This is a genomic window from Variovorax sp. Soil_C_39, from assembly GCF_057656815.1.
The window spans coordinates 1-112,922 of record NZ_JBDGJQ010000006.1 but is presented as its reverse complement, the minus strand read 5'-3'; the positions used below and the strand labels follow the sequence as shown (position 1 = coordinate 112,922).

Annotated in this window: 102 protein-coding genes and 1 pseudogene (1 of these 103 running past the window's edge); 54 read left to right on the top strand and 49 right to left on the bottom strand. The window is 68.9% G+C overall.

Features of this window, described 5'->3' with window-relative positions; all coding sequences use genetic code 11:
• On the bottom strand, positions 1–608 hold the 5' portion of the coding sequence (locus AC3A6J_RS17270) for a glycerophosphodiester phosphodiesterase (protein WP_487861198.1). Its footprint begins 583 nt before the window's first position; only the first 608 of its 1,191 coding nucleotides appear in the window; it begins with the start codon at positions 606–608; its stop codon lies beyond the left edge, outside the window.
• A gap of 109 nt (positions 609–717) precedes the next feature.
• Here AC3A6J_RS17270 and argE point away from each other — a divergent pair, with 109 nt between their 5' ends.
• The 4 genes from argE (at position 718) to AC3A6J_RS17250 (ending at position 5,829) form a co-directional block, all read left to right on the top strand.
• Positions 718–1,884 carry an acetylornithine deacetylase gene (gene argE / locus AC3A6J_RS17265; protein WP_487861197.1) on the top strand — a complete coding sequence of 389 codons (1,167 nt, stop codon included), beginning with the start codon at positions 718–720 and terminating at the stop codon, positions 1,882–1,884.
• A 31-nt stretch (positions 1,885–1,915) separates the two neighbouring features.
• Complete coding sequence (locus AC3A6J_RS17260) at positions 1,916–3,139, top strand: DUF445 domain-containing protein (protein ID WP_487861196.1); 1,224 nt, start codon at positions 1,916–1,918, stop codon at positions 3,137–3,139.
• A 110-nt stretch (positions 3,140–3,249) separates the two neighbouring features.
• A complete protein-coding gene (locus AC3A6J_RS17255; protein ID WP_487861195.1) occupies positions 3,250–4,932 on the top strand; it encodes a Vgb family protein in 1,683 nt (560 codons plus the stop codon).
• Between the two features lie 120 nt (positions 4,933–5,052).
• Positions 5,053–5,829: an MHYT domain-containing protein gene (locus AC3A6J_RS17250; protein ID WP_487861194.1), complete on the top strand. Its 777-nt coding sequence runs from the start codon at positions 5,053–5,055 to the stop codon at positions 5,827–5,829.
• A gap of 21 nt (positions 5,830–5,850) precedes the next feature.
• On the opposite strand, the gene AC3A6J_RS17245 is transcribed toward AC3A6J_RS17250, so the two are convergent.
• Positions 5,851–7,110 (bottom strand): DEAD/DEAH box helicase, encoded by a 1,260-nt coding sequence (locus tag AC3A6J_RS17245; RefSeq protein WP_487861193.1) that lies wholly within the window; start codon positions 7,108–7,110, stop codon positions 5,851–5,853.
• A gap of 57 nt (positions 7,111–7,167) precedes the next feature.
• On the opposite strand from AC3A6J_RS17245, the gene AC3A6J_RS17240 reads away from it, so the two are divergent.
• The 3 genes from AC3A6J_RS17240 (at position 7,168) to rbp (ending at position 8,404) form a co-directional block, all read left to right on the top strand.
• Positions 7,168–7,548, top strand: coding sequence for a translation initiation factor Sui1 (locus tag AC3A6J_RS17240; RefSeq protein WP_487861192.1), 381 nt, complete (start codon positions 7,168–7,170; stop codon positions 7,546–7,548).
• Between the two features lie 27 nt (positions 7,549–7,575).
• Complete coding sequence (locus AC3A6J_RS17235; RefSeq protein WP_487861191.1) at positions 7,576–7,809, top strand: DUF3820 family protein; 234 nt, start codon at positions 7,576–7,578, stop codon at positions 7,807–7,809.
• Between the two features lie 184 nt (positions 7,810–7,993).
• Positions 7,994–8,404, top strand: a complete 411-nt coding sequence (rbp, locus tag AC3A6J_RS17230) for an RNA-binding regulator (protein ID WP_487861190.1) — start codon at positions 7,994–7,996, stop codon at positions 8,402–8,404.
• Between the two features lie 97 nt (positions 8,405–8,501).
• Here rbp and AC3A6J_RS17225 read toward each other — a convergent pair whose 3' ends face one another.
• Complete coding sequence (locus AC3A6J_RS17225; protein WP_487861189.1) at positions 8,502–9,260, bottom strand: TSUP family transporter; 759 nt, start codon at positions 9,258–9,260, stop codon at positions 8,502–8,504.
• A gap of 343 nt (positions 9,261–9,603) precedes the next feature.
• On the opposite strand from AC3A6J_RS17225, the gene AC3A6J_RS17220 reads away from it, so the two are divergent.
• Entirely contained in the window at positions 9,604–9,864 is a 261-nt protein-coding gene (locus AC3A6J_RS17220) for a hypothetical protein (protein WP_487861188.1), read from the top strand.
• Positions 9,865–9,871: 7 nt separating this feature from the next.
• On the opposite strand, the gene AC3A6J_RS17215 is transcribed toward AC3A6J_RS17220, so the two are convergent.
• Positions 9,872–11,545 carry a thiamine pyrophosphate-binding protein gene (locus AC3A6J_RS17215; RefSeq protein WP_487861187.1) on the bottom strand — a complete coding sequence of 558 codons (1,674 nt, stop codon included), beginning with the start codon at positions 11,543–11,545 and terminating at the stop codon, positions 9,872–9,874.
• 185 nt (positions 11,546–11,730) lie between these two features.
• Here AC3A6J_RS17215 and AC3A6J_RS17210 point away from each other — a divergent pair, with 185 nt between their 5' ends.
• The gene (locus AC3A6J_RS17210) at positions 11,731–12,231 is read left to right on the top strand and encodes a hypothetical protein (protein WP_487861186.1); all 501 of its coding nucleotides are present in this window, start codon (positions 11,731–11,733) and stop codon (positions 12,229–12,231) included.
• A 21-nt stretch (positions 12,232–12,252) separates the two neighbouring features.
• Here the strand turns inward: AC3A6J_RS17210 and AC3A6J_RS17205 are convergent, their stop codons facing one another.
• Entirely contained in the window at positions 12,253–13,884 is a 1,632-nt protein-coding gene (locus tag AC3A6J_RS17205; RefSeq protein ID WP_487861185.1) for a GMC family oxidoreductase, read from the bottom strand.
• 133 nt (positions 13,885–14,017) lie between these two features.
• Between AC3A6J_RS17205 and AC3A6J_RS17200 the strand changes: the two genes are divergently transcribed.
• The 6 genes from AC3A6J_RS17200 (at position 14,018) to AC3A6J_RS17175 (ending at position 19,025) form a co-directional block, all read left to right on the top strand.
• Entirely contained in the window at positions 14,018–14,947 is a 930-nt protein-coding gene (locus AC3A6J_RS17200; RefSeq protein WP_487861184.1) for a LysR family transcriptional regulator, read from the top strand.
• Positions 14,948–15,092: 145 nt separating this feature from the next.
• A complete protein-coding gene (locus AC3A6J_RS17195) occupies positions 15,093–16,259 on the top strand; it encodes an MlaE family ABC transporter permease (RefSeq protein ID WP_487861183.1) in 1,167 nt (388 codons plus the stop codon).
• Positions 16,256–17,074, top strand: a complete 819-nt coding sequence (locus tag AC3A6J_RS17190; protein ID WP_487861182.1) for an ABC transporter ATP-binding protein — start codon at positions 16,256–16,258, stop codon at positions 17,072–17,074. The genes AC3A6J_RS17195 and AC3A6J_RS17190 overlap by 4 nt, the downstream gene beginning before the upstream one ends.
• A 14-nt stretch (positions 17,075–17,088) precedes the next feature.
• On the top strand, positions 17,089–18,057 hold the full coding sequence (locus tag AC3A6J_RS17185; protein ID WP_487861181.1) for an MlaD family protein: 969 nt from the start codon (positions 17,089–17,091) through the stop codon (positions 18,055–18,057).
• 15 nt (positions 18,058–18,072) lie between these two features.
• The gene (locus AC3A6J_RS17180; protein WP_487861180.1) at positions 18,073–18,759 is read left to right on the top strand and encodes an ABC-type transport auxiliary lipoprotein family protein; all 687 of its coding nucleotides are present in this window, start codon (positions 18,073–18,075) and stop codon (positions 18,757–18,759) included.
• A gap of 44 nt (positions 18,760–18,803) precedes the next feature.
• Complete coding sequence (locus AC3A6J_RS17175) at positions 18,804–19,025, top strand: hypothetical protein (protein ID WP_487861179.1); 222 nt, start codon at positions 18,804–18,806, stop codon at positions 19,023–19,025.
• 17 nt (positions 19,026–19,042) lie between these two features.
• On the opposite strand, the gene AC3A6J_RS17170 is transcribed toward AC3A6J_RS17175, so the two are convergent.
• Positions 19,043–19,825 carry an SIR2 family NAD-dependent protein deacylase gene (locus AC3A6J_RS17170; protein WP_487861178.1) on the bottom strand — a complete coding sequence of 261 codons (783 nt, stop codon included), beginning with the start codon at positions 19,823–19,825 and terminating at the stop codon, positions 19,043–19,045.
• Positions 19,826–19,844: 19 nt separating this feature from the next.
• Positions 19,845–20,717: an IclR family transcriptional regulator gene (locus AC3A6J_RS17165; protein WP_487861177.1), complete on the bottom strand. Its 873-nt coding sequence runs from the start codon at positions 20,715–20,717 to the stop codon at positions 19,845–19,847.
• 92 nt (positions 20,718–20,809) lie between these two features.
• Here AC3A6J_RS17165 and AC3A6J_RS17160 point away from each other — a divergent pair, with 92 nt between their 5' ends.
• The 5 genes from AC3A6J_RS17160 to fahA are packed head-to-tail and all read left to right on the top strand — an operon-like array spanning position 20,810 to position 26,336.
• Positions 20,810–21,769 carry an MBL fold metallo-hydrolase gene (locus tag AC3A6J_RS17160; RefSeq protein WP_487861176.1) on the top strand — a complete coding sequence of 320 codons (960 nt, stop codon included), beginning with the start codon at positions 20,810–20,812 and terminating at the stop codon, positions 21,767–21,769.
• Positions 21,770–21,817: 48 nt separating this feature from the next.
• Positions 21,818–23,458 carry an FAD-dependent oxidoreductase gene (locus tag AC3A6J_RS17155; protein ID WP_487861175.1) on the top strand — a complete coding sequence of 547 codons (1,641 nt, stop codon included), beginning with the start codon at positions 21,818–21,820 and terminating at the stop codon, positions 23,456–23,458.
• Positions 23,459–23,472: 14 nt separating this feature from the next.
• The gene (locus AC3A6J_RS17150; protein ID WP_487861174.1) at positions 23,473–23,673 is read left to right on the top strand and encodes a DUF2783 domain-containing protein; all 201 of its coding nucleotides are present in this window, start codon (positions 23,473–23,475) and stop codon (positions 23,671–23,673) included.
• Between the two features lie 52 nt (positions 23,674–23,725).
• Positions 23,726–25,030 (top strand): homogentisate 1,2-dioxygenase, encoded by a 1,305-nt coding sequence (hmgA, locus tag AC3A6J_RS17145; RefSeq protein WP_487861173.1) that lies wholly within the window; start codon positions 23,726–23,728, stop codon positions 25,028–25,030.
• 31 nt (positions 25,031–25,061) lie between these two features.
• Entirely contained in the window at positions 25,062–26,336 is a 1,275-nt protein-coding gene (gene fahA, locus AC3A6J_RS17140; protein WP_487861172.1) for a fumarylacetoacetase, read from the top strand.
• Here the strand turns inward: fahA and mrdA are convergent, their stop codons facing one another.
• From mrdA to AC3A6J_RS17120, 4 genes are all read right to left on the bottom strand, one after another.
• Positions 26,337–28,304, bottom strand: coding sequence for a penicillin-binding protein 2 (mrdA, locus tag AC3A6J_RS17135; protein WP_487861171.1), 1,968 nt, complete (start codon positions 28,302–28,304; stop codon positions 26,337–26,339). It lies immediately after the preceding gene.
• 61 nt (positions 28,305–28,365) lie between these two features.
• On the bottom strand, positions 28,366–28,887 hold the full coding sequence (mreD, locus tag AC3A6J_RS17130) for a rod shape-determining protein MreD (RefSeq protein WP_487861170.1): 522 nt from the start codon (positions 28,885–28,887) through the stop codon (positions 28,366–28,368).
• Entirely contained in the window at positions 28,884–29,861 is a 978-nt protein-coding gene (gene mreC / locus AC3A6J_RS17125; protein WP_487861169.1) for a rod shape-determining protein MreC, read from the bottom strand. The genes mreD and mreC overlap by 4 nt, the downstream gene beginning before the upstream one ends.
• Positions 29,862–29,947: 86 nt before the next feature.
• Positions 29,948–30,991: a rod shape-determining protein gene (locus AC3A6J_RS17120; protein WP_007833435.1), complete on the bottom strand. Its 1,044-nt coding sequence runs from the start codon at positions 30,989–30,991 to the stop codon at positions 29,948–29,950.
• A 214-nt stretch (positions 30,992–31,205) separates the two neighbouring features.
• On the opposite strand from AC3A6J_RS17120, the gene gatC reads away from it, so the two are divergent.
• The 3 genes from gatC to gatB are packed head-to-tail and all read left to right on the top strand — an operon-like array spanning position 31,206 to position 34,491.
• The gene (gene gatC, locus AC3A6J_RS17115; RefSeq protein ID WP_487861168.1) at positions 31,206–31,505 is read left to right on the top strand and encodes an Asp-tRNA(Asn)/Glu-tRNA(Gln) amidotransferase subunit GatC; all 300 of its coding nucleotides are present in this window, start codon (positions 31,206–31,208) and stop codon (positions 31,503–31,505) included.
• Positions 31,502–32,995, top strand: coding sequence for an Asp-tRNA(Asn)/Glu-tRNA(Gln) amidotransferase subunit GatA (gene gatA / locus AC3A6J_RS17110; protein WP_487861167.1), 1,494 nt, complete (start codon positions 31,502–31,504; stop codon positions 32,993–32,995). Before gatC ends, gatA begins: the two co-directional genes overlap by 4 nt.
• A gap of 2 nt (positions 32,996–32,997) precedes the next feature.
• Complete coding sequence (gene gatB, locus AC3A6J_RS17105) at positions 32,998–34,491, top strand: Asp-tRNA(Asn)/Glu-tRNA(Gln) amidotransferase subunit GatB (RefSeq protein WP_487861166.1); 1,494 nt, start codon at positions 32,998–33,000, stop codon at positions 34,489–34,491.
• Positions 34,492–34,503: 12 nt separating this feature from the next.
• Here the strand turns inward: gatB and AC3A6J_RS17100 are convergent, their stop codons facing one another.
• Positions 34,504–35,178 (bottom strand): DUF4124 domain-containing protein, encoded by a 675-nt coding sequence (locus AC3A6J_RS17100; protein ID WP_487861165.1) that lies wholly within the window; start codon positions 35,176–35,178, stop codon positions 34,504–34,506.
• Positions 35,179–35,188: 10 nt separating this feature from the next.
• Positions 35,189–35,875 carry an orotate phosphoribosyltransferase gene (gene pyrE, locus AC3A6J_RS17095; protein WP_487861164.1) on the bottom strand — a complete coding sequence of 229 codons (687 nt, stop codon included), beginning with the start codon at positions 35,873–35,875 and terminating at the stop codon, positions 35,189–35,191.
• 12 nt (positions 35,876–35,887) lie between these two features.
• Here pyrE and AC3A6J_RS17090 point away from each other — a divergent pair, with 12 nt between their 5' ends.
• Complete coding sequence (locus AC3A6J_RS17090) at positions 35,888–36,691, top strand: exodeoxyribonuclease III (RefSeq protein ID WP_487861163.1); 804 nt, start codon at positions 35,888–35,890, stop codon at positions 36,689–36,691.
• Between the two features lie 46 nt (positions 36,692–36,737).
• The gene (locus AC3A6J_RS17085; protein WP_487861162.1) at positions 36,738–37,382 is read left to right on the top strand and encodes a Fic/DOC family protein; all 645 of its coding nucleotides are present in this window, start codon (positions 36,738–36,740) and stop codon (positions 37,380–37,382) included.
• Between the two features lie 194 nt (positions 37,383–37,576).
• On the opposite strand, the gene hpxZ is transcribed toward AC3A6J_RS17085, so the two are convergent.
• Both hpxZ and AC3A6J_RS17075 read right to left on the bottom strand, forming a co-directional pair.
• Positions 37,577–37,960, bottom strand: coding sequence for an oxalurate catabolism protein HpxZ (gene hpxZ / locus AC3A6J_RS17080; protein WP_487861161.1), 384 nt, complete (start codon positions 37,958–37,960; stop codon positions 37,577–37,579).
• A gap of 38 nt (positions 37,961–37,998) precedes the next feature.
• A complete protein-coding gene (locus AC3A6J_RS17075) occupies positions 37,999–38,874 on the bottom strand; it encodes a M48 family metallopeptidase (RefSeq protein ID WP_487861160.1) in 876 nt (291 codons plus the stop codon).
• A 49-nt stretch (positions 38,875–38,923) separates the two neighbouring features.
• Between AC3A6J_RS17075 and AC3A6J_RS17070 the strand changes: the two genes are divergently transcribed.
• From AC3A6J_RS17070 to AC3A6J_RS17040, 7 genes are all read left to right on the top strand, one after another.
• Positions 38,924–40,279 (top strand): AmpG family muropeptide MFS transporter, encoded by a 1,356-nt coding sequence (locus tag AC3A6J_RS17070; RefSeq protein WP_487861159.1) that lies wholly within the window; start codon positions 38,924–38,926, stop codon positions 40,277–40,279.
• A gap of 106 nt (positions 40,280–40,385) precedes the next feature.
• The gene (locus tag AC3A6J_RS17065) at positions 40,386–41,588 is read left to right on the top strand and encodes a beta-ketoacyl-[acyl-carrier-protein] synthase family protein (protein WP_487861158.1); all 1,203 of its coding nucleotides are present in this window, start codon (positions 40,386–40,388) and stop codon (positions 41,586–41,588) included.
• Positions 41,585–42,421, top strand: a complete 837-nt coding sequence (locus AC3A6J_RS17060; RefSeq protein ID WP_487861157.1) for a beta-ketoacyl synthase chain length factor — start codon at positions 41,585–41,587, stop codon at positions 42,419–42,421. The genes AC3A6J_RS17065 and AC3A6J_RS17060 overlap by 4 nt, the downstream gene beginning before the upstream one ends.
• Positions 42,422–42,430: 9 nt before the next feature.
• Complete coding sequence (locus tag AC3A6J_RS17055) at positions 42,431–44,098, top strand: NAD(P)/FAD-dependent oxidoreductase (protein WP_487861156.1); 1,668 nt, start codon at positions 42,431–42,433, stop codon at positions 44,096–44,098.
• Positions 44,099–44,156: 58 nt separating this feature from the next.
• Positions 44,157–44,879 carry a response regulator gene (locus AC3A6J_RS17050; RefSeq protein WP_487861155.1) on the top strand — a complete coding sequence of 241 codons (723 nt, stop codon included), beginning with the start codon at positions 44,157–44,159 and terminating at the stop codon, positions 44,877–44,879.
• Between the two features lie 11 nt (positions 44,880–44,890).
• The gene (locus AC3A6J_RS17045) at positions 44,891–46,069 is read left to right on the top strand and encodes an ATP-binding protein (protein ID WP_487861154.1); all 1,179 of its coding nucleotides are present in this window, start codon (positions 44,891–44,893) and stop codon (positions 46,067–46,069) included.
• 76 nt (positions 46,070–46,145) lie between these two features.
• Positions 46,146–47,411, top strand: a complete 1,266-nt coding sequence (locus tag AC3A6J_RS17040; protein WP_487861153.1) for an O-antigen ligase family protein — start codon at positions 46,146–46,148, stop codon at positions 47,409–47,411.
• Here AC3A6J_RS17040 and AC3A6J_RS17035 read toward each other — a convergent pair.
• The 3 genes from AC3A6J_RS17035 to AC3A6J_RS17025 form a co-directional block, all read right to left on the bottom strand.
• The gene (locus tag AC3A6J_RS17035) at positions 47,377–47,586 is read right to left on the bottom strand and encodes a zinc-finger domain-containing protein (protein ID WP_487861152.1); all 210 of its coding nucleotides are present in this window, start codon (positions 47,584–47,586) and stop codon (positions 47,377–47,379) included. The genes AC3A6J_RS17040 and AC3A6J_RS17035 overlap by 35 nt on opposite strands.
• Positions 47,587–47,594: 8 nt before the next feature.
• Entirely contained in the window at positions 47,595–48,542 is a 948-nt protein-coding gene (locus tag AC3A6J_RS17030) for a branched-chain amino acid transaminase (protein WP_487861151.1), read from the bottom strand.
• A 78-nt stretch (positions 48,543–48,620) separates the two neighbouring features.
• Positions 48,621–49,052 (bottom strand): MarR family winged helix-turn-helix transcriptional regulator, encoded by a 432-nt coding sequence (locus AC3A6J_RS17025; RefSeq protein ID WP_487861150.1) that lies wholly within the window; start codon positions 49,050–49,052, stop codon positions 48,621–48,623.
• Between the two features lie 209 nt (positions 49,053–49,261).
• Here AC3A6J_RS17025 and AC3A6J_RS17020 point away from each other — a divergent pair, with 209 nt between their 5' ends.
• The 3 genes from AC3A6J_RS17020 to AC3A6J_RS17010 all read left to right on the top strand — a co-directional run bounded on the left by AC3A6J_RS17020 (position 49,262) and on the right by AC3A6J_RS17010 (position 52,376).
• Entirely contained in the window at positions 49,262–49,756 is a 495-nt protein-coding gene (locus tag AC3A6J_RS17020; protein WP_487861149.1) for a tripartite tricarboxylate transporter TctB family protein, read from the top strand.
• 16 nt (positions 49,757–49,772) lie between these two features.
• A complete protein-coding gene (locus AC3A6J_RS17015) occupies positions 49,773–51,287 on the top strand; it encodes a tripartite tricarboxylate transporter permease (protein WP_487861148.1) in 1,515 nt (504 codons plus the stop codon).
• A 117-nt stretch (positions 51,288–51,404) separates the two neighbouring features.
• Positions 51,405–52,376 (top strand): recombination-associated protein RdgC, encoded by a 972-nt coding sequence (locus tag AC3A6J_RS17010; RefSeq protein ID WP_487861147.1) that lies wholly within the window; start codon positions 51,405–51,407, stop codon positions 52,374–52,376.
• Between the two features lie 52 nt (positions 52,377–52,428).
• On the opposite strand, the gene AC3A6J_RS17005 is transcribed toward AC3A6J_RS17010, so the two are convergent.
• Positions 52,429–52,842 (bottom strand): glycerate kinase, encoded by a 414-nt coding sequence (locus tag AC3A6J_RS17005; protein ID WP_487861146.1) that lies wholly within the window; start codon positions 52,840–52,842, stop codon positions 52,429–52,431.
• A 68-nt stretch (positions 52,843–52,910) separates the two neighbouring features.
• The gene (radA, locus tag AC3A6J_RS17000) at positions 52,911–54,302 is read right to left on the bottom strand and encodes a DNA repair protein RadA (RefSeq protein ID WP_487861145.1); all 1,392 of its coding nucleotides are present in this window, start codon (positions 54,300–54,302) and stop codon (positions 52,911–52,913) included.
• 100 nt (positions 54,303–54,402) lie between these two features.
• Between radA and hpaR the strand changes: the two genes are divergently transcribed.
• The 12 genes from hpaR to AC3A6J_RS16940 all read left to right on the top strand — a co-directional run bounded on the left by hpaR (position 54,403) and on the right by AC3A6J_RS16940 (position 65,413).
• Positions 54,403–54,837 carry a homoprotocatechuate degradation operon regulator HpaR gene (gene hpaR, locus AC3A6J_RS16995; protein ID WP_487861144.1) on the top strand — a complete coding sequence of 145 codons (435 nt, stop codon included), beginning with the start codon at positions 54,403–54,405 and terminating at the stop codon, positions 54,835–54,837.
• Positions 54,834–55,472: a fumarylacetoacetate hydrolase family protein gene (locus AC3A6J_RS16990; RefSeq protein WP_487861143.1), complete on the top strand. Its 639-nt coding sequence runs from the start codon at positions 54,834–54,836 to the stop codon at positions 55,470–55,472. Before hpaR ends, AC3A6J_RS16990 begins: the two co-directional genes overlap by 4 nt.
• Positions 55,469–56,242 carry a fumarylacetoacetate hydrolase family protein gene (locus AC3A6J_RS16985; RefSeq protein ID WP_487861142.1) on the top strand — a complete coding sequence of 258 codons (774 nt, stop codon included), beginning with the start codon at positions 55,469–55,471 and terminating at the stop codon, positions 56,240–56,242. The genes AC3A6J_RS16990 and AC3A6J_RS16985 overlap by 4 nt, the downstream gene beginning before the upstream one ends.
• A complete protein-coding gene (hpaE, locus tag AC3A6J_RS16980; protein ID WP_487861141.1) occupies positions 56,239–57,699 on the top strand; it encodes a 5-carboxymethyl-2-hydroxymuconate semialdehyde dehydrogenase in 1,461 nt (486 codons plus the stop codon). Before AC3A6J_RS16985 ends, hpaE begins: the two co-directional genes overlap by 4 nt.
• Before the next feature lie 2 nt (positions 57,700–57,701).
• Positions 57,702–58,580 (top strand): 3,4-dihydroxyphenylacetate 2,3-dioxygenase, encoded by an 879-nt coding sequence (hpaD, locus tag AC3A6J_RS16975; protein WP_487861140.1) that lies wholly within the window; start codon positions 57,702–57,704, stop codon positions 58,578–58,580.
• A 17-nt stretch (positions 58,581–58,597) separates the two neighbouring features.
• Positions 58,598–59,005 carry a 5-carboxymethyl-2-hydroxymuconate isomerase gene (locus AC3A6J_RS16970; RefSeq protein ID WP_487861139.1) on the top strand — a complete coding sequence of 136 codons (408 nt, stop codon included), beginning with the start codon at positions 58,598–58,600 and terminating at the stop codon, positions 59,003–59,005.
• 13 nt (positions 59,006–59,018) lie between these two features.
• A complete protein-coding gene (gene hpaH, locus AC3A6J_RS16965) occupies positions 59,019–59,822 on the top strand; it encodes a 2-oxo-hept-4-ene-1,7-dioate hydratase (RefSeq protein ID WP_487861138.1) in 804 nt (267 codons plus the stop codon).
• Between the two features lie 25 nt (positions 59,823–59,847).
• A complete protein-coding gene (gene hpaI, locus AC3A6J_RS16960) occupies positions 59,848–60,678 on the top strand; it encodes a 4-hydroxy-2-oxoheptanedioate aldolase (protein WP_487861137.1) in 831 nt (276 codons plus the stop codon).
• A 50-nt stretch (positions 60,679–60,728) separates the two neighbouring features.
• Positions 60,729–62,477, top strand: a complete 1,749-nt coding sequence (gene ilvD / locus AC3A6J_RS16955) for a dihydroxy-acid dehydratase (RefSeq protein ID WP_487861136.1) — start codon at positions 60,729–60,731, stop codon at positions 62,475–62,477.
• Between the two features lie 34 nt (positions 62,478–62,511).
• Positions 62,512–63,501, top strand: coding sequence for a Bug family tripartite tricarboxylate transporter substrate binding protein (locus AC3A6J_RS16950; protein ID WP_487861135.1), 990 nt, complete (start codon positions 62,512–62,514; stop codon positions 63,499–63,501).
• Positions 63,502–63,639: 138 nt separating this feature from the next.
• Entirely contained in the window at positions 63,640–64,431 is a 792-nt protein-coding gene (locus AC3A6J_RS16945; protein ID WP_487861134.1) for a class II aldolase/adducin family protein, read from the top strand.
• 4 nt (positions 64,432–64,435) lie between these two features.
• Positions 64,436–65,413 (top strand): 2-dehydropantoate 2-reductase, encoded by a 978-nt coding sequence (locus tag AC3A6J_RS16940; protein ID WP_487861133.1) that lies wholly within the window; start codon positions 64,436–64,438, stop codon positions 65,411–65,413.
• On the opposite strand, the gene AC3A6J_RS16935 is transcribed toward AC3A6J_RS16940, so the two are convergent.
• The 5 genes from AC3A6J_RS16935 to alr all read right to left on the bottom strand — a co-directional run bounded on the left by AC3A6J_RS16935 (position 65,407) and on the right by alr (position 71,502).
• Positions 65,407–66,396 carry a tripartite tricarboxylate transporter substrate binding protein gene (locus AC3A6J_RS16935; protein ID WP_487861132.1) on the bottom strand — a complete coding sequence of 330 codons (990 nt, stop codon included), beginning with the start codon at positions 66,394–66,396 and terminating at the stop codon, positions 65,407–65,409. The genes AC3A6J_RS16940 and AC3A6J_RS16935 overlap by 7 nt on opposite strands.
• A gap of 34 nt (positions 66,397–66,430) precedes the next feature.
• On the bottom strand, positions 66,431–67,639 hold the full coding sequence (locus tag AC3A6J_RS16930) for an acyl-CoA dehydrogenase family protein (protein WP_487861131.1): 1,209 nt from the start codon (positions 67,637–67,639) through the stop codon (positions 66,431–66,433).
• Between the two features lie 18 nt (positions 67,640–67,657).
• The gene (locus AC3A6J_RS16925; RefSeq protein WP_487861130.1) at positions 67,658–69,259 is read right to left on the bottom strand and encodes an AMP-binding protein; all 1,602 of its coding nucleotides are present in this window, start codon (positions 69,257–69,259) and stop codon (positions 67,658–67,660) included.
• A gap of 120 nt (positions 69,260–69,379) precedes the next feature.
• Complete coding sequence (locus tag AC3A6J_RS16920; RefSeq protein ID WP_487861129.1) at positions 69,380–70,375, bottom strand: LysR family transcriptional regulator; 996 nt, start codon at positions 70,373–70,375, stop codon at positions 69,380–69,382.
• 23 nt (positions 70,376–70,398) lie between these two features.
• Complete coding sequence (gene alr / locus AC3A6J_RS16915; RefSeq protein WP_487861128.1) at positions 70,399–71,502, bottom strand: alanine racemase; 1,104 nt, start codon at positions 71,500–71,502, stop codon at positions 70,399–70,401.
• Positions 71,503–71,673: 171 nt separating this feature from the next.
• On the opposite strand from alr, the gene lplT reads away from it, so the two are divergent.
• Genes lplT through AC3A6J_RS16900 form a run of 3 tightly spaced genes read left to right on the top strand, consistent with a single transcriptional unit; the run spans position 71,674 to position 74,384 of the window.
• Positions 71,674–72,978 carry a lysophospholipid transporter LplT gene (gene lplT, locus AC3A6J_RS16910; RefSeq protein WP_487861127.1) on the top strand — a complete coding sequence of 435 codons (1,305 nt, stop codon included), beginning with the start codon at positions 71,674–71,676 and terminating at the stop codon, positions 72,976–72,978.
• A gap of 7 nt (positions 72,979–72,985) precedes the next feature.
• The gene (locus tag AC3A6J_RS16905; protein WP_487861126.1) at positions 72,986–73,876 is read left to right on the top strand and encodes a DMT family transporter; all 891 of its coding nucleotides are present in this window, start codon (positions 72,986–72,988) and stop codon (positions 73,874–73,876) included.
• A 16-nt stretch (positions 73,877–73,892) separates the two neighbouring features.
• The gene (locus tag AC3A6J_RS16900; protein WP_487861125.1) at positions 73,893–74,384 is read left to right on the top strand and encodes a glutathione peroxidase; all 492 of its coding nucleotides are present in this window, start codon (positions 73,893–73,895) and stop codon (positions 74,382–74,384) included.
• A gap of 16 nt (positions 74,385–74,400) precedes the next feature.
• Here the strand turns inward: AC3A6J_RS16900 and AC3A6J_RS16895 are convergent, their stop codons facing one another.
• The 11 genes from AC3A6J_RS16895 to AC3A6J_RS16845 form a co-directional block, all read right to left on the bottom strand.
• A complete protein-coding gene (locus AC3A6J_RS16895; RefSeq protein ID WP_487861124.1) occupies positions 74,401–79,371 on the bottom strand; it encodes a beta strand repeat-containing protein in 4,971 nt (1,656 codons plus the stop codon).
• 270 nt (positions 79,372–79,641) lie between these two features.
• A complete protein-coding gene (locus AC3A6J_RS16890; RefSeq protein ID WP_487861123.1) occupies positions 79,642–80,076 on the bottom strand; it encodes a carboxypeptidase regulatory-like domain-containing protein in 435 nt (144 codons plus the stop codon).
• Positions 80,077–80,164: 88 nt separating this feature from the next.
• On the bottom strand, positions 80,165–81,415 hold the full coding sequence (gene glcF, locus AC3A6J_RS16885; protein WP_487861122.1) for a glycolate oxidase subunit GlcF: 1,251 nt from the start codon (positions 81,413–81,415) through the stop codon (positions 80,165–80,167).
• Between the two features lie 42 nt (positions 81,416–81,457).
• Positions 81,458–82,270, bottom strand: coding sequence for a YoaK family protein (locus AC3A6J_RS16880; RefSeq protein WP_487861121.1), 813 nt, complete (start codon positions 82,268–82,270; stop codon positions 81,458–81,460).
• A gap of 9 nt (positions 82,271–82,279) precedes the next feature.
• Positions 82,280–83,398, bottom strand: a complete 1,119-nt coding sequence (gene glcE, locus AC3A6J_RS16875; RefSeq protein ID WP_487861120.1) for a glycolate oxidase subunit GlcE — start codon at positions 83,396–83,398, stop codon at positions 82,280–82,282.
• Between the two features lie 11 nt (positions 83,399–83,409).
• Positions 83,410–84,876 carry an FAD-linked oxidase C-terminal domain-containing protein gene (locus tag AC3A6J_RS16870; protein WP_487861119.1) on the bottom strand — a complete coding sequence of 489 codons (1,467 nt, stop codon included), beginning with the start codon at positions 84,874–84,876 and terminating at the stop codon, positions 83,410–83,412.
• A gap of 110 nt (positions 84,877–84,986) precedes the next feature.
• Entirely contained in the window at positions 84,987–85,877 is an 891-nt protein-coding gene (locus AC3A6J_RS16865) for a LysR substrate-binding domain-containing protein (RefSeq protein ID WP_487861118.1), read from the bottom strand.
• A 19-nt stretch (positions 85,878–85,896) separates the two neighbouring features.
• Positions 85,897–86,832: an SMP-30/gluconolactonase/LRE family protein gene (locus AC3A6J_RS16860; protein WP_487861117.1), complete on the bottom strand. Its 936-nt coding sequence runs from the start codon at positions 86,830–86,832 to the stop codon at positions 85,897–85,899.
• A 140-nt stretch (positions 86,833–86,972) separates the two neighbouring features.
• A complete protein-coding gene (gene amt, locus AC3A6J_RS16855; RefSeq protein WP_487861116.1) occupies positions 86,973–88,373 on the bottom strand; it encodes an ammonium transporter in 1,401 nt (466 codons plus the stop codon).
• A gap of 20 nt (positions 88,374–88,393) precedes the next feature.
• Positions 88,394–88,732, bottom strand: a complete 339-nt coding sequence (gene glnK / locus AC3A6J_RS16850; RefSeq protein WP_487861115.1) for a P-II family nitrogen regulator — start codon at positions 88,730–88,732, stop codon at positions 88,394–88,396.
• A 69-nt stretch (positions 88,733–88,801) separates the two neighbouring features.
• Positions 88,802–89,626: a TorF family putative porin gene (locus tag AC3A6J_RS16845; protein ID WP_487861114.1), complete on the bottom strand. Its 825-nt coding sequence runs from the start codon at positions 89,624–89,626 to the stop codon at positions 88,802–88,804.
• A gap of 223 nt (positions 89,627–89,849) precedes the next feature.
• Here AC3A6J_RS16845 and AC3A6J_RS16840 point away from each other — a divergent pair, with 223 nt between their 5' ends.
• Complete coding sequence (locus AC3A6J_RS16840; RefSeq protein ID WP_487861113.1) at positions 89,850–91,397, top strand: YifB family Mg chelatase-like AAA ATPase; 1,548 nt, start codon at positions 89,850–89,852, stop codon at positions 91,395–91,397.
• Positions 91,398–91,417: 20 nt separating this feature from the next.
• Here AC3A6J_RS16840 and AC3A6J_RS16835 read toward each other — a convergent pair whose 3' ends face one another.
• The 6 genes from AC3A6J_RS16835 to tssJ form a co-directional block, all read right to left on the bottom strand.
• Positions 91,418–93,382, bottom strand: a complete 1,965-nt coding sequence (locus AC3A6J_RS16835) for a serine/threonine protein kinase (RefSeq protein ID WP_487861112.1) — start codon at positions 93,380–93,382, stop codon at positions 91,418–91,420.
• Between the two features lie 34 nt (positions 93,383–93,416).
• Complete coding sequence (gene tagF / locus AC3A6J_RS16830) at positions 93,417–94,130, bottom strand: type VI secretion system-associated protein TagF (RefSeq protein ID WP_487861111.1); 714 nt, start codon at positions 94,128–94,130, stop codon at positions 93,417–93,419.
• Position 94,131: 1 nt separating this feature from the next.
• Positions 94,132–97,764, bottom strand: a complete 3,633-nt coding sequence (gene tssM / locus AC3A6J_RS16825) for a type VI secretion system membrane subunit TssM (protein ID WP_487861110.1) — start codon at positions 97,762–97,764, stop codon at positions 94,132–94,134.
• Positions 97,764–99,155 (bottom strand): DotU family type VI secretion system protein, encoded by a 1,392-nt coding sequence (locus AC3A6J_RS16820; RefSeq protein ID WP_487861109.1) that lies wholly within the window; start codon positions 99,153–99,155, stop codon positions 97,764–97,766. The genes tssM and AC3A6J_RS16820 overlap by 1 nt, the downstream gene beginning before the upstream one ends.
• Positions 99,156–99,163: 8 nt before the next feature.
• On the bottom strand, positions 99,164–100,459 hold the full coding sequence (gene tssK / locus AC3A6J_RS16815; RefSeq protein ID WP_487861383.1) for a type VI secretion system baseplate subunit TssK: 1,296 nt from the start codon (positions 100,457–100,459) through the stop codon (positions 99,164–99,166).
• A 243-nt stretch (positions 100,460–100,702) separates the two neighbouring features.
• Positions 100,703–101,218 carry a type VI secretion system lipoprotein TssJ gene (tssJ, locus tag AC3A6J_RS16810; RefSeq protein ID WP_487861108.1) on the bottom strand — a complete coding sequence of 172 codons (516 nt, stop codon included), beginning with the start codon at positions 101,216–101,218 and terminating at the stop codon, positions 100,703–100,705.
• 184 nt (positions 101,219–101,402) lie between these two features.
• Here tssJ and AC3A6J_RS16805 point away from each other — a divergent pair, with 184 nt between their 5' ends.
• From AC3A6J_RS16805 to AC3A6J_RS16795, 3 genes are read left to right on the top strand one after another with little or no spacing between them, the layout of a single operon-like run.
• A complete protein-coding gene (locus tag AC3A6J_RS16805) occupies positions 101,403–101,777 on the top strand; it encodes a TssQ family T6SS-associated lipoprotein (RefSeq protein ID WP_487861107.1) in 375 nt (124 codons plus the stop codon).
• 51 nt (positions 101,778–101,828) lie between these two features.
• Positions 101,829–103,685 (top strand): type VI secretion system-associated FHA domain protein TagH, encoded by a 1,857-nt coding sequence (tagH, locus tag AC3A6J_RS16800; protein WP_487861106.1) that lies wholly within the window; start codon positions 101,829–101,831, stop codon positions 103,683–103,685.
• On the top strand, positions 103,678–104,496 hold the full coding sequence (locus AC3A6J_RS16795; protein WP_487861105.1) for a PP2C family protein-serine/threonine phosphatase: 819 nt from the start codon (positions 103,678–103,680) through the stop codon (positions 104,494–104,496). The genes tagH and AC3A6J_RS16795 overlap by 8 nt, the downstream gene beginning before the upstream one ends.
• 18 nt (positions 104,497–104,514) lie before the next feature.
• Here the strand turns inward: AC3A6J_RS16795 and AC3A6J_RS16790 are convergent, their stop codons facing one another.
• From AC3A6J_RS16790 to AC3A6J_RS16760, 7 genes and pseudogenes are all read right to left on the bottom strand, one after another.
• Complete coding sequence (locus AC3A6J_RS16790) at positions 104,515–104,898, bottom strand: DUF4150 domain-containing protein (RefSeq protein WP_487861104.1); 384 nt, start codon at positions 104,896–104,898, stop codon at positions 104,515–104,517.
• Positions 104,899–104,942: 44 nt separating this feature from the next.
• Positions 104,943–105,653 carry a DUF3540 domain-containing protein gene (locus tag AC3A6J_RS16785; RefSeq protein WP_487861103.1) on the bottom strand — a complete coding sequence of 237 codons (711 nt, stop codon included), beginning with the start codon at positions 105,651–105,653 and terminating at the stop codon, positions 104,943–104,945.
• A complete protein-coding gene (locus tag AC3A6J_RS16780; protein ID WP_487861102.1) occupies positions 105,650–106,777 on the bottom strand; it encodes a pentapeptide repeat-containing protein in 1,128 nt (375 codons plus the stop codon). Before AC3A6J_RS16780 ends, AC3A6J_RS16785 begins: the two co-directional genes overlap by 4 nt.
• Entirely contained in the window at positions 106,774–109,440 is a 2,667-nt protein-coding gene (locus AC3A6J_RS16775) for a DUF2169 family type VI secretion system accessory protein (protein WP_487861101.1), read from the bottom strand. Before AC3A6J_RS16775 ends, AC3A6J_RS16780 begins: the two co-directional genes overlap by 4 nt.
• Positions 109,437–109,877, bottom strand: coding sequence for a hypothetical protein (locus tag AC3A6J_RS16770; protein WP_487861100.1), 441 nt, complete (start codon positions 109,875–109,877; stop codon positions 109,437–109,439). The genes AC3A6J_RS16775 and AC3A6J_RS16770 overlap by 4 nt, the downstream gene beginning before the upstream one ends.
• Before the next feature lie 37 nt (positions 109,878–109,914).
• Positions 109,915–112,257, bottom strand: a complete 2,343-nt coding sequence (locus AC3A6J_RS16765) for a type VI secretion system Vgr family protein (protein WP_487861099.1) — start codon at positions 112,255–112,257, stop codon at positions 109,915–109,917.
• 55 nt (positions 112,258–112,312) lie between these two features.
• Positions 112,313–112,922 (bottom strand): annotated as a pseudogene (locus tag AC3A6J_RS16760) (type VI secretion system tip protein VgrG); the annotation flags it as partial.

Genomic DNA, 112,922 nt, shown 5'->3' with positions numbered 1-112,922 from the left:
TTCCAGCCCGCGGCCGTGAGCGCGGCGACCACCTTGTCCTCCATCGCGAGCCCGAGGTCGCGGAAGTAGGTCGGGTTCTTGGTCTCGGGGTAGATCGCTATGGTGCGGCCGGTTTCCTTCGATTTGGCCTTGGCCAGGTCGATGATCTCCTGGAAGGTCGCGACCTTGAACTTGCCGTTGTACTGCTGCGGCCGCTCGGGATCGGTCGCGATGGCGCCGAGCATCTTGACCTCGGCCAGCGTGAAGTCGTTGCAGAACCAGCCGGTCTGGGTCTCGCCGTCGACCTTGATGGTCTTCTTGCGCGCAGCGAAGCGCGGATGCTTCGCCACGTCGGTGCTGGTCGCGAGGTTCGGGTCGTGGCGCGCGATCAGCACGCCGTCCTTCGTGGAGACCAGGTCCATCTCGATCACGTCGGCGCCCTGTTCGATGGCGCGCACATAGGCTTCGAGCGTCTGCTCCGGCAGGTAGCCCGAGGCGCCGCGGTGGGCGATCACCAGCGGCGGCTGGCCATCGAGTGTTGCAAGGCGGCCCGGGGGCGCCGTTGCGGCGCAGCCGGCGAGGCCCAGCACGGCCGCTGCGGCCCAGACGATCGGCAGGGAAATGCGCATGGTGTGTCCTCCATCGAGACCGTGAAAATCGAAGATGAGGCTACCCCGTCGTCATGAAAGCGCCGATACCCGGCAGCGCCCGGTGCCGACTTCCGGGAGAATGTGTTGCATGCAGCACACGCTTTCTCCCCAGAGCCTCCAGATGGCGCAAACCTTGGTTCGCATGAACACCATCAGCGCGAACAGCAACCTCCAGCTGATCGACCTTGCGCAGGCCCACCTCGCGGCACTCGGCGTCAAGAGCCGCATCACCTACAACGCCGAGCGCACCAAGGCCAACCTGTTCGCCACGCTGGGCGAAGGCAAGCCGGCGGGCGTGATCGTCTCGGGCCACACCGACACGGTGCCCTGGGACGGCCAGGCCTGGAGCGTCGACCCGCTTTCGGCCACGGTGCAGAACGAGCGCCTCTACGGCCGCGGCTCGGCCGACATGAAGAGCTTCATCGCCATCGCGCTGTCGAACGCGAAGCGCTTCCTCGAGAGCGATTCGCCGTTCGCGATGCACTTCGCCTTCACCTACGAGGAGGAGATCGGCTGCTTCGGCGTGAAGGAGCTCATCGCCGACATGCGCGATGCCGGCATCAAGCCGCTCGCCTGCATCGTCGGCGAGCCGACCAGCATGGTGCCGGCCATCGCGCACAAGGGCGTGTACCGCTACCGCTGCTGCGTGCGCGGCAAGGAGGCGCATTCCTCGCTCACGCCGAAGTCGGTCAACGCGATCGAGATGGCCGCGCGCGTGGTCGGCAAGGTGCGCGACATGGCCGAGGGCTTCGAGCGCAGCGAACCACGCTACGAAGGCTTCGACGTGCCTTTCAGCACCGCGAGCGTGGGCCAGTTCCATGGCGGCATCGCCGACAACGTGGTGCCGCGCGATGCCGAGTTCCGCTACGAATTCCGCGACCTGCCGACCGCCGACGCCAAGCGCATGCAGGAGGAAGTGATGGCTTATGCGGGCACGCTCGAGCCGGCGATGAAGAAGGTGGCGCCCGATGCCGGCTTCAGCTTCGACACCATCTGCGAGATCCCGAGCTTCCTGGGCAGCGCGAACGATCCGGTCACCCTGCTCGCCCAGCGCCTGGCGGGCGAGGACCGCACCACGCTGGTGGCCTTCGGCACCGAGGCGGGCCTGTTCAAGAACGCCGGCATTCCCACAGTGGTGTGCGGCCCCGGCAGCATCGAGCAGGCGCACCAGCCCGACGAGTTCGTGAGCCTCGAGCAGCTCGCGCGCTGCGAGCTGTTCATGGAGCGACTCGCCGCCACGCCGGCCATCGGCTGAAGGACGAAGAAGCCGTGGACGCGCGCGGCCCATGAAACGCATCGCCTTCGGCCTGCTGTGCGCCGCGGCCGCGCTCTATGCGCTGGCCAGTGCGATGCACGACGTGCATCCCGCCTGGGGCTACGTGGCCGCGTTCGCCGAGGCGGCCATGATCGGCGCGATCGCCGACTGGTTCGCGGTGGTGGCGCTGTTCCGGCATCCGCTCGGCCTGCCGATCCCGCACACCGCGATCATCCCGAGCAACAAGGACCGCATCGGCGCCAAGCTCGCGGGCTTCATCTGCGACAACTTCCTGAGCACCGCGCAGGTGCTCGCAAAGCTGCGCGAGTTCGATGCCGCGGCGCGCATCGCCGACTGGTTGGCGCGGCCCGCGAGCGGCGAGAAGCTCGGCGAATGGGGCATCGCCGCCGCGCGCTACGGGCTGGGCGCCTTCGACGATGAACGCGTGCGCGTCTTCATGGGCCGCGCTGCGGCCGCAGGCCTCGGCAAGGTCGACCTGTCGCGCCTCATGGGCCAGGCGCTCGATGCGCTCACGGCGGGCGGGCGCCACCAGGCGCTGCTCGACGACGTGCTGCAGCAGCTCGCGGGCGTGCTCGAGGGCGAGGAGGTGCAAGCGCACATCACCGAAGCGATCGCGCGCGAGATCCGCACGCTGCGCTACGTGGGCCTCGACCAGGTCGCGGCCAGGATGGCCACGCGCAAGATCGTGGCCGCGGTGGCGAACACCATCGCAGAGCTCGCGGCCGAGCCCGGCCATCCGATGCGCAAGCGCTTCGACAGCTTCATGGACGACTTCGTGGTGCGGCTCAAGCTCGACCCCGAGTTCCGCGCACGCGGCGAGCAGATCCGGGCCGAACTCATGGCCCACCCCGCGCTCGGCGAGTACCTGCACGGGCTCTGGAGCGAACTGCTGGCCTGGCTGCACGACGACCTGGGGCGCGGCGATTCCTCCATCGGCCGGCGCATCGCGGCGATGGCCGCCACGCTGGGCCAGCGGCTGCAGGCCGACGCCGCGATCCGCGGGTGGATCAACGAGCAGCTCGAAGCCGCCGCGCCGGCCGCGATCGAGCGCCACCGCGAAGACATCCGCCGCTACATCGAAGGGCGCGTCGCCGAGTGGAACGCCGCCGAGATGACGGTCGAGCTCGAGCGCCACATCGGCCGCGACCTGCAGTTCATCCGCATCAACGGCACCTTGGTGGGCGGGCTCGTGGGCTTGGTGATCCACGCCGTGACGCAGTTCCTGCGCGGCTGAACCCCGGGTAACCGAGAGCGGATGAAAGTCCGCATGTCCCGCGCGCGACGGCCGCATTGCCCCTGCCTCCTTCTAGACTCGTCCGCACACAGAAGAAGGAGAGAAGCAGCATGTTCTTCCGCCGCTTTGCAGCAGCCGCCGCCCTGACCGCCACGCTCGCCCTGCTGGGTGCCTGCAGCAGCGTCTTTCCGCCCTCGGCGCCGCAGCAACCGCCCACGCGGCCCGATGCCTGGGGGCCGCCCGAGGCCCTGGTGGCGCCCTCCGCGTTCGCAGGGGTGCACGGCCTGGCCATCGACACGAAAGGGCGCTTGCTCGCCGGCTCGGTGCTCGGCAACACGCTGTGGGAAGTCGACCGCCGCACCGGCGCCGCGCGCGTGCTCGTGCCGGCGCCCGAAGGCCAGGCCGACGACATCGCGGTGGGGCCGCGCGGCGAACTCGCATGGACCAACTACCTCATGGGCATGCTGCGCTACCGAGAGCACGACGACGCGCCGATGCGCGTGCTCGCCAAGGACCTGCCGGGCCTCAATTCGGTCGACTTCGACCGCCGCAGCAACAAGCTCTACGCCTCGCAGGTGTTCCTCGGCGACGCGCTGTGGGAGATCGACCGCGAGGGCAAGAAGCCGCCGCGGCTCATCAAGAAGGACATGGGCGGCTTCAACGGCTTCGAGGTCGGGCCCGACGGCATGCTCTACGGACCGTTGTGGTTCAAGGGCCAGGTGGTGAAGATCGACCCCGCCACCGGCAGCATGACCGTGATCGCCGACGGCTTCAAGATTCCGGCCGCGGCCAACCTTGACGGCAAGGGCAACCTCTGGGTGGTCGATGCGCGCAGTGGCGAACTGGTGCGCGTGGAGCTCGCCAGCGGCCGCAAGACGCTGACCCGGCAGCTGCGTCCGTCGCTCGACAACCTGGCCATTGCGCCCGACGGCACGATCTACGTGTCGAACATGGCCAACAACGAGATCCAGGCCTTCGACCCGGCAACGGGCGCGCTGCGCACGCTCACCAGCGGCAAGCTCGCCGCGCCCGCGGGCCTCAAGGTCGAGGGTCGCACGCTGTGGGTGGCCGACGTGTTCGGCTTCCGCCAGGTCGACGTGCACACCGGCGAGGTGCGCGACGTGTTCCGCATGCAGCGCGACCCCGAACTCGACTACCCGTTCTCGGTCGGGCTCTCGGGCCGGCTCTTTGCGCTCGCCTCGTGGTTCACCGGCACGGTGCAACTGGTCGACCGGCAGACGCTGCGCACCGTCGAGACGCTGCACGGCCTGAAGGCGCCGTTCGACGCGATGCCCATGGCCGACGGCAGCGTGATCTATGCCGAGATCGCGACCGGCAGCATCACGCGCGCCAGCGGGCCGGGCTTCGCACAGAAGCAAGTGCTCGCCAGCGGCCTTGGCGGCCCGGTGCAGATGGTCCTTGGCCAAGACGGCGCGCTCTATGTGACCGAGGCGGTCAGCAAGCTCACGCGCATTCCGCTCGACGCGAGCGCGCCGCTGCGCGCGATCGCCGAAGGCCTTGCGCTGCCCGAAGGCTTGGCGCAAACGCCCTGGGGCAGCTTCATCGTGGCCGAAAGCGCGGCGCGCCGCCTGGTGGAGATCGACCCCGCCACCGGCAGCCGCCGCACCGTGGCCGAAGACCTGCCGATCGGCCTCGCACCCGGGCCGGGCCTGCCGGCGCCCTACGTGGTGACCGGCGTGGCGGTCGGCCCAGACGGGACGGTCTATGTGTCGGCCGACCGGAACAACGCGATCTACCGGATCCGCCCCAGAGGCAAAGACCAGAAAATGTGAAAAATGCAAAATTCTGTTTACTTATCTACACAAAGGTTACAAACTCCGCGACGAACGTCTGGTTACGCCTCCTGAAAACGGTGTCGGGGGCGGGCGTTCTTCCATCCAGAAGGAGTCCCCATGCCACCCCTCGTCGTAGGCCAGATGCTGTCGCCCGAATACTCGTTGGGGCTGGTGGCGCTCTCGTTCCTGATCTCGTTCGCGGGATCGCTGGTGGCGCTGATCTGCGCGAAGCGCATGGTCGGCGCGGACGGCAACCCGAACCTGGCCGTCGTGGCCTGCGCGGCGGTGGCGCTCGGCGGCATCGGCATCTGGTCGATGCACTTCATCGGCATGCTGGCCTATCGGCTGCCGGTGGGCATCTCGTACAACGTGCCGCTGACCGCGGTGTCGCTGGTGGCGGCGATCCTGATCTCAGGCATCGCGCTGTACCTCGCGGGCGGTCGACGCAGGTTCAGCAAGCCCGGATGGCTGGCCGGCAGCCTGCTCGCGGGCGTGGGGGTCTGCGTGATGCACTACATGGGCATGTTCGCGATGAACATGCGCGCCTCGATGGACTTCGACCTCGGCATCGTGGCGCTGTCGGTGGCCATCGCCATTACCGCGGCCGGCGCCGCGCTGTGGCTGGCCTTCAACCTGCGGCGGCTGCTGCACCAGGTGGCGGCAGCCCTTGTGATGGCGCTGGCCGTCTGCACGATGCACTACGTGGGCATGAGCGCCGCGAGCATGATCTGCACCGCGGCCGCGCCGGTCGACGCGCTCGCCATCGGCGGCAGCTACATGGGCCTGTCTGTGTTCGGCACCGCCGGCGCCGTGCTGATCTTCATCTACTGGGTCGTGACCGGCACCAGCATGGACGCGCCCGCCGCGCCGCGCCGCGTGCGCACCAGCAGCTGACGCAACGGCCCGCGCGCGGGGCTACTCGCCCTGCCCGGTCGCCTTGGCGGCCGCCGCGCGCAGCTTGTCCTTCTTGCTCGGCCGCTTGCCCTTGATGCCGCCGGTGCCCGACGCATCGACGAGCGGCACGGCCGCTTCGGTCGGCTCGAAGCCCTCGATGCGCTCGCGCGGCAGGCTCAGACCCTGGCGTTTCTCGATGAGCCGGAAATGCGCCTCGGTCGACGCACTCACGAAGCTGATCGCAAGCCCGCTTTCCCCGGCACGGCCGGTGCGGCCGATGCGGTGGATGTAGTCGGTGGGCGAACGCGGCAGGTCGTAGTTGATCACCACCGGCAGCTGCGCAATGTCGAGGCCGCGTGCCGCGAGGTCGGTGGCGACCACCACGTCCCAGCGGCTCTGCTTGAATTGCGACAGGATGTCGCTGCGCGTGCCCTGCGCGATGTCGCCGTGGAATGGCACCGCATAGATGCCGTTCTTGTAGAGCTTCTCGGCCACGATCTGCGCCGCATGCTGCGTGGCGACGAAGACCAGCACGCGGTCCCATTCGTCCTTGTGCCGTTCGAGCAGGTGGCGCAGCAGTTGGGTGCGGCGGTTCGCGTCGACCTCGATCACGCGCTGCACGATCGCCGGCTCGGTGCCCGGCTCGCCCTGCACGTCGACGATCGCGGGCTCGTGCAGCATGCCGTCGGCCAACGCCTGGATGGCCGGCGGGAAGGTGGCCGAGAACAGCAGGTTCTGGCGGTTCGCCGGCAGCAGCGCGAGGATGCGGCCGAGCTCCTCGGCAAAGCCCAGGTCGAACAGGCGGTCGGCCTCGTCGAGCACGAGCATCGACACCCCATCGAGCCGCAGCGCGTTGTGGTCGGCCAGGTCGAGCAGCCGGCCCGGCGTGGCGACCACGATGTCGGCGCCGCCGCGCAGGCTCATCATCTGCGGATTGATCGACACCCCGCCGAAGGCGACGACGATCTTCAGCCGCACGCTCAGGTGCTGCGCGAGGCTGCGCATGCTCTCGCCGACCTGCGCCGCGAGTTCGCGCGTGGGCACGAGCACCAGCGCGCGCACGCGACGCGGCGCCCCGGCCGCTTCGCTGTGCAGACGCTGCAGCAGCGGCAGCGAAAATGCGGCGGTCTTGCCGGAACCGGTCTGCGCCGTGCCGCGCAGGTCGCGGCCCTGCAGAATCGCCGGGATGGCGGCCGCCTGGATCGCGGTCGGCGCGGCATAGCCGCTCTCCGTGGCTGCCTGCACGAGCGCGGGCACGAGGCCCAATGAATCGAATGGCATGTGAGCAGGCGGCAAGATGGAGAAACCCCGGAAATTGAAGACGAAGAGACGCACCGAATGGCAGCGATGAAGAACAACCCGGCGAGCGCGCTGGTGTATTCCACCGAATCGGGCGGCCGCATGTGCCCCGCGTGCGGCGCGCCGGTCGCGCAATGCCGCTGCAAGGAACTGATGAAGAAGGCGCAGACGCCCGCCACGGACGGCATTGTGCGGGTATCGCACGAGACCAAGGGCCGAAAGGGCAAGGGCGTGACGGTCGTCAAGGGTCTCGCGCTCGATGCGGCGGCGCTCGCAGCACTCGGCAAACAACTCAAGGCGGCCTGCGGTTCGGGCGGCACCGTGAAGGACGGAATCATCGAAATCCAGGGCGACCACCGGGACCTGGTGATCGCGTCGCTCGCGAAGCAGGGCCACACCGTCAAGCGCGCAGGCGGCTGAAATCCGGCGCCGTCACCAAGAAGAAGCATGAAACCCGAAGACCTGCAGCGCCTCGTGACGCTCCCCATGCCGTTCGGCAAACACAAGGGCACCGTGATTGCCGATTTGCCCGGAAATTACCTGACCTGGTTCGCGCGCGAGGGTTTTCCCGCAGGCGAGATCGGGCGGCTGCTGCATTTGATGCATGAAATAGACCACAACGGGCTCAAAGGGCTGCTCGAACCGTTGCGAAATCGCCCGTCCGGACGTGATGATTGGTAATAAGTGGGGGATGCAGCGTGCTTTTTCCGAATCGCCGCTGATAATCGGGCCTACGTGTCTGCGAGCTTGTCTCCCGTGCACGTAATTCGGTGATCGGTCAGTTTCGCGCCACAGCGCAATTTTGTTTGTTGTGATTCTGGGACTCCATCGCTTTGTTTTGTTGGTTTGAATCAGGAGTCCCTCCATGGGCAAGAAACTTTACGTAGGCAACCTCGCCTACTCCGTGCGTGACAGCGACCTGGAACAGGCTTTCGGCGAGTACGGCTCGATCGTCAGCGCCAAGGTCATGATGGAACGCGACACCGGCCGTTCGAAGGGCTTCGGCTTTGTCGAAATGGGCTCGGACGCCGAGGCCCTGTCGGCCATTGAAGCCATGAACGGCCATTCGTTCCAGGGCCGCGCCCTGACGGTGAACGAAGCACGTCCGATGGAAGCACGCCCCCCCCGCACCGGTGGTGGCGGCGGCTACGGCGGCGGCGGTGGTGGTGGTTACGGCGGTGGCGGTGGTGGCGGCGGCTACGGCGGCGGCGGCGGTGGCCGCAGCGGTGGTGGCGGCGGCTACGGCGGCGGCGGCGGTGGCCGCGGCGGCTACTAAGCCCTTGCACCTCCGAGAGTTCGCTCTCGAATGAAAAAAGCTCCTTCGGGAGCTTTTTTCGTTTCTGTCCGCCGTGTGCCCGGGCGAGGTCGGGCCGCTATTTCAGAAATGCGTCGTAGGCGGTCTTCAGGATCAACGCGCTCACGACGACGATGAATACGCCTCGCACGAAGCCGGCACCGTGCTTGAGCGCCACGCGCGTGCCAAGCAGGCTGCCGGCGACGTTGGCCACCGCCATCACCAGGCCGTAGTGCCACCAGACATGGCCCTTGGCGGCGAGCAGGAGCAGCGCCGCGGCATTCGTGAGCGTGTTGATGATCTTGGCCGAGGCCGAGGCGTTGAGAAAGTCGTAGCCCATCCAGCGCACGAACAGGAACACGAGGAAGCTACCTGCACCCGGGCCGAAGAAGCCGTCGTAGAGGCCGATCGAGAAGCCGATCGCGCAGGCCGCGAGCGTTTCGGCGCGCCCCGCGAAGCGCGGCACGTGGTGGCGGCCGAGGTCCTTGCGCGCCAGCGTGTAGAGCAGCACGCCGAGCAGCACAATGGGCAGCGCGCGGCGCAGGAAGTCGCCCGGGAATAGCGTCACGCCCCAGGCGCCGAGCATCGAGCCGACGAAGCCGAGCACCGCGGCGGGCCACAGCGCGGCCCAGCGCATCTGCACGCGCTGGCTGAACTGCGCCGCCGCGGCCGCGGTGCCCCAGATCGACGCGCTCTTGTTGGTGCCGAGCAGGGTGGCCGGCGGCGCGCCCGGAAAGACGGCGAACAGGGCCGGCACGAGGATCAGCCCGCCGCCGCCAACGATCGCATCGACAAAGCCCGCGAACAGCGAGGAGAGCGTGACCACCAGCATTTCCATGCCGGGATTGTCGCATCGCTTGCTACAAAAACAGGAGCTAGAACCAGCGCTGCGTGCAGAGCAGATGGCCTTGCACCGCCGGCTGCGGACATAAAAAAGGCGCCGACCAGCGGCGCCTTTCAAGTTCAGCAGGGCCTCTCGAGCGGAAGCCTTCAGATTCTTCTTTTGACCGGAATTTGTCTCCTCGGACCCTCGGCAGCACGAGCTTGGCCCGTTGCGAGTGGGCAGACTGTAGGCGGTGCACCGGCGCAGTGCATCGGGAATTACCCGCTTTCGGCCTGTGCGCCCTCTGGGGTCGGCCTCGATCTTGCTGAAGCATTGCGAGCACCCCGACGGAGACGCCATGCCATCCATGTCCGAAAGCGAACGCATTGCCCTGGCCGCGCGCCTGCACGTGGCGCTCAGGCGAAAGCACGGGCGGGTGACCGATACCGAATGGATGGCGACCAATGCGGAGTACGCGGCCGAGATCGTGCGCATGACACGCGCCCACGCGATCGAGACCAACGACGAGGAACTCGGGCAGCTCGCGGGGCGGCTCGAGTTGGCGATGGAGCCGCTGGCGCGCGCCGCCCGCCTGGCGGCACGGCGACCCGGCGTTTAGTCGCCCTTCAGCGTGCGGCCAGCGCCGCCTCGCGAAGGCCCTGCAGCGTGCCCGTGGGCGTGATCGCCTCGGGGTCGAGCAGGCAATGCAAGATCGCAGGCTTGCCGCTCGCGCGCGCACGGGCCAGCGCGGGCGCGAATTCCGCCGTGTGCGTCACGCGTTCGCCGTGGCCGCCGAACACCTCGGCATAGCCGCGGAAGTCGGGGTTCCTGAGCTGTGTGGCACTGACGCGGCCGGGGTAGTGCTTTTCCTGGTGCATGCGGATAGTGCCGTACATCGCGTTGTCGAGCAGCACCACGAGGATCGGCAGCCCGTACTGCACGGCGGTGGCGAACTCCTGGCCGTGCATCATGAAGTCGCCGTCGCCCGCGAACACCACGACCTCGCGCTGCGGCCACAGGCGCTTGGCGCCGACGCCGGCCGGCAGGCCGTAGCCCATCGAACCGCTGGTCGGCGCCAGCTGGCTCGCGAAGGCGCGGAACGGCCAGAAGCGGTGCACCCAGGTGGCGAAGTTGCCCGCGCCGTTGCAGAAGATGGTGTCGGGCGGCAGCACTTCGCGCAGGTGCTGCATCACCTCGCCCATCTGCAGCCTGCCGGGAATTCGGATCGGCGCCGGATCGCTCCAGCGCAGGAACTCCTCACGCGCGGCTTTCGTGCGCGCCTGCCAGGCGGGCTCGGCGGCCGGACGCAGCGCGGCCACGGCTTCGGCAAAGGCCTGCGGCGTCGCATGGATGCCGAGCGCCGGCCGGTAGAGCTTGCCGAGTTCATCGGCATCGGCATGCACGTGCACCAGCGCCTGCGCGGGCTGCGGAATCGCAAGCAGTTCGTAGCCCTGCGACGGCACCTCGGACAGACGCCCGCCGATGAGCAGCACCAGATCGGCATCGCGGATGCGCTCGAGCATGCGTGGGTTGGCGCCGAGCCCCAGGTCGCCCGCATAGTTCGGGTGATCGGCCGACAGCAGCATCTGGCGGCGGAACGAGCAGTAAACGGGCAGCGAGAACGCGGCCGCGAAATCCGCGAACTGCAGCGCCGCCTTCTCCGACCAGCGGCTGCCGCCGAGGATGACGACCGGACGCTCGGCCCGAGCGAGGCGCTGCTGCAGCTCGGCGAGCTGTGCCGCGCCGGGATGCGTTTCTGTCACGGCATACGGAAGCGCGTCGGCCACGCTCGCGGCCTGCGTCAGCATGTCTTCGGGCAGCGCGATCACCACCGGGCCGGGCCGGCCGGAGGTGGCCACGTGGAAGGCGCGCGAGACCAGCTCGGGCACGCGCGCGGGGTCGTCGATCTGCACCACCCACTTGGCCATGGTGCCGAAGACGGCCGCGTAGTCGAGCTCCTGGAAGGCCTCGCGGCCGAGCGCATTGCGCGCCACCTGGCCGACGAACAGCAGCAGCGGCGTCGAGTCCTGGTGCGCGATGTGCACGCCGGCCGAGGCATTGGTGGCGCCCGGCCCGCGGGTGACGAAGCACACGCCGGGCCGGCCGGTCAGCTTGCCTTGCGCCTCGGCCATCATCGCAGCGCCGCCCTCCTGGCGGCACACGGTGACGTCGATTGCGCCGTCGTGCAGCGCATCGAGCACCGCGAGAAAACTTTCGCCGGGTACGCAGAAGAGCTGCCGGACGCCATGGATGAAGAGTTGGTCGACCAGGATCTGGCCGCCGGTTCGGGGAGAGTTCATGCGGGGCACTATCAGCCAATCGCGTGCGCTTGCCTAGCGACAAAAACGAAGGACCTGGTGCGTTGGCGGAAGGAACCCGGCGCCCGCTGTGCGCACGATGCGCTGGGCGCCTACGCGCCGCAGGCCCCTGTGCGCCGAAGATCCGGGCGCCGATCCACCGCACGCCGCACCCGGCGCACACCCGCATGAAACTGGTCCACTCCCTCTACGCCGCGATCCATGCGCTGATGTCGCTGGCCTTCGCCCTCGCATCGATCGTGCTCGTCGTGATCGCGGTGCGGGCCGGCTGGAGCGCCGTTCTCAACGGCCTCGACCTGGCCGCAGCGGAAGCGATCATCGAGGCGGTGGGCCTGCTCGCGGCCGGCGTGGTGGCGCTGCAGATCTCGCAGACCGTGCTCGAGGAGGAAGTGGTGCGCGACGCCCACATCAGCGCGCCGACGCGCGTGCGCAGGTTCCTCTCGCGCTTCATGGTGGTGATCGTGGTCGCGGTGTCGGTCGAAGCGCTGGTCGCGATCTTCAAGGCGCGCGAGGCACCCGAGCTGATGCTCCATGCGGCGCTCATGCTCGGTGCCGTGGGCCTGCTGATGGCCGGCTGGGGCGTCTTCATCCGTATGAACCGCTATGCGGAGGAGCTCGAGCCCGAGGCCATGGCCGAAGCCAAGCGCGAAGACAGCAAGCTCAAGTGAACCGTCCGGGCGCGCCTCTTTTCAGACGCCCCGAAGAACCCAGTCTGCCGCCTTCTCGGCCATCATCAGCGTCGGGCTGTTGGTGTTGCCGCTGGTGATGGTGGGCATGGCGCCCGCATCGACCACGCGCAGGCCCTGCACGCCACGCACGCGCAGGTGCGAATCGAGCACGGCCATCGGATCGTCGTCGGCGCCCATCTTGGTGGTGCCGACCGGATGGAAGATGGTGGTGGCGATATCGCCGGCCAGGCGCGCGAGGTCGTCGTCGCTCTGGTACTGCACGCCCGGCTTCCACTCCTCGGGCTTGTACTTCGCGAGCGCCGGCTGCGACGCGATGCGGCGCGTCACGCGCAGCGAATCGGCCGCCACCTTGCGGTCCGCGTCGGTGCTCAGGTAGTTGGGCGCGATGGCCGGCGCGTCCTCGAAGCGCGCACTGCGGATACGCACCGTGCCGCGGCTCGTCGGGTTGAGGTTGCACACGCTCGCGGTAAAGGCGGGAAAGCTGTGCAGCGGCTCGCCGAAGGCATCGAGCGAGAGCGGCTGCACGTGGTATTCGATATTGGGCCACGCGTGCTCGGGCGAGCTGCGCGTGAAGGCGCCGAGCTGCGACGGCGCCATGCTCATCGGGCCGCTGCGCTTCATCAGGTACTGGAGACCGATCTTTGCCTTGCCGAGCATCGAGGAGGCCAGCACGTTGAGCGTGGGCGCGCCGTCGATCTTGTAGACCGCGCGGATCTGCAGGTGGTCCTGCAGGTTGGCGCCGACGCCCGGTGCATCGACCGCCACCTCGATGCCATGCCGGCGCAGCAGATCGGCCGGGCCGATGCCCGAAAGCTGCAGCAGTTGCGGCGAGCCGATGGCGCCGCCGCAGAGGATCACCTCGCGCGTGGCGCGGGCCGTCACCATCTCATGGCCGTCCCACACCTGCACGCCGGTGCAGCGGCGGCTGCCGTCGGGCTGGGTCTCGAGCACCAGCCGCGTGGCGTGCGCATTGACCCACATCTCGAAATTGGGCCGGCCGTAGCACACCGGCCGCAGGAAGGCCTTGGCGGTGTTCCAGCGCCAGCCGTTCTTCTGGTTGACCTGGAAATAGCCCACGCCCTCGTTGCTGCCGCGGTTGAAGTCGGTGCTGTGGGGAACGCCGGCCTGCACCGCGGCCTCGGCGAAGGCATCGAGGATGTCCCAGCGCAGCCGCTGCTTCTCGACCCGCCATTCGCCGCCGGCGCCATGCAGTTCGTCGGCGCCGAGGTAATGGTCCTCGTGTTTCTTGAAGTCGGGCAGCACGTTGTCCCAGCGCCAGGCGTCGTCGCCGGTGAGCCGCGCCCATTGGTCGTAGTCGCGCGACTGGCCGCGCATGTAGATCATGCCGTTGATGCTGGAGCAGCCGCCCAGCGTCTTGCCGCGCGGATAGCGCAGCGTGCGCCCGTTGAGCCCGGCGTCGGGCTCGGTGCTGTAGAGCCAGTCGGTGCGCGGATTTCCGATGCAGTAGAGATAGCCGACCGGGATGTGAATCCAGTGGTAGTCGTCCTTGCGGCCGGCCTCGACGAGCAGCGTGCGCTGCTGCTTCTTGCGCGTGAGCCGGTTGCACATCAGCGCACCGGCCGTGCCGCCACCGATGACGATGTAGTCGAAAGTGTTGTCGTCTTCGCTCATGGCACCTGCTTCTTGTCTCTGTGGATATTTTTGCTGCTCATGGACCATGCCGATCCCGCGGACGGCAGTTTCACCCATTCCCTCGGCCGATTGCCAATGATTTCGGCGCCAGTGGTTTATAAGTCGCACTTATATGACCGCCGCCGCCCCGGACCTCCATCTCCTCCGCGCCTTCGTGCTGGCGGCGCGCGAAGGCAATGTCTCGCGTGCCGCCGAGCAGCTGCACCTCACGCAGCCGGCGGTGAGCCTGCAGCTCAAGCGGCTGGCCGAGGACACCGGACTGCAGCTCTTCACCCGGACGCCGCACGGCCTGGCGCTCACGGCGGACGGCGCCGCGCTGCTGCCGCAGGCCGAGCGCGTGCTCGCTGCAGTGGCCGACCTGCAGCAGGCGGCGCGCAACCTGCAGGGCAGCGTGCGCGGGGCGCTGCGCATCGGCACCATCCTCGACCCCGAATTCACCCGGCTCGGCATGTTCCTGCGCGAGCTCGTCGAGTCGGCTCCGCAGATCGAGACCGAGCTGCGCCACGGCATGAGCGGCACGGTGCTGGCCCAGGTGCTGCGCGGCGAGCTGGACGTGGGCTTCCACCTCGACACCTTCGACGGCGAGCCCACCGACGGGCCCAGCGACGCACCCGCCGCCGCCGCGCCGCTCGCCGCACGCACGCTCACGCGCTTCACCTACCGCGTGGTCGCGCCCGCCGGCTGGGGCCCGCAGGTGCTGGGCCGCGACTGGAAAGCCCTGGCCGCGCTGCCGTGGCTCGGCACGCCGCCCGAATCGGCGCACCACCGCCTGCTGCAGCGCGTGTTCGGCCCACTCGGGCTCGCGCCGCGGCGCGTGGCGCTCGTGGACCAGGAGGCGTCGATGCTCGACCTGCTGAAATCGGGCGTGGGCCTGAGCCTTCTGCGCGACTCGATCGCCATTCGCGAGAGCCAGTCGCATGGGCTGGTGATGGCCGACCGCGTGCAGCTCGACTGTGCGCTGCGCTTCGTCTCGCTCGCGGCGCGGCGCAACGAGCCGGTCATCGCCAGCGCCTGGAACGCACTGTCGCGCGCCTGGGGGTGACGCCGGGGCCCGGCAGGCGGCCGCGGAAACGGCGTGAACCCCTACGCCAAGCGCCGGCAGAGCGTCACCGGAACACCGATTCACCCGGTTACGATGCGGCCTCCGACCGCCGCTTTCTTCTTACTCCGCCCTGCACCGCCCCGCCATGCCCATCGCAACTTCGCCTGCCGACGCATCCGCCGCCGACAGCGGATTGCCGCGCATCGAAGCGCGCGAGCAGGAGGGCCGGCGCTGGATGGTGGCGACTGGCCGCTGGACCACGCTCGCGATGTCGTCGCGCCCTGCCTGGCAGGCGCTCGCAAGCGACCTCGCCGCGGCGCCGCCCGGCGACGACCGCGCCTGGGACCTGCGTCCGATCGATCAGCTCGACCACATTGGCGCACAGCTGCTCTGGGACCACTGGCGCCACGACTGGCCGGCAACGCTCGAAATGTTGCCGCAGCACAAGGCGGTGCTCGACCAGGTGGCGCGATACACCGTCGGCACGCCCGAGGAACCGTCGCCGACGCTGGCCGAGCGGCTGCGGCATTTCTCGCACACCGGCCCGCGCGCGCTGCAGGCGACGCGCGACTACGTGGGCCTTGTCGGCCAGCTCGCGATCGACGTCGGCACGCTGCTGCGTGCGCCGCACCGCGGGCCGTGGCGCGACTTCTCGGGCCACCTCTACCAGTTCGGCGCCACCGCCCTGCACATCACGGCGCTCGTGGGGCTTTTGATCGGCGTGGTGCTGGCCTACCTGATCTCGCAGCAGCTGCGCCAGTACGGTGCCGAGGCGTTCGTGGTCAACATCCTCGGCCTGTCGCTGGTCCGCGAACTCGGTCCGGTGCTCGCCGCGGTGCTGATCGCGGGCCGTTCGGGCTCGGCGATAACGGCGCAGATCGGCGTGATGCGCGTGACCGAGGAACTCGACGCGATGCGCGTGATGGGCATTCCGCACGGCTTCCGGCTGGTGATGCCGCGCGTGCTGGCGCTGGCGATCGCGATGCCGCTGATCAGCCTCTGGACCTCGATGGCGGCGCTCGCGGGCGGCATGCTCGCGGCCGACGCGGCGCTCGACATCTCGCCGGCCTACTTTCTTTCGGCACTGCCGCGCGCGGTGCCGATCACCAACCTCTGGATCGCGCTCGCGAAGTCGGCGGTGTTCGGCGTGCTGATCGCGCTGATCGGCTGCTACTTCGGCATGAAGGTCAAGCCCAACACCGAAAGCCTGGGGCGCGGCACGACCTCGTCGGTCGTGACCTCGATCACCGCGGTGATCCTGGTCGATGCGCTGTTCGCGGTGCTGTTCAAGGGCGTGGGGTTCAGGGCATGAGCGACGAAGCAGCAGTCGTCGACATCCGCAAGCTCTGGACGGTGTTCAAGAACGCCGACGGCGAGCAGGTGGTGCATCGCGACCTCGAATTGCGCATCGAGCGCGGCGAGGTGCTGTCGCTGGTCGGTGGCTCGGGCACCGGCAAGACGGTGCTGCTGCGGCAGATCCTCGGCCTCGAGAAGCCCACGAAGGGCACGGTCGAGGTGCTGGGGCGGGCGCCCGGCGAGCTCAGCGCCAAGGGCGCGGCGAACGTCGGCATGCTGTTCCAGCACGGCGCGCTGTTCTCGGCCTTCAGCGTGCTCGAGAACATCGCGTTTCCGCTGCGCGAGCTCAAGCTGCTGCCCGACGAGCTGATCCGCAACGCGGCGCTGGTCAAGCTGCAGATGGTGGGCCTCGAGCCGCAGCACGCCAACAAGAGCCCGGCCGACCTGTCGGGCGGCATGATCAAGCGCGTGGCGCTGGCGCGCGCGCTCATCATGGACCCGCCGCTGCTGCTGCTCGACGAGCCCACGGCAGGCCTCGACCCCGAGGCCTCCGACAGCTTCTGCGACCTGCTGCGCGGCCTGCACCGCGAGCTCGGCCTCACGGTGGTGATGGTCACGCACGACCTCGACACGCTGTTCGACCTGAGCACCCGCATCGCGGTGCTGGCCGACCAGAAAGTCATCGTGAGCGGCGCCGCGCGCGAGGTGATCGCGTACCCGCATCCGTTCATCCACGAATATTTCCTGGGCGGGCGCGGCCAGCGCGCGCTGGAGGCCCTGCATGACAAACCCGCCGATGCCCCGCCTGCCGCGGCCGGCGCGGGCCACTGAAAGGTAGCCACACCATGGAAAACAAATCCCATGCCCTCGCCGCCGGCGCCTTCGTGCTCGGCCTGATCGCCGTGCTCATCGGGCTGGTGGTCTGGTTCACGCGCGACAACACGGTGCGCAACATCTACGAACTCTCCACGCGCGACGCGGTCAGCGGACTGCAGCCGCAAGCCATGGTGCGCTACCGCGGCATCGCGGTCGGCAAGGTGACCTCGATCGACTTCGATCCCAAGATGCGCGGCAACGTGCGCGTGCGCATCACGGTCGACCAGCGCGTGCCGCTCACCACCTCGAGCTTCGCGACGCTGAGCTACCAGGGCGTGACGGGCCTCGCCTTCATCGCACTCGACGACAAGGGCGAATCGAACGTGGTGCTGACGCCGAACAACGACGACCCGCCGCGCATTCCGCTCAAGCCCTCGATGCTGGCGCAGCTGCAGGACCGCGGCGAGGCCATCATCAACCAGGTCGACGAGGCCACGAAGCGCGCCAACGCGCTGCTCGGCGACGGCAACCAGAAGCGCGTGGCCGAAGCGCTCGAGAACATCGCGGCCGCCTCGGCCAGCGCCAATACGCTGCTCAAGCAGCTCGACAACACGGTGAAGACCGGCCTGAACCCCACGCTCGCAGCGCTGCCCGAGACCATGGGTTCGGTGAAGAAGGCGGCCGGCGACGTCTCGCGCGTGGCCAACAACTTCAACACCACCGTCAACCGGCTGAATGCACCGGACGGGCCCATCGATCGCCTGGGCGACGGCACCAAGTCGCTCGCGCAGGCGGTCGACTCGTTCAATTCCGCCACGCTGCCGCGCGTGAACCGCGTCGCCGACGACACCTCGCGTGCGGTGCGCCGGCTCGGCCGCGCGGCCGACGGCATCAACGACAACCCGCAATCGCTGCTGTTCGGCAATGGCGGCGCCGCCGCGGGGCCCGGCGAGCCGGGCTTCACGGCACCGCCCGCCGCATGGCCGGACCGCCCCTGAGGCCGAGGATTGAAGATGACCCTGACGAACCACGCCATTCGCCGCCCCTTCCGCCTCGCCCCGGCCGCCGGGCTCGGGCTCTTGCTCGGAGCGCTGCTGCTCGCCGGCTGCGGGGCCCTGCCCGACAAGCCCGCGCGCGCCACGCTCTACGACTTCGGGCCCGGCCCCGCTGGCGCGGCGGCCGCTGCGGCGGCACCGGCCGGGGCGCTGCCGACGCTCGCACTGGCCGAGATCGAGAGCAACAGCCGCCTCGACGGCACGCAGATCCTCTACCGGCTCGGCTATGCCGATGCCAACGAGCTGCGCCCTTACGGCCAGTCGCGCTGGAGCCTGCCGCCGGCCCAGTTGCTGCGCCAGCGGCTGCGCGACGCGCTGGCCGAACGGCGCACCGTGCTCGGCCCCGAGGAAAGCGCGACCATCGCGCGTACCGAAGGCCGGGTGCCCGACACCCTGCGCGTGTCGGTCGACGAATTCAGCCACTACTTCGATTCGGCCAGCAGCAGCGCCGGCCTGGTGCGCCTGCGCGCCACGCTGATCCGCGGCACCGCGGGCGGCGACCGGGTGCTGGGCCAGCGCAGCTTCACCGTGCGCCGCCCAGCGCCGAGCGCCAACGCGCCAGGCGGCGTCAAGGCGCTGGCCGCCGCCACCGACGCGGCGGTCGCCGAGATCGTGCAATGGGTCGACCAGATCCCGCGGCAGTAAGCTCGAACCATCCACCACAACCATCACAACGAGGAGACCTCCGCATGAATCCCACACGCATCATCGGCATCCTGCTCATCGTCGCGGGCTTCGCAGGCCTCGCGCTCGGCGGCTTCAGCTTCACCAAGGAAACGCACCAGGCCAAGCTCGGCCCGCTGGAGCTGTCGGTGAAGGAGCAACAGCAGGTCAACTTTCCGGCCTGGGCCAGCGTGGCGGCGATCGTGGTGGGCGGGGCCCTGGTGCTGCTGGGCGGCAAGAAGGGCTGAGCGCCCTCAGGCTCGGCTCAGGCCAGGCTTCCCGGTCCGCCGAGCCCCGCCAGCAGCCGCGGCAACAGGTCTTCGGACGCGCCGCGCAGCACCACCGCTGCGGCCGCATCGAGCTGCGGCAGCGGCTCCATGTTGAGCGTGATCAGCCGGGCGCCGTGGGCCAGCGCCATCTCCGGCAGTTCCGCGGCCGGGTAGACGACCGCCGTGCTGCCGACCACCATGAACGCGTCCGACTCCTGCGCCGCGGCCTGGGCGTCGAGCAGCACGCCGGGGTTGAGCGCCTCGCCGAACATCACCACATCGGGCCGCGCGCGCGAGGCGCAGCGCAGGCAGCGCTGGAACGGCCACGGCCCCTGGCGGTTGCCGCAATGGTCGCAGCGCCAGCGGCGCAATGAGCCGTGCAGTTCGAGCACCTCCAGTCCGCCTGCGATCGACAGCAGGCCGTCGACGTTCTGCGTGATGAGGCGCGTGGCCGGGCGCAGCCGCTGCAGCTGCGCGAGCGCCTGGTGGCCGGCGTTCGGCTCGGCGGCCTCGACGGCCGCGAGCCGCTGGGCCCAGAACCGGCTGAAGCCCTTGGGGTCGCGCTGCAGGTCCTCGGCATGCGAGAACTGCAGCGCGTTGCGGTTCATCCAGAGCCCGTCGGCGTCGCGGTAGGTCGGAATGCCCGATGCGCGCGACAGGCCCGCGCCCGAAAACACCACGATGCGGCGTGCGGCGCCCAGCAGCGCGATGGCGGATTCGACGGCCGCGGCAGATGGCGAAGCGGGAGAAGAAAAAGAAGAATCGTTGCCCAGACTCATGGCGCTCGCGGAATCAGTCTCAGTCGGTGCCCTTTGCGACCGAGCTTGCGCCGAGCCGCTCGGACACCGTGCCCGCGCAGGCCTTGAGCGCGCGTGCGATTTCTCCGTCCCAGGCGGTGTCGAAGATGGCGGCGGGGCCGATGGCCGTGACCGACAGCACGATCGCGCCCGTGTGGTCGAACACTGGCGCGGCCATGGCGCTGACGCCCTCGATCACCTCGCCCTCCGAGCGGCTGATGCCGAAAGCGCGCACTTCCTCGAGCTGCCGCTCGAATTCGCCCCATGAGGGCAGCGGGCGCTCGGGCGGCATGCCGGGCGTGCGCTGCTTCTGGCGCCCGCGCTCGGCGTCGAGCAGCTGCCGCACGGTGGCGGCCTCGAGGTAGGCGGCAAAGATGCGGCCCGAGGCCGTGTTGGTGAGCGAGAACACGGTGCCGTGCCGCATGTTCACATGCACCGGCGACGGCGACTCGGCCGTGCGCACGATGGTCGCGCCACGCGCGCCCCAGACCGCGAGCGCCACCGTGTGGCCGATGCGCCGCGCCACTTCGGCGATCAGCGACGTGGCGATGTGCACCGGGTCGGCCTGCTGCAGACTGATGAGCCCCAGTTGCAAGGCCAGCGGACCGAGCAGATAGTGGCCGCTGGCGCGGTCCTGCTCGATCAGCCCCAAACGCCCGAAGCTCACCATGTACGGGTGCGCCTTGGCGGGCGTCATGTCGGCTTCGCGGGCCAGGTCCTTCAGGGCCATCGGCCGGCCGTGGTGCACCAGTGCGCGCAGCAGCTGGCCGCCCACTTCGATGCTCTGGATGCCGCGCTGCGCCGCGCGGTCGGTGTCGTTGGCCGCCGTGGCGCTGGGCGTCGGATGTTCGTTCATGAAGAAGGGATTAGACATGAACCGGTTCAGCGCCTACACTTCGCAAATTCGTTATCCGCAAATTCATTTGCTTTAGACGAATTCAACATTCACATTCGATGGAGACCACGATGAGCCAAGCCAAGAAGTTCGCCAGCCAGGCCGACATGGAGGAGAAGAAGGTCACCTTCAGCCAGATCTCCGAGCACGCCTGGGCCTACACCGCCGAAGGCGACCCCAACACCGGCATCGTGATCGGCGACGACTGCGTGCTGGTGGCCGACACCCAGGCCACGCCCGCGATGGCCGCCGACGTGGTGCGGCGCATCCGCGAAGTGACCGACAAGCCGATCAAGTACGTGGTGCTCACGCACTACCACGCGGTGCGCGTGCTGGGCGCCGCCGGCTACGGCGCCGAGCACATCCTCGCGAGCCAGGACACGCGCGACCTGATCGTCGAGCGCGGCGAGGCCGACAAGGCCAGCGAGATCGGCCGCTTCCCGCGCCTGTTCCAGAACGTCGAGACCGTGCCGCCGGGGCTGACCTGGCCCACCATGACCTTCACCGGCAAGATGACGCTGTGGCTCGGCAAGCTCGAAGTGCAGCTGCTGCAGTTGGGCCGCGGCCACACCAAGGGCGACACGGTCGTCTGGCTGCCCCAGGAGCGCGCGCTGCTGTCGGGCGACCTGGTGGAGTTCGGCGCCACGCCCTATGCGGGCGACGCGTACTTCAAGGACTGGCCGCAGACGCTCGACAACCTCGCCGCGCTGAAGCCCGCGGCGCTGGTGCCGGGCCGCGGCGCGGCGCTCACCACGCCCGAGCAGGTGGCCGAGGGCCTGCAGGGCACGCGCAATTTCATCTCCGACGTGTACGCGAGCGTGCAGGAAGGCGTAAAGGCCGGACGCGACCTGAACGCGGTCTACAAGGAGACCTACGCGAAGCTCCAGCCCAAGTACAGCCAGTGGGTGATCTTCGACCACTGCATGCCCTTCGACGTGAGCCGCGCCTACGACGAGGCCTCGGGCCACGCCGACCCGCGCGTGTGGACGGCCGAGCGCGACATCGAGATGTGGAAGACGCTCGAGGGCTGAGCTTGCCCCTCCCCGGAGGGGAAGGAGAAGAAAACGGAGACAAGAATCGTGATCGACTACCAGAGCCTGCGCTTCGACTACCGGCGCCACGCCGATCAGGACACTGCCGCGCCCGCCCGTCACCCCGTGGTGATCGTCGGCGCCGGGCCGGTCGGCCTCACGCTCGCCATCGACCTGGCCTTGCGCGAGGTGCCGGTGGTGCTGCTCGACAACGACAACACGCTCTCGACCGGCTCGCGCGCGATCTGCTTCGCCAAGCGAACGCTCGAGGTGTTCGATCGCCTGGGCTGCGGCGACCGCATGGTGGACAAGGGCGTGTCGTGGAACATCGGCAAGGTCTATTTCCGCGACCAGCAGGTCTACCGCTTCGACCTGCTGCCCGAGCCCGGCCATGAGCGCCCGGCCTTCATCAACCTGCAGCAGTACTACGTCGAGGGCTACCTGGCCGAACGCGCGGCGGCGCTGCCGCTGATCGACATCCGCTGGAACAACAAGGTCACGGGCATCGCGCGGCAGGACGATGGCGCGCTGCTCACCGTGGAAACGCCCGAGGGCGACTACCGCTTGGCAGCCGGCTACGTGGCGGCCTGCGACGGCTCGCGCTCGAACCTGCGCCAGCTCCTCGGGCAGGAACCCAAGGGCCGCACCTTCCGCGACCGCTTCCTGATCGCCGACGTGGTGATGGACGCACAGCTGCCGACCGAGCGCCGCTTCTGGTTCGACCCGCCCTTCCATCCGGGCCAGAGCGTGCTGCTGCACAAGCAGGCCGACGGCATGTGGCGCGTGGACTTCCAGCTCGGCTGGGAAGCCGACCCGGTGGAAGAACGCAAGACCGAGCGCATCGTGCCGCGCGTGCGCGCGCTGCTCGACAGCATCGGCCATGCGGGGGTGCAGTTCGAGATCGGCTGGGCCAGCGTCTACACCTTCGCCTGCCAGCGCATGGAGAGCTTCCGCCAGGGCCGCGTGCTGTTCGCGGGCGATTCGGCGCACGGCGTGTCGCCGTTCGGCGCACGCGGCGCGAACTCGGGCGTGCAGGATGCCGACAACCTCGCATGGAAGCTCGCGGCGGTGCTCAAGGGCGAGGCGCCCGACGCGCTGCTCGACACCTATGCGCGCGAGCGCGAGTACGCGGCCGACGAGAACATCCGCCATTCCACGCGCGCCACCGACTTCATCACGCCCAAGAGCGAGGTCAGCCGCCTGTTCCGCGATGCGGTGCTCGAGCTGACGAAGCGGCACGCCTTCGCGCGCACGCTGGTCAACAGCGGCCGGCTCTCGGTGCCGGCGGTGCTGCACGGCTCGCCGCTCCACACGCCCGATGCCGAGCCTTTCGCGGGGCCGATGGTGCCTGGCGCCGCGGCGGCCGATGCGCCGATCGTGCGTGCCGACGGCAGCACGGGCTGGCTGCTGCGCGAGGTCTGCCGCACGCACGGCTTCACCGCGATGGTGTTCGGCGATGCCCGCGACCCGGCCGTGGCGCAGAGCCTCGGCGCCATCGACGAAGCGGGCCTGCCGGTCGCCACCGTGCGCGTGCCGGCCGCCGCATGCGAACTGGCGGCCCAGCGCTACGATGCGCGGCCCGGCACCGTCTACCTGCTGCGCCCCGACCAGCATGTGTGCGCCCGCTGGCGCGCGCCCTCGGCTGCGCAGCTGCGCGCTGCCTTCGACCGCGCGCTGGCCAGGCATTGAACGGACACCACGCCATGACCACCCTGCCACCACCGACCCTGATCACCGAGCCGCACCTCGAAGCGCCCGATGACTTCTACGAAGCACTGATCGAAGCCCACCAAGGCCTCGGCGCCGAAGAGAGCCACGCCTACAACGCGCGCCTCGTGCTGGTGCTCGCCAACCACATCGGCTCGCTAACCGTGCTGCGCGAGGCGCTCGCGGCGGCGAAGTGAATGCCCTGCGGGCAGCCGATTTTCTTTTTTCCTTGAACCCCAAGACCACACCATGACCGCCACCTACCAAAGCGGCTTCGGCAACGAATACGCCAGCGAAGCCGTCGCCGGCGCCCTGCCCCAGGGCCGCAACAATCCGCAGCGCGCGCCCTTCGACCTCTACACCGAACTGCTCTCGGGCACGGCCTTCACCGCGCCGCGCCACGAGAACCGCCGCACCTGGCTCTACCGGCGCCAGCCTTCGGTGGTGTCGGGCCGCTACCAGCCCTACGCGCAGCCCCACTGGACCACCGGCGCCGACCGCGGCATCGCGCTCGCGCCCGAGCCGCTGCGCTGGCACCCGATGCCGCTCGACGGCGCGGCAGGCGCCGACTTCATCGACGGCATGCACACCGTCGCGGCCAACGGCGACGCCGAGTCGCAGGTCGGCATCGGCGCGCTGATGTACCTCGCGGGCCGTTCGATGGACAAGCGCGCCTTCGTCAATGCCGACGGCGAGATGCTCGTGGTGCCGCAGCAGGGCCGCCTCGTGATCACGACCGAACTCGGCGTGCTAGAGGTCAAGCCCGGCGAGATCGCGGTGCTGCCGCGCGGCATGGCGTTCAAGGTGGCGCTGCCGGATTCGGATGCCGGCGCGGGTCCCTCGCGTGGCTACGTCTGCGAGAACTACGGTGCGCACTTCCGCCTGCCCGAGCTCGGTCCGATCGGCTCCAACGGCCTCGCCAACGCGCGCGACTTCCAGGCGCCCGTGGCGGCCTTCGAGGAAGACGGCGGCGCCTGCGAACTCGTGAAAAAGTTCGGCGGCCGCTTCTGGGCCGCACCGACGAAGCAGTCGCCGTTCAACGTGGTCGCCTGGCACGGCAACCTCGCGCCGGTGAAGTACGACACGGCCAACTTCATGGCGATCGGCTCGATCAGCTTCGACCATCCCGATCCCTCGATCTTCACCGTGCTGACCTCGCCGAGCGACACGCCCGGCACCGCGAACTGCGACTTCGTGATCTTCCCGCCGCGCTGGATGGTGATGGAAAACACCTTCCGTCCGCCCTGGTTCCACCGCAACCTGATGAGCGAGTTCATGGGCCTGGTGCTCGGCGAGTACGACGCCAAGCCGGGCGGCTTCAAGCCCGGCGGCGCAAGCCTGCACAACTGCATGGTGCCGCACGGCCCCGACGAGGAGGCCTTCGACAAGGCCACGAACGCCAACCTCCAGCCGCAGAAGCTCGACAACACGCTGGCCTTCATGTTCGAGAGCCGCTACCGCTTCATCCCGACGAACTTCGCACTGAACAGCCCCGCGCTGGACACCGACTATGCCGACTGCTGGGCCGGCCTCAAAAATCACTTCAAGCCCTGACCCGCCGATTTCGAACGGAGAAAGACATTCCATGACCACCGCCACACTGAACACCACCCACGACCCGAAGCTGCGCAGCTGGGTTGCCGGCGCCAACGCAGCCGGCAGCGACTTCCCGATCCAGAACCTGCCGTTCGGGCGCTTCCGCGCCGCGGGCAGCAGCGAGGCCTTCCGCATCGGCGTGGCCATCGGCGACCAGGTGCTCGACCTGCGCGCGGCGGGCCTGGTCGAGACCGACGACATGAACCTGCTGATGGCCGCGAGCGTGCCGGAGCGGCAGGCCCTGCGCGCGGCGATCTCCGCCGGGCTGGCCGAAGGCAGCGGCAAGCAGGCCGCATGGTCGAAGGCATTGACCGCGCAGGCCGGCGCCGAGATGGCCGTGCCTTGCCGCATCGGCGACTACACCGACTTCTACACCGGCATTCATCACGCGACCACCATCGGCAAGCTGTTCCGCCCCGACCAGCCGCTGATGCCCAACTACAAGTGGGTGCCGATCGGGTACCACGGCCGAGCCTCGTCGATCGGCGTGAGTGGCCAGGTGTTCAAGCGCCCGCATGGCCAGACCAAGGCACCCGATGCAGCGGCGCCGAGCTTCGGCCCGTCGAAGCGGCTCGACTACGAACTCGAACTCGGCTTTCTCGTCGGTCGCGGCAATGCGCTCGGCGAACCCGTCGCGATCGGCGAGGCCGAGGACCACCTGTTCGGCGTGACGCTGCTCAACGACTGGTCGGCGCGCGACCTGCAGGCGTGGGAATACCAGCCGCTCGGCCCGTTCCTCGCGAAGAACTTCGCGAGCACGCTGTCGCCGTGGATCGTGACGATGGAAGCGCTCGCGCCCTTCCGCGCGCGGTTCGAGCGCCCGGCCGGCGATCCGCAGCCGCTGCCGTACCTCGACGCACCTTCGAACCGCGAGCGCGGCGCACTCGACATCACGCTCGAAGTGCTGCTGCAGACCGCGAAGATGCGCGCCGAAGGCGCAGCGCCCGTGCGCCTCACGCGCGGCAACACCACCGAGGCCGCCTACTGGACCGCCGCACAACTCATCGCGCACCACACGGTGAACGGCTGCAACCTGCAGCCCGGCGACCTGCTGGGCTCGGGCACGCTCTCGGGCCCGCAGCCCGACCAGGCCGGCTCGCTGATCGAGCTCACGCAAGGCGGCAAGCAGCCGATCACGCTGCCGAACGGCGAGCAGCGCACCTTCCTCGAGGACGGCGACACGCTCGTGATCCGCGGCTATTGCGAGCGCGATGGCGCGGTGCGCATCGGGCTGGGCGAAGTCAGCGGGACGGTCGTCGCGTAGTCAGGGCGCGGGCGCGATCGTGCTGACCATCGGCCATGCCATCTCGCTCGCGATGCGCGGCTTGCCGATCGGTGCGCCGGCCTTGCCGATGCGCACCGCGGCGATGTCGGCTTCGCTCGGATACTGGTCCATGAGCCAGTAGTCGAACACGCGCCGCGCAATGGGCGCCGCGGCGCCGGCGCCCCAGCCCGCGTTCTCGACGATGACCGCGAGCGCGATTTTGGGGTCGGTGGCCGGTGCGTAGGCCATGAACAGCGCATGGTCGCGCTGGTGCTCTTCGAGCGCCTTGGCGTTGTAGCGGGTGTTCCGCGCCTGCGTCATGGCCTGCGCCGTGCCGGTCTTTCCGGCCGCCTGGTAGCCCGCACCCGCGAACACGCCGCGCGCCGTGCCGTTCGAGACCACGCTGGCAAGGCCTTCGCGGATCACCGCGACGTGGGCCGGCTTGTAGCCGAGGTTCTCGGGCGGCGGCTGCGGCAGCGGCACGACCTGGCCGCTCACGGTGTCGCGTGTGGCCAGCACCAGGTGCGGCTTGCGCTTCATGCCGCCGTCGGCCACGATGGCCGTCGCCTGCGCGAGCTGCAGCATCGTGAAGGTGTTGTAGCCCTGGCCGATGCCCAATGAGATGGTCTCGCCCGCGTACCACTTCTTCTGCTCGGGCCGCCGGTAGGCATTGCGCTTCCATTCGGTGCTCGGCAGCACGCCGCGCACCTCGCCGCCCATGTCGATGCCGGTGATCTGGCCGAAGCCGAGCGGCTTCATGAAGTCGTGGATCAGGTCCACGCCCATCTCGTTGGCGAGCGAGTAGTAGTAGATGTTGCTCGACACCTGGATCGAGCGGCGCATGTCGACGCCGCCGAGGTTGCCTTCGGGACTGCCGAAGCGGTGGCCGCCAAAATTGAAATAGCCCGGGTCGTTGACCACCACGTTGGCGCCGCGCTTGCCGGTTTCGAGCGCAGCGAGCGCCATGAAGGGCTTGTAGGTCGATCCGGGCGGGTAGGTACCGCGCAGCGCGCGGTTGAGCAGCGGCTTTTCGATCGATTCGCTGAGTTCCTTCCAGCTCTCGGTGTCGATGCCTTCGACGAACAGGTTCGGGTCGAAGGTGGGCTTGCTCACGAAGGCCAGCACTTCACCGGTCTTGGGATCGATCGCCACGAGCGCACCGCGGCGGTCGCCGTACATGTCCTCGACGAGCTTCTGCAGCTTGATGTCGAGCGACAGCATCACGGTGTTGCCCGGCGTGGCCGGGTGGCTCGCGAGGCGGCGCACCGCACGGCCGCCGGCCGAGGTCTCCATCTGCTCGACGCCGGTCTGGCCGTGCAGCGTCTTCTCGTAGCTCTGCTCGATGCCGAGCTTGCCGATGTAGTCGGTGCCCTTGTAGTTGGCCTGGTCTTCCTCGGGCCATTCCTCCATCGCGGTCTTCTCGCGCTGGTTGATGCGCCCGATGTAGCCGAGCACGTGCGCAGCGGTCTCGCCATGCGGGTAGTTGCGGAACAGCCGCGCCTTGATCTCCACGCCCGGAAAGCGGTAGCGCTGCGCCGCGAAGCGCGCCACTTCCTCGTCGCTCAGGCGCGTGCGGATCGGGATGGAGTCGAAGCTGCGCGAGTCCTCGCGCAGGCGCTTGAAGCGGCGGCGGTCGCGCGGCGAGACCTCGAGCACCTGCGTAAGGCTGTCGATGGTCTCCTCGACGTCGTCCACCTTCGAGGGCGTGATCTCGAGCGTGTAGGCCGAATAGTTCGAGGCCAGCACGATGCCGTTGCGGTCGAGGATCAAGCCGCGGTTGGGCACCACCGGCACGATGGCCGTGCGATTGCTCTCGGCCCGCTCCGCGAGATCGGCGTGCCGCACGACCTGCAGGTAGAACAGGCGCGCGCCGATCAGGCCGAAGGCGAAGAGCACCACGAGGCCGATCACGACCACCCGGCGCTTGAAGCGCGCGAGGTCGGCGGCGACATTGCGGATTTCGGTCATGGCGAAGTGAGCTTAGGTGCGCGCGGCTGCGTTGGCAATGCAAGACCCGGGAACAGCAGGCTCAAAGCGGGCGGTTCTCGTCAGGATCGGGCGTGCGCAATTGCGGCGCGAGCAAGAGCGCGGTCGCCAGCGGCCACAGCGCGGCTTCGATCGCCGGCGAGGCCAGCACCCACCAGCCCGGGAACACGCCGCCACCGATCAGGCGCGCGACGATCTCGATGAACTGCGACACCGCGAACAGCGGCAGCACCTGCAGCGCCTGCGATGCCACCGGGTACCACAGCAGGCGCCGGTGGACGGTGGCGGCGAAGAAGCCGAGCAGGGTGTAGGACAGCGCGTGCTGGCCCAGCATCGCGGCCTCGTGCACATCCATGCACAGACCGAACGCAAAAGCCGCGCCGATGCCCACGCGCATCGGCTGGTGCACGCCCCAGAAAACGATCGCGAGCGCGAGCAGGTCGGGCATCCAGGCGGCGCGGCCGACCGGGATCATGTTGATGAGCAAGGCGACCACGAGGCTCGACCACATGAACAGCGGGCTGACGGGCAGCAGGAGCTGCTGTTGTCCGGGACGTTTGATCATCGGGCACGCTCCGCGGTCTTCTTGTCGGCCTTGTCGGTCTTGGCGGGTTTCGATGCCGCCTTGGCTTCGGGCTTCTTCGTGGGCGCCACGGCAGCCGGCGCAGGCGGCGGTGCCGTCGGGCCACCCGTGGGCGCCAGCACCAGCACGTAGCGCACGGCCGTCACATGCGCGAGCGGCACGCAGTAGATGCGCGCAAAGGCCGAATCGGCGCGGCGCTCGATGCGTTCGATCTTCGCGACCGGCAAGCCGGGCGGATAGACGCCATCGACGCCGCTCGTGGACAGCAGGTCGCCCTCCTGCAGGTCGGCATTGGCGGCCATGAAGCGCAGTTCGAGGCCGCTGCCGTGCGCCGAGGCATCGCCGAAGGCCACGCTGCGCACGCCGGTGCGGGTGTTCTGCACCGGAATGGAAAGATCGCGGTCGATCACCAGCGTGACCTCGCTCGTGAAGGGCAGCACCTGCGTGACCTGGCCCAGCACGCCGTTCGCGTCGATCACCGGCGAGCCCGGGACAACGCCTTGCGTGAGCCCCTGGTCGATGACGATCTTGCGCGTGTAGGGGTCGGCCGCGTCGTAGAGCACCTCGGCCGCACGGCCCGGCGTCTGGGTGGTCTCTCGCAGTTCGAGCAGCGCGCGCAGCCGCGCGTTCTCCTGCGCGAGCGTGTCGGCCTGGCTCGCGCGCTCGGCCTGCAGCATGAGCGCGCGGCGCGCCGCGTCCTCGTTGTGCTGCGCGGTCTGCAGGTCCTCGAAGTAGCGGCCCGCGCCCGTCACGAACTGCACCGGCTTGAGCGCCAGCCATTGCACCGGGTAGAGCACCGCGCCGACCGCCGCGCGGATCGGCTGCACCAGGTGCAGCCGCGCGTCGGCCACCATCAGGAACAGCGCGAGCGTCCCGAAGAAGATCAGCTTGCTCAGCGCCGACTGCCCCTGGTTGAACAGGGGCGGGGCGGAGCGATCGAGCGTGCCCAGGGGCATGGTTCAGATCCGGCTGGCGTGCAACGTCAGATGGCAAAAAGGCCGGCCTGCGCAAGCAGAGCCGGCCGACGGTGGCAGTGGCGCATTCACTCGCTGGTAAAGATGCTGCCCAGGCGGTCCATGCGCTCGAGGGCAATGCCGCATCCGCGCACCACGCAGGTCAGCGGGTCTTCCGCCACCAGCACCGGCAGGCCGGTTTCTTCGGCCAGCAGGCGGTCGAGGTCTCGCAGCAGCGCGCCGCCGCCGGTCAGCATCATGCCGCGTTCGGCGATGTCGGCACCGAGCTCGGGCGGGGTCTGCTCGAGCGCGTTCTTCACGGCCGAGACGATGTTGTTGAGCGGATCGGTCAGGGCTTCCAGCACTTCGTTGCTGCTGATGGTGAAGCTGCGCGGCACGCCTTCGGACAGGTTGCGGCCCTTGACTTCCATTTCCTTGACTTCGGAGCCGGGGAAGGCCGAGCCGATGTTCTTCTTGATGACTTCGGCCGTCGGCTCGCCGATCAGCATGCCGTAGTTGCGGCGGATGTAGTTGATGATGGCTTCGTCGAAGCGGTCGCCGCCGACGCGCACAGAGCCCTTGTAGACCATGCCGCCGAGGCTGATGACGCCCACCTCGGTGGTGCCGCCGCCGATGTCGACCACCATCGAGCCCGAGGCCTCGCTGACCGGCAGGCCGGCGCCGATGGCCGCGGCCATCGGTTCCTCGATCAGGTAGACGGAGGTGGCGCCAGCTGCTTCGGCAGCGTCCTTGATGGCGCGGCGCTCGACCTGGGTCGAGCCGCAGGGCACGCAGATGATGATGCGCGGGCTCGGCGTGAGCAGCGTGCGCGGGTGCACCATCTTGATGAACTGCTTGATCATCTGCTCGGTGATCACGAAGTCGGCGATCACGCCGTCCTTCATCGGGCGGATGGCTTCGATGTTGCCGGGCACCTTGCCGAGCATGGCCTTGGCCTCGCGGCCCACGGCCTGGATCACCTTCTTGCCGTGGGGGCCGCCTTCATGGCGGATCGCGACGACCGAGGGCTCGTCCAGCACGATGCCCTTGTTGCGGGCGAAGATCAGGGTGTTGGCGGTGCCGAGGTCGATGGCCAGGTCGGTGGAAAAGTACCGACGGAAAGCTCCAAACATGTGCGGAATCCTTTGGAGCACGCCTGCGCGTCGGCAGGTCGTCGCTCTTTTTTTGGGTCGTTTGACGGGGTGAATTGATCGTTTTTGGCGCAAAAGCCGGCGCGTTCGCGGGGGTTGCGGCAAAGGCGGGATAATACCCGAATCCCCTCTGAATCCCGTGTCTGCACCCCTCTGGGCGTGCGAATTACTGCCGGTTCCGCGACCGGTCCGACCCATGTCCCTTTCCAGTTCAGATATTGCACGCATTGCCTCGCTCGCAAGGCTGCAGCTTGCGCCAGACGAAAGCGAGCGCATGCTTAGTCAGATCAATGGCTTCTTCGACCTGGTCGAGCGCATGCGCGCCGTCGACACCACCGGCGTCGAGCCGCTGGCCCATCCCGTAGCCGCCCTCGAAGATGTCACGCTGCGCCTGCGTGACGACGTCGTGAGCGAGCCGGACAACCGCGAAGCCAACCAGAAGAGCGCGCCCGCGGTCGAAGCGGGTCTGTTCCTGGTGCCGAAGGTGATCGAATGAGCGCCGGCAAGGACCTGCATCAACGGGGCGTGGCGGAACTGGCGGCGGCGCTGTCCCGGCGCGAGGTGTCGGCCGTCGAGGCGGCGCAGCACTTTCTCGGCCGCATCAAGGCCAACGAGGCGCTCGGCACCTTCCTCGACCTGAACGAGGACGCCACGCTGGCCCAGGCCCGCGCGGCCGACGAGCGGATCGCCGCGGGCGGCGCGCCTGCGCTCGCCGGCGTGCCGATCGCGCACAAGGACATCTTCGCCACCACCGACTTCGCCACCACCGCGGGCTCGAAAATGCTCGCGGGCTACCGCTCGCCCTTCGACGCCACCGTGGTGCGCCGCCTGGCCGAGGCCGGCGCCGTGACGCTGGGCAAGCTCAGCTGCGACGAGTTCGCGATGGGCTCGGCCAACGAGAACGTCGCCGTGCCGGCCGTCGGCCACGACAAGGCCGTGCCGGTGCGCAACCCCTGGAACCTCGAGCGCATCCCCGGCGGTTCGTCGGGTGCCAGCGCGGCGGCCGTGGCGGCGCGGCTCACGCCGGCAGCCACCGGCACCGACACCGGCGGCTCGATCCGCCAGCCGGCCTCGTTCTGCGGCATCACCGGCATCAAGCCGACCTACGGCCGCGCCTCGCGCTACGGCATGGTGGCCTTCGCGTCGAGCCTCGACCAGGCCGGGCCCATGGCGCACTCAGCCGAAGACTGCGCGCTGCTGCTGTCGGCCTTCTGCGGCCCCGACCCCGACCGCGATTCCACCTCGCTCGACCGCCCGGCCGAGGACTTCGGCCGCGCGCTGAACGACTCGCTCGAGGGCCTGCGCATCGGCGTGCCGAAGGAGTTCTTCGGCGACGGCGTGGCGCCCGGCGTGCGCGCGGCCATCGATGCCGCGCTGTCGCAGTACGAGAAGCTCGGCGCCAAGCGTGTCGAAGTCTCGCTGCCGCGCACCGAACTGTCGATTCCCGTCTACTACATCCTGGCCGCGGCCGAGGCCTCGAGCAACCTGAGCCGCTTCGACGGCGTGAAGTTCGGCCACCGCGCGGCGCAGTACAAGGACCTGTCCGACATGTACGGCCGCACGCGCGCCGAAGGCTTCGGCGACGAGGTGAAGCGCCGCATCATGATCGGCACCTACGTGCTCTCGCACGGCTACTACGACGCCTACTACCTGCAGGCGCAGAAGGTGCGCCGCATGATCGCCGACGACTTCCAGCAGGCCTTCAGGCAGTGCGACGTGATCGCGGGCCCCGCGGCGCCGACGACGGCCTGGAAGATCGGCGAACACGGCGACGACCCCGTGGCCGACTACCTCGCCGACATCTTCACGCTGCCGGCCTCTCTCGCCGGCCTGCCCGGCATGAGCGTGCCCGCGGGCTTCGACGCGGGCATGCCCGTGGGCCTGCAGCTGATCGGCAACTACTTCGGCGAAGCGAAGCTGCTCAACGCCGGCCATCGCTTCCAGCAGGCCACCGACTGGCACCTTCGCACGCCGGAGGGCTTCTGACCATGAGCGAGACAGCAGTGAACACCTTCGAAGCACAGCAACAGGGCCGCCCGACCGGCCCGCTGGTGCGCGGCTATGAAGTCATCATCGGCTTCGAGACCCATGCCCAGCTCTCGACCGCGAGCAAGATCTTCAGCCGTGCGTCCACGGCTTTCGGCGCCGAGCCCAACACGCAAGCCTGCGCGGTCGACCTGGCGCTGCCCGGCACGCTGCCGGTAATGAACAAGGGCGCCGTCGAGCGCGCCATCCAGCTCGGTCTCGCGCTCGGCTCGCACATCGCGCCGCGCAGCGTGTTCGCACGCAAGAACTACTTCTACCCCGACCTGCCCAAGGGCTACCAGATCAGCCAGTTCGAGATCCCGGTGGTGCAGGGCGGCACGGTGTCGTTCTTTCTCGGCGAAGAGATGAAGACGGTGCGCCTGGTGCGCGCCCACCTCGAGGAAGACGCGGGCAAGTCGCTGCACGAGGACTTCGTCGGTCAGAGCGGCATCGACCTGAACCGCGCGGGTACGCCGCTTCTGGAGATCGTGACCGAGCCCGACATGCGCTCTACCGCCGAGGCCGTGGCCTATGCGCGCGAGCTGCACAAGATCGTCACCTGGATCGGCATCTGCGACGGCAACATGCAGGAAGGCAGTTTCCGCTGCGACGCCAACGTGTCGGTGCGCAAGCCCGGCGACAAGCTCGGCACGCGGCGCGAGATCAAGAACCTCAACAGCTTCAAGTTCATGCAGCAGGCGATCGACTACGAGATCCGCTGGCAGATCGACGAGATCGAGGACGGCCGCAGGATCGAGCAGGCCACCGTGCTGTTCGACCCCGACACGGGCGAGACGCGTGCCATGCGCGCCAAGGAAGATTCGGCCGACTACCGCTACTTCCCCGATCCCGACCTGCCGCCGCTGGTCATCGCCGCCGACTGGATCGAGCGCGTGAAGGCCACGATGCCCGAGCTGCCGCGCGCGATGGCCGATCGCTACGTGCGCGAGCACGGCCTGTCGGCCTACGACGCGGCGCAGCTCACGCAGAGCGCGGCACTCGCCGGCTACTTCGACGAAGCCGTGGCCGCGGGCGCCACGCCGAAGCTCGCGAGCAACTGGATCACGGGCGAGATGGCGCGGCGGCTCAACGCGGCCGAGATCGGCATCGAGGCCGCGCCGGTCACTGCACAGCAGCTCGCCGCGCTGGTGCAGCGCATCGCCGACGGCACGCTGCCCAACAATGCGGCGCGCCAGGTGTTCGAGGCACTCTGGACCGGCGAAGGCAGCGACGTGGACGCGATCATCGAGGCCAAGGACCTGAAGCCGATGAACGACGCCGGCGCGCTCGACAGGATCCTCGACGAGGTGATTGCGAAGAATGCGAAGAACGTCGAGGAATACCGCGGCGGCAAGGAAAAGGCGCTCAACGGCCTCGTCGGTCAGGTCATGAAGGCCAGCGGCGGCAAGGCCAATCCGGCGCAGGTCACCGAGCTGCTGAAAGCCAAGCTGGGCTGAGGCCCGTCGCGCTCAGCGGTTGGTGCCGCCGTTCTGCGGTGACCAGAGCTGCTTGAGGCGCGTGCGCTCTTCGTCGAAGCGCGCGTTCACGCGCTTCTTCTCGTCTTCCTGTTCGCCGACGAAGCGGTCTTGCACCGCCACGCTGCGCAGGTTGTCCTCGAGCTTGCGGCGCACCGCGCCCGGCGCCTTGCTCACGTCGGCCTTGTAGAACTCGAGCTCCTCGTCGATCTTCCGGCGGTCTTCGGCCAGCTCGACCAGGCGCTTCTTCGCGGCCTGGATCACGGCATCGATCTGCACCAGCGCCTCGGCGCGCTCGCGGTCGTGTACGGTCGCATTGGGGTAGCGCACCAGCAGCGCACGCTCGCGGCGGCGCTCGTCGACGATCCGCGCGGCCTGCAACGCGGCCTCGCGCGCACGGTCTTCGCGCTCGGCGATTTCGCGCGCGGTGTAGGTCGGCTCGATGACGCGGCGCGTGGTGCCGCTCGGGTTCAGTTCGCGCTGCTCGCGGTCGATGCAGGCGGCGATCGGCCGGTCGGCCGTGTGCGTGCGGCCGCGTGCATCGGTGCATGAATAGATGCCGCCTGGCGCAGGCGCCGACGGCACCTGTGCCAGCGCGGCCGCGGGCGCCAGCGCGAGCAGCGCCGCGGCGATCGCCGGATCGAACAGGTGATGGCGAACGTCACGCATGGCGCGGGCCTCAGTGGGCGCCGTAGCGCGCGCGGTAGGCCAGCACCCGGTCGCGGTGCGCGCCCAGGTCGGTGGCGGCATGGCCCGAGAGATAGCTCAGCAGGTCGTCGAGCGTGGCGATGGCGACAACCTTCAGGCCAAGCTGGTTGCGAACGTACTGCACCGCACTGTGGTCGACGTCGACGCCGTTCTCGGTGGCTTTCTCCTGCCGGTCGAGCGCGATCGCCACCGCGTGCGGCGTGGCGCCGGCGGCCTCGATGGCGGCAATGGATTCGCGCACCGCGGTGCCGGCCGACATCACGTCGTCGACGATCAGCACGCGCCCCTGGAGCGGCGCACCGACCAGTGCACCGCCTTCGCCGTGGGCTTTGGCTTCCTTGCGGTTGTAGGCAAAGGGATGGTTGCGGCCGCGCCGGGCCAGTTCGGCCGCGACCGTCGCACCGAGCGGAATGCCCTTGTAGGCCGGGCCGAAGATCATGTCGAACTCAACGCCGCTCTCGATCAGCCGGTCTGCATAGAATCCGGCGAGCCGCGCGATCTTGGCGCCGTCGTCGAACAGCCCCGAATTGAAGAAGTAGGGGCTCATGCGGCCGGCCTTGGTCTTGAACTCGCCGAAGCGCAGGACGCCCGCGTCGAGCGCGAACTGGACGAAGTCCTGCGCCACCGCGCTGCCTTGTTCCTCACCATCTACAGCCATCGGAATTTCCTTGTGTTCAAACTGACCAGCCTCAATCTCAATGGCCTGCGTTCGGCCGCCACGAAAGGGGTGGCGGACTGGGTGGCCGAACTTGCGCCGGATTGTATTTGCATGCAGGAAATCCGGGTCCAGGCGAGCGACATCGAGGGCCGCTTCGAGGAGATGGCGGGCCTCAAGGGCCATTTCCACTTCGCCGAGAAGAAGGGCTATGCCGGCACTGCCATCTACACCCGGCACGCGCCGAGCGACGTGGTCGTGGGCTGGGGCGACCGCGAGTTCGACGCCGAGGGCCGCTACCTCGAGCTGCGCTTCGACACCCCGGCGCGCAAGCTCTCGATCATCAGCTGCTACTTTCCCAGCGGCAGCTCGGGCGAGGAGCGCCAACTGGCCAAGTTCCGCTTCCTCAAGGGCTTCTTCCCGCACCTGGTGGCACTCAAGCAGTCGCGCGAATTCATCCTCTGCGGCGACATCAACATCGCGCACAAGGAGATCGACCTCAAGAACTGGCGCGGCAACCAGAAGAACAGCGGCTTCCTGCCCGAGGAGCGCGCCTGGATGACGCGGCTGCTCGACGCCGGCACCGACGGCGCGGGCATCGTGGACGTCTACCGCATGCTCAAGCCCGAGACCACGGCCGAGGCCTACACCTGGTGGAGCAACCGCGGCCAGGCCTATGCGAACAACGTGGGATGGCGGCTCGACTACCACCTCGCCACGCCGCAGACCGCCGCGCTGGCGCGCACCGAGCAGATCTACAAGACCGTCAAGTTCAGCGACCACGCGCCGATCACGGTCGAATACGACTTCGGACTCTGAGCGCCACGATCTGAGTATTCGATAAGGTTGCCGAACCCAACGCGCGATGATCAACCGCTATCAAACTGCTGGAGCTGAAGGCGAATTCGAACCAGGGTCGAACGAACAGGTGCTGCGCAATCTCGTTGGCATCACGTCCGCCGACGACATGGACGCGCTTGAATTGCAGCTATTGAACGACCTCTACGACGAGGTGCTCCTGCAGGATCTGCCGGACCGCACCCTGACGGTGGCTGACCTCAAACACTGGCACCGCTTGTGGCTCGGCAACGTGTACGCATGGGCGGGGCAGGAACGCTCGGTCAACTTGGGCAAGGGCGGCTTCCAATTCGCTACCGCCGGGCTGCTGCCGGGCTTGCTGAACAATTTTGAAAGGGAGTTCCTGACGAGATGGACTCCCTGCGGCAACCTGGCTCCCGGCGAACTGGTGAATGCCATTGCCGTGACACACGTGGAGTTGATCGTGATCCACCCTTTTCGCGAGGGCAATGGCCGCTTGTCGCGCCTGCTGGCCGATGTGATGGCCGTACAGGCCGGCCATGAGCCGCTGGACTACAGCAGTTGGGAGCAAAACAAACCAACCTATATTGGTGCGGTTCACGCCGGCTTCTCGGGCGACTATGGCCCGATGGAGCAGCTTGTGGGTCAGGCCATGGCTGCCGGCGATACCGGCCTCAGCGGGCCAGCTTGATGTTGGGAAAGCGCGCAGCGGGTTGCTGCAGTCGACGTTCGAGCTGCGCGACGTTTTGGCCTGTTTCCACCGCCGTGGAACTGGCCACCGACCGCCGCACGGCTTTGCGGCTGGGCGTCTTGCGTTGGGGCTCTGCGATTTTTGGCATGCTGTGTTTCACGAGGGCGGGGATGTGAATTTTATCGGGGCGTGATTCAGCCCAGCAAACTCACATGGGCCGCCACCACGCGCCAGCCCGCGGGCGTGCGCATCCAGGTCTGGCTCTGCCGGCCGGTGCGGGTGCTGCCGTCGCGCCGGAATTCGCAGTGGGCCGTGGCGAAGTCGCGCCCGTAGGTGGTGATGGCGGTGCGGGTCAGTTCGCGGGCCAGGCCCTGCGACGGGCGCGCCGCACGGAAAGCCTGGATCTCCTCGTAGCCGTAGAGGTTCTCGGTGGCGCCGTAGCGCATCGTCGTGGGGCTGTTCCAGAACAGTTCGTCGAGCACCTCGACCTTGTTGTTCACCAGGGCGTCCTCGTAGCGCGCGAAGGCGGCCGTCACTTCGGCGAGCACGTCGGGCAGGTTGATGTCGGTCGGTTTCATGCGGCGATCTTCGCCGATGCGGTGCGGCCGCGGGCCGCTCAGCTGCGCCGGGCTTCCTTGTAGAGCCCCTCGACCTTCGGCAGGTTGGCCTCGAGCTTCTGGATCCGGTCCGGCCCGCTCGGATGGGTGGACAGGAAGCTCAGCCCGCCCTGGGTCTTCGAGGCGGCGGCCATCTTCTTCCAGAGCGACACCGAGGCCTTGGGGTCGTAGCCGGCGCGCGCCGCCAGTTCGAGGCCGACGAGATCGGCCTCGGTCTCGTCGCCGCGGCTGAACTTGAGCGTGAGCAGCTGGGTGCCTGCGCGCGCGGCCAAATCGCCCATCTGGCCGAGCCCGAGCAGTTGCGCGCCGATCGAGAGCGCGGCGCCGGTGCCGGCGCTCTTGGCGAGCCGCGCGCGCGCATGCTCGCGCAGCGCATGCGCCATTTCGTGGCCCATCACCATCGCGACCTCGTCGTCGCCGAGCTTGAGCTGCTCGAGGATCCCGGTGAAGAAGGCGATCTTGCCGCCGGGCATGCAGAAGGCGTTGACCTGCTTGCTGCCGATGAGGTTGACCTCCCACTTCCATTCACGCGCCCGCGAGTTCCAGGGCGTGGCGAACGGGATCAACCGCTTGGCGATGGTGCGCAGCCGCTGCAGCTGGGCATTGCCGTTGCCCGCAAGGGCGCCCTTGGCGCGCGCCTGGTCGAGCAGCTGGCCGTACTGCTGCACGCCCGCGGCCTCGATGCGGTCGGCAGGCACGAGATTGCGCGCCACCGAGGCGTTGCCCACGTTGACCTGCGCGAGGGCCGGGCCCGTGAGCGCGGCGCCGGCCGCCGCGAGCAGGAAGGCGCGCCGCGGCTGCCAGGCCGAGGCCGGCGAGGCCGCGTCGGCGGGCGCGTCGTGGAGAACGAAGGGGGCGTCGCATCGGTTGCACATGCGCGAATGATAGGAACAATCGCCTGCCCTCGTGGACAATCCGGGGTTCATGTCTGCCCAGCCCGCCGAAACGCCCCCTTCCTCGCCCTCCGTGCCCTGGCGCGACACACTGAAGGTCTATCTCGAGCCCGCCACGCTGCGCATGCTGGCGCTCGGCTTTTCGGCCGGGCTCCCGCTGCTGCTGGTGCTGGGCACGCTGAGCTTCCGCCTGCGCGAGGCGGGCATCGACCGCACCACCATCGGCTACCTCAGCTGGGTCGGCCTGGCCTACGGCTTCAAGTGGGTGTGGGCGCCGCTGGTCGACCGGCTGCCGCTGCCGCCCCTGACCACGCTGCTCGGGCGCCGGCGCGGCTGGCTGCTGCTGGCGCAGGGCCTGGTCATTGCAGGGCTGGTCGGCATGGCGTTCAACGATCCGCGCCAGGGGCTCGGACCGCTGGTCTGGTGTGCGTTGCTGGTGGCCTTCGGCTCGGCCACGCAGGACATCGCGCTCGATGCCTTCCGCATCGAATCGGCCGAGACGCGCAAGCAGGCCGCGCTCGCGGCGGCCTACCAGACCGGCTACCGGCTCGCGATGATCTGGGCCGGCGCCGGCGTGCTGTGGGTGGCCGCCTGGGCCGAAGTGGTGCCGGCGACCGCGGCCACGGGCGCCGCAGCCTACCAGAACGCGGCCTGGAAGACGGCCTACCTGGTGATGGCGGTTTCGATGGCCGTGGGCGTGCTCACCGTGCTGCTGTCGCCCGAGCCGGTGCGCCGTGCGCTGCCCAAGGCGCGCAATGCGGCCGAGTGGCTGCGCAGCGTGTTGATCGAACCCTTCGCCGACTTCATCCGCCGCTACAAGTGGCAGGCCGCGCTGATCCTCGCGCTGATCGCGACCTACCGCATCAGCGACGTGGTGATGGGCATCATGGCCAATCCGTTCTATGTCGACATGGGTTTCACCAAGGACGAGGTGGCCACGGTCAGCAAGATCTACGGCGTGGTCATGACGTTGGTGGGCGCCTTCGTGGGTGGGGTGCTCTCGATGCGCCTCGGCGTGATGCGGGTGCTGATGCTCGGCGCCGTGCTCAGCGCCGCCAGCAACCTGCTCTTCGCCTGGCTGGCCACGCGCGGGCACGACCTGACGGCGCTGATCGCGGTGGTCTCGGCCGACAACCTGGCCGGCGGCATCGCCTCGGCGGCCTTCATCGCCTACCTGTCGAGCCTGACGAACATCAGCTATTCGGCCACGCAGTACGCGCTGTTCAGCTCGCTGATGCTGCTGCTGCCGAAGTTCATCGCCGGCTATTCGGGCCTGCTTGTCGACGTCTGGGGCTACGCCCGGTTCTTCACCTGCACCGCGCTGCTGGGTGTGCCGGTGCTGCTGCTGGTGGCGCTGGCCGCCCGCGCCGCTCGGGCAAACAGATGACGCCGCAGCGGCCGCGCAACTGGTAGGCTGTCGTTTTCCGGCCACCGCCGCTTCCGCCGCTTCGCTTCCAAGCGTTCCTACACCTTCGCCGAAACCCTCAAGCACCGTGCCGTCCCGCATTCCCCCCCTTCAGATCAGCGCCTTCACGGCCACGTCGGCCGTCGGCGTCGGCAAGGAGCCGCTCGCGGAGGCACTCGCCGAATCGCGCAGCGGCCTGCGTGCCAACGATTTCGGCCCCGCGCCGCTGCCGACCTGGATCGGCCGGGTCGACGGGCTCGAAGACGTCCGCCTGCCCGAGGCGCTCGCCCAATGGGACTGCCGCAACAACCGGCTCGGCTGGCTCGGCCTCCAAGCCGACGGCTTTCTCGAAGCGGTGGCGGCTGCGCGGGCCAAATACGGCGCGTCGCGCATTGCGCTGGTGCTTGGCACCTCGACCTCGAGCATCGGCGAAACCGAACTGGCCTACACCCAACTCGATGCCGATGGGCTCTTTCCCATGGACCAACGCCGCCCCGCCGTGCATTCGCCGCATTCGCTCGCGATGTTCGTGCAGCAGGCGCTCGGGCTCACCGGCCCGAGCGAGACGATCTCCACCGCCTGCTCGTCGAGCGCCAAAGTGTTCGCCTCGGCCGAGCGGCTGATCCGCCTCGGGTTGGCCGATGCGGCCGTTGTGGGCGGGGCCGACACGCTGTGCGGCAGCGTGCTGTTCGGGTTCAACTCGCTCGAACTGGTGTCGAGCGAACCCTGCCGCCCGTTCGACGCGCACCGCAAGGGCATCAGCCTCGGCGAGGCGGCCGGCTTCGCGCTGCTGGAGCGGGTGCAGGACGACCCGGCCTTGCCGCTGCGGCTTCTGGGCTACGGCGAAGCCAGCGACGCGCACCACATGTCGACGCCGCATCCCGAAGGCCTGGGCGCGGAACGCGCGCTCGACGACGCGCTCGCGCGCGCGGGTCTGGCGCCCGAAGCCATCGACTACATCAACATGCACGGCACGGCGAGCCAGAAGAACGACGAGGTCGAGGGCGCGCTGGTCGCTCGCCGCTTTCCGGCCCGCACCCACGCGAGCTCGACCAAGGGCTTCATGGGCCACACGCTGGGCGCGGCCGGCATCGTCGAATCGGTCATCAGCCTGCTCGCGATCGAGCGCGGCCTGATGCCCGGCACGGTGAACACCACCGAGCTAGACGAGAGCTTCGGGCCGCAGATCCAACTCGCGCCCGTGCGCGGCGACGTGCGGCATGCGCTCACCAACTCCTTTGGCTTCGGCGGCAACAACTGTTCGCTCGTCTTCGGCAAGGCTGGCCAATGACGACGATCACGCCACCCACGCTCTACATCGAAGGCCCGGCCTTCTGGACGCCCACGCTGCCCGGCTGGGACGCGGCACGCGCGGCCTTCCGCGGCGAAGGCGCGCTCGCCGATCCGCCGGCCAAGCGGCCGTCGCCGCAGGTGCTCGCACCGGCCGAGCGCCGGCGCGCGCCCGACACCGTCGCCCTGGCGCTCGAAGTGGCCGCCGCCGCCATGGCGGGCGCGGGCCGCAACGCGGCCGACGTGCCCTGCGTCTTCGTGTCGGCCCATGGCGACCTCTCGATCAACGACTACATGTGCAGCACGCTCGCGAGCGATCCCACGGTGCTGTCGCCCACGCGTTTTCACAACTCGGTGCACAACGCGGCCGTGGGCTACTGGACCATCGGCACCGGCTGCATGGCCGCGAGCAACTCGCTCTCGGCGTACGACCACAGCTTTCCCGCGGGCCTGCTCGAGGCGGCCGTGCAGTGCGCGGCCGACCAGTCGCCAGTGCTGCTGGTGGGTTACGACACGCCCACCGTCGGCCCGCTGACCTCGGTGACCGACAGCCGCGGCCTGCTGGCCGTGGCCTTGGTGATCGCGCCCGAGCGCACAGCGCGCAGCGTGGCGTCGTTCGACTGGTCGATCGAAAGCAGCGACGGGCACTTTCCCGCGCCGCGCTCCGAGGCCGCAAAAACGCTCGCGCAGATCAATCCGATGGCGCATGCGCTCGGCCTGTTCGAGGCGCTCGCGTTGGCGGCAGACAGCGGCCCGTCCGCCTCGGCCATCGAACTGCCGCTCTCGGCGACGCTTTCACTGCGGCTGTCGCTGCAGCCGCTCAACAACGACTAGGAACAAGACATGAACGCTGCGTCAGGGGTGCCACCGGTGAACACTGTGCATTCTTGCGGCGCCGTGATCATGGGCGGCGGGCTCGCGGGCCTGACGCTCGCGCTGCAGCTCAGGCAGCGCTTTCCCGACCTCGACGTGCTGGTGCTCGAACGGCGCCGGCATCCCGTGCCCGAGGCCGCGCACAAGGTCGGCGAGTCGTCGGTCGAGATCGGCGCGCACTACTTCGACACGGTGCTCGGCCTCAAGCCCCACATGGACGGCGCGCAGCTGCGCAAGTTCGGCTTCCGCTTCTTCTTCAGCGAGGGGCGCCGCGACTTCGACCAGGTCACCGAGATCGGCGCGAGCCGCTACCTGGCCGTACCGAGCTACCAGATCGACCGCGGCATCTTCGAGAACTACCTCGCCGAAGAGGCCGTGCGGCGCGGCGTGCGCTTCGAGGACGGCGCGCTGGTGCGCCGCATCGAACTCGCCGCCGAGGACGATGCGCCGCACCGCATCGAATGGTCGCAAGGCGACCGGACGCATGCGACCGAGGCGCGCTGGCTCATCGACGCCTGCGGCCGCGCCGGCATGCTCAAGCGCAAGCTCGGGCTTGCCGAGCCCAATGCGCACGACGTCAACGCGGTGTGGTTCCGCATCGCAGAGCGCATCGACGTCGACGCCTGGAGCGACGATCCCGCGTGGCGCGAACGCTGCAATCCGCAGGCGCGCTGGCTCTCGACCAACCACCTCGTGGGTGCGGGCTACTGGGCCTGGCTGATCCCGCTGGCCTCGGGCTCGCATTCGGTGGGCATCGTGGCCGACCCAAAGCTGCATCCGCTCGACACCATCGACACCTTCGAGAAGGCGATGCAGTGGTTCGCCATCTACCAGCCGCGGCTCTACGACGCGCTCGACGGCAAGCGCCACCTGCTGCAGGACTTCGCGTTCCTCAAGCACTTCTCGCACGGCTGCAAGCAGGTGTTCTCGGGCCGGCGCTGGGCGCTCACGGGCGAGGCGGGGCTCTTCCTCGACCCGTTCTACTCGCCGGGCAGCGACTTCATCGCGATGAGCAACACCTACATCACCGACCTGGTGGCGCACGATCGCACGGGCCGCTCGGTGGAGGCGCGTGCGCAGCTCTACGACCAGATCTACCACTCGTTCTACGAGAGCACGCTGGCGCTCTACCAAGACCAGTACCCGCTGTTCGGCGACCCCGAGGTGCTGCCGGTGAAGGTGATCTGGGATTACGCCTACTACTGGGGCGTGCTGTCGCAGATCTTCTTTCAGCAGCGGCTCACCGACCTGATGCTGCTCGGCAGCCTGAAGGAAGAGCTGCAGCATTGCCAGCGCCTGAACATCGCGGTGCAGCAGCTGCTGCGCGCCTGGTCGGCCGCGAGCCGCAAGCGCAATGCACCGGTCATGCTCGATCAGGCCGCGATGCCGTGGTTCGCCGAGCTCAACAAGAGCCTCACCGACCCGCAGCTGGACGACGCCGCGTTCAAGGCGCGCATCCGCACCTCGACCGCGCAGCTGCGCCAGCTGGCGCGCGAGATCCTCGAGCGGGCCCGGGCCGACGGCACGGACCTGGCGGACTGCGCCGTGCCCGCCATGCTCGAGGCGCACATGGCCGAGCCCTCCGCCGCCCTTCCTGCAGGCGCCATGCTGTTCACCGCACACCCGTTGACAGCCTGAAGCGCCGTTTACCCAACTTTACGGAGCGTTCAAGCCCCGTTGCCTCCCGTGGACGACCATGAAGCGCATGAGCACCCCCCATCTCCTGATGATCGAAGACGACACCCGCCTGGCGCAGATGGTGAGCGAGTACCTGACGCAGTCGGGCTTCGTCGTCACGCACGCTGGTGACGGCGCGAGCGGCCTCGAGCAGCTGCAGCAGCACGCGCCCGATCTCGTGATCCTCGACCTGATGCTGCCCGACACCGACGGCCTCGAGGTCTGCCGCCGCATCCGCTCGCTGCCGCCGCCGGCGTCGAAGGTGTCGGTGCTGATGTTGACCGCCAAGGGCGACCCGATGGACCGCATCATCGGCCTGGAGATCGGCGCCGACGACTACCTGCCCAAGCCCTTCGAGCCGCGCGAGCTACTCGCGCGCATCCGCGCGGTTCTGCGCCGGCGCAGCGAGAACAGCGTCGACACCGAGGCCAGTTCGGTGATGCGCTTCGGCACGCTCGAGATCGACCGCAATGCCCGCACCGTGTCGGTGGCGGGCGTGGTGGCCGACCTCACCTCCTACCAGTTCGACCTGCTGGTCGCGATGGCCGAGCGCGCGGGCCGGGTGCTCACGCGCGACCAGATCATGGAAGCCGTGCGCGGCCGCGAGCTCGAGGCCTTCGACCGCTCGATCGACGTGCACATGGGCCGCATCCGCGCCGCCATCGAGGCCGATGCGAAGAACCCGAAGCGCATCCTCACGGTGCGCGGCGTCGGCTACGTGTTCGCCAAGCAGCAAGACTAGGGCCCGACCCGATGCTGCGCACCCTCTACTCGCGCCACCTCTACGTCCGCATCTGGATGGCGGTGGTGGCCGGCGTCGTGATCCTCACGCTGATGGCGAACTGGGTCGTGCGTGAAGCGGCGCAGGCCGAGCGTGAGCGCCTCGCGCCGGTGCCGCGCAACGTCGTGGTGCTCGACGAGAACGACACCCCCATCGGCACTGGGCAGGCCTTGCGCGTGCCGGGCCAGGGGCTGGAGTTCGACGTGACGTTGAGCGACGGCAGGGAGATGACCCTGCGGGTGGCGCCGCGCGATCGCCGCCCGGGCGGGTTCTCGCCCTGGCGAACGCCGTTCGGGCTCGGCTGGATGATCGCGCTCGTGGGCATCGCCGTGGCGCTCGGGGTGTACCCCATCGTGCGGCGGCTGACGCAGCGGCTGGAGGCGCTGCAGCGCGGCGTGCAGCGCTGGGGCGACGGCGATCTGTCCGTACGCATCACCGAGGAAGGGCAGGACGAAGTGGCCGATCTCTCCAAACGCTTCAATGCCTCGGCCGAACGCATCGAACAGCTGGTGCGCTCGCACAAGTCGCTGCTGGCCAACGCCTCGCACGAGCTGCGTTCGCCGCTCACGCGCATCCGCATGGGCCTCGAGCTCATGGGCGAGCGGCCGAGCCCCACGGCGCGCGAGGAGATCTCGCGCAACATCGGCGAGCTCGACCAGCTCATCGACGAGATCCTGCTCGCGAGCCGCCTCGATGCGCGTGAGGCCGACATGGGCACGATCGAGGCAGTCGACCTGACCGGCCTCGCCGCCGAGGAATGCTCGCGCGTGGACGCCGAACTCGACCTCGTCGAAGGCACCGACAGCGCGACGCTCACCGTCCCCGGCGTGCCCCGGCTGCTGCGCCGCGCGGTGCGCAACCTGCTCGAGAACGCGCGCCGCTACGGGGCGGGCGAGACCTCGGTCGAACTCGGCAGCACCGACGGCTTTGCCACGGTGCGCGTGAACGACCGCGGGCCGGGCGTACCCGCCGCACTGCGCGAGCGCATCTTCGAGCCCTTCTACCGGCTGCCCGGCGCGAGCGAGCGCAACGGCGGCGTGGGGCTCGGACTGGCACTCGTGAAATCCATTGCCGAACGCCACGGCGGCAGCGTGCAATGCGAAGACCGCCCGGGCGGCGGCGCAAGCTTCGTGATCCGCCTTCCGCGGTGACGCAGCACCGCGCGGGGACCCGCCGCACCGCCAAAGCCAGGCGCGCGATCGGGCCGCGCCTCTAGAATTCCGCCCCATGTTCCGTTCAAGACTCGGACGCCCTACGGCGGCCCTCTGGGGCTTCGTGGTCTACATGCCGGTCGGCGTGAACTACGCGGCCCTTCTTCTCCTGCTGCTCGCGATGGCCATCGACGGCAACTGGCGCGAGCGTGCGGCGCGCGTCAGGGCCCATCCGCTGTGGTGGCCGATCATGGCGTACGTGGGCTGGATGCTGGTGGTGCTGGCCGTGTCGCCGCACTTCAAGGAAACCGGCGGCGAGCTGGCCCATGGCCTGCGCATCGCGCTCACGATGCTGCTGGCGCTGGCACTCACGCGCGACGAATGCGTGTGGGCGCTACGCGCTTTCCTGCTCGCCTCGGTGCTGGGGCTGCTGCTGATCGCGCTGTACCACACCGTCGGCCTGCCCGACCTGCAGGTCTGGCGCGCCGTGACGATCATGCAGGGCAACAAGTCGATCAACGACGCGCTCCTGTTCGCGATGATCGGCGCCGCGGCCGCGGTGCTGGGCCTCGCGCACCTCGGCGATGCGCGCCGCTGGCACTGGGCCGGGCCGGCCTTCGGCGTGGCGGCCGTGATGGCGATCGTGGTCAGCCTCGCGCTGCCGTCGCGCACCTCGCTCGTCGCCATGCTCGGCTGCGTCTTCGCGGCCTGCTTCCACCAGTGGCGCAGCCATCCGCGTGGCCTGCTGGCGGGCCTGGCGCTCGCCACGGCGCTCGCGGCGCTCGGCGCCTGGCAATTGCCCGCCTCCATCAAGAGCAAGTTCGAGCTCGGCGTGCAGGAGCTCGAACAGGCCCAGGCCGGCCTGGCCTCGGAGGGCAGCTGGGTTTCACGCTACTACATGTACCGCGAGACCGCGCAGATGATGCTCGACGCGCCGGTCGCGGGCCAGGGCATCGGCGCCTGGACCAGCGAATGGAAGAAGCGCGCGCCGGAAGTGATCGGCTACAAGAACATGCCGCACAACGACTATCTCTGGATTGGCTCGCAAGCGGGCATTCCGGGGCTGCTGTCGCTGCTCGCGATCATGCTGGGCGGGGTCTGGGTGTGCTGGCGGCGCGCCGACCTGACGGGGCGCATCGGCTTCGTTGCGATGCTCACGATGACCGTGGCCGCCAGCCTGAACTCGGCCATGCGCGACGCGCAGATCGGCCTGTCGCTGCTGTTCGTGGCCTTTCTTTTCCTGCGCATGGTGCAGGAAAGCGGCAGCCCGTGGCGATCGGTGCTGCCGCCGGGCCTCGCGGGCCTCTTCAGTGGTGGCCCGCCACCTGCTCACCCGCTTTGAGGCGATAGACGGTGCCGCAGTAGGGGCACTTGGCTTCGCCGGTGCGCGCCACGTCCAGGTAGACCTTGGGGTGGGTGTTCCAGAGCTTCATGTCGGCCTTGGGGCTCGGGCAGAACACGCCGCCCTGCGGGTTGAGTTCCTTGGCCAGGAGTTCGACGACTGCGTTGGTGGGCATGGGTTCTCTCAGACCTTCGTGAGCCAGTGGGCGTACTTGGGGTTTTTGCCGTTCACGATGTCGAAGAAGGCCGCCTGGATCTTCTCGGTGACCGGCCCGCGCGAGCCGCCGTCGCCGCGGTTGCCGATCTCGATGCGGTCCAGTTCGCGGATCGGCGTGACTTCGGCGGCCGTGCCGGTGAAGAAGGCCTCGTCGGCGATGTAGACCTCGTCGCGCGTGATGCGCTTTTGCACCAGCTCGATGCCGAGGTCCTTGCACACGTGCAGGATGGTGTTGCGCGTGATGCCGTTGAGTGCGCCCGCCGACAGGTCGGGCGTGTAGACCACGCCGCCCTTGACCACGAAGATGTTCTCGCCCGCGCCTTCGGAGACGAAGCCGCTCGCGTCGAGCAGCAGCGCCTCGTCGTAGCCGTCGTCCAGCGCTTCCATGTTGGCGAGGATCGAGTTGGTGTAGTTGCTCACCGACTTGGCCTGCGTCATCGTGATGTTGACGTGGTGGCGCGTGTAGCTCGAGGTCTTCACGCGGATGCCGCGCCGCATGCCCTCTTCGCCGAGGTAGGCACCCCACGACCAGGCCGCGACCATGGCGTGGATCTTGTTGCCCTTGGGGCTGACGCCGAGCTTCTCGGAGCCGATCCAGACCAGCGGGCGCAGGTAGCAGCTCTCGAGCTTGTTCTCGCGCACGACCTGCTTTTGCGCTTCGTTCAGCTCTTCGGGCGTGAACGGGATCTTCATGCGCAGGATCTTGGCGCTGTTGAAGAGCCGCTCGGTGTGTTCGGCCAGGCGGAAGATCGCCGTGCCCTCGGGCGTCTTGTAGGCACGCACGCCTTCGAATGCGCCGCATCCGTAGTGCAGCGTGTGGCTCAACACGTGGATCTTGGCGTCGCGCCAGTCCACGAGTTCGCCGTCCATCCAGATCTTGCCGTCACGGTCGTCCAGAGAGGGAAGCGCGCTCATGTGGGGTCCTTAGGAGGAGAAAGCAAAGCGCGGATTTTAGCGGCCCGGCCTTTTCCGGCATTTTCCCGGCGCGGCGCCTCAATGTTCGTCGATGCTGCCCTGGATCGCGTGCGCGAGGCGCACCGCCTCGGCCAGCTCGGAGAGTTCGGTCAGGTGGCGCTGCGCCAGCTTGGCCAGCACCTTGCGCCCCTTGGGCAGCAGGTGCACCTCGACCTGGCGCCGGTCGACCTTGCTCGGCTCGCGGCGCACCAGCCCGGCGTCCTCGCAGCGCGAGACCAGCGCCACCACACCGTGCGGCTGCGCCTGCAGGCGTTCGGCCAGCTCGCTGACGGTCGCCCAGAGCCGACCGGGAAAGCCCTGGGTGTGCAGGAGCAGCTGGTACTGCAGCGCGGTCACGCCGGCCTCGCGCGCCGCATCCTCGCTGAAGCGAAGGAAGTTGCGCAGGCGATAGCGAAATTCGGAAAGCGCCTCGAGGCGCCGCTTGGAAGGACTTTCCCGGGGATCGGACATGGTGTGCTTTGTTGTGGCCCGTCGCTGAATGTAGCAAGGCGCGGCCACACCGGGGCAGGGAAAGCGATAAGTCAATTCTCGATTCGCTTACATCACGACATGATATAAATTTGGATGCTGGCCGCGGCCCCATCGGGGCCCTTCGTCCGTGCGCGTCGCCTGCGGCCTCCTCCATCCATCTCTCCCCACCCGAAAGTGCACAACCCACCATGAAGATCAGGAGTCAAAAGGACTTTTTCTCCGGGCTGATGTTCGCCTCCGTCGGCGCGGCTTTTGCCATCGGCGCCCTCAACTACAAGATTGGCAGCGGTGCCCGCATGGGCCCGGGCTATTTCCCGCTGATGCTCGGCATCCTGCTGTGCGTGATGGGCCTGGTGGTCCTGGTGAATTCGCTCTCGCTGCGCGGCAACGAGGGAGACACCAACCCGGTTGGTGCCATCGCCTGGAAGCAGCTGGGTTTCATCATCGGCGCCAACCTGCTGTTCGGCGTGCTGCTCGGCGGCATGCCGAGCATGGACGTGCCAGCGCTCGGCCTGGTGCTCGCGATCTATGCGCTCGTGATCGTCGCCAGCATGGCCGGCACGCAGTTCAGGTTCAAGGGCTCGCTCATGCTGGCCAGCGTGCTTGCCGTCGGCAGCTACCTGGTCTTCATCCTCGGCCTGAGCCTGCAGTTCCAGGTCTGGCCCAGCTTCATCACCGGCTGAAGGGGCCGACAACAACATGGAACTGATCGACAACCTCGCGCTGGGCTTCGGCGCAGCCTTCACGCTGCAGAACCTGCTCTATGCCTTCTTCGGCTGCCTGCTGGGCACTTTGATCGGCGTGCTGCCGGGCATCGGCCCCGTCACCACCGTCGCGCTGCTGCTGCCGGCCACCTATGCGCTGCCGCCGGTCGCGGCGCTGATCATGCTGGCGGGCATCTACTACGGCTCGCAGTACGGCGGTTCGACCACGGCCATCCTGGTCAACCTGCCCGGCGAATCGTCGTCCGTGGTGACCGTGATCGACGGCCACCAGATGGCCAAGCAGGGGCGCGGCGGGGCCGCGCTCGCAGCCGCAGGCATCGGCTCTTTCTTCGCCGGTTGCGTGGGCACGCTGGTGCTCGCCGCCTTCGCGCCCGTGCTGACCGAGCTGGCCTTCAAGTTCGGCCCGGCGGAATACTTCGCGCTCATGGTGCTGGGCCTGATCGGCGCGGTGGTGCTGGCCTCGGGCTCGCTGCTCAAGGCGATCTGCATGATCGTGCTGGGCCTCCTGATCGGCCTGATCGGCACCGACGTCAACTCGGGCGTGGCGCGCTACTCGTTCGACATCCCCGAACTCACCGACGGCGTGAGCTTCATCGCGGTGGCCATGGGCGTGTTCGGCTACGGCGAGATCATCGCCAACCTGGCCAAGCCCGAAGAGCAGCGCGAGGTCTTCACGGCCAAGGTGTCGAGCCTGTTCCCGACCCGCGAGGACTTCCGCAACATGGTGCCGGCCATCCTGCGTGGCACCACGCTGGGCTGCGCGCTCGGCATCCTGCCGGGTGGCGGCTCGCTGCTGTCGGCCTTCGCGTCGTACACGCTCGAGAAGAAGCTGCGCCTGAGGCCCGGCGAGATCCCGTTCGGCCAGGGCAACATCCGCGGTGTGGCGGGCCCCGAGTCGGCCAACAACGCGGGCGCGCAGGCCTCGTTCATCCCGCTGCTCACGCTCGGCATTCCGGGCAATGCAGTGATGGCGCTGATGGTCGGCGCGATGACCATCCACAACATCCAGCCGGGCCCGCAGGTGATGACCAGCGACCCCGAGCTGTTCTGGGGCCTGATCGCCTCAATGTGGATCGGCAACGCGATGCTCGTGATCCTGAACCTCCCGCTGATCGGGATCTGGGTCAAGCTGCTGACCATTCCGTACCGCTGGCTGTTCCCCGCCATCGTGCTGTTCTGCGCGATCGGCGTGTACTCCACGAACAACAACACCTTCGACGTCTGGATGGTGGGCCTGTTCGGCATCATCGGCTACGCCTTCCACAAGCTCGAGTGCGAACCGGCACCGCTGCTGCTGGGCCTGATCCTCGGGCCGATGATGGAAGAGAACCTGCGCCGCGCGTTGCTGCTGTCGCGCGGCGACTGGAGCGTGCTGGTCACGCGCCCGATCTCGGCCAGCCTGCTGGCCGCGGCCGCGGTGCTGCTGGTGATCGTGCTGCTGCCGTCGGTGCGTAGCAAGCGCGAAGAGGCTTTCGTCGAAGAAGACTAGGCCGCACCTCGAAGCACCTTCTCTCAAAGGGCCTCCGGGCCCTTTTTTCTCGCCCGCGGGCCGGGCCTGTGACAATGGCGGGTTCCGCGTTCGTCGCAGAGTAGAAAAGGTTTTTCAGTGTCCGTATTCAAGAACGTCATCGTCTATCGCATCGAACCTGCCTGGTCCCAAACGCTGGCCGAGGCGGAAGAAGGCCTGGGCAAGCAGCGCTTCGAGCCCTGCGGCCCATCGCAGGAAAAGTCGGCCGGCTGGATCGAGCCGCGCGGCGAGGCCAATGGCCCGCTGGTGGAGTCCATCGACGGGCAGTGGCTCGTCGAGTACATGATCGAGAGCAAGGCCGTGCCCGGCTCGGTGGTGCGCCGCAAGCTCGACGAGCGCTGCGCGCAGATCGAGGCCGCCACGGGCCGCAAGCCCGGCAAGAAGGAAAAGAAGGAGCTCAAGGAGGACATCACGCTCGAGCTGCTGCCGATGGCCTTCACGCGCAGTGCCCGCGTGGCCGTGTGGATCGACCAGGCCGAGCGCCGCCTCGTGATCAACTCCGCCAATGCCGCGCGCGCCGACGAGGTGATCACCAGCCTCGTGAAGGCGTTCGACGGCTTTGCCGTGAGCCCGATCAACACGCAGGTCGAGCCCGCTGCCGCCATGGCCAACTGGCTGCTCACGCAGGAACCGCCGGCCGGCTTCACGGTCGACCGCGAGTGCGAGCTCAAGGCATCCGACGATTCGAAGGCCGTGGTGCGCTATGCCAAGCATCCGCTCGACATCGAGGAAGTCAAGCAGCACATCAGCGACGGCAAGCGCCCGACAAGGCTCGCGCTGACCTGGGACGACCGCGTGTCGTTCGAGCTCACGCACGGCATGCTGATCCGCAAGATCGTGTTCCTCGAAGGCACGGGGGACGGTGCGGCCGGCGGCAAGAAGGAAGACAACTTCGATGCCGACGTGGCGATCGCCACCGGCGAGCTCGGCCAGCTCGTGCCGGCGCTGCTCGACGCGCTCGGCGGCGAGGCGGCGTTCGGCGCGGCTCCGACAGAGGCCGCAGCGCCAGCGACCGCTACGCCGGCCGAAGAGGCGGACGCACCGTTCTGAAAGCCGGCCGCCGTACGCGGCGGCCGTGAAGGGTTCGCGCAGGACGCGAAAGCTACGGCTGCTCGTCGTCCGCGGGCTGCTCGGGCCGCGTCAGCGTCCAGCTTTGCAGCTTGCCGCCGTTGAACACCGCGTCGACGTAAGAGCCGCCTGCATCGGTCCAGCGGTAGTGCTCGGGCTGCTCGTCGCGCGGCGAGCGCGGCTCGCCGAGTGCGCGTGTCAGGGCGATGACGTGCATCAGCGTGACGCCCTGCTTGAGCTTGGCATTGAGCATCACCGCGCTCGCCACATGGCCAATCGGGCGGTTGCCCGCGCGCTTGAGCACCTGCATCAGGCGATTGAAGTGCATCAGCACGAACATCACGATCACGCCGGCCGCGAACGCGACTCCGCCCCAGCCGTAGCTGCGCCACGAGACACCGATCAGCACGATGGCGCCGACCGGAATCAGAAACTTCTGGAAATTCATGCGCATATTGTCGCCGCCCGCACTGGCGTTCTTCGCCGCGCAGCGCGTCGAAGGCGCTTCGGGCACGTTCAATCCAGCCCGCGTACGACGTCCATCGCCTCTTCGATGCGATCGACCGCGTGGATCGTCAGGCCCTCGATCTCCTTCGCGCCCTTGCGCGGCGCGTTGGCCTTGGGCACCACGGCCACGCTGAAGCCCAGCTTGGCGGCTTCGCGCAGCCGCTCCTGGCCGCGCGGCGCGGGCCGCACCTCGCCGGCCAGGCCGACCTCGCCGAAGGCGATAAAACCCTTGGGCATCGGCTTGCCGCGCAGGCTCGAGGTGATGGCGAGCATCACCGCGAGGTCGGCCGCGGGTTCGCTGATGCGCACGCCGCCCACCGCGTTGACGAACACGTCCTGGTCCATGCAGGCCACGCCCGCATGGCGGTGCAGCACGGCCAGCAGCATCGCGAGGCGGTCGCGGTCCAGGCCCACGGAGAGCCGGCGGGGGCTGGGCCCGCCGTCGTCGACCAGCGCCTGGATCTCGACCAGCATCGGCCGCGTGCCTTCGAGCGTGACCAGCACCACGCTGCCGGGCACCGGCTCGGCATGCTGGCTCAGGAAGATCGCGCTCGGGTTCGCCACGCCCTTGAGACCGCGCTCTGTCATCGCGAACACGCCGATCTCGTTGACCGCGCCGAAGCGGTTCTTGATGGCGCGCACCAGGCGAAAGCTCGAGTGCGTGTCGCCCTCGAAATACAGCACCGTGTCGACCATGTGTTCGAGTACGCGCGGCCCCGCGAGCGCGCCCTCCTTCGTGACGTGGCCCACCAGCACCACCGCCGTGCCGCTGGTCTTGGCGAAGCGCGTGAGGTGGGCCGCGCATTCGCGCACCTGCGCGACCGAGCCGGGCGCCGAGGTGAGCTGGTCGGAGTAGACGGTCTGGATCGAGTCGATCACCGCGATCGCCGGCCGCGTGGCGTCGAGCGTGGCGATGATCTTCTCCAACTGGATCTCGGCCAGCACCTGCACCTGCGAATGGTCAAGGCCGAGCCGCCGCGAGCGCAGCGCCACCTGCGCCCCGCTTTCTTCGCCGGTGACGTAGAGCGCGTTCTGTCCTGCGCGCTGCAGCGCATCGACGGCCTGCAGCAGCAGCGTCGACTTGCCGATGCCGGGGTCGCCACCAATCAGCGTGACGCCGCCCGAGACGATGCCGCCGCCGAGCACGCGGTCGAGTTCGTCGAGGCCCGTCGGCGTGCGCGCGATGTCGGTGGCCTCGATCTCCGACAGCGTCGCGAGCTCGGACGCGCCGGCCAGCGACGCGAACTGCGTGCCGAAGCGGTTGTTGGCCGAGCCGCTGGCGCTGCCCGCCACCTGCTCGACCAATGTGTTCCAGGCGCTGCAGCTCGGGCATTTGCCGAGCCACTTGGGGCTGGTGCCGCCGCATTCGCTGCAGACGAAGAGTGATTTGTCCTTGGCCATGCGGCGAGTTTAGGGGTCCGCACAAACCCCTATGCGTGGCGGCTAGGAAGCAGCTGGCAAATCATTTAACATGTTAAGTAATTTGAACCGGACGAGCCACTTGAGCACCACCTTCACCCACCGCAATCTGCCGCGCCTGCTGCTGCAGGCGCGCGAGGCCGTCATGGCCCACACGCGGCCGAGCCTGCGCGAACACGCGCTGTCCGACCAGCAATGGCGCGTGCTACGCGTGCTCGGCGAGAACGGCGCAGTCGACACCGGCCACGTGGCGCGCGAGGCCTTCATCCTCGGCCCGAGCCTCACCGGCGTGCTCGCGCGCATGGAGCGCGACAAGCTCATCACGCGCAGCCGCGACCCGGCCGACCAGCGACGCACCGTCATCGAGGCCACGCCGCATGGCATGCGGCTGGTCAAGCGCCTGGGAGTCAGCATCGAGGCGCACTACGCCTGGATGGAAAAGTCACTCGGCAAGACCAAGCTCACGCAGCTCTACGGACTGCTCGACGAACTCATCGCGCTGGAGCAGCCCGCATGAACGGCACCGCCTCGCACTACCTTCCGACCGGCACCGTGTACGGCACGCTGCTGAACTTTCGCGCCGAATTCGACGCGCTCGTGCCGCAGATGACCGAGCCGCCCTACAAGGCCGCGCCGAAGGCCCCGGTGCTCTACGTGAAGACCGCCAACACCTGGAGCCCGCACGGTGCTGCGATCGCCGTGCCGGTGGACGCGCCCGAAGTCGAGGTCGGCGCGACCGTCGGCATGGTGATCGGCGCCGGCGGCGACGTCGAGGGCTTCGTGCTGATGAACGACCTGTCGATCCCGCACACGAGCTTCTTCCGACCGCCCGTCAAGTTCAAGTGCGTCGACGGGTTTCTCGGCATCGGCCCGGCGCTGCGCGATGCGCAGGAAGTGGCCGACCCGGCGGGCTTCAGCGTCGAGGTCCGCATCAACGGCGCGCTGCGGCAGACACTCGACTTCGCCACGCTGGTGCGGCCTGCGCGCCAGCTGCTCGCAGATGTCGGCGAGTTCATGACGCTCGCACACGGCGACGTGCTGTTGCTCGGCTGCGGCGCGGGCCGGCCGCTGGCACGCGCGGGCGACCGCATCGAGATTTCCGCCGCGGGCTTCGAGCCCCTGGTCAACACGCTGGTGCAGGAGGCCGCATGAAGCACGCACGCGTCATCTACGAAGGCCGCGAGCACACTGGCACCAGCCACGACCTCGACGGGCAGCCCGACGCCGCGGTGCGCCTGCAGGACGGGCGCGTCGTGCCGCAGGCGCAGCTCGTGTGGCTGCCGCCGCTGGCGCCGACGCCACGCCCGCGCACCATCCTCGCGCTCGGCCTCAACTACGCCGACCATGCGAAGGAGCTCGAATTCAAGGCGCCCGAGGAACCGCTGGTGTTCGTCAAGGGACAGGCCACGCTGACGGGGCACCGGCAGAAGACCTTCCGGCCCGCCAGCGTGCAGTTCATGCACTACGAATGCGAACTCGCGATCGTGGTCGGCAAGACTGCGCGCAAGGTGAAGCGCGATGACGCCTGCGACTTCATCGGCGGCTACACGGTGGCCAACGACTACGCGATCCGCGACTACCTCGAGAACTGGTACCGCCCCAACCTGCGCGTGAAGAACCGCGACACCTGCACGCCGCTCGGCCCATGGTTCGTCGATGCGGTCGACGTGCCCGATCCGATGTCGCTCGCGCTGCGCACCACCGTCAACGGCAAGGTCACCCAGCAAGGCAACACGCGCGACATGATCTTCGACGCGCCCTTCCTGATCGAGTACTTCAGCCGCTTCATGACGCTGTCGCCCGGCGACCTGATCCTCACCGGCACGCCCGACGGCGTGGTCGACTGCCGGCCCGGCGACGTGGTCGTGACCGAGATCGAGGGCATCGGCGCCCTCCAGAACACCATCGAAGGACCCGCATGAGAATCGACCACCTGATCGCCGGCCGGCGCGTTGCCGGCACCGACTACTTCGAGACCGTGAACCCCGCCACGCAGGAAGTGCTGGCCGAGGTCGCCGCGGGCGGCGAGGCCGAAGTGAACGCCGCCGTGGCAGCCGCCAAGGAAGCCTTTCCCAAGTGGGCCGGCCTGCCCGCGCCCGAACGCGCGAAGCTGATGCGCAGGCTTGGCGAGCTGATTGCCAAAAACGTGCCCGAGATCGCGCGCACCGAGACCGACGATTGCGGCCAGGTCATCGCCCAGACCGGCAAGCAGCTGGTGCCGCGCGCGGCCGACAACTTCCACTATTTCGCCGAGATGTGCACGCGCGTCGACGGCCACACCTATCCGACGCCCACGCACCTGAACTACACGCTGTTCCACCCGGTGGGCGTGTGCGCGCTCATCAGCCCGTGGAACGTGCCGTTCATGACGGCCACCTGGAAGGTCGCGCCCTGCCTGGCCTTCGGCAACACCGCGGTGCTGAAGATGAGCGAGCTCTCGCCGCTCTCCGCCGCGCGGCTCGGCGAACTCGCGCTCGAAGCCGGCATTCCGCCGGGCGTGCTGAACCTGGTGCACGGCTACGGCAAGGACGCCGGCGAGCCGCTGGTGGCGCACCCCGACGTGCGCGCGATCTCGTTCACCGGCTCCACCGCCACGGGCAACCGCATCGTGAAGAGCGCGGGCCTGAAGAAGTTCAGCATGGAGCTCGGCGGCAAGAGCCCGTTCGTGATCTTCGACGACGCCGACCTCGACCGCGCGCTCGACGCAGCCGTCTTCATGATCTTCAGCAACAACGGCGAGCGCTGCACCGCGGGTTCGCGCATCCTGGTGCAGCAGTCGATCTATGCCGACTTTGCCGCCAGGTTCGCCGAGCGCGCGAAGCGCATCGCGGTCGGCGACCCGCTCGACGAGAAGACCATCGTCGGCCCGATGATCTCGCAGGCCCACCTGGCCAAGGTGCGCAGCTACATCGAGCTGGGCCCGAAGGAGGGCGCGACGCTGCTGTGCGGCGGGCTCGATGCGCCGAGTGATCTGCCCGAGCGGGTGAAGCGCGGCAACTACGTGATGCCGACCGTCTTCGCCGACGTCGACAACCGCATGAAGATCGCGCAGGACGAGATCTTCGGCCCCGTCGCCTGCCTGATCCCGTTCAGGGACGAGGCGCATGCGATCGAACTGGCCAACGACATCGCCTACGGCCTCTCGAGCTACGTCTGGACCGAGAACATCGGCCGCGCCCACCGCGTCGCCGCCGCGGTGGAGGCCGGCATGTGCTTCGTCAACAGCCAGAACGTGCGCGACCTGCGCCAGCCCTTCGGCGGCACCAAGGCCTCGGGCACGGGCCGCGAAGGCGGCACCTGGAGCTACGAGGTGTTCTGCGAGCCGAAGAACGTGGCGGTGTCGCTGGGCAATCACCACATTCCGCATTGGGGAGTCTGACCATGGGCACGCTCGCACTCGCCGCCAAGATCACGCATGTACCGTCGATGTACCTGTCGGAATTTCCGGGGCCGAACTTCGGCTGCCGCGACGCCGCGATTCAGGGCCACAAGGAAATCGACCGCCGCTGCCGCGCGCTGGGCGTGGACACCATCGTGGTGTTCGACGTGCATTGGCAGGTCAACAGCGAATACCACATCAACTGCGGTCCGGAATTCGGCGGCACCTACACCAGCAACGAGCTGCCGCACTTCATCAAGAACATGCCCTATGCCTACCCGGGCAACCCGGCGCTCGGGCACCTGATCGCCGACGTGGCGAACGAGATGGGCGTGAAGAGCCGCGCGCACAGCGACACCACGCTCGAGCTCGAGTACGGCACGCTGGTGCCGATGCGCTACATGAATGCCGACCAGCGCTACAAGGTGATCAGCATCAGCGGCTGGTGCGACTGGCACGACCTCGCCGAGTCGGGCCGCTTCGGCCTCGCGGTGCGCCGCGCGATCGAGGAGCGCTACGACGGCACGGTCGCGGTGTTCGCGAGCGGTTCGCTCTCGCACCACTTCGCCGACAACGGCCGCGCGCCCGAGTTCATGCACAAGGTCTACGACCCGTTTCTCGAGCAGGTCGACCATCGCGTGGTCGAACTCTGGAAGGCCGGCGACTGGAAAACATTCGTCGGCATGCTGCCGATGTATGCCGACAAGTGCTGGGGCGAAGGCGACATGCACGACACCGCGATGCTGCTGGGCCTGCTCGGCTGGGACCGCTACACCGCACCCGTGGAGATCGTGACGCCCTATTTCGGCAGCTCGGGCACGGGACAGATCAACGCGATCTTCCCGGTCACGCCGCTGCCGGCCGACGCCGCCACCGCCTGAGCAAGGGAGCACGACGCATGCCGCACCTGGTGATCCTCTACACGCCCAACATCGAGCCCGAGACCGACATGACGGCGCTCTGCCGCACGCTTGCCGACACCATGCTCGCGCAGCGCGACGCGGCGGGCCGGCCGGTCTTTCCCACGGGCGGCACGCGCGTGCTGGCCTACCCGGCTGCGCACCACGCGGTGGCGGACGGGAAGGCCGACTACGCCTTCGTCTACCTCAACCTGCGCATGGCGGCGGGCCGCACCGATGCCGTGAAGAAGAAGGCCGGCGACGACCTGCTCGTGGCGGTGAAGACGCATTTCGCGCCGGTGCTCGAGCGCCGCCACATCGGCATCACGCTGCAGATCGACGAAAGCCCGCAGCAGGTGTACGACGGCAAGCACAGCAACCTGCATCCCCTGTTCAACAAAGGCTGAGAAGAAGACTGCCATGCTTTCCGACGCCACCATCGCCCAACTGGCCGCCGAACTGCACGAGAGCGAACGCACGCGCGTGCAGGTCGAGCATTTCTCCAAGCGCTTTCCCGAGATGACGGTCGAGGACGGCTACGCCGTCTCGCGCGCCTGGGTCGCGCACAAGATCGCCGGGGGGCGCACCGTCAAGGGCCACAAGATCGGCCTGACCTCGCGCGCGATGCAGCTGTCGAGCCAGATCAGCGAGCCCGACTACGGCACGCTGCTCGACGACATGTTCTTCGAGCAGGGCGCCGACATTCCTTTCACGCGCTTCATCGCGCCGCGCATCGAGGTCGAGCTGGCCTTCGTGCTCGGCCGGCCACTCAAGGGGCCGGGGGTCACGATCTTCGACGTGCTCGCGGCCACCGACTACGTGGTGCCCGCGATCGAGATCATCGATGCGCGCATCGAGCAGTTCGACCGCCACACCAAGGCGCCGCGCAAGGTGTTCGACACCATCGCCGACAACGCGGCCAACGCAGGCATCGTGCTCGGCGGCCGGCCGGTCAAACCCGATGCGGTCGACCTGCGCTGGGTCGGCGCGCTGCTCTACAAGAACGGCGTGATCGAGGAGACCGGCGTGGCCGCGGCCGTGCTCAACCACCCGGCCACCGGCGTGGCCTGGCTCGCGAACAAGCTCGCGCCCTGGGACGAGCACCTCGCGGCCGGCGAGGTGGTGCTCGCCGGTTCGTTCACGCGCCCCACCACCGCGCTCGCGGGCGACACCTTCCACGCCGACTACGGCCCCCTCGGCGCGATTTCGTTCAGACTCGCCTGACCCGCCACTACCGAGACATCGTCCCATGCAGACACCCCTCAACACCTTCAAGCAGGCCCTGGCCGGCAAGCGCGCCCAGATCGGTCTCTGGGTCGGCCTAGCCGACGGCTATGCGGCCGAGATCCTGGCCGGCACCGGCTACGACTGGCTGCTGGTCGACGGCGAGCATGCGCCGAACGACGTGCGCTCGATCCTCGCGCAGCTGCAGGGCATCTCGAGCGCCTGGTCGGCACTGCCCGAGGGCGCCACGCGGCCGCAGCCGGTGGTGCGCGTGCCGGTCGGCGACACCACGCTGCTCAAGCAGATGCTCGACATCGGCGCGCAGACCATCCTGGTGCCGATGGTCGACACCGCCGAACAGGCCGCGCGCATGGTGCAGGGCATGCGCTACCCGCCCGAAGGCGTGCGCGGCATGGGCAGTGCGCTCGCGCGCGCCTCGCGCTGGCAGGCCTACCCCGACTACCTGCACGAGGCCAATGCCCAGACCTGCCTGCTGGTGCAGGCCGAGACGGTCGAGGCGATGAGGAACCTCGACGCGATCGCCGCCACCCCCGGCGTGGACGGCGTGTTCATCGGTCCGGCCGACCTTTCGGCCTCGATGGGCTTCGTGGGCCAGCCCGGCCACCCCGAAGTGCAGGCCGCGATCGCCGATGCGATCGCACGCATCCAGAAGGCCGGCAAGGCGGCCGGCATCCTCTCGACCACCGAGGAGCAGGCGCGCAAGTGGCTCGCTGCGGGCGCGGCCTTCGTCGCCGTGGGCGTGGACACCATGCTGCTGGCCGCAGCGGCCAGCGCGCTGGCGGGCAAGTTCAAGCCCGAGGGCGCGGCCGCCAGCGCCGCGCCCGGCAGCTACTGACGCCTTCTGCAAACCCATCCATTGACCGAACGCCAGCCGCCCGCCAGCCAATGACCACCCCGACCGACCCGAAGAAACCGCCGCGCTTCCGCTCCGCCATCATCCGCGAGGGCACGATCCGCGCCACCACGCGCAGCTTCCTGCATGCGCTGGGGCAGGACGACGAGGACATCGAACGCCCGCACATCGGCGTGTTCCACACCGGCGGCGAGATGAGCCCCTGCAACCTCAACCTGCGCGAGCAGGCGCAGCATGCCAAGACCGGCATCTATGCGGGCGGCGGCACGCCGCACGAATGCCCGGTGGTGTCGGTGAGCGACGGGCTCACGATGGCGCATTCGGGCATGCGCTTCTCGCTGATCTCGCGCGAACTCATCGCCGACAGCGTCGAGGCCTCCACGCGCGGCCACCAGTGGGACGGCATCTTCGCGATCGGCGCCTGCGACAAGAACCTGCCGGGCCTGATGATGGGCATGGTGCGCTGCAACGTGCCGAGCGTGTTCGTGCATGGCGGCTCGGCGCTGCCGGGGCAGATGCCCGGGCCCGACGGGCGCGACCTGAACGTGGTCGACACCTACGAGACCATCGGCAAGGTGCTCGCCGGCACCGCCACGACCGACGAACTCGACGCCATGAGCCGCGCCTGCCTGCCCACCGCGGGCGCCTGCGCGGGCCAGTTCACGGCCAACACCATGGGCATGGTGTCCGAGGCGCTCGGCCTCGCGCCCATCGGCTCGAGCATGGTGCCGGCGGTGTTCAGCGAGCGAGCGCCGCTGATGCGCCGCGCCGCGAAGCACCTGATGAAGGCGGTGATGGGCGACGCGCCGCTGCCGCGCGACATCGTCACGCGCAAGGCGCTCGAGAACGCCTGCGCCGTGGTGTCGGCCACGGGCGGCTCGACCAATGCCGCGCTGCACCTGCCGGCGATCGCGCACGAGGCGGGCATCCGCTTTCACCTCGACGACGTGGCCGAGATCTTCGCGCGCACCCCGCTCATCGCCGACCTGCGCCCGGGCGGGCAGTACCTGGCGCGCGACGTCTACTACATCGGCGGCGCGGGCGTGATCCTGCGCACGCTGATGGACCAGGGCTTCGTGCACGGCGACGCGCTGACCTTCACCGGCCGCACGCTGGCCGAGGAGCTCGCCGGCGCCTCTGCGCCCGACGGCCGGGTCGTGCGTGCAGCGGGCAACCCGATCACGCGCGACGGCGGCCTGGCGGTGCTCAAAGGCAACCTGTGCCCCGACGGCGCCCTGCTCAAGACGGCCGGCCTGAAGACGCTGGTGCACCGCGGGCCGGCGCGCGTCTTCGAGTCGGAAGAACAGGCGCAGGCCGCGGTGCAGAACCGCCGCTATGCGCCCGGCGACGTGATCGTGATCCGCAACGAGGGCCCCAAGGGCAGCCCGGGCATGCGCGAGATGCTCGGCATCACCGCCCTGCTCTACGGCCAGGGCATGGGCGACAAGGTGGCGCTCCTGACCGACGGCCGCTTCTCGGGCGCGACGCGCGGCCTGTGCATCGGCTATGCGGGGCCCGAGGCGGCGGACGGTGGCCCGATCGCGGCGTTGCGTGACGGCGACATGGTGGCGATCGACGCACGCGCCGAAGCGCGCAGCATCTCGGTCGAACTGGGGGCGGAGGAGATCGCCGGGCGGCTCGCAGCGCGCGGGGTCATCAACGTAAACGCGGGGGTCCAGCACCGTGGCTTGCTGGAAAAATACGCGCTCACCGTGCGCCCTGCCCATCAGGGTGCCGTGACCCATTCGGGCGCAGTCACCTGGCTGCGCGACGAGTCGTGAAACGCAACCACCCTACCCCGGAGAGAGACCCATCATGACCTTCAACCGCCGCCAGTTGCTGCAGACCACCGGTGCCTCGGCGCTGCTCGCCAGCCTGGGCCAGCACGCCTTCGCCCAGGCCTCCATCGAGACCGCCACCATCGTCACCGGCTTTGCGGCCGGTGGCACGTCGGACACCACCTGCCGGCGCGTAGCGACCCGCCTGAGCCCCGACTACGCGAAGACCGCGGTGGTCGAGAACCGCACCGGTGCGGGCGGCCAGATCGCTGTCAGCTACGTGAAGGGCCGCCCGGCCGACGGCGCCACCATCCTGCAGACGCCGACCTCGATCCTCACGATCTATCCCCACATCTACAAGAAGCTGCCGTACGACCCGATGGTCGACCTCACCCCGGTGAGCCTGGCCTGCATCTTCGACTTCGGCTTCGCGGTCGGCCCCGCGGTGCCCGCGAGCGTCAAGAACGTGCCCGAGTTCCTCGCCTGGGCCAAGGCCAACCCGACCGGCGCCAACTACGGCTCGCCGGCCGCGGGCTCCACGCCGCACTTCATCGGCGCGCTGCTGGGCAAGAAGGGCGGCGTCGAACTCAAGCATGCGGCCTACCGCGGCACCCAGCCGGCCATGCTCGACTTGCTCGGCGGCAACATCTCGGCCGTGTCGGGCCCGATCGGCGACATCACGCAGCACCTGGCCTCGGGCAAGGTGCGCATCCTGGGCGTCTCGGGCGCCAAGCGCAACCGCTTCGCCCCCGAGGTGCCGACCTTCGGCGAGCAGGGCATCAAGGACATGGCGCACAGCGAATGGTTCGCCTTCTTCCTGCCCGCCAAGGCGTCGCCCGACGTGGTCGCGAAGCTCAGCACGGCGATGAAGAACGCGCTGCTGCAGAAGGACGTGATCGACGGCCTCGGTACCTTTGGGCTCGAGGCCATGTCGTCGACGCCAGGCGAGCTCACCGAGCTGCTCAAGAAGGACACTGCCAAGTGGGCGCCGATCGTCAAGGAGGTCGGCTTCACTGCTGAGGGGTAGCCCACCCCCGAAGCGGCTCACTTCGTGTAGCCGCCTCCCCCTCAAGGGGGCAACACCAGCGGCCCGGCAAAGCCGGTTCCGCGGTGTTTCCCGCGAAGAGTTCGGGGCCAAGACAAGCGTCATCTGAAAGGAACTGCCATGAACGCACCCGCCACCACCGCGCCCACCGCGCTGGTCCATCCGTCGATCCATCCCGACGAGCGCGCCGCACGCGAAGAGCTCGCGGCCTGCTACCGCGTCTTCGCGATGCTGGGCTGGACCGAGATGATCTACAACCACATCACGGTGCGGCTGCCCGACAGCGTGACGGGCGGCGAGAAGCAGTTCCTCATCAACCCCTTCGGGCTGCACTACAGCGAGGTCACGGCGAGCAACCTCGTGAAGATCGACCTGCAGGGCAAGGTGCTCGACGGCTCGACCTGGCCGGTGAACCCGGCCGGCTTCACGGTGCATGCGGCCATCCACGACGGCCTCGAAGGCGCGCACTGCGTCATGCACACCCACACCACGGCCGGCGTGGCCGTGGCCTGTCTGCAGGGCGGCCTGCAGCAGACCAATTTCTATACCGCCCAGCTGCACGACATGGTGGCCTACCACGACTTCGAGGGCATCACCATCCATGCCGACGAAGGGCCGCGCCTGCTCCGAAGCATCGGCAACCGCAATGCGGTGATCCTGCGCAACCACGGCCTGCTGGCCTGGGGCCAGACGCTGCCGCAGACCTTCGCGATCCTCTGGACGCTGCAGCGGGCCTGCGACATCCAGATGGCGACGCTCTCGATGGGCCAGGCTATCCCCGTGAGCGAGGACATCGCGCGCAAGTGCACGCGCGACGCGCTGCAGTTCAACCCGAACCACGGCGCGGGCCAGGACGTGTTCGACGCGCTGGTGCGCCAAATCGACCGCATCGATCCCTCCTACAAGAACTGAAGCGATGAAGATCTGCATCTACGGCGCCGGCGCGATCGGCGGATGGATCGGCGTCGGCCTCGCGCAGGCGGGCGAGCGGCTCAACGTGGTGGCGCGCGGCGCCACGCTCGAGGCGCTGCAACGAGACGGACTCTCACTGATGCGCGGCGAGGTGCGCACGCGCGTGCCGGTCAACGCCGTGGCCGACCCCGAGGCGCTGGGCGTGCAGGACCTGGTGGTCATCGCCGTCAAGGCGCCCGCGCTGGCCGGCGTGGCCGAGCGCATCGGCCCGCTGATCGGTCCCGACACCGTGGTGCTGACAGCGATGAACGGCGTGCCCTGGTGGTTTCTCGAAGGCGGCTTCGGCGGCCCGATCACCGGCCGCCGGCTCGCGGCCGTCGACCCCGACGGCGCGATCGCACGCGCCATTCCCGCGGCCAACGTGATCGGCGCCGTGGTGCACTGCAGCTGCTCGCTCGATGCGCCCGGCGTGGTGCGGCACCATTTCGGCAATGGCCTGATCGTGGGCGAGCCTTCGGGCGCGGCCACGCCGCGCGTGCAGAAGCTGCTGGCGCTGCTGCAGCGCACCGGCATCGACGCCACGCTCTCGCCGCAGATCCAGCGCGACGTGTGGTTCAAGCTCTGGGGCAACATGACCGTCAACCCCATCAGCGCGCTCACGGGCGCCACCACCGACCTAATCATGGGCGACGATTTCGTGCGCGGCTTCATCTCGGCCGTGATGCTCGAAGCCAAGGAGATCGGGCGCCGCATCGGCATCGAGATCGCACAGAGCCCCGAAGACCGCCACGAGGTGACGAAGAAGCTCGGCGCCTTCAAGACCTCGATGCTGCAGGACGTCGAAGCCGGCCGCGCGGTCGAGCTCGATGCGCTCGTGACCGTGGTGCGCGAACTCGGCGAACTCACTGCCGTGGCAACGCCCTTCACCGATGCGCTGCTGGGCCTGGCGCGGCTGCAGGCGCGGCGCCTGGGCCTCTACTGAGGCTGCAGCTTCACCTGCTTCATCATCACCTCGGTCAGCGTCATTTCCTTGGTGAAGCCGCGCGTGTATTCGGGCGCGGGCAGCGGGCTCGCCTGGCCGCCGTTCTCGGTCAGGCCGGCCTGAACCGAAGGCGTCGCGAGCGCCTTCTCGAAAGCCGCGGCGATGCGTGCAGCCACCGCGTCAGGCGTGCCGGCCGGCACCGAGACGCCGCCCCATGACGTGAGCTCGACACCCTTCACACCGAGCTCGGCCAGCGTCGGCACATCGGGCAGCTTGGGGTTGCGGCGCGGGCCCGCGATCGCGAGCGGCTTGAGCTTGCCCGACTGGATCAGCGGATAGGCGACCGACAGGATCGGCGTTCCAAACGTCACCTGGTTGCCGAGGATCGCGTTCACCAGCTCCGACGCGCCCTTGTAGGGCACGTGCAGCGCCTCGGCATTCAGCGCGTTCAGCAGCAGCTCCACGCCCAGGTGCGAGGGCGTACCGACCCCGCCCGACGCGTAGTTCAGCGCGCCTGGATTGGCGCGCGCCTTGGCCGCCAGTTCGTCGAGGCTCCCGATGCCCGACGCGGCGTTGACCACCAGCGCGATGTCGGAGGTGCTCACCCGCATGATGTGGCGGAAGTCCTTGAGCGCGTCGTAGCCCGGGTCGCGGTACATGCGCATGTTCGCGGCCATCGGTGCGGCCGAATAGATCCAGGTGTAGCCGTCGGGCGCAGCGCGCGCCACCAGCCGGGCGCCGATGTTGCCGGCCGCGCCGGCCTTGTTCTCGATCACCACCGCCTGGCCCAGCAGCGGCCCCACGGCCTCGGCCAGGATGCGCGCGGTGATGTCGGGGCCGGTGCCCGCGAGGTAGGGCACCACCCACTTGATGGGGCGCTCGGGCCATGCGGCCTCGGCGGCCAGCGCGCACGAGGCGGCCGGCAGCAACGCGGCGGCGAGGGAGGCGGCCAGCACGTGGCGCCGTTGCAGCAGTCTGTTCATGTCTTTTGTCTCCTGGTGTGTCTCTGTCTTGTCGTCAGCCGGCGTCGCCGAGCAGCTCGCGCGCGATCGTGTTGCGCTGGATCTCGCTGGTGCCGGTCAGCACCCGGTACATGCGCAGCATGCGGAACAGGAACTCCACGCGCCGCCCCTGCACGATGCCTTCGCCGCCGTGGACCTGCACCGCGCGGTCGGCGATGCGGAACGCGGCTTCGGAGCAGAACAGCTTGGCCATCGAGGCCTCGGCGCGCGCTTCGCTGCCGGCATCGATCTGGCGCGCCGTCGACACCATGAGCGCCCGCGCGGCGGCCAGCTCGGTCGCCATGTCGGCCAGCATGTGCTGGACCGCCTGGAACTGCCCGATCGCGCGGCCGAACTGCTTGCGCTGGCCCGCATAGGCGCAGGCGTCGCGCAGCGCCACCGCCGCCAGCCCCACCATCGCCGGGCAATGCAGAAGCCGGTTGACCGTGATGCGGCCCAGCGCCAGCGCGAGCCCGCGCCCGGGTTCACCGATCAGGTTGGCCGCGGGAATGCGGCAGTTCTCGAGCACGATGTCGCCGGTGTGCGACTGCCCTGCCATCGTCTTGTAGCCGGCCTCGACGCGCACGCCCGGCTGCTTCAGGTCGACGAAGAAGGCCGTGACCTCGCGCTGCGCGCTCCCGGCCGGAGCGGTCGACGCCATGAGCACCGCGAAGTCGGCAAAGGGCGAGCCCGAGATGAAGCGCTTGCGTCCGTCGAGCACGAAATGCTCACCGTCGCGCACGGCGCGCGTCTGCACCGCGCCGGCGTCCGAGCCCGCCTCGGCCTCGGTGAGCGCGAAGCAGATCGCCTTCTCGGCCCGGGCCACCGGCTCGATGAAATTCTGCATGTGGTGCGGCGTGGCCTTGCGCACGAGAGCACCCACGCGCGGCGGCCCGCTGAGTTCGCCGAACACGTGCGGCGCGAGCGGCGAGCCGCTCGCATAGATGGCCTCCTTGATGAGCACGTGGTCGAGCACCGACAGCCCGAGGCCGCCCATCGATTCGGGCAGCGTCATGCCGTAGAAGCCAAGCGCATGCGAGCGGCGCCAGACCTGCTGCAGCACCTCGCGGCTGGCGCCATGCTCATGGTCGATGCCGTGCGTGCGCACGATGTCGGCCAGCTCGCCGTGCAGGAAGCCCTCGATGCGGCCGATCAGCTCGGCGGCGCGCGGCGAGCCCTCGAAGACGCCGCGGCTTGCCGTGGCGGGGGTGGCGTTGTCGTTCATCATTCTTCTCGTCCTCGTTCAGTTCACCATGCGGCTCTGACCGGCCCAGTACGGCGCCTGGATCTGCTTGCGCGCGACCTTGCCGTTGGGGTTCTTCGGCAGTGCCTCCACGAACGCCAAGCGGCGCGGGCGCTTGAAGCCGCCGAGCCGCTCGGCGCAGAAGGCATCGAGCGCGCCGCCGTCGAGCGCATGGCCGGGCTTGAGCACCACGTGCGCGGCCACGGCCTCGCCCCACTTGTCGTCGGGCACCGCGAAGACGCAGGCGTCGGCAATCGCCGCGTGCTGGTAGAGCACCGCTTCCACCTCCGACGGATAGACGTTGAAGCCGCCGCTGATGACCATGTCCTTCTTGCGATCGACGATGTAGACGAAGCCCTCCGAGTCCATACGCGCGAGGTCGCCCGTGTGATAGCGGCCGTTCTTCAGCACCTCGGCCGTGAGCTCGGGGGCGCGCCAGTAGCCCGCGAACACGTCGGCGCCGCCCACCACGATCTCGCCGATCTCGCCCGTGGCCACGGGCTCTCCCGCGTCGTCGACGATCTCGACCCTCGATTCGAGGAACGGCCGGCCGCACGAGGCAAGCCGCTCGGGCGCTGCGGCGCGTGCGAACAGGTGGTCTTCCACGCTCAGGCCGCACACGCCCGAGGTGGTCTCGCCCGCGCCGTAGCCTTGCGACAGCACCGGTCCGAACACGTCCATCGCGCGCAGGATGCGGGCCGGCGCCATGGGCGCGGCGCCATAGCCCAGGCGCAGCAGGTCTGGCAGCGGCCGGTACCGGCCTTCGAGCTCGCCGAGCAGCATGTTGATCATGGTCGGCACCATGAAGGTGTGCGTCACGCGGTCGGCCTTCATGTCGGCCAGGAAGCGCCCGGGCTCGAAGCCCGCGAACAGACGGATGGTCGCGCCGCTGCACAGCGCCGGCACGATCTGCATGCCCGAGGCATGCGTGATCGGGCCCACGAGGCCGAGCAGGTGGCCTTCGCGCATGCCCTCGGAACGCATGAGGAACTTGCGCAATTGCGCGAGCCGGTTGCCGAAGGTTTGCATCGCCGCCTTCAGCACGCCCGACGAGCCTGAGGTGTAGTGCAGCACGGCAAGCTCGTCGGCCTGGACGCTGACCGCCTCGAACACATCGCTCGCGCGTTCGAGCAGGCCGGCATAGGAGCTATCGGCATCCTCGGGGCCGTCGATGAACAGCAGCCTGGGCATCTCCGCGCTGCCGCCCTTCAGGTGCGGCAGGAAGGCTTCGGCGCGCTCTGCAGTGGTAACGATCAGCGCCGCGACGCTGTTGGTCACGATGTCGCCCACTTCGGTCGGCGACAGCCGCGCATTGAACGGTGCCTTGACGAGCGCGGCCTTGTAGCAGGCCAGTTCGATCTCGACGATCTCGGTGCAGTTCGGCAGGTAGATGCCGACGCGGTCGCCGCGCTGCAGACCGCATGCGAGCAGCGCGTTGGCCAGGCGGTTGGAACGGCGGTCGAGCGCTTCGTAGCTCAGGCTGCGGTCGGCGGTGCGCAGCGCGATGCGCCGGCCGTGGATGCGCGCGCAGCGCGAGACGAGTTCGCCGACATTGGCGACCGTGGAGGTGTGTGGCAAGGGTTGTCTCCTGGATGCGTGCATGCATGGGTTCTGCATGCGATGCGCCACTGTCCCGCAAAGCGGCAGCCAAGAGGAAATACCGTTTGCTGATGCCGGGCCATCAATCGGATTGATGGCCCCGCTTGCTCGCCGTGCGTGCGGCTATGCCCGAGGCGTGCGCCTCGCGCTGTCGTGCGCGAGCAGCTCGGCCTCCCAGCGCCCTTCGCGGATCAACCGCGCCGCCTGCTCGGCCAGCGCCTCGGCCACCACCTGCACGGCCGGATCGGGCGCGCGCTCGGCGGGCATGGCGATGGTGTAGCTGCGCTGCAGCGCGGGCTCCACCACGCGCGCAACAACCCAGTCGTCGCCGCCGTGCGGGCTGTCGCCGAGTGCGCAGGCCGGCGTGAAGGTGTAGCCCGCACCGCAGCCGTAGAGCGAGCGGATCACGCGCGCCGAATCGTGTTCGTGCGCGAGGTTCAGCGTCACGCCCAGCGACGCGGCAGCCTCCTCCACGCGCTGGCGGATCGAGAAGCGGCGCGATTGCAGCACGAGCGGCAGGCGCGCCGCGTCGGCGAAAGCGACCTCGGGCTTCGTGTTCTTTCCGCGCGCCCGCCGCCGCAGGTGCGCCGACAGGGCGCCATCGCGGTCGTAGCCGCAGACGAAGATCGACTCGCGCGCGAGCGGCCGGCAGTCCAATCCTTCGACTTGCGGCGTGTCCACGAGGATGCCGACGTCGGCGCGGCGGTCGAGCATGGCTTTCTTCACGGCCAGGCTCAGGTCGTCGAGCACGAACACGCGGATGCGCGGATGGCTGGTCTTGAGCGCGGCCAGCACCGGCCCGAGCAGCAGCGAGGCGATCAGGAACGGCACCGCCACCGTCACCGAGCCCTCGGGTCCCTGCGGCAGCCGCTGGATACGCTCGCGCACCGCATCGGCGTCCGACAAGAGCCGCCGCGCGTCTTCGTAGAGCTGCATGCCGGCGGGCGTGGGCGTCACGCCCGCATGCGAGCGGTCGAAGAGCTGCGCGCCGAGCTCGGCCTCGAGCTTCTTGATCTGCGCCGTGAGCGCCGGCTGCGCGATGTAGAGCGAACCGGCCGCGCGCGAGAGACTGCCGGCCTCGAGCACGGCGATGAAATAGCGCAGGGTCCGCAGGTCCATGCAGGCCGCTCAGCGAGCGGGCTTCATTCTTCGTGCGCGGTGGGCGCGAACGGCACGCGCTGCGCCACCGCGCACATGAGCTCGTAGCCGATGGTGCCGGCGGCACGCGCGACCTCGTCGATCGAGAGCGTCGCGCCGTTCACGGCCGAACGGCCCCAGAGCGTGACCTCGCTACCGAACTTCGCGTCGGGCACGGGCGTGAGGTCGACGGTGATCATGTCCATGCTGACCCTGCCCACCATGCGCGTGCGCACGCCGTTCACCAGCACCGGTGTGCCGGTGTCGCAGTGGCGCGGATAGCCGTCGCCGTAGCCGGCCGCGGCCACACCGATGGTGAGCGGCGCCTCGGCCGTGAAGCGCGATCCATAGCCGATGGTGTCGCCGGGCTGCAGCGTCTGCACCGAGAGCAGCTTCGTCGAGAGCGTCATCGTGGGTTCGAGTTGCCAGTGCGCGGCGTCGTGCTCGGGATGGTCGGGCGCGCTGCCGTACAGCACGATGCCGGGGCGCACCCAGTCGCCCCGGGCCTGCGAGGCATGCCGCAGCGTGGCCGCGCTGTTGGCGATCGAGCGCTCGCCGGGCAGGTCTTTGGTGACGCGCTCGAACACCGCAAGCTGGTGCGCAATGCCGCGCTCGCCGTCGGCGTCGCTGAAGTGCGTCATCAGCGAGATCTCGTCGACCTGCGGCAGCGCATTGAGCCGCGTCCAGGCCGCGCCGAAACGCTCGGGCGCGTAGCCCAGGCGGTTCATGCCCGAGTTCATCTTGAGGAAGACGCGCTGCGGCTTGAGCGTCTTGTGCGCGGCGAGCATGTCGATCTGCTCGTCGCAATGCACCGTGTGCCAGAGGTCGAGCCGCGAGCAGAGCTCGAGATCGCGCGCCTCGAACACGCCCTCGAGCAGCAGCACCGGCCCGCGCCAGCCGAGCGCGCGCACGCGCTCGGCTTCGGCCAGGTCGAGCAGCGCGAAGCCGTCGGCGCCGCGCAGGCCTTCGTACACGCGCTCGATGCCGTGGCCGTAGGCATTGCACTTGACCACGGCCCAGACGCGGGCATCGACGGCGCTGCGCCGCACCCGGTCGAGGTTGTGCCGCAGTGCGGCGGTGTGGACAGTGGCGAGAATGGGGCGCGGCATGGGAAATCCCGAAGGTAGAAGACCGGGGTTTTAGCACCTTCGCGGACCGGGGCGCCCGGTGTGGCCATGCGGGTTTGCCAGTCGTACCCCCATGCTATAACCGCCCATTCGCCGTGAAGGACGCGGCCTTTCTCACTACTGCCAGCGAGCTCCTGGCCAGCCAGCCCATCGATGAAGCGCGGTTTCTACACGATCATGTCGGCCCAGTTCTTTTCGTCGTTGGCCGACAACGCGATCTTCGTCGTGGCCGTGGAGCTGATGCGAAGCAACGGGGCGCCCGAATGGCAGCGTGCCGCGCTGGTGCCGATCTTCGCGGTCTTCTACGTGGTGCTCGCACCGCTCGTGGGCGCCTTCGCCGATGCGCTGCCCAAGGGGCGGGTGATGTTCATCAGCAACGCGATCAAGGTGATCGGCTGCCTGATGATGCTGTTCGGCTCGCACCCGCTGCTCGCGTACTCGATCGTGGGGCTCGGCGCCGCGGCCTATTCGCCGGCCAAGTACGGCATCCTCACCGAACTGCTGCCGGCCTCGCAGCTGGTCAAGGCCAACGGCTGGATCGAGGGCCTGACGATCGCCTCGATCCTGCTGGGCATCGTGCTCGGCGGCTCGCTGGTGGGCCATGCAATCTCGAGCTGGCTGCTCGCGATCGACATCCCGCTCTTGGACACCGGCGTCGAGTCGCCGGCCGAGGCGGCGATCTCGGTGCTGATCTTCGTCTACGCGCTCGCGGCCTGGTTCAACACCCGCATCCCGAGCACCGGCGTCGAGATGCGCCCGCTGCGCGCCAACCCCGCGCATGGCCTCGCGCGCAACATGTTCGCGCTGATGCCCGACTTCTGGAACTGCAATGCGCGCCTGTGGCGCGACAAGCTCGGGCAGATCTCGCTCGCCACCACCACGCTGTTCTGGGGTGCGGGCGCCAACCTCAAGTACATCGTGCTGGCCTGGGCCGGGCTTGCGCTCGACTACAACACCACGCAGGCCACCGCCCTCACCGGCGTGGTGACGATCGGCATGGCGGTGGGCGCCATCGTTGCCTCGATGCGCATGCGGCTGGACATGGCCACGCGCGTGATCCCGATGGGCATCGCCATGGGGGTGCTGGTCATCTGCATGAACCTGATCGGCAGCGTCTGGCTCGCGGTGCCCTTCCTGATCCTGCTCGGCGGGCTCGGTGGCTTCCTGGTAGTGCCGATGAATGCACTGCTGCAGCACCGCGGCCATAACCTGATGGGCGCGGGCCGTTCGATCGCGGTGCAGAACTTCAACGAGCAGGCCTGCATCCTGCTGCTTGGCGGCTTCTACAGCGCCTGCACCGGCCTGGGCCTTTCGGCCTACGCGGCCATCGCCGCCTTCGGCGGCGTGGTGGCGGGCGTCATGTGGATCATCCAGCGCTGGCACCAGCAGAACCTGCGCAAGTATCCGGAAGAAGTCGAACACCTGCTCGCGATCGCCCGCAGCGACAAGCATCATTGACCTCCTCTTGGCTCCCCTTGCACTGATCTTCAACGCCTTCGTGTGGGGCGTTTCATGGTTTCCGTTCCGCCACGTCGAGGCCCACGGGCTGCATCCGGTCTGGACCACCTTCCTGATCTACGCGGCGATCTCGCTGGCGATGGGGCTGCTGCGCCGCCACGCCTGGCGCGGCTTCGCGGACTTTCCGATGCTGGTGCTGCTCGGGCTTGCTGCCGGCTTCACCAACCTGGGCTTCAACTGGGCGGTGACGCAAGGCGACGTGGTGCGCGTGGTGCTGCTGTTCTACATGATGCCGCTGTGGAGCGTGCTGCTGGGTTGGGCGGTGCTGGGCGAGCGGCCTACGGGCGGCGCGCTCGCACGCGTGGCGCTCGCGCTCGGCGGCGTCGTCGTGGTGCTCAAGGCGCCGGGCGTCGACTGGCCGGTGCCCGCGAGCCTGCCCGACTGGCTGGGCCTCGCGGCGGGCTTCGGCTTCGCGGTGACCAACATCGTCCTGCGCCACCTGCGCGCTGCGCCTGGCGAATCGCGCGCACTCGCGATGTTCAGCGGCTGCGCGCTGGTCGCGGGCACCGCGGCCGCGAGCGGCACCGCGCTCGGCGCCTTCGCCTCGCCGCTCCTGGCCACGCCGGGATGGATCGGCTGGGCCATGCTGCTGGGCGTCGGCTTCGTGGTGGCCAACGTCTGCCTGCAATACGGTGCGGCACGGCTCGCGGCCAGCGCCACTGCGGTGATCATGTTGTCGGAGGTGCTGTTCGCGAGCGTCTCGTCGGTGACGCTCGGCGCGGCCACGATGAGCCCGCGCATCCTTGCGGGCGGCGCGCTGATCGTGCTCGCGGCGGCCTGGTCGGCATTTGCGCGAACGCCTGCGCGCAGCGATGATCGGCTTCCCTCCGCCACTTGATGATGAAGGAAGCGCCATGGCCAGCAGCATCCACGACTTCGAAGCCCGCCGCATCGACGGCCAGGCGGTCAGCCTCGCGGACTACCGCGGCAAGGTGCTGCTCATCGTCAACACCGCCAGCCAGTGCGGCTTCACACCGCAGTTCGCTGGGCTCGAGGAACTGCACGAGAAATACGCGGACCAGGGGCTCGTGGTGCTGGGCTTTCCGTCGAACCAGTTCGGCGGCCAGGACCCGGGCAGCAACGAGGAGATCGGCGCCTTCTGCACCCGCAACTACGGCGTGAGCTTTCCGATGATGGAAAAGATCGAGGTCAAGGGCAGCGGCGCGGCACCGCTCTACCAATGGCTCACCAAGGAGAAGCCGGGCCTTTTGGGCAGCACGGCGATCAAGTGGAACTTCACCAAGTTCCTGGTGGGGCGCGACGGTCAGGTGATCAAGCGCTATGCGCCGCTCGACAAGCCGGCCGCGCTGGCAGCCGACATCGAAGCGGCGCTGGCAGCGCACTGACCAGGGCCATTTCCGCTCAATTGAAAACCCATTCGGCACCGACCGTGGCGGCCGCGCCCGCACTGCTCACGCCGACGCCGCCGGTCATGCTCCAGTCGTTGCTCTTGGCCGTGCGGCGGAAGCTCACCCCCACTGCGCTCTCGCCCTTGAAGACGCCGTAGCCCACGCGCATCACCGTCTTGCCGGGCACGTAGCTGCCGGGCATCTGCACCGCCATCGCGGCCGCGACGCCCGCGTAGGCGTCGCGCGCAACTCCGCGGATCTCGCTGCCGAGCGCCTCGGCGCGCGCATCGGTGTAGCCCCTCTGGAATTCGGCCTGCCGCTGGAGCTGCTGCACGTTCACCGCGTCGCGCGGCGCCACGCCCGGCGCCACGTTGTGCAAGGCCACGGGTCCCGTGGCGCCGCCCTTGCCCAGGGTCACGTTGTTGTAGTCGGCACTGCCATCCACGTTCGTGTCGTAGCGCACGCCACCGGCCTGCACCGCCTGCAGCTGGCGCACGTTCACCGCGTCGGTGGCGTCGGTGCCGCCCGCAACGTGGGTGATCTGGCGCTCGCCGCCCTCGGCGCCCACCGCGACCGCACCCTGCGCCGACAGCACCGAGACGCGCGAGAACTTCTCCAGTTGCCCATTCATTCCGGCGCGGTCGGCCAATGCGCCGTCGCCGAGCGCCACGCCGTCGTTGGCCTTTGCGACGGCGTTCGGGCCGATCGCCACGCTGCGCGCCCCCTCCGCGTGCGAATCGGTGCCCTTTGCATTGGCATGGAAATACTTGATGCCGCCACCGCCAGTCTCGATGTTGTTGATGGCCTGGTGGGTCGCATAGAGCTGGCTTCCATTGACCGCATCGGTGCTCGTGGCATCCACCTGGCCGGCCGCCACGTTCTGGAGCTGCCGCTCGGCGCCGGGCGCCCCCACGCTTGCCACGCCCGCGGGCTCGGCGCCCGCATAGTCGTAGTCCTTCCCCCGAAGGGTTGTCCCGGAGGTCGGCACTGCCGCGCGGGTGGTGGCCCCGGCGCCGAGCGACACGCTGTTGGCGACGGTGGCGGTGGCGTTCGGGCCCACGGCGATGCTGTTCACGGCACCGGCGCCCGTGTTGTCGAAGTTGCCTTGCGGTGTGCCCCCGTCGTTGATGCTGACGTAGTGGGTCTGCGCATTGTTGACCAGCGTGGTGATGCGCCCGCCGAGGGCATCGACCTGCGTGGCCAGCGAATACAGCTGGCTGCCGTTCACCGCGTCGGTGCTGCTCGCGTTGATCGCACCGGGTGCCACGTGGACGATCTGGCGTTCGCCGCCGAACCTGCCCACGCTCACCACACCGATCGCCGTGCCGGCGAAGCCGCCGAAGCTGATGCCCGGCCCCGCGGCATAGCTCACCGCGCCATTGGCATTGAGCGTGGCCACCACGCTGGGCACCGTGGCCTCGTCGACCTGCACGAAGGCCTTGTCCTCGCTGTCGCTGCCGAGCGCCACGCTGTTGGCGTTCGTGGCGCGGGCGTTGGCGCCCAGCGCCACGGCATTCGTATTGGAGGCCGAGGCGCGCGTGCCGACGGCGAGTGCATTCACGGTCGACGCCTTGGCGCCCACGCCTGCAGCCAGCGTGTCGGTGCCGACCGCGCCATCGTTGGCATGGTTGCTGCCCGCGGCCGTGTCGCTCGAACTGACGCTGTAGTAGCGCGTCTTGCTCTGGTTGACCGTGGTGTCGAGTGCGGCGACTGCCGCGTTGGTGGCGGACAGCTGGCTGCCGTTGACCGCATCGGTGCTGGTGGCGCTCAACGTGCCGTCGGCCACGCGGGTCACCTTCGTGCCTGCCGCATCGATGCCGCCCGTGGTCAGGCTGGGGCCGCTGGTGGTGACGCCGCCGACGGTCGTGCTCGTCGTCACGCCTCGGGTATCGATCACCGTGCCGCCAGCGGCAAGGCTGTCGGCCGCCAGGTCCGCTTTGGTCGACACGGTGATGTCGTTGCCGCTGCGCGTCACGGCGATGTTCCGGCCATCCAGATATTGCACCGTGTCGCCCGGCGCCACCTTGGTGGCGGTGTCGCCATTGGCCTGGACGTTCCAGCCCGCGTTGGCGACGTTGCTCACCGCATTCAACTGGTTCAGGTTCACCGCGTCGGTGCCGTTCGTGCCATCGGAAACGCGGGTCACCTTCGTGCCCGCCGCATCGATGCCGCCCGTGGTCAGGCTGGGGCCGCTGGTGGTGACGCCGCCGACGGTCGTGCTCGTCGTCACGCCATGGGTGTCGATCTTCGTGCCGCCCGCGCTGAAGCCCTTGGCGGTCACCGTGCCTGCGAACTCGGGGCTCTCTACCACGCCGTACGTGATGGTGTTGCCCACGCGGCCGACCACGGTGTTGCTGCCCGCCGCGAAGCTGGCCGTCTTGCCCGGACCGATGTTCTCGCTGGTCGTGCCGCCGTCGGCGCTCAGGTTCCAGCCCGCATTGGCGGCCTGGTCCACCGCGCGGAGCTGGGACACGTTGACGGCGTCGCTGTCCGCGGTACCGGCCGCAACGCCATTGACCTGGCGGTACTTGCCGTTGACCGCATCGCCCACGCTCACGGCGGCCAGCGTGCTGGTCGTGGCCGCGATGGCCTCCTGCTGCACCTTGCTGGCGCCGGCGGGCACATAGCCGGCCACGCCAGCGGCGGCGGACGCCACCGAGCCGCTGCCCAACGCCACGCCATGCGCCGCCGTCACGCGGCTGCCCGTGCCGAGCGCCGTGGCACCGCTGGCGTCCGCACTGGCGTTCTCTCCCAGAGCGGCGCCCGCCACGATCGCCGGATCGGTCACGCCGCCGTTGTAGCTCGCCACCGCCCCGTCGCCGAACGCCGCGCCGCCGTTGCCGGCGCGCGCCGATGCGCCCATGGCCACGGAGCCCGTTGCGATCGCGTCATGGCCGATGGCGATGCTGCGTTCGCCCAGGGCCTGGGCCTGCGGACCCACGGCCACGGCGCGGTCCGCACCGGCCAGCGCCTCGTTGCCGATGGCCACGGTGTCCGTCACTGCCATGAATTCGGAGCTTGAAATCTTCGTGCCGGCGAGCGTGCCGATGGCTACATTGTTGGCGCCGGTCACGCGTGAACCGGCGTCATTGCCGATCCCCACGTTGGCATTGCCGGTGGCCTGCCGGGCGGCCCGGTTGCCCAGCGCCACGTTGTCGTCGCCGGTGCGGCCGGTGCCCGCGGATGCGCCCAGCGCGGTGTTGTTGAAGCCCGTCACGTCGCGGCCGGAGGAATCGCCCAGCGCGGTGTTTTGGCTGCCGGTCACGGTCCAGCCGGCCCGTGTTCCGAAGGCGGAATTGTTGTCGCCTTTGACGCCACTGCCCGCGTTCTCGCCCACGCCGACGTTCCAGTTTCCGGTGACGACGCGTCCGCCGCTCGTGCCGATGCCGATGTTCTCGGACCCGGTCACGTTCTGGCCGGCATTTCGGCCGAGCGCCGTGTTCGCGTTGCCGTTGACCGCCGAGCCCGCCGAATACCCGATGGCGGTATTGAAACTGCTGCCGCCGACACGGCCTCGGCCTGCCTGCGCGCCGATGCCGACGTTGTCCCTGCCGATGGCGCTACCCGCGCCGGCACCTTCGCCGATCATCACGTCGCGCGTGGAAAGGGCCTTCGCGCCGCGCCCGATGGCCACGCTGTCGGGTCCGCTGGCAGCGCTGTCCAGTCCCACTGCCACGGCCGCGCTCCCGGCCGCAGCCGCGTTCTTGCCCGACGCGATCGCGTCCTGTCCCGTGGCACCGAGGTTGTCCGCGTTGGTGCCGCCCGTCGAGTTGACGCTGTAGTACCTGGTCCTGCTCGCCTCGAGCGCCTGGTTGGTGACGGCCAACTGGCTGCCGTTGACCGCGTCGGTACTGGTCGCATCGAGCCGGCCGGCCGCGACGTTGGTGATGGTGCGCTCCGCATTCGGGGCGCCCACACTCACCGTGCTGCCGGGCGCGGTGCCTGCGAAGCTGTAGGTGGTGCCGTTGAGAGTCGTGCCGGTGGTCGCCACCGCGGCGGCCGTGACCGACCCCGCGCCCAGCGCCACATCGCCGCTGTTCGCAACGGTGGTGCGGCTGCCCAGCGCCACCCCGTCCTGCACATCCTTGCTGACCGTGACGTCCGAGCCGATGACCTGGGTGTCGCCCAAGCCGCTGCCCAGCGTGTTGCCGAACCCGGCCACGAAGTTCTTCTGTGCACCGGCGAGCGCGTTGCCCTCTCCGATGACCGTGTTCTGCTGCGAGCCGCCGGTGACCGAATTGCCCAGGCCGATCACGTTGGCATTGGCCGAGTTGCTCACCGTGTTCTGGACACCGATGATGCTGGTCGCCGTGCTGGTGTCCAGCGTGTTCAGCACGCCGATGATGCTCGAGCCCTGCGCGTTCTTGGCCGTGTTCTGGCCACCGACGATGCCCACGACCTGCGAATCGGTCGTGACGTTCGAGATGCCGAGCGTCAGCGCGTTCTTGCTGTCGGTCAGCGTGTTCTGGGGGCCCACGGCGACGGTGTTCTCGCTCGCGGCGCCCTGCACCTTTGCGTTGTGGCCCACGGCCAGCGAATCCCGCGCCGCCGCCTCGGCGCCGTTGCCGATGGCGATGCTGCGGGCGCCCTGCGCCTTGGTGTTCGTGTGGCCGATCAGCGTGGCGCCCGGCCCGAGGTTCGCGGAGACCATCGTCGCGAGGCCGGCCAGGTCCGGGCCGCCGGCGGGGTCGGTCGCAATGCCCGAAATGGTGGCGAATCCACCGCTGCCGTTGGGAACCTTGCAGGTCCAGGCCGACGATCCCGCTGCGGGTGTGCCAACGGCGGTGCAGATCGCACCCTGGGGATTGAACGTGTAGGAGCCCATGGTGGTGTCGGCCCAGGCGACCCCCTGCAGGCCCGCGGCCAGCAAAGCGCCTGCGGCAACCGTGCCGCTGACGCGCTTGCCGCACGCCTTGGTGGTCTCGGAGGCGGCCACACACGTGCCCAGTGCGTCGCTCCACAAAGAACGGAATGTCTTGTTCATGTCGATGATTCCCCGGTGGTCTGGTGAACGCAGAAGCACTGCGTCGATACGCCGCACGCACGCGTGCTGTCGATCGGGACGCGGCGCCGGAAGGCGTGACGCCCCGAATGGGCGAAAAAAGTAAAACGTTTGTTTTACAACCAGAGAGGAAGATGCGGGCGGGATCGCCCACGTTTTCACCGCGAACCGTGACATCCTGCACCGACTGGGGGTGCACCGGCCAGGTTCAGCAAGAGATCCGTTGCCGCCAGTCCGCGCGGCCCCGGAGGCTCAGAACCTGAAGCTCGCGGTCTTCGAACCGCCGCCCACCGTCACGTTCTGGCTCTTCGACTCGCCATTCTGGGTCGTCGCGGCCACGGTGTAGCGGCCCGCGGGAATGTCGACCAGGCACACCGGCCCGGTGGCGCGCAGCGACAGCGCCGTGGCCCCGTCGGCGCCCCTGATATCGACCTGCACGTCGGCCAGGTAGGCGCCATCGGCGCGCGCGAACAGCAATGCGAGCGGATGGTCCTTCATGGCCGCGCGCATCGCGTTCGACTCGTCCGAACCGATGCCGCCGCAGACGTGGCGCACCGCGCCCTCGCCCTGCCATGGCGGCATGCCCGACTGGGCGTGCGCGGCCAGCGCGCCGGCCGCACAGGCCAGGGCCGGCAGCAGGCGCAGCAAACGCTTGCTTCGAATGGCGGCAGTTTGAACACGGGACATGACTGGCTCCTTCAGGGACTCGAAGCCGCGATGATGCGGCACGCCAAGCATCGGCGCCAGTCGGACCAGGGCGCGCACCGGCGTGCGATCAGGCCGCTGTTTTTTCGAGCGCCGCGTCGAGCAGCTCCACCCAGTGCCGCACCGGCGTCTCGTCGCTGCCGCTCTGAAGGTGCGTGATGCAGCCGATGTTGGCCGAGGCGATGACGCTGGGCTGCAACTGCTTCAGGTGCCCCAGCTTGCGGTCGCGCAGCGGATAGGCGAGCTCGGGCTGCAGCACCGAATAGGTGCCGGCCGAGCCGCAGCACAGGTGCGACTCGTTCATTGCCACGCGCACGTCGAAGCCCAGCGCGCGCAGGTGCGTCTCGACACCGCCGCGCAGCTTCTGGCCATGCTGCAGCGTGCACGGCGGGTGGTACGCCACCACGCCCTCAGGGGCTCGCACACGGGCCTTCAGCGCGGGCACGAGCTCGGGCAGCAGCTCGCTCAGGTCGCGCGTGAGCTCGCTGATGCGTGCGGCCTTGGCGGCATAGGCCGCATCGTCGCGCAGCAGGTGGCCGTACTCGCGCACGGTGACGCCGCAGCCCGAGGCATTCATCACGATCGCCTCGGCCCCACCTTCGTCAGGATGGCGTTCGACGATCGGCCACCACGCGTCGATGTTGGCGCGCATCTGGGCCTTGCCGCCCTCCTGGTCGTTGAGGTGGAACTTCACCGCGCCGCAGCAGCCGGCCGCGGGCGCGACCACGGCCTGGATGCCGGCCGCGTCGAGCACGCGCGCCGTGGCGCTGTTGATGTTCGGCATCATCGCCGGCTGCACGCAGCCCGCGAGCATGAGCACCTTGCGCGCATGGGTGGCCGTGGGCCATTCGCCGGCCGCCTGCTTCGGCGGCACCTTGGCGCGCAGCGCCGCGGGCAGCAGGCCGCGCACCGACTGGCCGAGCTTCATCGCGGGGCCGAAGAGCGGCGACGGCAGCCCTTCCTTCAGCAGCCAGCGCTGCGCCGACTCCATCGCCGGGCGCGGTACCTTCCGGTCGACGATGCGCCGGCCGATGTCGACCAGGTGGCCGTACTGCACGCCGCTTGGGCAGGTGGTTTCGCAGTTGCGGCAGGTCAGGCAGCGGTCGAGGTGAAGCTGCGTGCTGCGCGTCGGCGCCTGGCCTTCGAGCACCTGCTTCATCAGGTAGATGCGCCCGCGCGGACCGTCGAGTTCGTCGCCGAGCAGCTGGTAGGTGGGACAGGTGGCGGTGCAGAAGCCGCAGTGCACGCACTTGCGCAGGATGGCTTCGGCCTCGCGGCCTTCGTCGGTGCCTTGGAATTCTGGGGCGAGTTCGGTTTGCATCGTGGGTGGGTTCTTGTGGTTGACTGGCAGGGCGCGGCCGCCTCACGAGCCCGGGGAAGCGCCGTTCTTGCGCCGCGGGCGGACGGCGCCGAGCAGTTCCCGCAGGTAAGCCGAGCGCCGCACGTCCTCGATGAACGGCGGCAGCGACAGCGCCAGCAGCAATGCCGCGAGCGGCACCACGCAGACGAAGCCGACGTAGGTGAAGCCGGCCGCGCCGACGATGCCACCCCCGACGAACATACCGACGAGCCCCGCGAACAGCCGCAGCCGCGCGCGGTTGTGGCGCACCGGTCCCGCCGCGGTTTCGCCGAGCCGGGTGCTGCGGTTCCAGTACGCCAGCTTGCCGAGCTCGATGCCGAGGTCGGTGAGATTGCCGGTCATGTGGGTGCTTCGGATGCGGCCGCCCGAAGTCTTCGAGCCCACCGCGTTCTGCAGGCCCATGATGAATGACAGCAGCAGCACCGTGAGCGGCACCGCGAAAGGCGTGTGCCAGGTCAAGGTGATGGCGCCCATCAGGCCGAAGGGCAGCATCAGTGCCGATTCGAGCAACAGCGGTAGAGCGTAGACGCTGCGCAGGCGGTGCTGGCGCGCCCAGTTGACCAGGACGGCCGAGACCGCGGCGCCGGCCACGAAGGCCAGGATCGCGCCGAGCGCGTTGAGCAGCAGGGTCGCATTGCCGAGCACCAGCGCGTCGGCCACCTGCGAGGTGAAGCCGGTCATGTGGGAGGTGTACATGTGCAGCACCAGGAAGCCCCCCGCATTGACGGCGCCGGCGTTGAACGCGAGCAGCAGGCCGAGCATGCGGTTGGTCGAGGGCGCGCGGTGGCGGCCGGTGAGGAAGCGCAGGCGCCGCATGATCGTTGTTCAGGCGAAGGCGTACAGGCGGCTGCGGTCGAAGAGGCCGTGCGGATCGAACTCGCGCGCCAATGCCTGATGGATGCGCGCGACGGGCGGGCTCAAGGCGTCGAACCGCGCGGCGGCGCCGGCGTCCTGTCCTGGCGGCAGCCTGAACAGCGTGGCGTGGCCGCCCGCTGCATGCACCGCCGCGCGAATCGCGGTGGCCTGTTCGGCCGGCGCGCGGTACCAGCGCTGCGCGCCGTGCCATTCGACCAGCGGCGTGCCGGCACCGGGCCAGGCCAGCACCGGCGCGGTCTGCGGCACCGACACGCGCCAGAGCGCGTCGGGCGCTTGCGCCGTCGTGTCGAACCATGCGGCCTGCTGGTCGCGCAGCGACCGCCACCAGCGTGCGGCCGCCGCATCGTCCTGGCGCTCGCCGCCGAGGTGCACGCAGGCTGCTTCCACCGCCGCGGCCGCGCCGCGCAGGCGCAGGCGCAGCACGCCGGCGCCGTCGCGCTCGCCCCAGCAGCTCGCATTGAGCGGCAGCGGCCGGCCGCCCCATTCGTTGAGCAGCCGCAGCGCATCGGCCTGGCTGCACTCGAACGCCAGCGTGGCCTCGGCGGGCGCGACGGGCAGTACCTTGAGGCTCACTTCGGCGATCAGGCCCAGCGTGCCGAGCGAGCCGGCCAGCACGCGCGAGACGTCGTAGCCCGCCACGTTCTTCATCACCTGGCCGCCGAAGGTGAGCAAGTCGCCGCGGCCGTTGACGAGCGTGGCGCCGAGCACGTAGTCGCGCACCGCACCGACGCTGGCGCGCGCGGGCCCGCTGAGCCCCGCGGCCACCATGCCTCCGACGGTAGCGGCGCCAGGCGCACCGAAGTGCGGCGGCTCGAACGGCAGGCACTGCCCCTTGTCGGCCAGCACGGCCTCGAGCTCGGCGAGCGGCGTGCCGGCACGCACGGTGACGACCAGTTCGCTCGGCTCGTAGCTCGCGATGCCACGCAGGCCGGCGGTGTCGAGCACCTCGCCGCGCGGCGCCTCGCCGTAGAAATCCTTCGTGCCGCCGCCGCGGATGCGCAGTGGCGCGGCATGGCCGGCGGCGGCGGCGCGAATGCGCTCGACCACTTCGCGCAGGGTGTTGTCCATGGCATCCATCGTCAGAACCTCGGCAATTCGGGATGCGGCAGACGCCCGCCGCGCACCACCTGCTTGCCGTACTCGGCGCAGCGCTGCAGCGTCGGGATCACCTTGCCGGGGTTCAAGAGGCCCGCCGGATCGAAAGCGCGCTTGACGCCGAACATCTGTTCGTTCTCGGCCGCGGTGAACTGCACGCACATGCTGTTGAGCTTCTCGATGCCCACGCCGTGCTCGCCCGACACCGTGCCGCCCATCGCGACGCTGGTCTCGAGGATGTCGGCGCCGAACAGCTCGCAGCGGTGCAGCTCATCGGGGTCGTTGGCATCGAACAGCACCAGCGGATGCAGGTTGCCGTCGCCCGCGTGGAACACGTTGCAGCAGCGCAGGTTGTACTTCTTTTCCATCGCCTGGATCGCCAGCAGGATGTCGGCCAGGCGCTTGCGCGGGATGGTGGAGTCGAGGCACATGTAGTCGGGGCTGATGCGACCCGAGGCGGGGAACGCGTTCTTGCGGCCGCTCCAGAAGCGCATGCGCTCTTCCTCGCTGGTGCTCACCGCAATGGCGGTGGCGCCCGAGGCACGCAGCACGGCGGTCATGCGGCCGATCTCCTCCTCGACCTCCTCGGGCGTGCCGTCGGATTCGCACAGCAGGATGGCAGCGGCGTCGAGGTCGTAGCCCGCGTGCACGAAGTCCTCGACCGCGGCCGTCATCGGCTTGTCCATCATCTCGAGCCCCGCGGGGATGATGCCGGCCGCGATCACCGCGGCCACCGCATCGCCGGCCTTTCGCACGTCGTCGAAGCTCGCCATGATGCAACGCGCGAGCTGCGGCTTGGGCACCAGCTTGACCGTGACCTCGGTGGTGACCGCGAGCATGCCCTCGCTGCCGATCACGAGCGCCAGCAGGTCGAGCCCCGGCGCGTCGAGCGCCTCGCCGCCGAACTCGATCGGCTCGCCCTCGGCCGTGAAGCCGCGCACGCGCAGCACGTTGTGCAGCGTGAGGCCGTACTTGAGGCAGTGCACCCCGCCCGAGTTCTCGGCCACGTTGCCGCCGATGGAGCAGGCGATCTGGCTGGACGGATCGGGCGCGTAGTAGAGGTTGAAGGGCGCGGCGGCCTCGCTGATCGCGAGGTTGCGCACGCCGCACTGCACCACGGCCGCGCGGCTCACCGGATCGACCTTCAGGATGCGGTTGAACTTGGCGAGCGACAGCGTCACGCCCATTTCGTGCGGCATGGCACCGCCCGACAGCCCGGTGCCCGCGCCGCGCGCGACCACGGGCACGCCCAGGCCGTGGCAGGTCTTCAGCACCGCGGCCACCTGCGCCTCGGTCTCGGGCAGCGCCACCACGAGCGGGCGCTGGCGGTAGGCTGTGAGGCCGTCGCATTCGTAGGGCGTGGTGTCCTCGGCATGCCAGATCAGCGCATGCGCCGGCAGGTGCGCCTGCAGCGCGCGCACGACCTGTGCCTGGCGTTCGGTCTTGTCCATCGTGTTGTCTGTCGTTCGTGTTGTCGTCTCGTGGAGAGACGCACTCTACGCAAATTGAGGCCGCGCCGGGTTGAAGCTTTTTCGCGCCGGGCTTGAGAGAACTTCGCCGCTCAGCGCAGGCTCTGCGCCAGCCAGTCGACGAAGGCGGCGCATTCCCAGCGCTCGAGCGTGCCGGGCTGCCAGCAGATGGTGTGCCTGTGCGGCGAGCGCACGGGCCGGTCGGACAGCGCCACGAGGCGCCCCGACTCGAACCAGGCAGCCCCCATCTTCAAGCGCACCAGCGCCACGCCGAAGCCGCTCGCGGCCGCGTCGTAGACCAGGCCCAGGTCGTTGAACTGCGAGCCCACGTGCGGCTCGGGCTGGTCGATGTCGCAGGCCGCGAACCAGGTGCCCCAGGGTTCGAGCGGGCTGCGGATGAGCCGCGAGTTCGCGATCTCCGCCGCGGTGCGGAAGCCGTCGAAGGGGCCGAACTCGTTGAGGTAGCTCGGGCTGCAGGCGGGCACCGCGTCTTCCTCGAGCAGCAGGCGGTGCTCGCAATCGGCGTAGTTGCCGCTGCCGTAGCGCACCTCGAGGTCGGCCTGCTCGGCCGTCACGTCGAGCAGCGGGATCGACACCTGCAGCACCAGCTCGATGTCGGGATAGATGTTGCGAAACAGTTCGAGCCGCGGCATCAGGAACTGCCGGCTGAAGGTCGGCGTGACCGCGAGGCGCAGGCGCGTCGCGCGCTGCTGCTTCTGCGCGGCCGGGCCGCCCGGCGTGGCCTGCAGCGCCGCCAGGCCGGTGCGCACATTGGCCAGGTAGGCGGCACCGTCGGCCGTGAGGCTGAAGTCGGCGCGGCCGAAGAGCTTGAAGCCGATGTGCGATTCGAGCTGCCGGATGCGGTGGCTCACGGCGCTCGGCGTTACGCAGAGCTCGTCGGCCGCGCGCCCCGCATGGCGCAGCCGCGCCAGGGCCTCGAAGGTCACGAGGCACTGGATTGGCGGGATGTGCTGGAGCGCCATGGCGTCTTGGCCTTGCGAATCAGTCTTCGAAGAAGGCGACTGGCAGGCCGGGTGCATCGACGCGCGTAGACAGCACCATGCCCGAGGCCGGGCAGCGCTCGATCTCGTCGGCCGGCCGCCCCTTGCGCGCGCTCGTGACGAACAGCGTTTTCAGGTCGTCGCCGCCGAAGCAGGGCATGGTCGGGCATTGCACCGGCACCGGCACCGAGGCCACGCAGTCGCCCGACGGCGCGAAGCGCAGCAGCTGCGCGCCTTCGAACATCGCGACCCAGTAGTGGCCCTCGGCATCGACCGTGGCGCCGTCGGGCCGGCCTTCGTAGCGCGGCATGGCCGCACCCGGCGTCCAGCCCTCGGGCTTGGCGTCGAACTGGCGGAACACGCGCGGCTGCGACAGCAGGTTGGCCTCGGCGTTCCAGTCCCATGCGCGGACGCGGTGCGCGGCCGTGTCGGCCCAGTACAGGGTGCGCGCATCGGGCGAGAAAGCCAGGCCGTTGGCCGTGGTCACCTCGTTCGCCATGCGCGACAGCAGCGGCACCGCCTGCACGCCGGGCCGCGCATCGAGGCAGTGGAGCGCCGCGTTGGGCCGGTCCTTGGTTTCGTTGAGCGAGCCGGCCCAGAAGCGGCCGAAGGCGTCGCACTTGCCGTCGTTGAAGCGCATGGTGCGCGCGTCGTGGTCGACCCGCGCGAGCGGCACGAGTTCGCCGCCCCATTCGCGCGCGCGGTAGATGCCGTCGCGCAGCGCGATCACGAGCCCGCCGCGGCGCGCCGGGGCCATGCATCCGGGCTCGGTCGGCAAGGCCCAGCGCTCCACGCGCGCGGACGGCGTGCCGATCTCGCCGCGCGTACGCAGCACGGCGCGGCCGGGAATGTCGAGCCAGTAGAGCGCGCGCTCATCGGGATGCCAGAACGGCGATTCGCCGAGCTCGCAAAGGCTGTATTCGAGGGATGTCCACATGGTTCGAGGGATTGTGCACCGCCCCTCGCGCAGGCCAAAAAAAAGCCCGCTCACGCCGAAGCGCTCGCGGGCTGAACATCCAAAGGAGACCTTGCTGAAACTGATCGTTTGCGTTGTTCTTGTTGTCGTACCGGCCGGGCTTACCTGTTGTAAGCCGTCTCGCCGTGCGAGGAGATATCCAAGCCTTCGCGCTCTTCCTCTTCGGACACGCGCAGACCGATGGTGAGGTCGGCGATCTTGAAGGCGATGAAGGCCACCACGCCCGACCAGACGATGGTGAACAGCACGCTCTTCACCTGGATCCAGACCTGCGCGCCCATCGAGAAGGTGTCGGGCGTGAGGCCGCCGGTGCCGCCAAGGCCCTGGGCCGCGAACACGCCGGTCAGGATGGCACCCAGGATGCCGCACACGCCGTGCACGCCGAACACGTCGAACGCATCGTCGGCGCCGAGCATGCGCTTGAGTCCGCCCACGCCCCAGAGGCCGATGAGGCCGGCCAGCAGGCCCATCACGATCGAACCCATCGGGCCGACGAAGCCGGCGGCCGGCGTCACGGCCACCAGGCCGGCGACGGCACCCGAGGCGGCGCCCAGCATCGAGGCCTTGCCCTTGTGCAGGCTCTCACCCAGGATCCACGACAGCGCCGCGGCGGCGGTTGCAAGCACGGTGTTGACGAAGGCCAGACCGGCGACCGCATTGGCCGCACCTGCCGAGCCCGCGTTGAAGCCGAACCAGCCGACCCACAGCAGCGAGGCGCCGACCATGGTGAGCGTGAGCGAGTGCGGCGTGAAGGCTTCCTTGCCGTAGCCCACGCGCTTGCCGACCAGGTAGGCACCCACGAGGCCGGCGACACCGGCGTTGATGTGCACCACGGTGCCGCCTGCGAAGTCGAGCGCGCCGTCCTTGGCGAGCAGGCCGCCGCCCCAGACGATGTGGGCCATCGGCACGTAGGCGAAGGTGAACCACAGCACTGAGAACAGCAGCACGGCCGAGAACCGGGCGCGCTCCGCGAAGGCGCCGACGATCAGCGCCACGGTGATGGCCGCGAAGGTGCCCTGGAACGCGACGAACACGTATTCGGGGATCGTGGTGAGCGCGCCGAAGGTTTCCTGCGTGATGCCCTTCATGAAGATCTTGTCGAAGGTTCCGACAAAGCTTCCTTCACCCGTGAAGGCCAGGCTGTAGCCGTAGATGGCCCATAGGATGCTGATCAGCGAGAAGATCACGAAGACCTGCATCAGCACCGACAGCATGTTCTTCGAGCGCCCGAGGCCGCCGTAGAAGAGCGCGAGGCCGGGAATGGTCATGAGGATCACGAGCAGCGTGGAGGTGAGCATCCACGCGGTGTCGCCCGAATCGATCTTGGGCGCCGCTGCCGCAGCAGGCGCGGCGTCCGCAACGGGTGCTGCAGCCGGAGCAGCCGCGGCCGGTGCCATAGCGGCGGGCGCCTCGGCTGGTGCCGCGGGCGCCTGGGCGAAGCTCGCGGTGCCTGCAGCGAGCAGGCTCAGGCCGAGCGCGAGGGAAACAAGCAGTTTTTTCATTTGTTTTGTTCCGGGCTGGATCAGAGGGCTTCGCGGCCGGTTTCACCGGTGCGGATGCGAACGACCTGCTCGAGGTTGTAGACGAAGATTTTTCCGTCGCCGATCTTGCCGGTGCGCGCCGCGCCTTCGACGGCCTCGATCACGCGGTCGACGAGGTCGTCGGAAACCGCCGCCTCGATCTTCACCTTGGGCAGGAAGTCGACCACGTACTCGGCGCCGCGGTAGAGCTCGGTGTGCCCCTTCTGGCGCCCGAAGCCCTTGACCTCGGTGACCGTGATCCCCTGCACGCCGATGGCCGACAGTGCTTCGCGCACTTCGTCGAGCTTGAACGGTTTGATGATGGCTGCGATCAGCTTCATGGTGTGTTTCTCCTTCTGGATGGAATGAATGGCGCGGCAGCGTGGGCCGCACCTCGTTTTTGTTTTCTCTTACAGCGTCTTGCTGAGCGTAACGATGAAGCGCGCCTTGTTGGGCGAGTAGTACTGCTCGCCGAAGGTGCCGAAGCCGAAGTCGTAGCCCGGGTTGCTCAGTGCGAGGTACGAGCTCTTCTTGTTGGCGCCCTGCACCGAGCCCGCCAGCGCCAGGCCGTTGCCGAAGTCGTACGACACGCCGACGTTGTAGTCGACGTAGCTCTTGTAGCCCAGGCTGCGGATGTCGCTGGCCATGTGGGTGTAGCCCACGGCGGCCTTGAGCGTGAGCTTGGGCGCGACTTCCTTGGCGTAGGCGAGGTTCACGTAGCCGGTGTTGCGGCCCTTCAGGCCCGAGCCCGACTTGTAGCCCGCGTAGCCGAAGTAGTCCTTCGACACCGTGTGCGAGTACTTGAGCGTGAACGCGCCGATGGCTTCGTCGGCAAAGGTGGCGCCGGCGTAGAGCTCGGTGGTGTTGCCGACCGAGTTGCCGGGGTAGATGTAGGTCAGCGCGCCCACGTCGAGGTCGAAGGGGCCGGCCTTGAACTTGTAGCCACCGTAGAGGTCGCTCTCGATGCTGTTGCCCTGCAGCCAATTGACGCTGGAGTTCCAGTTGCCGACGTAGAAGCCGCTCTCGCCGAACGCATAGTCGAAGCCGCCCTGGATCGCAGGCTTGAAGCTCTTGGTCTTCGCGTAGTCGTTGTTCCCGATCATGTCCTGGTCCTGGCCGCGGAACTTGTAGTTGCTCGTCAACGCCACGTTCCCCGAGAGCTGCGCGCTCGCCAGCATCGGCAGGACGGCAACAGCGGCGACGGCCGCTGCCTGAACGAATTTACGGTGCATCATCGAGACTCCTCGGGTTTGTGGTGGGTGGCGTTGAATGGGGGGGACAACCTCACTTAGCAGGGAGCGTGCCAAAGTGCTCGTTTCGCCTTCGGTGCAGCCGCCCGCCCTTGGCCACCGGACCGAGCGAAGTAACAGCCTGTTCAACAACGGGGTGTCCCACGAGGCACCCTGGTGCAAGAGCCCGGCCCAGACCGGGTGCACCATATTGGGGAAAGGGGGAGGAGTGAGCCTGTCTTTGGTGCAAAGCCGCGCTTTGCTTGGGCTGGAAGCGGCCAGTGTCACGGTCGAGGTGCATCTGGCGAACGGCCTGCCGAGCTTCACGCTCGTGGGACTGGCCGACACCGAGGTCAAGGAGGCACGCGAGCGCGTGCGCTCGGCGATCCAGAACGCCGGGCTGGAATTTCCCAACAACAAGCGCATCACCGTGAACCTGGCGCCGGCCGACCTGCCCAAGGACTCGGGCCGCTTCGACCTGCCGATCGCGCTCGGCATCCTCGCGGCCAGCGGACAGATCCAGTCGGCGCGGCTGGCGGGGCACGAATTCGCGGGCGAGCTGTCGCTCTCGGGCGAACTGCGGCCCGTGCGCGGCGCGCTGGCCATGGCGCTGGCGCTGCACACGCGCGGCATCGCGACCCGCCTGGTGCTGCCCACCGACAGTGCGCAGGAGGCGGCGCTGGTGCCGGGCGGCGAGGTCTACGGTGCGCGGCACCTGCTCGACGTGGTACAGCGCTTCGTGGCCGAGGATGCGGCAGGCCACAGCGAGGAGGACAGCGGCAACGGCAACGACGGCTGGGCCCGCGTGCAGGCCGCCGATGCGGCGCCGGCGCTGCGCTATGCCGATCTCTCCGACGTGAAGGGGCACGCAGGCGCCCGGCGTGCGCTCGAGATCGCCGCCGCGGGCGGGCACAGCCTGCTGATGGTCGGCGAGCCGGGTTCGGGCAAGTCGATGCTGGCGCAGCGCTTTGCCGGCCTGCTGCCGCCGATGAGCATCGACGAAGCGCTCGAAAGCGCGGCCATCGCGAGCCTGGGCGGCAGCTTCTCGCCCGCCCGGTGGATGAACCGGCCCACCGCCGCGCCCCACCACACCTCGAGCGCCGTCGCCCTCGTTGGCGGCGGCTCGCCGCCGCGCCCCGGCGAAATCTCTCAGGCACACCACGGCGTGCTCTTTCTCGACGAATTCCCGGAGTTCGCGCGCGCGGCGCTCGAGGCGCTGCGCGAACCGCTCGAGACCGGCACCATCACCATCGTGCGCGCCGCGCGGCGCGCCGAGTTTCCGGCGCGCTTCCAGCTCGTGGCGGCGATGAACCCTTGCCCCTGCGGCTACCTGGGCTCGATGCGCAAGGCCTGCCGCTGCACGCCCGACCAGGTCGCGCGCTACCAGTCGAAGCTCAGCGGCCCGCTGCTCGACCGCATCGACCTGCACATCGAGGTGCCGGCGGTCCCGGCCGACCAGCTGCTGGGCTCACCCGCGGGCGAATCGACCGCCGCCATCCGCGAGCGCGTGGTCGCCGCGCGCGATCGGGCGCTGAAGCGCCAGGGCGTGGCGAACCATGCGCTCGCGGCCGGCGAGATCGACCGGCACGCCGCGCTCGACGAAACGGCGCGCCGCTTCATGGTCAACGCCGCCGCCAAGCTCGGCTGGTCGGCCCGCAGCACGCACCGCGCGCTGAAGGTGGCGCGCACCGTGGCCGACCTGGCCGGCGCCGATGCGGTGCAGGCGACGCACGTGGCGGAGGCGGTGCAGTACCGGCGGGCGCTCAGCGGGCGCTGAGGCGCCGGGCATCTGCGGCGCTACTTGAACTCATGGCTCACCACCGGCGCCGACTTGCTGTCCTGCACCGTCACGCGCTGCCGGAACACCTCGAGGTCGCCGTTGCGCACCTCGACGTTGTAGATGCCCGGTCGCAGCGACAGCGACTTGAGCGGCGGGCTCACGCCGCGGTCGACGCCGTCGACGAAGATATGGCCCCAGGGCCGGATGTTGAACTGCACGCGGCCGCTGCCCGGCGCTGCGGCAGGCGACGCCGGGGTGGGGGGCAGCGGAGCGCCGCCGGCGATCACGGTCGGCACGGGATTGGTCGAGGGCACCGGTGCGGGCGGCTGCGCCTGCGCCTGGCGATTCAGCTCGGCGATCGCATTGCGCGCATCGCGCGCATGCGCACCACGGCGGTAGCGGCGCAGGTAGGCTTCGTAGCCTTCGCGCGTGTTCTCGGCCTGCGCGAGGTTCCAGTCCTCGGCCTCGGTGATGGCGAGCGCGGCCTCCGGTGATGGCGTGGTGGGCGCCTCCGCCGGCTCGGTCGGTGCCACGGGCGGGGCGGGAACGGGGGCGGCGACCGGCACGTTGTCGAGCGGCGTGAGCGGGCCGGCCGGCGCACTGGCCGGCGCATTGACAGCGGGCGCGGCGGCTGCGGGATCGGTCGCACCCGGTGGCATGGCGGCGGGCGGCGGCGCGGTCGCCGACATCGGCTCGGAAGGCGGCGGCACGGGGACCATGGCGGTCCGGGTGTCCTGCCGGCCCCCGCTCAGGTGCAGGCCGATCCAGCTGCCGACGGCAATGAGCGCGATCACGAGCACGCCGACCAGCCCCCAGGGCGGGCGCGACGACTTCTTGGCCGGCTGGCGTGCCGCGGGTGCAATAACCGCCGCCGCACGTGGCGCAGCGGCCTTCGGCGGGAGCGCAGGCGCCGGCGCCGCTTCGGACGCGGCCCGCGGCGGCACCGCTTCTTCGCGCGACCCAGCAGCAGAGGCGAGCGGCGCCGCCACCGGCGGCTCGGCCTGCGCGGGCGATGGCGATGGCGGCACGATCACAGTCGGCGCCGCGAGCCCGCCCACGTAGGTCTCGCCGAGCTTCACGAGCCCAAGCTCCGCCGCAAAGGCGGCCACGGTCTGGGTGCGGTCCTTGCTGTGCACCGCGAGCGTGTGGTCGATGGCTGCGCAGAAGGCCGGGCTCAGGTCGCTGCGCCCCATGGAGGACAGCGGCACGTAGGCGTCCTGCACGCTGCGCACCACGGCCGAGGGCGGCGGAGCGCCGGTGACCGCCCGGTACAGCACGGCGCCGAGCGCGTAAAGGTCGGTCCACGCGCCCTGCAGCAGCGTGTTGTCGTCGGCGTACTGCTCGATCGGCGAATAGCCCGACTTCACCATCACCGCCACTTCGTCGACGAGGTCGGCGATCGATTTGCGCGCGGCACCGAAGTCGAGCAGCACCGGCAGGTCGTCTTGCTGGATGAAGATGTTGTCGGGCGCGATGTCGCGGTGGAAGCACTGGCTGCGGTGCAGCGTCTCGAGCGCGCCGAGCAGCGGGCCCAGCATGCCGAGCAGCCAGGCTTCGGAGATCTTCGCGGGCTCTTCCTCCGCCACGCGCCGCAGCGTGCGGCCGCGGTAGAGCTGGATCGCCATGTAGGCGGTGGAGTTGGCCTCCCAGAAGCGGTGCACCCGCACCAGCGCCGGATGGCTGAACTGCGCGAGCGTGCGGGCTTCGTTGATGAAGCTGCGAAGGCCGGCCTGGAAAGTGGCGGTGAGGCGGTCGGAGCGCACGTGCACGCTGTCGTCGCCCACGCGGCGCGCGAGCATCGAGGGCATGTATTCCTTGATGGCGACCTCGCGCTGCAGCGAGTGGTCGTAGGCGCGGTAGACGATGCCGAAGCCACCTTCGCCGATCACCTCGCGCAGCTCGAACTCGTCCAGCCGATGGCCCACGGCGAGCGGATGGGGCCGCTCCTGCGGCTCGCCCGCGCTGCTGGCAGTCGTCGTCATGCATCCCCTCCCGCGCTTTGGATCTTGTGTGCGTTCATGCCCATGGCACATGCCCCTGGGAAAAGAGTTTAGAGAACAACGGCGTGTTGAGCCCGCCGCCGTGCGCCGCGGTGCGCAGCGGCGAGCCGTCGGCCTGGTTGGTCCACCAGTAGCTGGTGCTGCCGAAGGCATCGAAGCACAGTGGCAGCTCGGGCCAGCCGAGGCGCTGCTGCGGGCTGGCGCCGCCGGCCGCGGGCCCGAGGATCGAAAGGATGTCGTCGGAGCCGCCGCTCGCGGTCTGGAAGCCGCCATGCGCGGCGGCCAGCACCTGGTGGTCGAACTGGTCGGGCGCCACGCTGTGGCGGATCGCCTGCAGCAAGGCACTGCCGCATTGCCAGTACCAGGCGGCCGAGCCTTCGAGCATGGCGGGGCGGTAGCCCGAGGCCGCCACCTGCACCGTCACGCAGACCGGGTAGTAGCGGCCCACGCGGTCGCAGCTCGGCGCGATGCAGCCGAACTGCACCGCGTCCACGCCCTGCGTGGCCGGAATGACGAAGTTCCAGACCGGCGCGACCACGAAGTGCCGCGTCATCGCGTCGGGCCAGCGCTTGAAGCTGCCCAGGCCGTTCTGCATCCAGCGGTCCCACCAGGCCTGCAGCTCGCGCGGCATGCGGCGGTAGAGGAAGTCGCCCGCGGCCGGCAGCTTGCCGTACCAGCCGATCTGTTCGTCGGGCGGGACCCAGGCGTGCGGGGCGATGCTGCTGTTCATCTCAGGATTTCCCGGGGCACGAGAACCCGCTCATCTGGTTGAGCCGCAGCGGGTTGTAGACGCTGTTCGCGTTCACCGCGAGCACCACCTTGCGGCCCTGCAGGTCGAAGGTGGCATTGAACGATTCGGGCGCGCTGCCGGCCGAGACCGAGGCGCGGTCGAACAGCCGGTGCAGTGCCCACGGTCCCTCGGTCACGATGCCGCCGGCGGGTGTGCCGTTGGCGGTAGTCACCTGCAGCCGCACCTGGTTGCTGTTGCGCGGACCGGGCCACTTGACGGAGGCGGGCGCCTGCGGGCCGTGGGCATAGCGCACCGTCTGGCCATCGACGTCGAGCGTGAACTGCGTCAGCGCGGCGTCCATGTCCTCGGGCCGGATGTCGATGGTGAACGACGGCGTGCGCCCGCCCGCCATGCCCGAGAAGAAGACGTCGCGAATGGCCTGCGCCTTCTGAAACGAATCGAGGTAGGCCGAGCGGCCCGACGCACTGCCGTCGATGCCGCGCTTGAAGGCCCAGGGGTTGACCGAGGTGTCGACCTGCGAGGCGAGGTTCTTCTGGAAGAAGTCGTCCATCATGCCGCCCGGTGCGAACAGCTGCGCGAAGTCGCCGGCCGCCACGTCGCGCTTCGATCCGCGCGAGAACGGATAGCGCCCGGCGATGGCCCGGTTGCAGAACTGCCCGATGGTCGCGGCCGCGCTCTGGCCGATGTTCTGCCGCGTGACGGCCGCGGCCTTCGACGACGCGGTGGCCGAGAGGTCGTTGAGCATGCCCTGGAACGGCACCGGCAGGCGGCCCGCCTCGGCCTGCACCTTGGTGACCGCGTCGCTCGACGGCGGGATGTTGCCGCTGCGCAGCGCTGTGTCGGTGGCGGTGAGGAAGGTGTAGAGCTCGTTGATCAGCGCGGCGGTGGCGTCGATGGGCGCCTGCCCGCCGTTCTTCGGTGCCGTCACCATGCGGCGCAGCGGCGCGAAGTGGTTGTCCACGAGCGACTCGGGGCGGTCGGGAATCGTGTTGCGGCGCTGGCTGCCGTCGGGCTGGCCGATGAGCTGCTCGATGCGCTCGCGCGTGCTGGCCACGCGGTTCTGCGCCTGGTCGAGCAGGCTGCGCGTGGCCTCGTCATGGTTGCGCAGCAGATCGGTCTCGCGTGCCGCGCCGCGAATCAGGCGCGACATCGGCGACTCGGAGGTCGACAGCACGCGCGTCATCTGGATGCTCTGCAGCAGCGAGCGGCTGTCGGCCAGGCGGATGTCGGCCAGGTACTCGTCCCAGGTGCGGATGTAGTCGGTCAGGTAGAGCCGGCGCACCTCGCGCAGCAGCAGCTCGCGCGAGGTGATGTCGGTCATGCCGGGCGCGCGGATCTCGAGCACCCAGCGGTCTTCCTGCTCGAGCGCGAGCGTGGTCTCGGCCATGCGCTTGTCGAAGATGTCCCAGTACCCGCGGTAGGTGAAGAGCGTCGGGATGCCGTCGGTCAGCGGCTTGCCGCTCGCGCGCCGGATCACGAGCGCCGATTCGGCGCCCGCCGCCTCGGCGATGCTGAACGCATTGGGCGGGCTGGTCTGCAGCAGGATGCGCTTGAGCCGCGCATACGAGCGTTGCGCGAGCGGCATGCCCGCGAGGCGCTCGCGCGTCTCGGTGACCAGCCGCTCGTCCTTGGCGAAGGGCGAGGTCACCACGCGGCCCGCGAACAGCGCCTGCAGGTGCGTCTCGAGGTTGGTGCGCTGCTCGCGCGTGAGGCCGGCGCCGATCTTGCGGTCCACGTCGGTCAAGAGCCAAGCCTGCAGGTAGTCGGCGTCGTAGCGCTCCGCGTCGTAGAGCATCAGGTAGGCCTTGAGCGCCTCGTAGCTGTATTCGGCGTCGCTCTTCGGCGCCTCGCGCAGCGCCTGCTCCACCCGGTGCGCCGCCTGCGGCAGCAGCACGCTCTCGAGCGCGCGCTGGTAGACGCCGTCGGTCGCGGCCTGCAGCTTGTCGCCCTGGTAGAGGCCGAAGCGGTGGCCGAGCGGCGGGTCTTCGATATCGAACTCGCTCGATTTCGGCAGGTCGCGCAGGCGGTCGAGCACCGGCAGTGAACTCGCGATGTCGCTGTTCGAATCGACCACCGTCGGCAGCTCGCCGCGCGCCGCGGCCTTGTTGAAGGCCTTCGCGTTGTTGTCGACCTCGGCCACGTAGTCGCGGTTGTTGCGCCAGCTGTTCACGCAGGCGCCGAGCAGCACCACCATGAGCACGCCGATCAGCGCGTAGCCGCCGATGTCGATGGCGCGCTTGCGCCGGTACCAGCGCAGATTGGTGCCGGCGACGCCCGCGTCGCGGAAGATCACCTGCTGCAGCAGCTCCTTGAGGAAGTAGCTCTTGCCGGGCCCCGGCGGCGGCGCGGGCGGCGCGTTGACCGCGAGGTAGCGCTTGATCGCGCCCATCACGCGGTCGAAGGCGGTGCCCTCCTGCGTGCCGCTCGTGAAGTACACGCCGCGCAGCATCGGCGCGGTCTCGAACTTCGACGGATTGAACACGTCGGCCAGGAACGTGCCGAGGATGTCCTCGAAACTGGCGAACTGCTGCGGCAGCAGGTAGGCCTGCGCGCGCCGGAGCGGGTCGGGCTCGGCCGCGAGCAGTTCGGGCAGGCGCTCGTCGAGCCGCTGGTGCAGCAGCTTGTATTCCTGGTGGAAGCGCTCGCGCAGGTCGGCCTTGGCCGGATCGGCCGGGTTCTCGTCGATCGGGAAGGTGAAGCCCCAGACCTGCGAGCGCTCGGCACGCCCGAGCGAGCCGAAGTACTCGTTGAATCCCGCGAGCAGGTCGGTCTTGGTGACCATCACGTACACCGGGAAATTGATGCCCAGGTCGCTGCGCAGCTCGAGCAGCCGCTTGCGCAGCGCCATCGCATGGCGCGCGCGCTGCGCGTCGTCGGCCAGCGGCAGGTCGGCGATGCTGATCGTGAGGATCGCGCCGTTGATCGGCTGGCGCGGCCTGAACTTCTTGAGCAGCTCGAGAAAACCCTTCCACTCGCCCTCGTCGGTCTCGCGATTGCTCTCGTGCGTGGTGTAGCGCCCGGCGGTGTCGATCAGCACCGCCTCGTTGGTGAACCACCAGTCGCAGTTGCGCGTGCCGCCGATGCCGCGCACCGCGGCCTTGCCGAGCTGGTCGGCGAGCGGGAAGTCGAGGTCGGAATTGACCAGCGCGGTGGTCTTGCCCGAGCCCGGCGCGCCGATGAAGATGTACCAGGGCAGCTGGTAGAGGTACTGGCGGTCGAACACCGAGAAGCGGCCCGCGCCCTTGCCGTCGGCACCCGTGCCGAAGCGCATGTTCTTGAGAATGGCGGTGGCGTCGGTGAAGCCGCTCTGCAACTCCTTGATTTCGGGCGCGTCCTCGGGCTTGGCGGCCTTCTCCTTCGAGGGCGTGCGCAGCTGGTTGAGCAGCTGCGCATTGAGGCGCCGCTCGCGCCACTTGCGGTAGAGCACGCGCGCGATCCAGATCGCGAACATCAGCGCGATCACGACGATGCGCACGAACTCGCTTTCGAGCGGCCGGTAGCGGCCCACCGCCACGACGGGCCCGATGATCCAGATCAGGAAGGCCAGCGCCAGCAACCCGAAGAACACCCACAGGTCGCGGCTCACGATGAAACGGAAGATCGCGCGCAGCATCAGCGGGCCCCTCCCTGCGGCGCTTGCCTCGCGGCACCCGCCACGGGCGCCACCAGCAGCGTGATCTCGACGCGCCGGTTGCGCGCGCGGTTCGCCGGCGAGTCGTTGGGCACCAGCGGATCGGCCTCGCCGCGGCCTTCGGCACGCAGGCGCTCGGGCCGGTCGATGCGCTCGGCGACCATCTTCTTGACGGCATCGGCTCGCGCCTGCGAGAGCTGCCAGTTGGAAGGAAAGCGCACGCTGCGGATCGGCTGGTCGTCGCTGAAGCCGCTGATCAGCACATTGCCCTGCACCGAATTGAGCGCGTCGGCCACGCGCGCGAGCACGGGCAGGTAGCGGTCGAGCACGCGGTCCGATGCCGAGGCGAACAGGCCGTCGCCGCGCAGCACCACCACGCTGCGGTCGGCCTCGTCACGCACCGTCAGCAGGCCGTCGCGGATTTCGGGCTCGAGAAAGCGCTGCAGCCGCGGCTGCGGTGCCGGCAGCGCCACTGCGCGGTGCGTCTGCGGCAGGCGCACCGCATTGACGGCAGCGAAAGCGCCGTCGGAGCGGCCGGCGAGGCTGAAGGTGAGCAGCGCGAACACCAGCACCAGCAGCACCCCGGCGACCGCGGCCACGGCCCACAGCGGCAGCCGGTTGCGCGTGCGGCGCACCGGCGTGCTCGCATCCTGCCAGTGCGGCGACAACGGCACGGGAATCTCGCCACGTGTCTGCCGGATGATCTGCAGCAGCCGCTGCTTGAGCGTCTCGAGCTGCGTGCGGCCGTTGTCGATCACGCGGAAGCGGCCTTCGAAGCCCATCGCGAGGCAGAAATAGATCAGCTCGATCAGGTGCAGGTGCTGCTGCGGGTTCTGGACCAGGCGCGACAGCAGCTGGAAGAACTTCTCGCCGCCCCAGGTCTCGTTGTGGAACATCACGAGCAGGCTCTGCGACGACCAGATGCTGCCACCCCAGGGCGTGAGCGCAGCCGCCTCGTCGACCGCGGTGCACAGGCAGTAGCGCGCGCCGATGATCACCTCGGGCGCGATGCCGCTCTGCTGCGCGCGCGTCTCGAAGCGGCGCACCTCGTCGACCAGATGCTCGCGCAGTTGGGCCGGCGAATCATGGTGGCCGGTGGCGCGGATCTGCGGGATCAGGTCGAGCAGCGGATTGGCCGCCGCGACCAGCGGGTTGTTGCCGGCGAGCGCAGTGTCGCCCGCATGCGGGCGGCGCGCGTCGTGCCAGGCAGTGAAGGCCTGCGGCGGCTCGCCCGGGCCGCGCGAGGCGGCGGGCATGCCGGGCGCATCGCCGTGCTGGCTGCTGCCTTGGTGGTTGCCCGGGTGGGCGCCGCCGCCCGGATTCGGTGGCACGAAGCCTCCAGCACCGACGGCCATGTCGTTGACACCGCTCATAAGGTCCTTCACGGACGGATGGCCCAGAACTCCATGGCCAGCCCGGGGAAGTCGCCGGCCAGGTGCATTGCCACGCCGCCCGATTTCTCGAGCTGGCGCCACATGTCGCCGCTCTTGTCGAGTTCGAAGTAGTGATAGCCCGCGTGGTACGGAATCTGGCGCGGCGCCACCGGCAGCGGCCGCACGGTCACGCCGGGCAGCTGCAGCTGCACCAGGTCGCGGATGCGCTCGACCGAGCCGATCTTGACCTGCGTCGGAAAGCGCTGCTGCACCGCCTCGGCCGGCAGGTCGGCATGCACCGCGAGCACGAAGCCCGCATTGCGCACCAGCACCGGATCGGGCATGCGGCCTACGCGCACGCCGTGGCTTCGCTCCTCGAGCTCGATCGCGATGGCGCTCTGCTCGAGCACCGCCGAGAGCGAACGCCGCAGCTCCTCGATCAGCGGGCGGATGCTCTCGTTGAGGTTGTCGTGGTCGTACACCGGCCACACCACCGGGCGCCGCGTCGGCGAGGTGTGCGTGGCCAGATGGCAGGCGAGCTTGAGCCAGTCGACGAACAGCTGCTCGGGATGCACCTGCACGGCCTGCTGCGCATGCCAGGTGAGCGCGAGATAGCGATTGACCAGTTCGAGCAGCAGGAAGTCGGACACCTCGCTGACGCCGCCGCGGCCCGGCTGCGACAGCCGCGAGGCCAGCGCCTCGGAGCGCTGCGTGAGCAGGCCGTGCAGCTCGGCGATCATGCTGCGCAGCATCGGGTGCGTGGAGGCATCGAGCACCGGCGGTATGTAGTTGGCATCGACCACGAGCTTGTGGTCGGTGCGGCGCTCGATCACGCGCACCGCGCCGATGGCCTGCCATTCGGCCGTGAGCGACGATGCACGGGCCAGGCGCAGGCGCGGCCGCGCGAGCTGCAGCACCGCGGGGCCGAGTGCGACCGCGTTGGCGTCGGTCACCTCGCGCTCGATCACGCCGAAGCGCGCGGCCGAGCCCTCGTCCTCCGCGAAGATGACCTCTTCGCTGCCCGTCCGTCGCAGCGGCAATGCCAGCACGATCAGTTCGTCGGTCAGGTCGGTGGGTACTTCATAGGGCGGCGGCGCGTCCTCGGCGCCGAACGCGAACGGCGTGCCGTCGGGCAGCACGCCCGCGCCGCCGAGCAGCGAGATGCGGCCGAGCGCATACGCGTCGCGGTCGATCTCGAGCTGCAGCCATCCCCAGTAGGCGCCTTGCAGTCCCGCGGAGCGGCGCGTGACGTACTGCTCGACGTAGCGCTCCAGCTGCTGGAAGTGCTGCGGCCTCAGGTACATGCCTTCGGACCAAACGACGCGATTTGCCAACGCCTGCGGGTGAGCGCCTTGTCTTGCGGTGCCCGGGTTGCGAACTGTCACCAAAGAACCTCCTGGGAGTGCCCACACTGAGGCGGGATGGCCGGGTTAAGGGCATCCCGCTCGATACTGTTTTGTTCTCGGATGCTACACGGCGCTTCTTACATTTTTCACTGCATTTCGCGCACGAATTCTTCGCACTTTTGGGTTACTTCGCCAGCAGGATTAACGACTTGGTAGTAACTCGATGCCTGTTTTTCGCACGGCGATGCGCACCACCTGCTCGCTCGGCGAAAACTGCCAGACCTTGTAGAGATTGGTTTGCTTCGGCTCCTTGAGCGGCAGCACGATGCGCCAGCGTGCGGACTCCAGCCTGCGGTAGCCCGCGATGATGCCGATCGCGCGCGAGTCGAGTCCTGCCTCGCGCTTGAAGGTGCGTTGCTCGCCGCTGCGCATGATCGCCTGGTCGGCGTTCACGAGTTCCGTCGACAGCGTCTCGCGGTCGCGGTCCTGCAGTGCAAAGTAGTCTGCCGCTTCGAAGTTACCGGAAGATTTCAATTCGAAGACTTTTACGAGGATCGGTGCGGGCTGGCCGCGGCCGTCGGGATTGACGCCCTCGTCGATGCGCACGCTGACGGCATAGGGCGTGGGCAGCGACTTCGCGGTCGATGCACATCCAGCGAGGCCACCGAGCAGCGGTGTGGTGACCAATGCGCCTTGAAGAAGGATTCGTCGTTGCATATGTGATCTTCCTCTGGGTTCGCGATCTATATTATCGAAGTTGTGCGTACGCACCACTTCGTATCGCTTCGCATCGTCCGGCATCGCACGCCTGTCGCATGACAGCGGCACACTCTCTCGCGCATTGCCTTCCGCAAGTTAGGAGAAAAGATTGAAGTCATGTCTGGCCGCCCTGGCATTCACCGTGTTGTCCCTCGTCGCCGGTTGCACCGCCACGCCGCCACCCGATCCGCAACAACCCGAGCGGCTGAGCCAGCAGGTGGCACGCACCACGCTCGAACGCGCACAGCAGGCGTATGACGAAGGCGACTACGCCAAGGCCATCACCACGCTCAAGAGTGGCGGCGTGTCGGTGTTCGACGCGGCGGAACCCGGCACCCGGCTCGACGCGATGAAGCTCGAGGCCTTCAGCTACTGCGTGGCCAACCAGGTGCCCGAATGCCGCGCACAGTTCCGCAAGCTGCTCGACACCTTTCCCAACTTCGATCTCAACGTGGCCGAGCGCAAGCATCCGGTCTGGGGCCCTGCCTTCGAGGCCGCGAAGCGGATGAAGCGCTGAGACGCCGTGAACGAACGAGCAGCATCAGCTCGACATGAACATGGAGACGCCATGCGCTGGACCGTGATCGAACATGCCGGCAAGCCGGTGGCCTCGGGACCCTCGGCATTGCTTGCCATGCCGGGCGGCACCATCGGCCGCAGCCCCGACAACCACCTGGTGCTGCCCGACGCGCAGCGCCAGATCTCGCGCCTGCAGGCCACCGTGCGCTTCGACGATACCGGCACCGCCGTGCTGCGCAACATGAGCGCAGTGCTGCCGATCGTCGTCAATGGGCGCACGCTGGCGCACGAGCAGGAGTCGCCGGTCGCCGATGGCGACCGCGTGACCATCGGCAGCTACGTGCTCGAGGCCGCGAGCGGGACACGCGCCGCGGCTGCTGCCGTCGATGCGCCAGCGATGCCGATGCCCGCAGCGGCCGCACCCGCGCGCGACATGCAGGTACCGCCCACGGTGGCGCCCGCGCCCATCGATGCGCTGTTGCCTTCGACGCCGGTCTCCGATGTGTTCTCGGACCTCTTCGGCGCAGGCGCGCTGCCGATCGGCGATGCGCAGCCGGTGAGCGCTGCGCCGGTGCCGGCGCCCGCACCCGCAGTGGTGCCGCCACCACCGCCACCACCACTGCCATCTCCGCCGGCACCGGCACCGATCGCCTGCCCTGCCACGGCGGCAGCGCAGGTACCCACCGCCGCCGACTGGGACGCGATCCTTGCCAACGCCCCGCGCCGAGCGCCGAGCGCCGAACCCGAGCCGATGCCCGACCCGATGGCGCACGAGCCTTTCGAGCTGCCCTCGCAGGCGCGCAGGAACCCGGCCGATCCGCTGGCCGAGCTGAACCCGCATGCGGCCGGTGGCATCTCCGACGTGGCGCTCAAGCGCGGCATGGACCCGCTGTCGTTCTTTGCGGGCGACAGCAGTGCGCCCTCGCCGCTGTCCGATCCGCGCCCGACCGCGCTCACGCACGACGATCCGCTCAGCGACGTGCATCCCGCGATCGACCTGCTGGCCCGACCGCCAGCGCCCGCGGCCTACGCCAGCCATTCGGACCATGCGCGCGAAGTGACCGCGCAGTTCAGGCCGCCCGATCCGGTGGCGTTCGAGCCGGCGAAGCCCCAGCCCGCGAAATCTGAAATAAAGGCCGCCGAAGCGACGGTCGAAGTGCCGGCACCTGCGCCCGTCGCGATCGTCGCACCGGTCCAGCCCCCAGCCCCAGTCGCGCCCGCCATTGCGCCTGCACCGGAACCTGTCCCCGAACCTCCGCCACCCGAACCGTTGGCCAGCCCGCCGCCGATGGCTGCGACGTCGAACGACGACCTCTTCCGCGCATTCCTCGAAGGCGCCGGCGTGCCCGACGTCGCGGGCCAGCAGCCGTGCGATGCCGAGGCCATGCGCCGGCTCGGCCGGCTGATGCGCGCATTCACCGACGGCACCATCGAGCTGCTGTCGTCGCGCGCCATGCTCAAGCGCGAGGTGCGCGCCGAGATCACGATGATCGTCGACGAGGAGAACAACCCGTTCAAGATCCTGCCCAACGGCCGCGCCGTGCTGATGCAGATGTTCGGCGCGCGCATGCCGGGCTTCCTGCCGCCCGAGGCCGCCGTGCACGATGCGCTCGGCGACCTGCAGTCGCACCAGCTCGGCATGGTGGCCGGCATGCGCGCCGCGCTGCTCACCGTGCTCCAGCGCTTCGATCCCGGCGCCCTCGCGAGCGAGACGCCGCACGACGGCGGGCTCGGCGAGAAGCTGCTGCCCGGCGGACGCGAGGCGCGCCTGTGGCGCCAGCTGCAGAAGCTGCATGCCGAGACCACGGCGGCGGTGGAAGACGACTTCCAGGCCGTCTTCGGCCGGGCTTTCCAGCAGGCCTACGACAAGGAGATGGAACGCTTGAAGGAGGCCCGCCGTGCTTGAAGCCACGCGCACCGTGTCGTCGATTCCGATCTCGACCTCGCAGTTCTCCTGCGTGGGCGAGCGCAGCGGCAACCAGGACGCCATCGGCTACCACCTCGACGACCACAGCGCCTGCTTCGTCGTGAGCGACGGCGTCGGCGGCAACGCGGGCGGCGAACTGGCCGCGCGCATCGCGGTCGACACCGCACTCGACACCTTCGTCGACCATCCTTCGGTCGCGCAGGAGGACATCCAGCATGCCGTAAAGCGGGCCAACGACGCCATCCTCGCGAAGCAGCGCGAGCTGGCCGACCAGAACCGCATGAGCGCGACCATCGTCTCGCTGTTCGTCGACCGCGCGAGCGGCCAGGCCTGCTGGGCCCACGTGGGCGACAGCCGCCTCTACTGGTTCCGCCGCGGCGCGCTCATGCAGCGCACCGAGGACCACAGCCTGTCCGAACGCTCGGGCGAGGCCGCGATCGGCAGCGGCACCAACGGCGGCGAGCGCCTGGTGAAGACCAACCTGCTGTACCGCGCGCTCGGCGCGCGGGCCACGGCCGAGACCACGGTCTCGACGCCGCAGCGCCTGGCCGACGGCGACGCCTTCCTGCTGTGCACCGACGGGCTCTGGCAGCTCATCTCGCAGCAGGTGATGGAGCGCTCGCTGCAGCTCGCCGCGAGCGCCGAGGAATGGCTCGCGCTGCTACGCCGCGCGGCCGAGGCCAAGGCCGACGACGCGCGCGACAACTACTCGGCGCTGGCGGTGTGGGTGGGGTTTCCGCAGCAGGTGACGCTGGCCGGGACGGCGCGGCCGGGGGCGGCGGGCGGCTGAGGTTGCATTGCCGGCGACTCAGGCGCAGAGGTTCACGCTGGTGAGCTGGGGCGGCGTCGCGAGGATGCCGTTCGCGTTGCCGCGGTTCTGCTTGGTAAAGCTCGTCACGCGCGTGGCCGGGGACCCTTTGATCAGGAAGGTGTTGGAGGCAGTGATCTTCTTCGACTGTCCCATGACGCTGGGCACGCGGACACCGAGTCCGATCCCCGCGGTGTCGCCGAAGGTCAGCGGAATCTTGGTCTTCTTGTTGTGCGCCATCATGCAGGACCAGAAGATGTTCGGCACGTTGGGGATCGCCATCAGGCCCAGCCCGATGTCGATGTGAGGGATGGGAACGGCCGGTGTCTTGCAGACGTCCGGGAATCCAAGATCCAGACTGGGGCCTTGCGCGGCAAAGAACATCTCGGCTCTCCTTCAAAAAAAGTTTCGTTGCTTGGACGGGCTTCTCAGCCCATGTGGATCTGCTTGGCATCGGCCTTGATCAGATCCTTGGCCGTGACCACGGTGTTTCTTCCATGCACCCGCGCCATCTCGCTGGCCTGGTAGTCGATCTGGCCCGCGTGCAGCTGGTCCACGCCCTCGGTCATGCGAAAGGCCGACTTGCTCAGGTGCACGAGGCGGTCGACGATGGCCTCGTAGACGCGGCCGACGATGCGCATGTTCAGCACGGTCGCGCGCGCTTCCACGCCCTGGTAGCTCATCCGGCCGACCTGGCAGTCGGCCGCCTGCGCGTCGAGGCGCAGTTGCGCGGTGTCCATGCGCAGAGCGCGTGGACCGCTCAGGTGCAAGTCTGTGGCGCCCTGCAGCGTGACCGCACCGCGCTGCGAAGCCACTGTGAGATCGCCGGCCACCTCGATGTGGGCGACCCCGGCATCGGCCTGCTCGGCCACGGCGGTCAGGTACAGGCGCTGCGCGTCGGGACCGCTGACGAGCACGATGTCACCGATCTCCGGCCGCAGCAGGCAGCTGGCGGCGCGCAGGCACCGCAGCATGCGCCCGTCGCTGTCCACGCTGTGGATGCCTCCAGGCAGGATGGCCGTCACTGTGCCCAGCGCATTGACAACGCCGCCGCCCCCGGGCTTGAGCGCAGCGGCCGCAGAGCGCAGTTCGCCGCCTGCGGGTGTCGGGTCGGAAGCTGTACGTCGGAATGTCGTCATCTCTGGGAATCCTTCTCTGCGGCCTGTGCGCTCGTGTCCGGCTCGCCGCGAGACCGGGGTGGATCGCGGTGGCTGGGCCGGCGCGCCGAATAGGCCTCGGCCTCGTACAACGCATCTTCCTTGAGCAGCAGGCCGCCGCGGTCGGAGAACTGCGTGCCTTCGAGCACCGCGCGGTGCACCTTGGTGCGCATCAGTGTGGCGCCCCGGAAATCGGCTTCGCGCAGATCGGCATAGGAAAAGTCGGCGTAGGCGAGCCGCGCTTCCGAAAACCTCGCATCGCCGCATTGCGCACGGTGGAAGACGCATTGTTCCAGGTGCGCGCCGGACAGGTCGGCACCGGGCAGCCGGGCATCGGCCCAGACGCTCTGGAAGAAGTGGCCGCCGTTGAAGGACACGCCGCCGAGGTTGGCCCCCACGAACACGCTGTGCGCCGCCGCCGCACGTCGGAACGAACCGCCCTCGATCCGCGCTCCCTTGAAGTTGCACTGGCGCAGCGTCGCTTCGTCGAAGTCGCAGGCAGCCAGGTTGGCATCGGGAAACTGGCAGAGATTGAATGTCTGCCCGCGAAACACCTGCCCCGACAGATCGCACTCGGAAAAGATGCAGCGTTCGAAGCTGCAGCGCGCGAACACCGCGGTGCGCAGGTCGGCCTGATAGAAGGTGGCGCCGTCGAGCAGCGATCCGGAAAAATCCGTCCGGTCGAGCCGCGCCCCATAGAACACCAGCATTTCGGACTTGATGTCGCGCAGCGAAGTCCCCGCCAGGTCGCAATTGGAAATGCCGATCACATCGCCCTCGACACCGTCGAAGCGCGCGTCGGCGAGCTGCGTGTCGTAGAAGCTCGTGCCATTCATGGTGGCGCCGGCCATCGCGGCGCCGGATGCGTTCACGCGATGGAAGTTGCAGCGGTCCAGCACGGCGCGCTCGAGCGTGGCACGGCTCAGTCCGCAGGTCGCGAAGGCGCTGCCCTTGAGGTTCGCGCCCGACAGGTCCGCGCCAGTGAAGTCGCTCTCGATGAACATGCCGCCTGACAGGTCGAGGCCGCGGAAATCCATGCCAGCCAGGTTCTGGTCGACGATTTCCTGCCCGCGCTTGACCATGGTCTGCACCTCCTTCGGCGTCATCGCGCGCCCTCTTGCGCCTTGCGCCGCGGCACCGTGACCACGTTGACCGTGTAGGCCTCGTCGAAGCGCGTGGTGTCGTCGATCAGGCACTGGGACAGGTCGGCCTGGAACAGGTTGGCGCGGTGGAAATCAGTGGCAACGAGGATGGCCTTGCTGAAGTCGGCCTCGATCAGGCTCACGTCGACCAGCGACGCAGCGGTGAGATCGGTGCGCACGAATTCGGAACCGTCGGCGTTCGCGCCGTCGAGCCGGGCGCCACGCATCGACGCATCGGTGAAGTCGGTGTTGTCGAGCCTCGCATCGCGGAAGTCGGCCTCGTCGAGGCGGATCGACTGCAGGTTGCATTCGACCAGCGTAGCGCCCTGGAAGTCGGCCTTGTGCAGGTCGCTCGATCCCACGAAACAGGTCGCAACGAGGCGCGCATCGGAGAAGTCCATGGCCTCGGTGCAGTCGGTGTCGGTCCAGTCGCAGGTGTCGAGCGTGGCCCCACGGAAGCGCAGCCCGCCGGCCTGGCATTCGATCCAGGCCACCTTGTGGAATCTGGCGCCTTCGAAATCCAATCCTTTCAGCCGGGTGCCCTCGGTGAAGCTCAAGTTCCGCAGTTGCGCACGCTCGAAGCCGCAGTTCTCCCACACCACGCCCGCGGCCTCATGGAGGTCGAAAAATGCGTCGGCGAATCTGCAGCCGTGCGCGGCCATGCCTTCGAGTTGGGTGGACTCGAAGCGCGCACCGGTGAAATCCGCGTTCTCGCACCGCACCAGGGACAGGTTCGCGTCCTTGAGGTTCACTTGCTGCATTGAAGTGCCGACCAGGCGCGCGCGCGCGAGCAGCGCGTCCGACAAGTCGCCGCCATCGAGCTTGCTGCCGCTGAGATCGGCGCACTCCAGCATCGCGCGGTGCCAGCATGCGCCGCGCAGGTCCATCCCCGTGAGATCCGCGCCCGTGAGGTCCATGTCGGACAGGTCTCGCGTGCCGGCCATCCGACGCTCGACTTCCATGCGCGTCTCGGCCGACCGCGCTTCGGACATCGGGTCCGCCGCATCCTGGTGTTGTGCCGTGCGGCGGTAGTTCTCGAGCAACTGGCGTGCGGCATCGTCGTGAACCTCGCGCAACTGCGCGATCTGCTCGGGCGTCGGCGAGAAGCCGCTGCCGTCGGATTGGGCGACGATGCTTTCGATGCGGGACCACCTGTCCACATTCGGAGGTCCCTTCTGCGACGACGATTCGACCTGTTGCATCAGGGTCGACGTGTCGAAGCCCGCCTTGCGCGAATGCTCGGCATTGGCCTTTGCGGCCTCGTCGAGCTCCTGGCGCGCCGCCTCGATCTTCTGGCGGTGCTCCTCGATGAGCGCCTTGCGCTGGGCCATGTAGGCCGGCAGTTCGCGCAGCGTGGGCGCCTTCTCCATCAGGTCGACGGCGGGCGGCTCCTCCTGCGCGGCCGGGCCGAGGCCCGAGGACCTGAACGACACCTTCATGCGCTCGCGCTCATAGTCGGCGCGCGCCTGCACATTGCGCCGCATCGGAGATTCCTCGAGCTCCGCGTCGAGCTCAGGCCACGGGCCGATGATCGGATCGGGCAACAACAGGTCATCGCGCATGCCGTAGAGCGCGCGGTCTTCCGACTCGCAGCGCAGCACCAGCACGTCGCGCCAGGCATCGAGTCCCTGAGGCGGCATGGCCGCCTCCTCCATGGCGATCATGGCGTGCGTGACGTCTGCCGCGTCGTCCTGTTCGACCTCCACGAAGCCGTGATAGATCAGGCCCATGCGCTCCAGATGCGGAAAGAACCAGGCGGTGGTCAGGCGCATCGGCACGTCGTGCAGGGTGCCTTCGTCGAGCTTCACGCTGTTGATCGGGCCGCGCACGACGATGGCACGCGCGCGCCAGTCGGGCACCCGCCCGTGCAGCACCGTGCGGTCGGGATGCAGGTTCCAGAGCTCGAACTCCTTGCCCGCGAGTTCGCCGTCGTCACGCCCGAACCATTGGTCCGGCGGCGCGACATTGAAGAAGGCCCAGTCCATGTCCTGCGCGAAGCCGGGGTAGAGCTCGTTCTGCCAATGCGCGTCGTACTGGCGGCCCAGCCGGTCCGCACGCGAGGGCCGCGTGGCCTCTACGGGCCCGAACCCCGCTGGCTGCACGGTCTGGTCGGGGCGCTGCACGCGGGCGCGCGGATCCTCGACGTTCGGAAGGCGCTGCACCTGGACGCCACCCACCTGCTCCTGCGCATGCCCGATGCCGCACGGGTTCTCGGCCAATCCCGGACCGCCAAAGGCATGGTCCCAGTCGATGCGCATCGACTCGAAGGGCTGCGGCGCACTCGGCCGGCCATCGATCCAGAAGCGGTCGCCGAAGACCAGCAGGTCCTTCTGCCGCTCGCCGACGCGCACCCGGACCGCGCATTGCGTCTTGTCCTGCTCCCGACGGGTATAGGCCGCGCCCGTGACGAGGAATTCCGGATGCAGCTTGGGCATGCCCAGGTCGAACGCGCCGTCGGTGCCGACCTCCTCGCCGAAGATCTTCCAGCACGCCTGCTCCGAGACGAGTCGGGCGTCGCCGTCGAGGCGATCTGTCATCGCGATGGCGGTCACGGCCAGCCAGTGGCGTCCGTCGTTGGCAAAGGGCCGGGTCAGCATGCCCAGACGCAAGGGCTTGATGATTTTCATGCGTCGATCGTGGAGCGAATCTCGAGTTGCACGCGATCACGGTCCACCGCGACGCGCAACGTCGGGTTCTTGGCATAGACGATCGGCAGCGGACGGCCGCCCGAGAAGTTGGCCAGCAGTTCCTGGTCGATGAAGGTTCGCAGGGTCACGCGGTGGTTCTCGCCGTCCGAATCTGTGAACGCGATCAGCATCTCCGCGGCCGCCATGTTCGGTGAGTCTCCGCGCCAGGTCACCAGACGGAAGCCGGGCCGCGCCAGCGCCAGGATCTCGGCGACCGCGCGCGCGCCGTCGTGCCGCAGCGCCTCCCACTCCTCCTCCTCCCGGACATGCACCGCCTTGGTCGCGCTGCCGGCGCGAAAGACGCGGGAGCTGCCGAGCGTGGACACCAACAGGACCGCGACACCGACGACGGCGACCGCTATTTCCAGCCATCTCATGATCTGCATCCGCTGCGACTCCCTTGTTGCGATGGCTTCACTTCTCGACGTCGAGCGCGCTCTTTACGAATTGCGCCGCTCCAGCAACGATCAATATCGGATCAAGCCAGAAATGGTAGTGGCCGAGTTCCTGCCTGTTCACTGCCTGCACCCAGTTGACGGCCGAGATGTTCACGAATGCCCCCCTCTGCAGCAGCGTGTTACGCACCGCGAGCTGGATCTTGGCCGTGTAGGAGTCGGCCGATGCCGCCACGAACAGGGCCTGGTGGCCGATGCCTTCCTTGACCGCATGGAGCCACCACTTCGTATCCAACGAGTTGACGGTCTTGACCGGCGTATTCTCGATATCGACGCCGGTCACATTGATCTTGAGTGTGCCTGGCACATTGATCGTATGGTCACTGCCGGACAGATGAAAAATGGTCGGCGCGAAGATCACTTTCGGTCCGGTCACGGTGGTGATCTTGCTTCCCTGGACCAATGTCATGTCCACCGCGTTCACCACCTCCACCCGGGCCGCGCCGGTGATGCGGATGTCCGCTCCGCTGACCAGGCGCAGCACACTGCCGTTGATCGTCACCACCACTTCGCCATTGATGGTCTCGGTGATGCCGCCGGTGACCGTGCGCGTCTCGCCGCCCGTGATGGTCTCGGTGGCACCACCCGTGATCGTGCGTTCCTCGCCGCCCGCCACCATTTCGGTCGCCCCGCCCGTCACGGTTCGCTCCTCGCCGCCGTCGATGGTCTCCACCGCGCCGCCCGTGATGTGCCGCTCCTCGCCCGCCTCGTAGGTGGCCGACTCGTGGCCCTTGACCAGCGTGGTGCGCGTCTTCCCGGTCGTGTGCGTCTCGTCGCCCTCCACCTCCACGTCGAGGTTGCGCTCGGCATGCAGCAGGATCTGCTCGGCGCCCATCTTGTCCTCGAACGCGATGGCGTTCGCATTCGCGGGCGAGCCGCCCTTGGTCGAGCGCGACACGATGCCGCTCCGGGTGGCCTCGCCCGGCAGGTCGAACGGCGGCATCTGGTCGGCGTTGTAGACACGGCCGACGATGATGGGCCGATCGACGCGGCCCGCGATGAAGTCGACCACGACCTCCTGGCCGATACGCGGCACGTGCACGGTGCCGTAGCCATCGCCCGCCCAGGCCTGCGAAACGCGCACCCAGGCTGAACTGTTCTCGTTGCGCCGGCCCTCGCGGTCCCAGTGAAACTGAAGCTTCACGCGCCCGAATTCATCGGTCCAGATCTCCTCGCCCTCGGGGCCCACCACGGTCGCGGTCTGCGGCCCGCTCGTGTGCGGCAACGGCGTTTGCCGTGGTGCGCGATAGGGGCTGTCCGCGGGCTGCGCGACGAAATCGAAGCTGTACATGCCCGGTGCGCCGCCTGTTGTGTAGCCGCCCTCGCGCAACGCGTAGGCCACCGAGACGATCAGGTGCTCGCGGTTGTCGTCCGTGCGCGGTGCGTTGCGCATGGTGAATTTGGCGCCCGGCGCCATGCCGCGCACGCTGGCGTGGCCGGTGCTGCGCGAGGCCAGCGACTGCGCCTCTTCGAGCCGCACGCGCGCATAGTGCTCGGCTTGACCAGCGTCGACGTAGTCCCCGAGCCACTCGTACATGTCGTGGCTGGCGTTGTCGTGCGCGCGCGGCAGGCTGCGCGTGCTGCCGAGGTCGCCCTGCGGCATGGTGAAGTTGAAGTCGTCCACCGCATAGCTGCCCGTGCGGATTTCCTCGGTCACCTGCCAGTCGTCGATGACCTCCATGTCCTCGTCGATGCCGCGGTCGGCTGCGAAGTAGTCGATGGTCTCGTAGCCCGGCATCGGCTCGTGCGCACCCGCGTCGTCGGCCAGCACCAGGGTATGGCGGCCCTTCTCGTGCTTGAACCAGTAATAGATGCCCTCCAGCTCCATCAGCCGGCTCACGAAGTCGAGGTCGCTCTCGTTGTATTGCGCGCAGTACACCCACTGCCGGTAGCTGCCGCTGAGCTTCTTCTCGAACGCGAAGCCGTAGGCGCCGAACACTTCTTCGAGGATGTCGACCACCGACTTGCCCTGGAAGATCCTGCTGCCGCTCGAGAACGAGAGATACCAGAGCCAGGGCCGCAGTACGGCGCGGTAGACCGTGTGGCGCGAGCTCCCGCCTTCCCGGCCCACCTTCGAGAAACGCACCACCTGACCATCGAGGAAACGCGGGCCGCCGACGGCGGTCTTGATCTCCAGCGACACCGACTTTCCGAGAAGGGTCTTGGGATCGATCGCCACGTCCGTGCTGAGCAACTCGAGCTCGAACTCGTAGGGTTGCGAAAGGCTCTCGAAACCTTGCATCGAGCGCAGCAGCAGTTGGTCTTCGCCCAGTGGAGAGTGGGTCTTCACGATGCGGTCCATGGGCTCGAGAACTCCTGATGGGTGGTTGTGTAAGGCCGGCCGCGATGCAGCGGGATCATTTTTTCTTCGTCAGGTAGACACACGACAGGTGCAGCTTGCAGAAGCCGACGTTCAATCCCTCCTTCTTCGAACTGCGCGCCGAGGTCTCGAACTTGACCGGCGCATCGAGCAGAAAATTCGTCGCCCTGTTGGTGAACCAGCCGTTGATTTGCGTGTTGAGCCCGCAGGCCTGCAGCTTGAGCCCATAGAAATCGGTCGCCAGAACGATCGCCCGTACGTGCTGATTGGACCAACGCAGGACATTGCATTTGAGCCACGTCTCATCGGCGACGTTGAGGATGCTGTGGGGCGATCTGGTGATGCTGACCGTCGCGTTGAGCGTGTAGGTGCTCGTGGTGTCGACGTGCTGCGTCGTGTGATAGAGGATGATCGGCGCCACCACGACCTTGGGGCCGGTGACCGAGGTGCAGTCGGCCCCGTTCACCTGCTTGAGGTCCATTGCATGAACCCTCTCGATGCGCCCACTGCGGGTGATGCGCAGATCCGCACCGTTCAGGAGCCGGACGCTGCCTCCATTCACCGTCAGCGTCACGCCGCCATTGACCGTCTCGGTCAGCCCACCGGTGACCATGCGCGTCTCGCCACCCGTGATCGTCTCGGTCGCA

Bases quoted from the DNA above. Each gene is read 5' to 3' on its own strand.
- gatB (WP_487861166.1), top strand. From the start codon at position 32,998: ATGAGCGAGACAGCAGTGAACACCTTCGAAGCACAGCAACAGGGCCGC.
- AC3A6J_RS17190 (WP_487861182.1), top strand. From the start codon at position 16,256: ATGAGCGACGAAGCAGCAGTCGTCGACATCCGCAAGCTCTGGACGGTG.
- ilvD (WP_487861136.1), top strand. From the start codon at position 60,729: ATGACCACCCCGACCGACCCGAAGAAACCGCCGCGCTTCCGCTCCGCC.
- AC3A6J_RS17225 (WP_487861189.1), bottom strand. From the start codon at position 9,260: ATGGAAATGCTGGTGGTCACGCTCTCCTCGCTGTTCGCGGGCTTTGTC.
- AC3A6J_RS17180 (WP_487861180.1), top strand. From the start codon at position 18,073: ATGACCCTGACGAACCACGCCATTCGCCGCCCCTTCCGCCTCGCCCCG.
- radA (WP_487861145.1), bottom strand. From the start codon at position 54,302: ATGGCCAAGGACAAATCACTCTTCGTCTGCAGCGAATGCGGCGGCACC.
- AC3A6J_RS17195 (WP_487861183.1), top strand. From the start codon at position 15,093: ATGCCCATCGCAACTTCGCCTGCCGACGCATCCGCCGCCGACAGCGGA.
- tssK (WP_487861383.1), bottom strand. From the start codon at position 100,459: ATGTACCTGAGGCCGCAGCACTTCCAGCAGCTGGAGCGCTACGTCGAG.
- amt (WP_487861116.1), bottom strand. From the start codon at position 88,373: ATGAAAAAACTGCTTGTTTCCCTCGCGCTCGGCCTGAGCCTGCTCGCT.
- hpaI (WP_487861137.1), top strand. From the start codon at position 59,848: ATGCAGACACCCCTCAACACCTTCAAGCAGGCCCTGGCCGGCAAGCGC.
- lplT (WP_487861127.1), top strand. From the start codon at position 71,674: ATGAAGCGCGGTTTCTACACGATCATGTCGGCCCAGTTCTTTTCGTCG.
- AC3A6J_RS17245 (WP_487861193.1), bottom strand. From the start codon at position 7,110: ATGCCATTCGATTCATTGGGCCTCGTGCCCGCGCTCGTGCAGGCAGCC.
- AC3A6J_RS16925 (WP_487861130.1), bottom strand. From the start codon at position 69,259: ATGCACGCATCCAGGAGACAACCCTTGCCACACACCTCCACGGTCGCC.
- tagF (WP_487861111.1), bottom strand. From the start codon at position 94,130: ATGAACAGCAGCATCGCCCCGCACGCCTGGGTCCCGCCCGACGAACAG.
- AC3A6J_RS16890 (WP_487861123.1), bottom strand. From the start codon at position 80,076: ATGTCCCGTGTTCAAACTGCCGCCATTCGAAGCAAGCGTTTGCTGCGC.
- AC3A6J_RS16950 (WP_487861135.1), top strand. From the start codon at position 62,512: ATGACCTTCAACCGCCGCCAGTTGCTGCAGACCACCGGTGCCTCGGCG.
- glnK (WP_487861115.1), bottom strand. From the start codon at position 88,732: ATGAAGCTGATCGCAGCCATCATCAAACCGTTCAAGCTCGACGAAGTG.
- AC3A6J_RS17085 (WP_487861162.1), top strand. From the start codon at position 36,738: ATGATCAACCGCTATCAAACTGCTGGAGCTGAAGGCGAATTCGAACCA.
- AC3A6J_RS16895 (WP_487861124.1), bottom strand. From the start codon at position 79,371: ATGAACAAGACATTCCGTTCTTTGTGGAGCGACGCACTGGGCACGTGT.
- AC3A6J_RS16790 (WP_487861104.1), bottom strand. From the start codon at position 104,898: ATGTTCTTTGCCGCGCAAGGCCCCAGTCTGGATCTTGGATTCCCGGAC.
- AC3A6J_RS17235 (WP_487861191.1), top strand. From the start codon at position 7,576: ATGAAACCCGAAGACCTGCAGCGCCTCGTGACGCTCCCCATGCCGTTC.
- AC3A6J_RS17100 (WP_487861165.1), bottom strand. From the start codon at position 35,178: ATGCGTGACGTTCGCCATCACCTGTTCGATCCGGCGATCGCCGCGGCG.
- tagH (WP_487861106.1), top strand. From the start codon at position 101,829: ATGCGCTGGACCGTGATCGAACATGCCGGCAAGCCGGTGGCCTCGGGA.
- tssM (WP_487861110.1), bottom strand. From the start codon at position 97,764: ATGCTGCGCGCGATCTTCCGTTTCATCGTGAGCCGCGACCTGTGGGTG.
- AC3A6J_RS16765 (WP_487861099.1), bottom strand. From the start codon at position 112,257: ATGGACCGCATCGTGAAGACCCACTCTCCACTGGGCGAAGACCAACTG.
- glcE (WP_487861120.1), bottom strand. From the start codon at position 83,398: ATGGACAACACCCTGCGCGAAGTGGTCGAGCGCATTCGCGCCGCCGCC.
- AC3A6J_RS16785 (WP_487861103.1), bottom strand. From the start codon at position 105,653: ATGACGACATTCCGACGTACAGCTTCCGACCCGACACCCGCAGGCGGC.
- AC3A6J_RS17260 (WP_487861196.1), top strand. From the start codon at position 1,916: ATGAAACGCATCGCCTTCGGCCTGCTGTGCGCCGCGGCCGCGCTCTAT.
- mreC (WP_487861169.1), bottom strand. From the start codon at position 29,861: ATGCCCCTGGGCACGCTCGATCGCTCCGCCCCGCCCCTGTTCAACCAG.
- alr (WP_487861128.1), bottom strand. From the start codon at position 71,502: ATGCCGCGCCCCATTCTCGCCACTGTCCACACCGCCGCACTGCGGCAC.
- fahA (WP_487861172.1), top strand. From the start codon at position 25,062: ATGACCACCGCCACACTGAACACCACCCACGACCCGAAGCTGCGCAGC.
- AC3A6J_RS17030 (WP_487861151.1), bottom strand. From the start codon at position 48,542: ATGAGCGCGCTTCCCTCTCTGGACGACCGTGACGGCAAGATCTGGATG.
- AC3A6J_RS16990 (WP_487861143.1), top strand. From the start codon at position 54,834: ATGAACGGCACCGCCTCGCACTACCTTCCGACCGGCACCGTGTACGGC.
- AC3A6J_RS16865 (WP_487861118.1), bottom strand. From the start codon at position 85,877: ATGGCGCTCCAGCACATCCCGCCAATCCAGTGCCTCGTGACCTTCGAG.
- AC3A6J_RS17020 (WP_487861149.1), top strand. From the start codon at position 49,262: ATGAAGATCAGGAGTCAAAAGGACTTTTTCTCCGGGCTGATGTTCGCC.
- AC3A6J_RS17210 (WP_487861186.1), top strand. From the start codon at position 11,731: ATGAAACTGGTCCACTCCCTCTACGCCGCGATCCATGCGCTGATGTCG.
- AC3A6J_RS17165 (WP_487861177.1), bottom strand. From the start codon at position 20,717: ATGTCTAATCCCTTCTTCATGAACGAACATCCGACGCCCAGCGCCACG.
- AC3A6J_RS16870 (WP_487861119.1), bottom strand. From the start codon at position 84,876: ATGGACAAGACCGAACGCCAGGCACAGGTCGTGCGCGCGCTGCAGGCG.
- AC3A6J_RS17170 (WP_487861178.1), bottom strand. From the start codon at position 19,825: ATGAGTCTGGGCAACGATTCTTCTTTTTCTTCTCCCGCTTCGCCATCT.
- AC3A6J_RS17160 (WP_487861176.1), top strand. From the start codon at position 20,810: ATGAGCCAAGCCAAGAAGTTCGCCAGCCAGGCCGACATGGAGGAGAAG.
- AC3A6J_RS17120 (WP_007833435.1), bottom strand. From the start codon at position 30,991: ATGTTTGGAGCTTTCCGTCGGTACTTTTCCACCGACCTGGCCATCGAC.
- AC3A6J_RS17070 (WP_487861159.1), top strand. From the start codon at position 38,924: ATGTCTGCCCAGCCCGCCGAAACGCCCCCTTCCTCGCCCTCCGTGCCC.
- argE (WP_487861197.1), top strand. From the start codon at position 718: ATGCAGCACACGCTTTCTCCCCAGAGCCTCCAGATGGCGCAAACCTTG.
- gatA (WP_487861167.1), top strand. From the start codon at position 31,502: ATGAGCGCCGGCAAGGACCTGCATCAACGGGGCGTGGCGGAACTGGCG.
- AC3A6J_RS17255 (WP_487861195.1), top strand. From the start codon at position 3,250: ATGTTCTTCCGCCGCTTTGCAGCAGCCGCCGCCCTGACCGCCACGCTC.
- AC3A6J_RS17200 (WP_487861184.1), top strand. From the start codon at position 14,018: ATGACCGCCGCCGCCCCGGACCTCCATCTCCTCCGCGCCTTCGTGCTG.
- AC3A6J_RS16935 (WP_487861132.1), bottom strand. From the start codon at position 66,396: ATGAACAGACTGCTGCAACGGCGCCACGTGCTGGCCGCCTCCCTCGCC.
- AC3A6J_RS17185 (WP_487861181.1), top strand. From the start codon at position 17,089: ATGGAAAACAAATCCCATGCCCTCGCCGCCGGCGCCTTCGTGCTCGGC.
- AC3A6J_RS17175 (WP_487861179.1), top strand. From the start codon at position 18,804: ATGAATCCCACACGCATCATCGGCATCCTGCTCATCGTCGCGGGCTTC.
- AC3A6J_RS16775 (WP_487861101.1), bottom strand. From the start codon at position 109,440: ATGAAAATCATCAAGCCCTTGCGTCTGGGCATGCTGACCCGGCCCTTT.
- tssJ (WP_487861108.1), bottom strand. From the start codon at position 101,218: ATGCAACGACGAATCCTTCTTCAAGGCGCATTGGTCACCACACCGCTG.
- AC3A6J_RS17075 (WP_487861160.1), bottom strand. From the start codon at position 38,874: ATGTGCAACCGATGCGACGCCCCCTTCGTTCTCCACGACGCGCCCGCC.
- AC3A6J_RS17240 (WP_487861192.1), top strand. From the start codon at position 7,168: ATGGCAGCGATGAAGAACAACCCGGCGAGCGCGCTGGTGTATTCCACC.
- AC3A6J_RS17055 (WP_487861156.1), top strand. From the start codon at position 42,431: ATGAACGCTGCGTCAGGGGTGCCACCGGTGAACACTGTGCATTCTTGC.
- AC3A6J_RS16835 (WP_487861112.1), bottom strand. From the start codon at position 93,382: ATGACGACGACTGCCAGCAGCGCGGGCGAGCCGCAGGAGCGGCCCCAT.
- AC3A6J_RS16900 (WP_487861125.1), top strand. From the start codon at position 73,893: ATGGCCAGCAGCATCCACGACTTCGAAGCCCGCCGCATCGACGGCCAG.
- AC3A6J_RS17205 (WP_487861185.1), bottom strand. From the start codon at position 13,884: ATGAGCGAAGACGACAACACTTTCGACTACATCGTCATCGGTGGCGGC.
- glcF (WP_487861122.1), bottom strand. From the start codon at position 81,415: ATGCAAACCGAACTCGCCCCAGAATTCCAAGGCACCGACGAAGGCCGC.
- gatC (WP_487861168.1), top strand. From the start codon at position 31,206: ATGTCCCTTTCCAGTTCAGATATTGCACGCATTGCCTCGCTCGCAAGG.
- rbp (WP_487861190.1), top strand. From the start codon at position 7,994: ATGGGCAAGAAACTTTACGTAGGCAACCTCGCCTACTCCGTGCGTGAC.
- hpaD (WP_487861140.1), top strand. From the start codon at position 57,702: ATGGGCACGCTCGCACTCGCCGCCAAGATCACGCATGTACCGTCGATG.
- AC3A6J_RS17250 (WP_487861194.1), top strand. From the start codon at position 5,053: ATGCCACCCCTCGTCGTAGGCCAGATGCTGTCGCCCGAATACTCGTTG.
- hpxZ (WP_487861161.1), bottom strand. From the start codon at position 37,960: ATGAAACCGACCGACATCAACCTGCCCGACGTGCTCGCCGAAGTGACG.
- AC3A6J_RS16880 (WP_487861121.1), bottom strand. From the start codon at position 82,270: ATGCGGCGCCTGCGCTTCCTCACCGGCCGCCACCGCGCGCCCTCGACC.
- AC3A6J_RS17045 (WP_487861154.1), top strand. From the start codon at position 44,891: ATGCTGCGCACCCTCTACTCGCGCCACCTCTACGTCCGCATCTGGATG.
- AC3A6J_RS17050 (WP_487861155.1), top strand. From the start codon at position 44,157: ATGAAGCGCATGAGCACCCCCCATCTCCTGATGATCGAAGACGACACC.
- AC3A6J_RS16930 (WP_487861131.1), bottom strand. From the start codon at position 67,639: ATGAACGACAACGCCACCCCCGCCACGGCAAGCCGCGGCGTCTTCGAG.
- AC3A6J_RS16970 (WP_487861139.1), top strand. From the start codon at position 58,598: ATGCCGCACCTGGTGATCCTCTACACGCCCAACATCGAGCCCGAGACC.
- hmgA (WP_487861173.1), top strand. From the start codon at position 23,726: ATGACCGCCACCTACCAAAGCGGCTTCGGCAACGAATACGCCAGCGAA.
- AC3A6J_RS17215 (WP_487861187.1), bottom strand. From the start codon at position 11,545: ATGAACTCTCCCCGAACCGGCGGCCAGATCCTGGTCGACCAACTCTTC.
- AC3A6J_RS16945 (WP_487861134.1), top strand. From the start codon at position 63,640: ATGAACGCACCCGCCACCACCGCGCCCACCGCGCTGGTCCATCCGTCG.
- mrdA (WP_487861171.1), bottom strand. From the start codon at position 28,304: ATGACCGAAATCCGCAATGTCGCCGCCGACCTCGCGCGCTTCAAGCGC.
- AC3A6J_RS16780 (WP_487861102.1), bottom strand. From the start codon at position 106,777: ATGACGCCGAAGGAGGTGCAGACCATGGTCAAGCGCGGGCAGGAAATC.
- hpaE (WP_487861141.1), top strand. From the start codon at position 56,239: ATGAGAATCGACCACCTGATCGCCGGCCGGCGCGTTGCCGGCACCGAC.
- AC3A6J_RS16820 (WP_487861109.1), bottom strand. From the start codon at position 99,155: ATGAGCGGTGTCAACGACATGGCCGTCGGTGCTGGAGGCTTCGTGCCA.
- pyrE (WP_487861164.1), bottom strand. From the start codon at position 35,875: ATGGCTGTAGATGGTGAGGAACAAGGCAGCGCGGTGGCGCAGGACTTC.
- AC3A6J_RS17220 (WP_487861188.1), top strand. From the start codon at position 9,604: ATGCCATCCATGTCCGAAAGCGAACGCATTGCCCTGGCCGCGCGCCTG.
- AC3A6J_RS16940 (WP_487861133.1), top strand. From the start codon at position 64,436: ATGAAGATCTGCATCTACGGCGCCGGCGCGATCGGCGGATGGATCGGC.
- AC3A6J_RS17150 (WP_487861174.1), top strand. From the start codon at position 23,473: ATGACCACCCTGCCACCACCGACCCTGATCACCGAGCCGCACCTCGAA.
- AC3A6J_RS17015 (WP_487861148.1), top strand. From the start codon at position 49,773: ATGGAACTGATCGACAACCTCGCGCTGGGCTTCGGCGCAGCCTTCACG.
- AC3A6J_RS16770 (WP_487861100.1), bottom strand. From the start codon at position 109,877: ATGAGATGGCTGGAAATAGCGGTCGCCGTCGTCGGTGTCGCGGTCCTG.
- mreD (WP_487861170.1), bottom strand. From the start codon at position 28,887: ATGATCAAACGTCCCGGACAACAGCAGCTCCTGCTGCCCGTCAGCCCG.
- AC3A6J_RS16920 (WP_487861129.1), bottom strand. From the start codon at position 70,375: ATGGACCTGCGGACCCTGCGCTATTTCATCGCCGTGCTCGAGGCCGGC.
- AC3A6J_RS17060 (WP_487861157.1), top strand. From the start codon at position 41,585: ATGACGACGATCACGCCACCCACGCTCTACATCGAAGGCCCGGCCTTC.
- AC3A6J_RS16845 (WP_487861114.1), bottom strand. From the start codon at position 89,626: ATGATGCACCGTAAATTCGTTCAGGCAGCGGCCGTCGCCGCTGTTGCC.
- AC3A6J_RS17025 (WP_487861150.1), bottom strand. From the start codon at position 49,052: ATGTCCGATCCCCGGGAAAGTCCTTCCAAGCGGCGCCTCGAGGCGCTT.
- AC3A6J_RS17040 (WP_487861153.1), top strand. From the start codon at position 46,146: ATGTTCCGTTCAAGACTCGGACGCCCTACGGCGGCCCTCTGGGGCTTC.
- AC3A6J_RS16860 (WP_487861117.1), bottom strand. From the start codon at position 86,832: ATGTGGACATCCCTCGAATACAGCCTTTGCGAGCTCGGCGAATCGCCG.
- AC3A6J_RS17035 (WP_487861152.1), bottom strand. From the start codon at position 47,586: ATGCCCACCAACGCAGTCGTCGAACTCCTGGCCAAGGAACTCAACCCG.
- AC3A6J_RS17005 (WP_487861146.1), bottom strand. From the start codon at position 52,842: ATGAATTTCCAGAAGTTTCTGATTCCGGTCGGCGCCATCGTGCTGATC.
- AC3A6J_RS16985 (WP_487861142.1), top strand. From the start codon at position 55,469: ATGAAGCACGCACGCGTCATCTACGAAGGCCGCGAGCACACTGGCACC.
- hpaH (WP_487861138.1), top strand. From the start codon at position 59,019: ATGCTTTCCGACGCCACCATCGCCCAACTGGCCGCCGAACTGCACGAG.